General features: G+C 40.6%; 94 protein-coding genes and 1 tRNA gene (1 of these 95 running past the window's edge). 36 read left to right on the top strand and 59 right to left on the bottom strand.

Going from position 1 to position 115343, the window contains the following annotated elements:
* The first annotated feature begins 294 nt into the window (after positions 1 to 294).
* Positions 295 to 1275: an acyl-ACP desaturase gene (locus WG905_RS14635; RefSeq protein ID WP_339592481.1), complete on the top strand. Its 981-nt coding sequence runs from the start codon at positions 295 to 297 to the stop codon at positions 1273 to 1275.
* A 120-nt stretch (positions 1276 to 1395) separates the two neighbouring features.
* Here WG905_RS14635 and WG905_RS14640 read toward each other — a convergent pair whose 3' ends face one another.
* From WG905_RS14640 to WG905_RS14725, 18 genes are all read right to left on the bottom strand, one after another.
* Positions 1396 to 4788: a methylmalonyl-CoA mutase family protein gene (locus tag WG905_RS14640; protein WP_339592482.1), complete on the bottom strand. Its 3393-nt coding sequence runs from the start codon at positions 4786 to 4788 to the stop codon at positions 1396 to 1398.
* Between the two features lie 69 nt (positions 4789 to 4857).
* Positions 4858 to 6525 carry an alkaline phosphatase PafA gene (gene pafA / locus WG905_RS14645; RefSeq protein ID WP_339592483.1) on the bottom strand — a complete coding sequence of 556 codons (1668 nt, stop codon included), beginning with the start codon at positions 6523 to 6525 and terminating at the stop codon, positions 4858 to 4860.
* A 121-nt stretch (positions 6526 to 6646) separates the two neighbouring features.
* A complete protein-coding gene (locus WG905_RS14650; RefSeq protein ID WP_339592484.1) occupies positions 6647 to 7933 on the bottom strand; it encodes a bifunctional folylpolyglutamate synthase/dihydrofolate synthase in 1287 nt (428 codons plus the stop codon).
* 27 nt (positions 7934 to 7960) lie between these two features.
* Positions 7961 to 8776: an energy transducer TonB gene (locus WG905_RS14655; protein WP_339592485.1), complete on the bottom strand. Its 816-nt coding sequence runs from the start codon at positions 8774 to 8776 to the stop codon at positions 7961 to 7963.
* Complete coding sequence (locus WG905_RS14660; RefSeq protein ID WP_339592486.1) at positions 8776 to 9177, bottom strand: ExbD/TolR family protein; 402 nt, start codon at positions 9175 to 9177, stop codon at positions 8776 to 8778. The genes WG905_RS14655 and WG905_RS14660 overlap by 1 nt, the downstream gene beginning before the upstream one ends.
* Positions 9177 to 9887, bottom strand: coding sequence for a MotA/TolQ/ExbB proton channel family protein (locus WG905_RS14665; protein ID WP_339592487.1), 711 nt, complete (start codon positions 9885 to 9887; stop codon positions 9177 to 9179). Before WG905_RS14665 ends, WG905_RS14660 begins: the two co-directional genes overlap by 1 nt.
* A 1-nt stretch (position 9888) precedes the next feature.
* On the bottom strand, positions 9889 to 11211 hold the full coding sequence (locus tag WG905_RS14670) for an HU domain-containing protein (RefSeq protein WP_339592488.1): 1323 nt from the start codon (positions 11209 to 11211) through the stop codon (positions 9889 to 9891).
* Between the two features lie 54 nt (positions 11212 to 11265).
* Positions 11266 to 12969, bottom strand: coding sequence for a TonB-dependent receptor (locus WG905_RS14675; RefSeq protein WP_339592489.1), 1704 nt, complete (start codon positions 12967 to 12969; stop codon positions 11266 to 11268).
* Between the two features lie 10 nt (positions 12970 to 12979).
* A complete protein-coding gene (locus WG905_RS14680; RefSeq protein ID WP_339592490.1) occupies positions 12980 to 15994 on the bottom strand; it encodes a tetratricopeptide repeat protein in 3015 nt (1004 codons plus the stop codon).
* A gap of 135 nt (positions 15995 to 16129) precedes the next feature.
* Positions 16130 to 17062: an aspartate carbamoyltransferase catalytic subunit gene (locus tag WG905_RS14685; RefSeq protein WP_339592491.1), complete on the bottom strand. Its 933-nt coding sequence runs from the start codon at positions 17060 to 17062 to the stop codon at positions 16130 to 16132.
* Between the two features lie 2 nt (positions 17063 to 17064).
* The gene (pyrR, locus tag WG905_RS14690) at positions 17065 to 17613 is read right to left on the bottom strand and encodes a bifunctional pyr operon transcriptional regulator/uracil phosphoribosyltransferase PyrR (RefSeq protein ID WP_339592492.1); all 549 of its coding nucleotides are present in this window, start codon (positions 17611 to 17613) and stop codon (positions 17065 to 17067) included.
* A 40-nt stretch (positions 17614 to 17653) separates the two neighbouring features.
* Positions 17654 to 19261, bottom strand: a complete 1608-nt coding sequence (locus WG905_RS14695) for a beta-N-acetylhexosaminidase (protein WP_339592493.1) — start codon at positions 19259 to 19261, stop codon at positions 17654 to 17656.
* A 206-nt stretch (positions 19262 to 19467) separates the two neighbouring features.
* Positions 19468 to 20613, bottom strand: coding sequence for a DUF4855 domain-containing protein (locus WG905_RS14700; RefSeq protein WP_339592494.1), 1146 nt, complete (start codon positions 20611 to 20613; stop codon positions 19468 to 19470).
* Between the two features lie 51 nt (positions 20614 to 20664).
* A complete protein-coding gene (locus WG905_RS14705) occupies positions 20665 to 22005 on the bottom strand; it encodes a DUF5018 domain-containing protein (protein WP_339592495.1) in 1341 nt (446 codons plus the stop codon).
* 20 nt (positions 22006 to 22025) lie between these two features.
* Positions 22026 to 23510 (bottom strand): SusD/RagB family nutrient-binding outer membrane lipoprotein, encoded by a 1485-nt coding sequence (locus WG905_RS14710; RefSeq protein ID WP_339592496.1) that lies wholly within the window; start codon positions 23508 to 23510, stop codon positions 22026 to 22028.
* A gap of 25 nt (positions 23511 to 23535) precedes the next feature.
* Positions 23536 to 26907: a SusC/RagA family TonB-linked outer membrane protein gene (locus WG905_RS14715; protein ID WP_339592497.1), complete on the bottom strand. Its 3372-nt coding sequence runs from the start codon at positions 26905 to 26907 to the stop codon at positions 23536 to 23538.
* Positions 26908 to 26977: 70 nt separating this feature from the next.
* Positions 26978 to 28132 (bottom strand): FecR family protein, encoded by a 1155-nt coding sequence (locus WG905_RS14720; protein ID WP_339592498.1) that lies wholly within the window; start codon positions 28130 to 28132, stop codon positions 26978 to 26980.
* Between the two features lie 38 nt (positions 28133 to 28170).
* Positions 28171 to 28710, bottom strand: coding sequence for an RNA polymerase sigma factor (locus tag WG905_RS14725; RefSeq protein WP_339592499.1), 540 nt, complete (start codon positions 28708 to 28710; stop codon positions 28171 to 28173).
* A 456-nt stretch (positions 28711 to 29166) separates the two neighbouring features.
* On the opposite strand from WG905_RS14725, the gene gdhA reads away from it, so the two are divergent.
* Complete coding sequence (gene gdhA / locus WG905_RS14730; RefSeq protein ID WP_339592500.1) at positions 29167 to 30507, top strand: NADP-specific glutamate dehydrogenase; 1341 nt, start codon at positions 29167 to 29169, stop codon at positions 30505 to 30507.
* A 315-nt stretch (positions 30508 to 30822) separates the two neighbouring features.
* On the opposite strand, the gene rpsA is transcribed toward gdhA, so the two are convergent.
* Positions 30823 to 32757, bottom strand: a complete 1935-nt coding sequence (gene rpsA, locus WG905_RS14735; protein ID WP_339592501.1) for a 30S ribosomal protein S1 — start codon at positions 32755 to 32757, stop codon at positions 30823 to 30825.
* A 252-nt stretch (positions 32758 to 33009) separates the two neighbouring features.
* On the opposite strand from rpsA, the gene WG905_RS14740 reads away from it, so the two are divergent.
* Complete coding sequence (locus WG905_RS14740; protein WP_339592502.1) at positions 33010 to 33690, top strand: substrate-binding periplasmic protein; 681 nt, start codon at positions 33010 to 33012, stop codon at positions 33688 to 33690.
* Here the strand turns inward: WG905_RS14740 and WG905_RS14745 are convergent.
* The gene (locus tag WG905_RS14745; RefSeq protein ID WP_339592503.1) at positions 33675 to 33935 is read right to left on the bottom strand and encodes a DUF6965 family protein; all 261 of its coding nucleotides are present in this window, start codon (positions 33933 to 33935) and stop codon (positions 33675 to 33677) included. The two genes, WG905_RS14740 and WG905_RS14745, sit on opposite strands and share 16 nt — an antisense overlap.
* A gap of 74 nt (positions 33936 to 34009) precedes the next feature.
* On the opposite strand from WG905_RS14745, the gene WG905_RS14750 reads away from it, so the two are divergent.
* Positions 34010 to 34789: a DNA-formamidopyrimidine glycosylase family protein gene (locus WG905_RS14750; RefSeq protein WP_339592504.1), complete on the top strand. Its 780-nt coding sequence runs from the start codon at positions 34010 to 34012 to the stop codon at positions 34787 to 34789.
* 39 nt (positions 34790 to 34828) lie between these two features.
* The gene (locus WG905_RS14755; protein ID WP_339592505.1) at positions 34829 to 35194 is read left to right on the top strand and encodes a VOC family protein; all 366 of its coding nucleotides are present in this window, start codon (positions 34829 to 34831) and stop codon (positions 35192 to 35194) included.
* A gap of 7 nt (positions 35195 to 35201) precedes the next feature.
* Here the strand turns inward: WG905_RS14755 and WG905_RS14760 are convergent, their stop codons facing one another.
* The 4 genes from WG905_RS14760 to cmk form a co-directional block, all read right to left on the bottom strand.
* Positions 35202 to 36608 (bottom strand): efflux transporter outer membrane subunit, encoded by a 1407-nt coding sequence (locus WG905_RS14760; protein WP_339592506.1) that lies wholly within the window; start codon positions 36606 to 36608, stop codon positions 35202 to 35204.
* A complete protein-coding gene (locus WG905_RS14765) occupies positions 36598 to 39774 on the bottom strand; it encodes an efflux RND transporter permease subunit (RefSeq protein WP_339592507.1) in 3177 nt (1058 codons plus the stop codon). Before WG905_RS14765 ends, WG905_RS14760 begins: the two co-directional genes overlap by 11 nt.
* Positions 39775 to 39779: 5 nt before the next feature.
* Positions 39780 to 40946: an efflux RND transporter periplasmic adaptor subunit gene (locus WG905_RS14770; RefSeq protein ID WP_339592508.1), complete on the bottom strand. Its 1167-nt coding sequence runs from the start codon at positions 40944 to 40946 to the stop codon at positions 39780 to 39782.
* Between the two features lie 160 nt (positions 40947 to 41106).
* Positions 41107 to 41784, bottom strand: coding sequence for a (d)CMP kinase (gene cmk, locus WG905_RS14775; RefSeq protein WP_339592509.1), 678 nt, complete (start codon positions 41782 to 41784; stop codon positions 41107 to 41109).
* Between the two features lie 100 nt (positions 41785 to 41884).
* On the opposite strand from cmk, the gene arfB reads away from it, so the two are divergent.
* Positions 41885 to 42298, top strand: a complete 414-nt coding sequence (gene arfB / locus WG905_RS14780) for an alternative ribosome rescue aminoacyl-tRNA hydrolase ArfB (protein WP_339592510.1) — start codon at positions 41885 to 41887, stop codon at positions 42296 to 42298.
* On the opposite strand, the gene WG905_RS14785 is transcribed toward arfB, so the two are convergent.
* The gene (locus tag WG905_RS14785; protein ID WP_339592511.1) at positions 42292 to 43242 is read right to left on the bottom strand and encodes a lipid A deacylase LpxR family protein; all 951 of its coding nucleotides are present in this window, start codon (positions 43240 to 43242) and stop codon (positions 42292 to 42294) included. The two genes, arfB and WG905_RS14785, sit on opposite strands and share 7 nt — an antisense overlap.
* Before the next feature lie 69 nt (positions 43243 to 43311).
* Positions 43312 to 45783, bottom strand: coding sequence for an endopeptidase La (gene lon, locus WG905_RS14790; protein WP_339592512.1), 2472 nt, complete (start codon positions 45781 to 45783; stop codon positions 43312 to 43314).
* Positions 45784 to 46049: 266 nt separating this feature from the next.
* Between lon and WG905_RS14795 the strand changes: the two genes are divergently transcribed.
* Positions 46050 to 46679 (top strand): tetratricopeptide repeat protein, encoded by a 630-nt coding sequence (locus WG905_RS14795; RefSeq protein ID WP_339592513.1) that lies wholly within the window; start codon positions 46050 to 46052, stop codon positions 46677 to 46679.
* Positions 46680 to 47049: 370 nt separating this feature from the next.
* On the opposite strand, the gene WG905_RS14800 is transcribed toward WG905_RS14795, so the two are convergent.
* On the bottom strand, positions 47050 to 47577 hold the full coding sequence (locus WG905_RS14800; RefSeq protein WP_339592514.1) for a hypothetical protein: 528 nt from the start codon (positions 47575 to 47577) through the stop codon (positions 47050 to 47052).
* On the bottom strand, positions 47577 to 49097 hold the full coding sequence (gene gpmI / locus WG905_RS14805) for a 2,3-bisphosphoglycerate-independent phosphoglycerate mutase (RefSeq protein ID WP_339592515.1): 1521 nt from the start codon (positions 49095 to 49097) through the stop codon (positions 47577 to 47579). Before gpmI ends, WG905_RS14800 begins: the two co-directional genes overlap by 1 nt.
* Before the next feature lie 135 nt (positions 49098 to 49232).
* On the opposite strand from gpmI, the gene WG905_RS14810 reads away from it, so the two are divergent.
* The 4 genes from WG905_RS14810 to WG905_RS14825 are packed head-to-tail and all read left to right on the top strand — an operon-like array spanning position 49233 to position 52006.
* A complete protein-coding gene (locus WG905_RS14810) occupies positions 49233 to 49628 on the top strand; it encodes a DUF4783 domain-containing protein (protein WP_339592516.1) in 396 nt (131 codons plus the stop codon).
* Positions 49629 to 49675: 47 nt separating this feature from the next.
* Positions 49676 to 50518, top strand: a complete 843-nt coding sequence (gene nadC, locus WG905_RS14815) for a carboxylating nicotinate-nucleotide diphosphorylase (protein ID WP_339592517.1) — start codon at positions 49676 to 49678, stop codon at positions 50516 to 50518.
* Between the two features lies 1 nt (position 50519).
* Positions 50520 to 51167 carry a glycerol-3-phosphate 1-O-acyltransferase PlsY gene (gene plsY / locus WG905_RS14820; protein WP_339592518.1) on the top strand — a complete coding sequence of 216 codons (648 nt, stop codon included), beginning with the start codon at positions 50520 to 50522 and terminating at the stop codon, positions 51165 to 51167.
* 11 nt (positions 51168 to 51178) lie between these two features.
* Positions 51179 to 52006, top strand: a complete 828-nt coding sequence (locus tag WG905_RS14825; protein ID WP_339592519.1) for a M48 family metallopeptidase — start codon at positions 51179 to 51181, stop codon at positions 52004 to 52006.
* Between the two features lie 32 nt (positions 52007 to 52038).
* Here the strand turns inward: WG905_RS14825 and WG905_RS14830 are convergent, their stop codons facing one another.
* The 4 genes from WG905_RS14830 to WG905_RS14845 all read right to left on the bottom strand — a co-directional run bounded on the left by WG905_RS14830 (position 52039) and on the right by WG905_RS14845 (position 57467).
* Positions 52039 to 53316: an anthranilate synthase component I family protein gene (locus WG905_RS14830; RefSeq protein WP_339592520.1), complete on the bottom strand. Its 1278-nt coding sequence runs from the start codon at positions 53314 to 53316 to the stop codon at positions 52039 to 52041.
* Between the two features lie 77 nt (positions 53317 to 53393).
* The gene (locus WG905_RS14835) at positions 53394 to 54671 is read right to left on the bottom strand and encodes an adenylosuccinate synthase (protein WP_339592521.1); all 1278 of its coding nucleotides are present in this window, start codon (positions 54669 to 54671) and stop codon (positions 53394 to 53396) included.
* Between the two features lie 34 nt (positions 54672 to 54705).
* Positions 54706 to 55194, bottom strand: a complete 489-nt coding sequence (locus WG905_RS14840; protein ID WP_339592522.1) for a Fur family transcriptional regulator — start codon at positions 55192 to 55194, stop codon at positions 54706 to 54708.
* 62 nt (positions 55195 to 55256) lie between these two features.
* Positions 55257 to 57467: a RelA/SpoT family protein gene (locus WG905_RS14845; protein ID WP_339592523.1), complete on the bottom strand. Its 2211-nt coding sequence runs from the start codon at positions 57465 to 57467 to the stop codon at positions 55257 to 55259.
* 150 nt (positions 57468 to 57617) lie between these two features.
* On the opposite strand from WG905_RS14845, the gene WG905_RS14850 reads away from it, so the two are divergent.
* Genes WG905_RS14850 through bshB1 form a run of 3 tightly spaced genes read left to right on the top strand, consistent with a single transcriptional unit; the run spans position 57618 to position 59467 of the window.
* Complete coding sequence (locus tag WG905_RS14850) at positions 57618 to 58235, top strand: DUF4294 domain-containing protein (protein WP_339592524.1); 618 nt, start codon at positions 57618 to 57620, stop codon at positions 58233 to 58235.
* A gap of 6 nt (positions 58236 to 58241) precedes the next feature.
* A complete protein-coding gene (locus WG905_RS14855; protein WP_339592525.1) occupies positions 58242 to 58739 on the top strand; it encodes a glutathione peroxidase in 498 nt (165 codons plus the stop codon).
* Positions 58740 to 58750: 11 nt separating this feature from the next.
* Positions 58751 to 59467 carry a bacillithiol biosynthesis deacetylase BshB1 gene (gene bshB1 / locus WG905_RS14860; RefSeq protein WP_339592526.1) on the top strand — a complete coding sequence of 239 codons (717 nt, stop codon included), beginning with the start codon at positions 58751 to 58753 and terminating at the stop codon, positions 59465 to 59467.
* 5 nt (positions 59468 to 59472) lie between these two features.
* Here the strand turns inward: bshB1 and WG905_RS14865 are convergent, their stop codons facing one another.
* From WG905_RS14865 to WG905_RS14875, 3 genes are all read right to left on the bottom strand, one after another.
* Complete coding sequence (locus tag WG905_RS14865; RefSeq protein ID WP_339592527.1) at positions 59473 to 59880, bottom strand: hypothetical protein; 408 nt, start codon at positions 59878 to 59880, stop codon at positions 59473 to 59475.
* 23 nt (positions 59881 to 59903) lie between these two features.
* The gene (lat, locus tag WG905_RS14870) at positions 59904 to 61235 is read right to left on the bottom strand and encodes an L-lysine 6-transaminase (RefSeq protein WP_339592528.1); all 1332 of its coding nucleotides are present in this window, start codon (positions 61233 to 61235) and stop codon (positions 59904 to 59906) included.
* A 402-nt stretch (positions 61236 to 61637) separates the two neighbouring features.
* Positions 61638 to 62522 (bottom strand): 1-aminocyclopropane-1-carboxylate deaminase/D-cysteine desulfhydrase, encoded by an 885-nt coding sequence (locus WG905_RS14875; protein WP_339592529.1) that lies wholly within the window; start codon positions 62520 to 62522, stop codon positions 61638 to 61640.
* Between the two features lie 234 nt (positions 62523 to 62756).
* On the opposite strand from WG905_RS14875, the gene WG905_RS14880 reads away from it, so the two are divergent.
* Complete coding sequence (locus WG905_RS14880) at positions 62757 to 63779, top strand: RluA family pseudouridine synthase (protein WP_339592530.1); 1023 nt, start codon at positions 62757 to 62759, stop codon at positions 63777 to 63779.
* Positions 63780 to 63794: 15 nt separating this feature from the next.
* Entirely contained in the window at positions 63795 to 64643 is an 849-nt protein-coding gene (locus tag WG905_RS14885; protein WP_339592531.1) for an aminotransferase class IV, read from the top strand.
* 12 nt (positions 64644 to 64655) lie between these two features.
* Here the strand turns inward: WG905_RS14885 and fmt are convergent, their stop codons facing one another.
* Positions 64656 to 65564 carry a methionyl-tRNA formyltransferase gene (fmt, locus tag WG905_RS14890; RefSeq protein WP_339592532.1) on the bottom strand — a complete coding sequence of 303 codons (909 nt, stop codon included), beginning with the start codon at positions 65562 to 65564 and terminating at the stop codon, positions 64656 to 64658.
* A gap of 105 nt (positions 65565 to 65669) precedes the next feature.
* Here fmt and WG905_RS14895 point away from each other — a divergent pair, with 105 nt between their 5' ends.
* The gene (locus tag WG905_RS14895) at positions 65670 to 66722 is read left to right on the top strand and encodes a DNA topoisomerase IB (protein ID WP_339592533.1); all 1053 of its coding nucleotides are present in this window, start codon (positions 65670 to 65672) and stop codon (positions 66720 to 66722) included.
* Here the strand turns inward: WG905_RS14895 and WG905_RS14900 are convergent.
* The 4 genes from WG905_RS14900 to WG905_RS14915 all read right to left on the bottom strand — a co-directional run bounded on the left by WG905_RS14900 (position 66719) and on the right by WG905_RS14915 (position 70059).
* Positions 66719 to 66934: a hypothetical protein gene (locus WG905_RS14900; RefSeq protein WP_339592534.1), complete on the bottom strand. Its 216-nt coding sequence runs from the start codon at positions 66932 to 66934 to the stop codon at positions 66719 to 66721. The genes WG905_RS14895 and WG905_RS14900 overlap by 4 nt on opposite strands.
* Before the next feature lie 168 nt (positions 66935 to 67102).
* Positions 67103 to 67207 (bottom strand): hypothetical protein, encoded by a 105-nt coding sequence (locus WG905_RS14905; protein ID WP_339592535.1) that lies wholly within the window; start codon positions 67205 to 67207, stop codon positions 67103 to 67105.
* Between the two features lie 1258 nt (positions 67208 to 68465).
* Entirely contained in the window at positions 68466 to 68888 is a 423-nt protein-coding gene (locus tag WG905_RS14910) for a hypothetical protein (protein WP_339592536.1), read from the bottom strand.
* 361 nt (positions 68889 to 69249) lie between these two features.
* A complete protein-coding gene (locus tag WG905_RS14915; protein WP_339592537.1) occupies positions 69250 to 70059 on the bottom strand; it encodes a DUF4393 domain-containing protein in 810 nt (269 codons plus the stop codon).
* A gap of 696 nt (positions 70060 to 70755) precedes the next feature.
* Here WG905_RS14915 and WG905_RS14920 point away from each other — a divergent pair.
* Entirely contained in the window at positions 70756 to 71976 is a 1221-nt protein-coding gene (locus WG905_RS14920) for an ABC transporter permease (RefSeq protein WP_339592538.1), read from the top strand.
* A 57-nt stretch (positions 71977 to 72033) separates the two neighbouring features.
* Here the strand turns inward: WG905_RS14920 and WG905_RS14925 are convergent, their stop codons facing one another.
* Positions 72034 to 73548, bottom strand: coding sequence for a glycosyltransferase family 39 protein (locus tag WG905_RS14925; RefSeq protein ID WP_339592539.1), 1515 nt, complete (start codon positions 73546 to 73548; stop codon positions 72034 to 72036).
* Positions 73549 to 73885: 337 nt separating this feature from the next.
* On the opposite strand from WG905_RS14925, the gene WG905_RS14930 reads away from it, so the two are divergent.
* From WG905_RS14930 to WG905_RS14940, 3 genes are all read left to right on the top strand, one after another.
* A complete protein-coding gene (locus tag WG905_RS14930) occupies positions 73886 to 75040 on the top strand; it encodes a zinc-dependent alcohol dehydrogenase (RefSeq protein ID WP_339592540.1) in 1155 nt (384 codons plus the stop codon).
* Positions 75041 to 75050: 10 nt separating this feature from the next.
* On the top strand, positions 75051 to 75551 hold the full coding sequence (locus WG905_RS14935; RefSeq protein WP_339592541.1) for a hypothetical protein: 501 nt from the start codon (positions 75051 to 75053) through the stop codon (positions 75549 to 75551).
* A 126-nt stretch (positions 75552 to 75677) separates the two neighbouring features.
* The gene (locus WG905_RS14940) at positions 75678 to 77513 is read left to right on the top strand and encodes a Mur ligase family protein (protein ID WP_339592542.1); all 1836 of its coding nucleotides are present in this window, start codon (positions 75678 to 75680) and stop codon (positions 77511 to 77513) included.
* A gap of 62 nt (positions 77514 to 77575) precedes the next feature.
* Here the strand turns inward: WG905_RS14940 and WG905_RS14945 are convergent, their stop codons facing one another.
* From WG905_RS14945 to WG905_RS14960, 4 genes are all read right to left on the bottom strand, one after another.
* The gene (locus tag WG905_RS14945) at positions 77576 to 78667 is read right to left on the bottom strand and encodes a sensor histidine kinase (protein WP_339592543.1); all 1092 of its coding nucleotides are present in this window, start codon (positions 78665 to 78667) and stop codon (positions 77576 to 77578) included.
* A gap of 66 nt (positions 78668 to 78733) precedes the next feature.
* Positions 78734 to 79384, bottom strand: coding sequence for a response regulator transcription factor (locus WG905_RS14950; RefSeq protein ID WP_339592544.1), 651 nt, complete (start codon positions 79382 to 79384; stop codon positions 78734 to 78736).
* Between the two features lie 212 nt (positions 79385 to 79596).
* A complete protein-coding gene (locus WG905_RS14955; protein ID WP_339592545.1) occupies positions 79597 to 79815 on the bottom strand; it encodes a hypothetical protein in 219 nt (72 codons plus the stop codon).
* 25 nt (positions 79816 to 79840) lie between these two features.
* The gene (locus WG905_RS14960) at positions 79841 to 80215 is read right to left on the bottom strand and encodes a hypothetical protein (RefSeq protein ID WP_339592546.1); all 375 of its coding nucleotides are present in this window, start codon (positions 80213 to 80215) and stop codon (positions 79841 to 79843) included.
* Between the two features lie 187 nt (positions 80216 to 80402).
* Here WG905_RS14960 and WG905_RS14965 point away from each other — a divergent pair, with 187 nt between their 5' ends.
* The gene (locus WG905_RS14965; protein WP_339592547.1) at positions 80403 to 81701 is read left to right on the top strand and encodes a DEAD/DEAH box helicase; all 1299 of its coding nucleotides are present in this window, start codon (positions 80403 to 80405) and stop codon (positions 81699 to 81701) included.
* On the opposite strand, the gene mazG is transcribed toward WG905_RS14965, so the two are convergent.
* From mazG to mnmC2, 3 genes are all read right to left on the bottom strand, one after another.
* Positions 81702 to 82508 (bottom strand): nucleoside triphosphate pyrophosphohydrolase, encoded by an 807-nt coding sequence (mazG, locus tag WG905_RS14970; RefSeq protein WP_339592548.1) that lies wholly within the window; start codon positions 82506 to 82508, stop codon positions 81702 to 81704.
* Between the two features lie 29 nt (positions 82509 to 82537).
* Positions 82538 to 83515, bottom strand: a complete 978-nt coding sequence (locus WG905_RS14975; protein ID WP_339592549.1) for an aldo/keto reductase — start codon at positions 83513 to 83515, stop codon at positions 82538 to 82540.
* A gap of 111 nt (positions 83516 to 83626) precedes the next feature.
* On the bottom strand, positions 83627 to 84295 hold the full coding sequence (gene mnmC2 / locus WG905_RS14980; RefSeq protein ID WP_339592550.1) for a tRNA (5-methylaminomethyl-2-thiouridine)(34)-methyltransferase MnmC2: 669 nt from the start codon (positions 84293 to 84295) through the stop codon (positions 83627 to 83629).
* A 52-nt stretch (positions 84296 to 84347) separates the two neighbouring features.
* Here mnmC2 and WG905_RS14985 point away from each other — a divergent pair, with 52 nt between their 5' ends.
* A complete protein-coding gene (locus WG905_RS14985; RefSeq protein WP_339592551.1) occupies positions 84348 to 84692 on the top strand; it encodes an MmcQ/YjbR family DNA-binding protein in 345 nt (114 codons plus the stop codon).
* Between the two features lie 72 nt (positions 84693 to 84764).
* Here the strand turns inward: WG905_RS14985 and WG905_RS14990 are convergent, their stop codons facing one another.
* Positions 84765 to 86801 (bottom strand): M13 family metallopeptidase, encoded by a 2037-nt coding sequence (locus WG905_RS14990; RefSeq protein ID WP_339592552.1) that lies wholly within the window; start codon positions 86799 to 86801, stop codon positions 84765 to 84767.
* Between the two features lie 348 nt (positions 86802 to 87149).
* Between WG905_RS14990 and WG905_RS14995 the strand changes: the two genes are divergently transcribed.
* Positions 87150 to 89303, top strand: a complete 2154-nt coding sequence (locus WG905_RS14995; RefSeq protein WP_339592553.1) for a S9 family peptidase — start codon at positions 87150 to 87152, stop codon at positions 89301 to 89303.
* Between the two features lie 226 nt (positions 89304 to 89529).
* Entirely contained in the window at positions 89530 to 92196 is a 2667-nt protein-coding gene (locus WG905_RS15000) for a valine--tRNA ligase (RefSeq protein WP_339592554.1), read from the top strand.
* Between the two features lie 588 nt (positions 92197 to 92784).
* On the opposite strand, the gene WG905_RS15005 is transcribed toward WG905_RS15000, so the two are convergent.
* Entirely contained in the window at positions 92785 to 93246 is a 462-nt protein-coding gene (locus WG905_RS15005) for a type I restriction enzyme HsdR N-terminal domain-containing protein (RefSeq protein WP_339592555.1), read from the bottom strand.
* A gap of 56 nt (positions 93247 to 93302) precedes the next feature.
* Here WG905_RS15005 and holA point away from each other — a divergent pair, with 56 nt between their 5' ends.
* The 4 genes from holA to WG905_RS15025 all read left to right on the top strand — a co-directional run bounded on the left by holA (position 93303) and on the right by WG905_RS15025 (position 98215).
* A complete protein-coding gene (gene holA / locus WG905_RS15010) occupies positions 93303 to 94328 on the top strand; it encodes a DNA polymerase III subunit delta (protein WP_339592556.1) in 1026 nt (341 codons plus the stop codon).
* A gap of 115 nt (positions 94329 to 94443) precedes the next feature.
* The gene (locus WG905_RS15015) at positions 94444 to 97014 is read left to right on the top strand and encodes a zinc-dependent metalloprotease (RefSeq protein ID WP_339592557.1); all 2571 of its coding nucleotides are present in this window, start codon (positions 94444 to 94446) and stop codon (positions 97012 to 97014) included.
* 95 nt (positions 97015 to 97109) lie between these two features.
* Complete coding sequence (locus WG905_RS15020) at positions 97110 to 97514, top strand: EVE domain-containing protein (RefSeq protein WP_339592558.1); 405 nt, start codon at positions 97110 to 97112, stop codon at positions 97512 to 97514.
* Positions 97515 to 97591: 77 nt separating this feature from the next.
* On the top strand, positions 97592 to 98215 hold the full coding sequence (locus WG905_RS15025) for a hypothetical protein (RefSeq protein ID WP_339592559.1): 624 nt from the start codon (positions 97592 to 97594) through the stop codon (positions 98213 to 98215).
* A 26-nt stretch (positions 98216 to 98241) separates the two neighbouring features.
* Here WG905_RS15025 and WG905_RS15030 read toward each other — a convergent pair whose 3' ends face one another.
* Positions 98242 to 98721 carry an acyl-CoA thioesterase gene (locus WG905_RS15030; RefSeq protein WP_431844524.1) on the bottom strand — a complete coding sequence of 160 codons (480 nt, stop codon included), beginning with the start codon at positions 98719 to 98721 and terminating at the stop codon, positions 98242 to 98244.
* Positions 98722 to 98843: 122 nt separating this feature from the next.
* Here WG905_RS15030 and WG905_RS15035 point away from each other — a divergent pair, with 122 nt between their 5' ends.
* Positions 98844 to 100325 carry an alpha-amylase gene (locus WG905_RS15035; RefSeq protein ID WP_339592561.1) on the top strand — a complete coding sequence of 494 codons (1482 nt, stop codon included), beginning with the start codon at positions 98844 to 98846 and terminating at the stop codon, positions 100323 to 100325.
* On the opposite strand, the gene WG905_RS15040 is transcribed toward WG905_RS15035, so the two are convergent.
* Both WG905_RS15040 and WG905_RS15045 read right to left on the bottom strand, forming a co-directional pair.
* Positions 100277 to 101566, bottom strand: coding sequence for a type IX secretion system plug protein (locus tag WG905_RS15040; protein ID WP_339592562.1), 1290 nt, complete (start codon positions 101564 to 101566; stop codon positions 100277 to 100279). The genes WG905_RS15035 and WG905_RS15040 overlap by 49 nt on opposite strands.
* On the bottom strand, positions 101566 to 103479 hold the full coding sequence (locus tag WG905_RS15045; RefSeq protein ID WP_339592563.1) for an ATP-binding cassette domain-containing protein: 1914 nt from the start codon (positions 103477 to 103479) through the stop codon (positions 101566 to 101568). The genes WG905_RS15040 and WG905_RS15045 overlap by 1 nt, the downstream gene beginning before the upstream one ends.
* Before the next feature lie 80 nt (positions 103480 to 103559).
* Between WG905_RS15045 and WG905_RS15050 the strand changes: the two genes are divergently transcribed.
* Positions 103560 to 104588 carry a quinone-dependent dihydroorotate dehydrogenase gene (locus WG905_RS15050; RefSeq protein WP_339592564.1) on the top strand — a complete coding sequence of 343 codons (1029 nt, stop codon included), beginning with the start codon at positions 103560 to 103562 and terminating at the stop codon, positions 104586 to 104588.
* A gap of 102 nt (positions 104589 to 104690) precedes the next feature.
* On the opposite strand, the gene WG905_RS15055 is transcribed toward WG905_RS15050, so the two are convergent.
* The 4 genes from WG905_RS15055 to WG905_RS15070 all read right to left on the bottom strand — a co-directional run bounded on the left by WG905_RS15055 (position 104691) and on the right by WG905_RS15070 (position 107517).
* Positions 104691 to 106208 carry an ArnT family glycosyltransferase gene (locus WG905_RS15055; RefSeq protein ID WP_339592565.1) on the bottom strand — a complete coding sequence of 506 codons (1518 nt, stop codon included), beginning with the start codon at positions 106206 to 106208 and terminating at the stop codon, positions 104691 to 104693.
* A gap of 224 nt (positions 106209 to 106432) precedes the next feature.
* Positions 106433 to 106609: a spore protein gene (locus WG905_RS15060; protein WP_339592566.1), complete on the bottom strand. Its 177-nt coding sequence runs from the start codon at positions 106607 to 106609 to the stop codon at positions 106433 to 106435.
* 36 nt (positions 106610 to 106645) lie between these two features.
* Positions 106646 to 106719 (bottom strand) — tRNA-Cys (locus WG905_RS15065).
* 48 nt (positions 106720 to 106767) lie between these two features.
* Positions 106768 to 107517: a TrmH family RNA methyltransferase gene (locus WG905_RS15070; protein ID WP_339592567.1), complete on the bottom strand. Its 750-nt coding sequence runs from the start codon at positions 107515 to 107517 to the stop codon at positions 106768 to 106770.
* On the opposite strand from WG905_RS15070, the gene tamL reads away from it, so the two are divergent.
* Positions 107502 to 109901 carry a translocation and assembly module lipoprotein TamL gene (tamL, locus tag WG905_RS15075; RefSeq protein ID WP_339592568.1) on the top strand — a complete coding sequence of 800 codons (2400 nt, stop codon included), beginning with the start codon at positions 107502 to 107504 and terminating at the stop codon, positions 109899 to 109901. The two genes, WG905_RS15070 and tamL, sit on opposite strands and share 16 nt — an antisense overlap.
* On the opposite strand, the gene WG905_RS15080 is transcribed toward tamL, so the two are convergent.
* Both WG905_RS15080 and WG905_RS15085 read right to left on the bottom strand, forming a co-directional pair.
* Positions 109898 to 110428, bottom strand: coding sequence for a hypothetical protein (locus WG905_RS15080; protein ID WP_339592569.1), 531 nt, complete (start codon positions 110426 to 110428; stop codon positions 109898 to 109900). The two genes, tamL and WG905_RS15080, sit on opposite strands and share 4 nt — an antisense overlap.
* On the bottom strand, positions 110425 to 112692 hold the full coding sequence (locus WG905_RS15085) for a patatin-like phospholipase family protein (RefSeq protein WP_339592570.1): 2268 nt from the start codon (positions 112690 to 112692) through the stop codon (positions 110425 to 110427). The genes WG905_RS15080 and WG905_RS15085 overlap by 4 nt, the downstream gene beginning before the upstream one ends.
* 290 nt (positions 112693 to 112982) lie before the next feature.
* Between WG905_RS15085 and WG905_RS15090 the strand changes: the two genes are divergently transcribed.
* From WG905_RS15090 to WG905_RS15105, 4 genes are all read left to right on the top strand, one after another.
* A complete protein-coding gene (locus WG905_RS15090; protein WP_339592571.1) occupies positions 112983 to 113204 on the top strand; it encodes a hypothetical protein in 222 nt (73 codons plus the stop codon).
* Positions 113205 to 113327: 123 nt separating this feature from the next.
* A complete protein-coding gene (locus tag WG905_RS15095) occupies positions 113328 to 114125 on the top strand; it encodes a sulfite exporter TauE/SafE family protein (protein ID WP_339592572.1) in 798 nt (265 codons plus the stop codon).
* Positions 114126 to 114201: 76 nt separating this feature from the next.
* A complete protein-coding gene (locus WG905_RS15100) occupies positions 114202 to 114759 on the top strand; it encodes a YeeE/YedE family protein (RefSeq protein WP_339592573.1) in 558 nt (185 codons plus the stop codon).
* A gap of 258 nt (positions 114760 to 115017) precedes the next feature.
* On the top strand, positions 115018 to 115343 hold the beginning of the coding sequence (locus WG905_RS15105; RefSeq protein WP_339592574.1) for an MFS transporter. Its footprint extends 877 nt past the window's final position; 326 of the gene's 1203 nt are visible here — the first part of the coding sequence; it begins with the start codon at positions 115018 to 115020; its stop codon lies off the right edge, out of view.

The following is a 115343-nucleotide window of genomic DNA, read 5'->3' on the forward strand; positions in this document are numbered from 1 at the left end:
GATGCTTGTTCCCAGGTATTTCACCCCCTTTTTAAATGTTCTTCAATTTTCCTATATTTTTTTGGTAACTTATGCGTTAAATAATTACCTTAAACAGGTTTTGCAGGTGAGCGCAATTTGGATTCATGTTGCTCAGCATCAATTAAACCCTCATTATTTGTGTGGAAGTTGCTATTTAAAACCTCAACCGTATTAACCGTATTAAATCTTTTTTTACAAAGCTAATTAATTGATTTGCGTCATATTTTATGCAATTATTTTGGTTATCTTTGCACATAATTAAAAACACATACAATGAGTCATTTCGCAGAGCAAAGAAGGGAAGTAATGTTGCACATAGAAGGCTATATGCTGGAAACAATGCATACTTACCTTAAACCGATTGATACTAATTGGCAACCGGCTGATTTTTTGCCAGACTCTTCCAGTGACACTTTCTTTCAGGATGTGAGGCATTTGCAGGAGAAGGCTAAAGATCTATCTTACGATCTTGTAGCTGTTCTTGTAGGTGATACGATTACGGAAGAAGCTTTGCCTACCTATGAATCATGGCTTGCCATGGTGGAAGGTGTGAGCAAAAGTGAACAGGGAGGCTGGATGAAATGGAACCGTCATTGGACTGCCGAAGAAAATCGTCATGGTGACTTGTTAAATAAATACCTTTATTTATCGGGCCGTGTGGATATGAAGCAGTTTGAAACTTCTACGCAGTACCTTATTGCTGATGGTTTTGATATTGGTACAGGTCATGACCCTTACCGTAATTTCATTTATACCAGCTTCCAGGAATTAGCTACAAATATTTCGCACAGAAGGGTTGCCTCTCTGGCTAAGAAAGATGGTGATAACTTGCTATCAAAAATGTGTGGAGTGATTGCTTCTGATGAAGCGCGACATGCTAAAGCTTATAAAGATTTTATGAGCAAAATTTTTGAGGTTGATCAGAATGAAGCCATGATTGCTTTTGAAGACATGATGCGCAAAAAGATTGTGATGCCAGCACACTTCCTTCGCGAAATGGGATTGAAGATAGGACAGACTTTTGGCCACTTTACCGATGCTGCACAACGTTTGGGTGTATATACCGCTGTTGATTATGTTGAAATTATGCAACAATTAATTGATGAGTGGAACCTTGATGGCATGCGTGATTTAAATGAAGCTGGTGAAAAAGCCCGTGATTACATCATGGCATTGCCTAACCGTTTGATCCGTATTGCAGATCGTATGAAAAACCCTACTATGGAATATAAATTCAGCTGGATTAATTCTTAAGCAGCGAATAATATCATACAAGTACTTAATGTAAGTACTAACAAAAAAAGGAAGGCTTGAGTTAATCAGGCCTTCCTTTTTTTATAGGGTTCTTTTTTTAAGGGCTTCTGACAGCGCTTCTTACATGTTTCTTCTGTATTGTCCGCCTACTTCGTAAAGGGCATTGGATATTTGCCCCAGTGAACAGATCTTACATACTTCCATGAGCTCTTCAAAGATGTTTTTACCTTCAATAGCAGCAAGCTGCAAATCTTTTAAGACTTGTGGTACTGCAGCTGCATTTCTGTGTTGGAAAGCTTCTAATGCGGTAATTTGGAATTCCTTTTCCTCTTCCGTCGCACGGATGACTTCTCCCGGTACAATGGTTGGAGATCCATTTTTATTTAAAAAGGTATTTACGCCAACTATCGGATACTCACCATTGTGTTTTAAGGTTTCATAATACAAACTTTCTTCCTGTATCTTTCCGCGTTGGTACATGGTTTCCATCGCACCTAAAACGCCACCTCTGTCGTTAATCCGCTTGAACTCCAGTAACACGGCTTCTTCTACCAGATCAGTTAAATCTTCTATAATGAACGCGCCCTGCAATGGATTTTCATTCTTTGCCAGTCCCAATTCCCTGTTGATGATTAACTGTATGGCCATCGCCCGCCTCACTGACTCTTCTGTAGGGGTTGTAATGGCCTCATCGTATGCATTGGTATGTAGTGAGTTACAATTATCGTAAATGGCATACAAGGCTTGCAAGGTAGTTCTGATGTCATTAAAATCTATCTCCTGTGCATGCAGTGAACGACCAGAGGTTTGAATATGGTACTTCAGCTTTTGCGACCGGTCATTTCCTTTATATTTATTTTTAATGGCTTTAGCCCAGATCCTCCTGGCAACTCTTCCGATGACTGCATATTCAGGATCAATGCCGTTTGAGAAAAAGAAGGAGAGATTAGGGGCAAAATCGTCAATATGCATTCCGCGGCTTAAGTAATACTCTACGAAAGTAAAACCATTGCTTAAGGTGAATGCCAGCTGTGATATAGGGTTTGCACCTGCCTCAGCGATATGGTAACCTGAAATGGATACGGAGTAAAAGTTACGCACTTTTTCATTAATGAAATACATTTGTATATCTCCCATCATTCGCAAAGCAAATTCAGTGGAGAAGATACAGGTGTTTTGTGCCTGGTCTTCTTTTAAAATATCTGCCTGTACGGTTCCGCGGACACTATTAATTGCCTTTGCCTTTATTTTAGCGTATATATCTGCTGGTAGCACTTGATCACCGGTCACACCCAATAGCATTAAACCAAGTCCATTGTTACCTGCTGGTAATCCACCTGCGTAAACCGGTCTTTCTGCATTTGTACTTTCGTAAATCGCTTTGATCTTTTCTTCCACTTCGGCCTGCAAGCCGTTTGCTATAATATACTTTTCACATTGCTGATCGATAGCGGCATTCATAAAAAAGCCAAGCAACATCGGCGCCGGGCCATTGATGGTCATGGAAACGGAAGTAGATGGCGAGCAGAGGTCAAAGCCTGAATACAGCTTTTTGGCATCATCAAGGGTGGCAATACTGACGCCGGAATTGCCAATTTTACCATAAATATCTGGACGTATATGGGGATCTTCACCATACAAGGTTACCGAATCAAATGCAGTCGAAAGGCGGTGTGCTGGTTGGCCCAATGATACATAATGAAAACGCTTGTTGGTTCGCTCCGGGCCACCTTCTCCGGCAAACATCCGTGTAGGATCTTCTCCTTCCCGTTTCAAAGGGAAAACGCCGGCAGTATAAGGAAATTCGCCCGGTACATTTTCGGTTAATAACCAGCGCAGGATATCACCCCAGTCTTCATATCTCGGCAATGATACTTTTGGTATCCTTAATTTTGAAAGGGATTCATAGAACAGCGGCTGTTTTATTTCTTTGTCCCGCACTTTATACACAAAATGCGCAGCGCTGTAGGTCGCCTTTGTTTCCGGCCACGCTCTTAATAAACGTTTACAATTGCCATCCTGCTGTTCTTCCAGGTGATGGTAGATGGCTTGCAAAGCTTCAAGTGTAGTTTTTGCGTCAGGAACATGTTGGTTTAAGGCTCCGTCTGCTGCCAGCTTAATCACACCTTGCAACTGGTAAAGCTTCCTTGCAATTGCTGTTTGTGTGTTTACCCAGTCGTTATAAGCCTGGCTGGATTCTGCAATCTCCGCCAGGTACCTGATTCTGTCAGGTGGAATAATGTATATTTTTTCGCTTTGCTCCAGGGTAAGTGACATATCTGCCTTGAAATCAACCCCGGTCTTGTCCTTAATCTTCTGCATTAATGCAGTAAAGAGGTTGTTCATCCCCGGATCATTGAACTGCGAAGCCATGGTGCCATAAACAGGAATGCTGTCTTCAGCAGCATCAAACAGGTTATGGTTACGTCTGTATTGTTTACGCACATCGCGCAAAGCATCCAAAGCACCTCTTTTATCAAATTTATTAATGGCAACCAGGTCTGCAAAGTCCAGCATATCGATCTTTTCGAGTTGTGTAGCTGCACCAAATTCTGGTGTCATCACATATAAAGAGACATCACAATGTTCAGTAATCTCTGTATCCGACTGGCCGATGCCCGAAGTTTCCACAATGATGAGGTCGTAACCCGCGGCTTTACAGATGTCAATGCTTTCCTGTACGTTTTTAGATAAGGCCAGGTTGGCTTGACGGGTAGCCAGGGAACGCATGTAAACCCTGGAGTTATTAATAGCATTCATCCTGATGCGATCCCCGAGCAAGGCTCCGCCTGTTTTTCTTTTGGATGGATCCACAGAAATGATAGCAAGCGTTTGATCTTTGACTTCGATTAAAAACCTTCTCACCAGTTCATCGACGAGGGAAGATTTACCCGAACCACCTGTACCGGTGATCCCTAGTACCGGGGCCTGGTTTGCTAATGTCAGTTTTTTAAGTTCATTGACAAAGGCCTGCGCTGCTTCCGGATTATTTTCTGCCACAGTGATGGCAGCCGCAATGCTCTTGATATCTTTTTCAGGTATACGCTGCAGTTCACCATTCATGGAACTGTGGGTCACGTAATCTGTCTGCTGAAGCATATGATTGATCATGCCCTGCAGGCCCATTTTGCGGCCGTCATCAGGTGAATAGATCCTGGATATCCCATAATCCTGAAGCTCCTCTATTTCTGCGGGCAGAAAGACGCCGCCACCACCAGCAAAGATCTTGATATGTGATGCACCCCTTTCTTTGAGTAAGTCATGCATATATTTGAAGTATTCCATGTGCCCACCCTGATAGGAGGTCATGGCGATACCCTGTACATCTTCCTGTATGGCACAATTAACCACTTCCTCAACGGAGCGGTTATGGCCCAGGTGAATTACTTCCGCACCTGAAGATTGCAATATGCGGCGAATGATATTAATGGTGGCATCATGCCCGTCAAATAATGCAGCAGCAGTTACAAAACGGATTTTGTTTTTAGGTTTATAAACTTCAATGGGTTCCATACTTGGTTTTTACTTGCCAGGTAAAGGTACTAAAAATTAAAAAGCCGCAGGTTGTGCGGCTTTTTAATTTTATTGGTGGGTGAGCTCCGTTATCGGCTCTCCAACACTGCCATTAGGCATCTGAATATGCAGCATGGCCGCGAGGGTAGCGGCAATGTCAGACATGTAATAATTCTTGTTTGTTTTACCAGGCTTCACGTTCCATCCCATAAATACAAGCGGAATATGTGCATCATATGGATACCAGGCCGAATGTGAGGTGCCAGTTTTACCGCCTGACAGCCAATTTGGTTTTAACACCATATACACATCACCACTTCTCCGGGCATTGTAACCATTGCTTAGGCGTTTCTTCAATTCTTCGGGCAAGGTAGTACTGCTGATCTTTGTCAAATCTCCAGCATCTAAAATCCCTTCCTGCAGTTCAAGGTAATCAATCACCACCTGTTTCATTTTTTCAAAATCGCCTTTTTGCTCTCTGATCAATGGCTTGTTAAATACTACCTGGTAGTTAATTACTGCAGAAACACTGTTTTTGATATTGAATTCTTTCTCCAGTAAAAGATTCAGATCCTTGCTGATCTGGCTGGAGCTGATGGTTCCTGCAGGAATCTTGTTTTCAGTCAGGAAGCCCGGAACTTGTACTGCACCATGATCTGCTGATAAGAAGAATAAGTAATTGCCTTTACCAACGGTTTTATCAAGGTAATTTAAAAATGTTTCCAGGTCTTTATCGAGGCGTAAATAAGTGTCTTCCGCTTCAATGGAATTTGGACCGAATTGGTGGCCAACATAGTCTGTAGAAGAACAGCTTACTGCAAGAAAATCTGTAACCTTATCTTTACCCAGGCCTTCGGCTTCTATGGCGATTTTTGCCAGATCAATGGTCATGGTATTACCATGTGGTGTACTTCTGATCAAACCGTAGTTTTTGCCGACAGCATCTTTCAATACATGTGGGAAACTACTCGTCGCTGCGTCCTTAAATTTACCTTCGTAAGGCTTGTTGTCTGTTGAACTTTGGGTATAGGTTTCAATAGGGTATAAAGTGTTCCAGTCTTTTGCTAAAAACTTATCCGTATTTTTTGCGCTGTTGTATTCAGAAACCCATGCCGGCAAGTCATTTCTGTAATAAGTACTGGTGATCCAGTTACCGCTTGCACCATCATACCAATAAGCACCATTGGCTGAATGTCCGCCAGGCAGAATAGAACCTCTGTCTTTTAAAGAGATGCCAATTACCTTGCTTTCGAAATTTGTTGCCAGTCTCAACTCATCAGTAATGGTGTTGGATAACATATTTTTAGGAGACATCTCTCCGGCATTGGAGGTGCTACCTACCGTTTTTACAGCTTTATCTTCTGTGCAGTAAACATTTCTGCCTAACTGCGGATCGAACCAGTCGTTCCCGATAATACCGTTAATGGCAGGAACAGAACCTGTATAGATACTGGCATGTCCGCCCGCGGTAATCGTCGGTATATAGGATATAAAAGTATTTTCGGCAGAGAAGCCCTGGTTAATTAATCTTTTGAAGCCACCATTGCCGTATCGCTCGTAATAGCGGTAGAGATAATCCCAACGCATTTGATCAACTACGAAACCAACCACCAGTTTAGGGCGGTCGACAGTAGCCGGATAATTTGCCCCTGAAGTTTGCTTATTAACTTTCTTCTGCGCAAAAACCGGCATGCACAATATCAGCAGTGCTGATAGCTGTAAAAATGATTTTTTCATCTATTATAGTTTTTATCGTAATGAAGCTAAGCTGGAAGCTTATAATGACTTCATCATTATATTAAGGGAATGCAAATGTATTGATCTTGAGAATCAAAAGCCATTAGTTGTTGTAAAGATATTATATAACTTCTGCGACAACGAATGTGCTTCCGCCAATAAAAATCAGGTCATCTGGTGCAGCATTTGCTCTGGCTGCTTTTAGCGCAACATCTACATGATCATAAACCTGACCATAAAGCTGGTGTACTGCAGCCTGCTCCGCAAGTATGACTCCCGGCAGCGCACGTTCCAGCTGTGGTTGGGTAAAGTAATAGGTGGCTTTTGTGGGCAATACGGCCAAAACACCATTCACATCTTTATCCTTTAAAACACCGATGATCATATGCAGTTTATGATAGGCTGTGTTTTCGATGTTTTTTACAACTTCACTCATACCGGCAAGGTTATGCCCGGTATCACAAATCGTTAGTGGAGCATTAGAAATGGTTTGCCATCTGCCTTGCAGACCCGTAATGCCTTTCACATTTTTTAATGCGGCATAAACGGCTTCATCGGGAATATGATAACCCAGCTCTTTAAGCTTTAAAACAGCTGCTATTACAGTTTGCCCGTTTTTTAACTGGTAAGTGCCAGTTAAATCGAGCTGCAAGTCAGGGTAAATTACCTCATTACCTTTTTTTACCGTCGTCACCAGATATTGTGGATCTTTCCGGCGCTCCGAAAAGTGGAGTTCGTCTTCAGCAAAAACCAACGGACTGGCCGTCTCGCGGGCTTTTTGAATAAATACCTCATCTGTTTCCGGGTGTCTTTCTCCGATGACCACCGGGATGGATGGTTTAATGATCCCCGCTTTTTCCCCGGCAATAGCCTTAAGGTTGTCGCCCAATAAATTGGTATGGTCTAAACTGATATTGGTAATGACAGAAAGTTCGGGCGTAATGATATTTGTGGAATCAAGTCTGCCGCCAAGTCCGACCTCAATGATTGCGATGTCGACTTTTTCTTTTGCAAAATAGGAAAAGGCCATGGCCACCGTTACTTCAAAAAAGGAAGGATTTAAAGCTTCAATCGGTCCCTGTTGTGCTGCTACGAATTCAGTCACAAATCCTTCAGCTATCATTTCACCATTGATCCTGATGCGTTCGCGGAAATCTTTCAGGTGAGGGGAGGTGTAAAGACCGGTTTTATAACCTGCCTTTTGTAAAATTGCGGCCAGCATATGTGAGGTTGAACCTTTTCCATTGGTGCCAGCCACGTGGATCGTTTTAAATTGATGCTGAGGGTTTCCCAATTCCTCGCATAGGGCCAACGTGTTATGCAGGTCCTTTTTATAAGCAACAGCACCTATACGCGTAAACATGGGTAGTTTACTGTATAGGTAGTCGATAGTTTGTAAATAAGTCATTAAGATGAATCTTCGGTAACAGGACTTCTATTTTACTTTAAAGTTGAAGACCACTACGCCCACTTGTACATCAGGGGCGTTGGCGGATTGATTTAAACGGGCACCCATTACGGCTTCCTTGCATTTCTGCCACAACTCACGGTCATTCAAAGTCGTTCCTTTAACACCAGGCACCGCATTGATCACAATACCTTCTTTATTGATGGAAATTCTGACCGCTATTTTTCCTGTTTTTTGTCCGTCGTCCTGAGGGGTAACTAAATTAGTAAACCTTCTTAAAGCAATGGGTGTTTCACCAAAGCCCGAGCCCCCTTCGCCATAGGTATTGCTTAGTGGATCGCCATTCACACTGCCCTGGTTTCCTGGGGTAGTGCCTGTTCCATCCCCACCACCAGTGCCTTTATTGGCTTTTCCTTTGTATAAGGCATTCTGATTAATCGTCGGTTTTGCTGGTTTATCTTCTTCTACTGCAGCATTGGGCGTAGCAGTAGCTTTGGTTTTTTTTGTATTGATGCTCACCGCTTCTTCCGTACTTTGTGTAGCCACTTCCTTATCACTTGCCTGAGGAGTTGATTCCTGAATTGTCTGTTGCTCAGGAACAACCTTGTCAGGTGCCTTATTATTTGCGTTCGGATCTGCCGATGGTTCTTCAATACTGGTATAATCTGTACCCATGCCGGTTACCGCAGTACCATAATTAACTACCATACCGCCCATACCTTCTTCCACAGGTTTAAAGGTCCCTATTGCAATGAAATAACTCAAAGCAATAAGGATAGCCATGATGACTGTCGCAATAGCGAAAGCCTTTGGATAGTTATTATCTTCCTGATCGTATGTCATTATTTCTTAGGTTCTACAGCCAATACAACTTTAAGTTTCAACTGATTAGCAACATCAAAAACCTGCATTGTGTTTTCTATAGAAACACCTCTTGCTACATAAAGTACGAGGGTTAAATCGGGGTTGGCCTGTTGATAGGGCTCCACCGTACTTCGCAGATTTTCGAGGGTTACCTGTTGTTTTTCAACAAAATAATTTAACTTCTCATCTATAGAAACTGTAACGGTTTTTTGTGCCGTAGATTGTTGTCCGCTTTCAGATCTTGGAAGTAATAATTTCACTACCTGAGGATTAACTACGGCAGATGCCAGCAGAAAAAACAACAGCAGAAAGAACATAATGTCGTTTAGGGCTGAGGTATTGACCTCAACCGTTCCTTTACTTCTTTTTCGCAGATTCATTATTTGCCTGGTTCTTCCAATAAGTCAATAAATTCAATTGCATCAGTTTCCATTCTTAAAATGATTCTTTCCACCATCATATTTAAAATATGGTATAAAACGTATGCAATGATACCAATAATTAATCCGGTTGCTGAAGTGATCATTTTGGTGTATAAACCACCGGAGATGGTTCCAATTTCAATGGCACCTTTAATGGATACATCATGGAAAATAGTAATTACCCCGATAATGGTTCCTACGAAACCCAGCATTGGTGCAATACCAGCGATGATCCCTAAAACACCAATGTTTTTTTCCAGTTTTGATACTTCCAGTTTCCCGGTGTTTTCAATGGCTCCCTCAATGTCTTTGATAGGGCGACCAATTCTTTTTAAGCCTTTTTCAAGCATCCTTCCAAGAGGCGAGCGTGTATTGCGGCATAAAGTAATTGCATTCTCCAACCTTCCGTCCTGAATGTATTGCTTGATTTGAAGCATTAAATTCGTCTCTGTTTTCGAAGATTTACGGATGGTGATGTAACGTTCAATAAATATAACCAAGCCTAAAAAAGCAAGTGCGGCTAGCGGTATCATTACCCAACCACCAAGGAACAATAGGTCAATAAAGTGGACTTCCGGAGGTGCAGTCGTTACAGCTTGATTTACTACGTTTGCTGTATCAATAATTTGGTTAGCCGTATCACTGGCACCCTGTAACAATGTAATCATATTAGTCTTCTTTGTGTGTGTTTGTGTAAATGTATAGTCCTGGTATTTTAATTTTATCTTCTAATCTGGCGCGCTCTGCACGGGCAGTTTTCTCATCTTTATAGGTGGCAATACTGATTTTTATTTTCTTGCCTGGTCTTTTGCTGACCACTTTTGCATTGATACCCCATTTTCTCTTCATGGAAGCAATGAAACGTTCTGCTTCTTTCTCACTGTAAACTGACGACCCGATAATTTCAAAGGTGGTTCCCTTTGGAAGTACTGCTGGTGGTGCTGGTTCCGTTGTAGCCGTCGCCGGAGTAGCTGTAACAGGTCGACTTGCCTGCACACTGTCTTTCTTAAGGGTATCGGTACCAACCGGTAGGGCTTTAGATTCCTCGTTTAGTGTATCCCGTAACCCGGAGCCGCCCTTGTTCAGCGATACACTGTCGGTAACTGGGTTCACCGGTAACTGACCGTTATTCCTGTTGATTAAATTGTCAAACCAAACCGGATTCCATAAGAACAACGCCATGGTGATGCAAAGTAAGGCAAGAATGGCGATGATTACTTTTAAATAGGTCGGAGTTGAACGTTCTTCGGTTTCATCAATCTGGTAATTTACCTGTTCATCACCGGTCCTGCTATTACTCTCCGTATTGGTAAGAAATTCAGGTTCATGTGTATAAATCGGTTCATCCGGTAAATTACCAGGATTTTCCTCTTCTAAATTATTTTCAGCGATGATCGCTTCCAGTTCTTCTTCTTTTACAAAGCTCTGTTTATTTAAAGGAGCTTTATCTTCCTGATCAGTAATGTTGATGTCCTCTTTTTCGACATCAGGTGCCCGAGCTTCAGTTTCAGCAGGAGTAGTGACGTCAGGGACTGATGTAATTACAGGAACTGCCGGAGTTTCCAGATCAACCACCTCTTTTTCGGTAATTTCTTCCGCAACGTCTGGAAGCCCGTAAAATTTAAAACCCAGGTTTAACTTAGGGTTTGGATGAAATTGCAACTCTCCAGCTGTTAAAGTGAATTTTCCAAGTGTTTTTAATTCAAGTTCGCGATCTTCAGCAAGTCGCTCTTTTAAATTGGCAACAAACTGGTCGATATGGTAATTAGCAGATTCTTCGGATAAATTGTGTTGTTTGCTGATGTACTCAGACAATAGTATGTCCTCGGTTACTTCCGGCGAAAAGGCCAGTTGGTAACTTGGAGGAAGAAAAGAATGGAGCTCAGCATCATACCTACCTGGCGACTTCTTTTTAAAGAAGGTCCCCAGTTCGGGGACACCCACTTCTTTATTATTTTGAATAACTTCTGCTAAGTACGATAATATATCCATTTTGGTAAAAATAAATTTTAATTCTTTATCAACCAATTATTAATTTGAAACCGGTTAGAAAGAATAGGTTAATCCACCAAATCCATTAAATCCGATAGCCTGGTAATAAAGGAACCTGCCGTTTTTGTTATTTAACAAGTTATTGGCATTCGCAAATACAGAAAACTTATTATTGATCTTGTAAGAGGCTCCAATTCCCAAATCTACGAAACCTTTTATATTTACCACACGCTCGATGTCCGTATTTGGGACAACATAAGGCGAAGATGGTGCTGCATTATATAATTTAGCCTTGCTGTCATCCTGTAGTGCTACGGCAGCATTGAAACTTAATTTGTCATTGATGTTGTATAACAAGTTCGAGCTTACTCTTAATTGCGGCTTAAACCAGGCTTCAGTTTCACGATCTGGTTCGTAGCTTTCCAGGTTGATCATCCCGGTCCATTTCAAGGCATTGCTTACCTGCACAGACAGTTCACCTTCAACACCTAGCAATTTGGTTTTTCCGAATTCATAGATGACATCAAATTGTTGTGGGCTATTGTAGTTGTTCACAAACAAAGGCAAATTATCTAATTCTTTGTGGTATACTTTTGCTTTATAACCAAAACCAGGTCCGCCTGTACCTTTAATACCTGCAGTGAAGCTTATTTTCTCCACCGTGTTTTGAATCTGGATATTGTTGGTCAAGAATGGATTGTCGTCTGTTAATTCTTTCAGGGAGTTTCTGTGTACATCACCTTTCAGCTCACCAAATATTTGTAAGTAATCAGGGATCAGGGTGAAATCTGCAGTTACTGCCGGGAAGATCCTGGTCTCAGAAAAGTCACCGAATTCCTGTACGAAATTAATTCCTGCATTAATTTTAACGCCCTTTGCCTGTAACCTGATGTAAGGATTTAATTTTAGTAGGTTATTGTTTACACTCACCAGTTGATCTTTGGTGTTCCCTAATTCTACTGATCCGGCAAGTCCTAAATTAAAACTGCTGATTCTTTTATTCAGGTATCCATTTAAAACTATGGAATTCTCTTTGGCACTGTAATGATCACCCCACATATAACCATTGATTTTAGCAGCATAGCTTAGCGCATCTTCATCAGTAGTATACTTACTGGCAATTTCACCTTCACCTTCAAAGAAGTTGAAGGCTTGTTTGGCGGGGTTATCGTTTATAAATGCATTGTCAGTATCCTGGCCATAAAAATACAAGCCGTTTCTTTGGTAATTTACTTTTCCGCTCAGCGTAAACTGATCAAGTATGCTCCTTCCGAACACAGATAGTTGTTGCTGATTAAACTTTTGTGCGTTTAAATCGCCTTCTTGTCCAAAATGTCTGAAGAAACCACCCAACTGCATGCCTTCGTCACGTCCAATATTGAAGTAAGCTTCCGCTAATGTTGTTCCCGAAGTACCCAGACCACCTTTAAGGTAGTTGTTGATCAACTGTTCTTTACGCTCATCAGCAACTTGCTGTGCCTGTAATTTATTGATGTCCGCGTTTAGCTCCAGTTTTCTGTCGGTGATCCCGTAATTGTATTTTGCTTTATAAGTTTTTATATCGCTTAAATCCGGGCTTCTCCTTAATTTAACTGCTTCCGCCAATACAGGTTTATAAGGTCTCACTACCTCAATTTCTTCTGCGATGGTTTTGTCTTCTGCTTTGGTATCGGTCTCTTTCTTGTCCTGTGCCTGCAAACTTAAAGTACCCGCTGTAATAAAAAATACTGTAGTATATAATAATTTCCTTAATGTCATTTTGCGTAGCTTATTTTATTTGTTCTAATTTCTCTTTAGCAGTAGGAACAATTTCATCCTTGCCATCATAATTGTCAATCAGACTTAACAGGGTGCTCTTTGCCTGAAGTTTGTCATTTAATGCCAGGTAATTGTCCGCCAGCAATAAGAATGATTTTGCAACCCAGTAATCATAAGATGGCATGTTGTTGATCAGGTCAAAGCATGTTTTCTGTGATGTCTTATAATCCTTCTGTGTATACTGAAGTTCCGCTAGTGTATATTTAGCTTCTGCAGCGGCAATAGTTTTGAGCTTGTTCGCTACATTAGTCAGTGATTTGATCGCTGAGGTGGTGTCGGCTTTCAAAAGATAGGCTTTACCAGCATACAAGTCTGCAGTTGTTTTTTCTTCTTCAGATGTCTTTTCAGCGTCTTTTATAAGTTTAACATATCTGATCACATCATCCGGCATATTCAATGCGGCATAAGCTTTCAAGAGGTTGTTAAGGGCATAGGTATGGTGCACCTTATAATCAGCCGTGGTTTCCAATCTTTTCAGGTATACAATTGCTTCGTTGTATTTTTTCTCTTTTAAATATAACTCTGAAATGCTAACTAAAGAGCGTTCGGTATAATCACTGGTCCAGTCATTTAGGATGTACTCATAATCTGGGATAGCTTCCGTAGCGCGATTTAACTTTACTAACGATTCTGCCCTGATGAATTTTGCTTCCTTGTCATGAATGGCCTTAGGGTATTTATCAAAATAACTGTTGATGGCCTCGTATGCGTCCTGGAAATTGCCTTTTAAATATAAGGTGTGCGCTGCCTGGAAAACAATGTTGTCCTGTTCGGCAACCGTATAATTTCCAATAGGGGTCGTATTGGCGTAATTGATAAAGCCGTTGCCATCACCTTTATCCAGGTAAATGTTTTTAATGGATTCCAGAGATTGCTTGGCCTCTTCGGTACTGCCATATTCTGCAATTACCTTCTTGAAGGTTTCGGCAGCTGCATCATCCTGGTTTTGGTTGTATTGAACCAGACCAATGGTCACCATCGCTCTTGGAATATAACTGCTGTTTGGATACTGTCTGATTAAACTGGTCAGGTCATTTTTGGATTTTTCCAGGTCTCCTTTGTTGAAATAGGTATAAGCCATTTCAAATCCTGCATCATCAGCATAGTTAGAACCTGGAAACTGTTTAAGTAAACTTTGCATGGTCGCAATTTTTGCGTCATCCTGTCCCTCTAATCCCTGAATCATCCCTCTTTGGAACAAGGCGTAATCTTCACCTTTTAGTTGCCCGTTTATGATCTTATTATAATTAGCAAGTGCATTGCCATAACTCTTACTGACGAAGTAAGAGTCGGCCAGTCTGATTGTCGCATCGACAACCGTTTTCTGATCCTTGTCATTGCCTTGGAGGAAACGCTCAAAATAAGTTGCTGCCTTGGTATAATTTTCATTCTCAAAAGCAGCATATGCTAATGCATAGTTAGCAAAGTTGTATACTTTGGTATTTTTGGCTCCCGGCATTGATAAGAACTTTTCAAAAGTTTTTACCGATTCACCAAACTTACGCAACTCATAGGATGCTTCACCTTTCCAATATGTATTCAATGCATGAATTTCCGGGTCAACAGGGGTGGCTTCCGAGCGAAGGAACATAGATAAGGCATTAGGAAATGCCCTTTCGTTGTAAAATTCAAGTCCGCGGAAATAGGTTACTTTTTGATAAGCTTCTTGAGCTTCCTGAGTTTTATTCGGTATAGGTTCTAAGATGTCAATTGCAGCCTGGTAATTTTTACTGGTCAGCAAAATTTCTCCCAATAGTGTTTTAGCTTCATTCAGCTTACGTGATGTTGGAAAGTCCTTCAGGAAGTTCTGCGTAGCTTCCAGCGCCTGCTGGTTAAAATCAAGTTCATAACTTAGCTTGGCATAATTGATCCATGCATCTTCCTGCACTGTTTTATTGAAGTCAAGTCTCGACGCCCTGAAAAATGCACTTCTTGCTTTTTCCTTGTTTTTTAATTCAATAAAGGTACGGCCCAAGGTAAACATCCCGCTTTGCAGGTATACATCATCCGTATTCAATTTTTCCAATACGGTTACTGCCTGTTGATATTTCTTTAATTCAAATAGTGTGTAGCCATACTGGTAAAGGAACAAGTTGTTATTAGTTGCACTTTCCTTGCTGTAATAAGTCTGGAAGTATTTTTCTGCGTTTTTGTAATCTGACTTGGCAAAATAAGAAGCGGCGATCAAGCTCATCATGTCTGCTTCATACTGCTTTTCAATAGTTGGCAAAATTGGGATGGCATAGGTAATCACGTCATCATACCGCTCATCCAGGTAATACATGGAAGTGATATAATAAGGGTAGCTGGCCTCATATGTTGGGGAACCTTTTAACTTTTCAAAATTGCTTAAGGCTGTTTTATATTCCTTGTTCAGGTAATTGATGTAAGCAAAATAGTAAGTTGCATCTTCCTGAAAAGGTGAATCTTCTTTTTTTACCGCTTCGAACAAAGGTTCTGCTTTTTCGATGTCATTAACGACGAAATAAGAATAACCTTGTTTAAACTGGTATTCTACACGTTGTTTCTGCGAAAGGGTAGAGGGGTCCGTTTTCTCAAACCAAGTCAACGCTTTTTCGTAGTTCTTTTGTGCGAAATATGCTTTACCGACATGGAAATAAGCCAGTTTGGTGTTCGGATTTAAGGGGTATTCATTGATGAACTTTTGAAACAAGCTCTCTGCATCATCATTGCCCAATTCAAGTGCACAAACAGCAGCATAAAATCTAGCGTTTTCTTTCAGTAAAGTTAGTTCTGCATTGCTTTCCTGCTGTGCATCTGGTTTTAACCTGGACTGTTCCACCAGTTTAAACTGCTGCGCTGCTGCAACGTACTTCTCATTATCTAATAATTCTAATCCACTTTGATAGTTTTTATTTAGATTTACTAACGGACTAAGCTGTGCATAACCGGCTGTTAGGTTTCCTGCTAATAAAAGGGGTATAAAAAGGTATTTTTTCTGCATCTGGTTTATTCAAATTTGATGGCTACTAATATAGACATACTAAAGCGGCTTACTAACAATAGTAATTAACATATGTTAATAACACCTGTTAAACGTAAAGTTACTAAAATTGGTATGTAAAAGTTACGAAGGAAGTTAATCCCGCTGAGCTGCAAGGAGATAAAGTACGGCCATCCTGATGGCGACGCCATTTTCAACCTGTTCCAGGATGATGGATTGCTTGCTGTCTGCAACGTCACTTGTTATCTCCACACCACGGTTAATGGGGCCGGGGTGCATCACCACAATCTCCTTATCCAGGCTGTCTAAAATGGGTTTTGTCAAACCATACATCATCGCATACTCTCTTAAAGAAGGGAAGTATTTAATGTCCTGACGTTCCAGCTGTATACGCAACATGTTGGCGACGTCGCACCAGTTTAGCGCTTTTCTGAGGTCGTGTTCTATTTTTACCCCTAGACTACCAATAAATTTAGGGATCAGGGTGGTTGGTCCGCAAACCATCACTTCTGCGCCTAATTTTTGCAAGCAAAGAATATTAGAGATGGCTACCCTTGAATGGAGGATGTCACCAACGATCACGACTTTTTTTCCTGCCACATCACCCAATTTCTGGCGGATCGAGAAAGCATCCAGCAGCGCTTGGGTCGGGTGTTCATGTGCCCCGTCTCCAGCATTTACAATCTGGGCATTGATATGCCTGCTCAGGAAAACACCTGCACCTGCATACGGGTGTCTCATGACCACCATGTCTACTTTCATCGCAAGGATGTTGTTCACCGTGTCGATCAGGGTTTCTCCTTTACTTACTGAAGATGACGAAGCTGCAAAATTGATAACATCAGCAGACAGCCTCTTCTCGGCAAGTTCAAAGGATAGTTTAGTACGGGTAGAATTTTCGAAAAATATGTTGGCGATGGTAATATCTCTTAAAGAGGGAACCCGCTTAATCGGGCGGTTAATCACACCTTTAAAATTATCGGCAGTTTCAAAAATTAATTCAATATCATTCCGGTTAATATCTTTGATACCTAAAAGATGTCGGGTTGATAATCTGTCTGCTGCCATTTCTATTTGATCTTTTCTGATAATAAAATTACTTTGTCTTCACCTTCGGTCTCTTTCCAGCTAACCTTCACCAGCTGGGAGTCCACACTGTCCACCTGTAAACCGATATAATCGGGTTCTATAGGTAATTGTCTTGAAAATCTGCGGTCTATAAGTACCAGCAGTTCAACTTTTGCGGGCCTGCCATAAGCAAGCAGTGCATCCAATGCCGACCTGATGGTACGGCCAGTCCATAAAACATCATCAATTAAGATGACATCTTTACCTTCAATGATAAAATCGATGCTATTACTGCTTGCAGAAACCAGGCCGTCTTTCCGCCTGAAATCATCCCTGAAAAAAGTAATATCAAGATTGCCTTTTTTCAAGGCCTTGTTATCTAAAATTGTCGAAAGTTCGTACTGAATACGGTCGGCGAAATAACTGCCTCTTGGCTGGATTCCAATAAGTACAGTATTTGAAAAATCAGGATGATTCTCAATTAACTGTTGACATAGTCGCTTAATTGTGATCTGGAATTTTTTTCCGTCTAGCAGGGTTCTTGTTTGCATTGACTAAAGGATTGAACAAATATAGGAAATCGTGTGTAAACTACAAATAACGTTTAGGGTAATTAATGTTCAGCAGGTCGTAACGTTTGAACTGCGTTTTCAAACGACGCTTAAAATCAGGGTAGTTACGTTTATTTTTAGGGCTCCATAAAATTTCACTTAAAGCATCTAATCTTGGAAACAACATGTATTCTACCTTGGCTGGATTGCTGATATATTCTGACCATAGGTTGCCCTGGCCACCCCAGATGTATTGTTCATCTTCAGGAGCCAGTGATGCAGAAACGGGATCATAGTGATAAACAACTTCAAGTGGGATAAATTTATTGGCCGTTAAAGAATCGTCTTTCATAAACTGACTGTGGTTGAAATACATCGCATTCTCCGGCGTCATGATTACTTTATGCTTTTGCTTTGCTGCTGCGATGCCACCTTTCTCGCCCCTCCAGCTCATTACAATGGCATTGGGTGCTAAGCCGCCATCCAAAATTTCATCCCATCCAATGATGGTTTTACCTTTGCTATTTACAAATTCCTCTATCCGGTGTATAAAATAACTTTGTACACCATTTTCATCTTTTAGCCCTTTTTCTTTGATCAGCTTTTGCGTGAAAGCACTTTGTTTCCACCATATTTTGGCACATTCATCGCCGCCAATATGGATATAAGGGGAGGGGAACAGTTCCATGACTTCTGTTAACACATCTTCTAAAAAGGTGAAGGTCTGTTCGGATGGTAATAGTACATTGTTGAATTTGTTGAAGATGCCCCAGGTTTCAGCAACCTTTTTTGGAATAGCAGGGGTAGTACTTAATGCTGGAAAAGCTGCAAGAACAGGTAAACTGTGGCCCGGCATTTCTATTTCCGGAATCACCGTGATGTAACGGTCCGTCGCATATTTAACGACCTCTTTAATTTCTTCCTGCGTATAATAGCCGCCATACCTGATCCCGTCATTTCCCTTGCCGGGGTATAAACCGATGATGGTGCCATTGCGCCAGGCACCGATCTCCGTGAGCTCAGGATATTTTTTTATCTCTATACGCCAGCCATGGTCATCCGTCAAATGCCAGTGAAAGTAATTCAACTTATGCATGGCCAGATAATCGATATATTTTTTCACAAAGGCCACATCGAAGAAATGGCGGCTCACATCTAAATGCATGCCGCGGTAATCGAACCTTGGATAATCGGTAATGTCAACAGCAGCAATCTTATAATTGCTTACCGTGGTATCTACTGGTAATAACTGGAGAAGGGTTTGAACCCCATAAAATATGCCTTCATCTGTAGCGGCGCTAATGGTGATGGCGTTTTTCACCACCGACAACGTATATTGGTTTAAATTGGGCGGAACACTGGCAGTTCTGATCAGGGAGATGACATTCTTCCGCTTTTCGTTTGTTGCGTAAATGGCTGTATCCAGGGAAAGGTGATAATGCTGTTGGATAAAGCCGGTTAAATAAGCCGCTGATTTGCGAAGGGCTGTGTCACTGGTTAATACAATGGTATTGCTATTTAACGTAAACTGATTGCTGGCTAAACCTGCTTTCATTTCTACTGGTTGAGGTATTAAATCCGGTAGCTGTGCTGTAGCTGCTGAACTAATCAATAAAAAAGCAATTAAACTATTCAATAATAATTTCATGATCTCTATTTGTGTTATGGCGCCAAAATAGTAAAAAAATCTCCGGCAGCTTTTTTTAATGTGAAACTATCATGAGCAAACAAGAGTGAATAAACCAGGCTATCATAAAAAAAGGAACAATAGAGAAGTCTTACAACTTCCTATTGTTCCTTTTTTTATAGCGAGGATATTTAATAACTCGCGTGTATATTCAAATACACCTGAACTTATTTGAGCAGATCTGCCCTTTTTTGTCTGTCCACGATGGTTCTCGCTAACAGCCGGGTGATCTCCTGGTCTTTACTATCAGTAGAGTTGATGTATGCAACCCAGGCTTTATGATCCTGGTAATACGTTAACGGATAATTTTCCCAGATGCCAGCATCTTTAAAATCATTGTAATACTCCATAAAGAGGTCTCTCTTTAAGTAATTATATTTTAACAAAGCACTTTCATCGAATTCAAACTCCAGCGACATGCCATTTTTTATGGCATAATCTACAGCAACTTTCACTTTATTAAGTCTAACCTTTTTAAAGAACTCATTTGGTTGCTGATAGGAGATGTCGAAACCTTGTTTTTTCCAGTCCGGTCTTAAACTTGCACCCCAATGTGGAATGTGATAGAATTGAAAATTCGGACTTTTAGTTCTGATGTAAGATTTAACAGTAGGTAGCATAACTTGAGAAATATATGCTGATTCAGGTGTCCAATAAAAACCCGCAAGCTCTAAATTCTGCGGATTTAAGGCATTCCATTTGGCTATAATCTGATCTATATACCATCTTAAAGCGGTTAACCTGTCATTTTGAGAACTAAAATTTAATGTTCTACCATCGAGTGCACCCCAATCCGTCTGTCCTGGAGCAGGTTCAGGTAAGCAGATCACCACTTGTCTTTTTCTTTTAGGCGCACCGATTTTTGTGCTTTTTACGGTAATCAGTTTGTTTAAGGCGTCGATTCCGTTATTAGTAGTGAACTGTCTGGTCAATTGATTTTCCCATTCAATTTTTCTGCCTAATTTTCCTGTAAACTGATCAGGATAAACTGGCGCTAACATGTCTCTACCAGCGCCGTCATTAGCTTCTATAATTAAGAAACCATCAAACAACCAATTTTCAACACTGGTTTCAGGGTCAACATAAGTAACAAATGGTTCCAATTCCTCCTGAGTCCAGGCGGGTCTGTGTGTGCCACCCTGGAAGATCAACATCATATCAACAGCCTTAGCTGAAGTCAATGACATTGGCGTCATGGTATCTGGAATAGAAGTACCCAGGTTATAATCAATTTTTTGACAAGAACTCAGCCATAAAACCAGTCCTAGTATGCCTAAATATTTATATCTCATATTCATTATGATGAAATTCATTTATAAAAGTTAATTAAGTTAGTATATGCTTGTTTACTGCTACGCCTGCTACTAGTTTTCATTAGGGGTTAATTTATATGCCCTTAAGCCAGAATTTGCATAGAGATAATATAAGATCCCGGTACCATCAGCGTTTTGTTTAAACGAAAAGCCAATGTGAGGGGTGGTATTACCAACAGTTTCTACAGGGAAAACTACACTTTGAAAAGGCTTAAAATCTATACCTTCATCAAACCTTTGGCTTTCTGTCAATTCAATAGCTTTAGGGTCGGTAATGTTGAAAATGTAAAAGGCAGAATTTGGAGTCGCAACAGAGCCCGCATAGTATTTTGCTTTGTTAAAATTAAAAACAAATGACCTGTAGGGAATGGCACCATCTGTGGTGGCGAATGAATATTGTTTATCTTTTCCTATATATTCCCATCCACGTGCGGTTTGTGTAACCACATAACCATCGACAGGCATATTACCTAATGGGTTCACATTTGCGGTAATATTACCGAATGTTTTTGTGGCTAAAGGAAAATTATAAGTTACTTTTTCTGGCGTGTTAGATACTAATTGTCCGTTGGTGTAAACCCATCTATAGAAATAATTTTTATTAACCATCGGAATACAAATCACTGCATTTTTAGAAATATCACCTGTAACACTTAACAAACAACGGCCTAAGTTACCTCCTGAGGGCCAGTCACCTGCTGGAATGGTATAGTTAATGATCAGTTCTGGTGCTGTGGAGTTCACATTTTCCCATTTATGAATTTTAAATGCAGTAGCGGTTGTTATCACGTTAACAGAAAATATTCTGCCAGCGTCATCATTTGCAATCTGGTGAATGGCACCCGGGTGTCCCGCTAACACGCCTTTGGGCTCCCCGGTATTTCCGTTCAGCACTTGAATGACACCTGTATTGGCAACTAAAACATGATCACCACTTGTGGCTGTAGAATATTGTTGATTATTTGTCCAACCGTAAAAACTAGAATGCTTCTTTTCAAACAAAAGTTCAATCTGAGCAAAACCAGGCTTTGGTTTTTGTACGACGGTTTTTACCAGGTATTCAACTACAACATTGTTGGTTCCCATTACTTTAAGGATATAATCCTTAGACAAGTCAAGCGTCTGGCCCTCGGTGTAATCTAAGATGGTTGTACCTTGAGCCACAATAATCTGAGGGATCAGTTCATTTGTAGTTGCACCGATAGGTAAGCTCACGTTAATTTGATGTCCAAGCATTGACACAATAGCACCCTCAACATTGGTAATTTGAAACCTAATGACCGATCCTTCAACTTTTTCTGGTCCCAACTGTGTATCAGGTAAACAAGAAGCAGTGCTTATAGTGAGTAATACAAGGAGCAATCTTTTATAAAACAGTTTTATCTTTTTCATTTCTTGCGATTTTAAATATTTTATTGTTTAATTAAGCTCCACATTACACCGTTTATATTATCCTCCCCAAATTGCCTCTGAATGGCTTCGGTCAGGTTTCTTTCGTTATAATAGGCTTCCTGTAAATAGTATTGGAATCTGTTAGGAACTTTACCGTCGCTTTTATTAACAGTACCAATTTTAAATACAGGGTACCCTGCTTCTGAGCTGGTGTTGGTATTGTCAAAACCTTTAACCCTGGTTCTTCTCTGGTTCCACAAGGCTTCATAATTGGAACTTTGGAAATAAGCAACCCACCTTTGTGTATTAATTTGTTTTAAACCGATAGACTCATCATACTTTACCGGACCAGCTAAAAAGGTGTTGATCTCTGTTGTCGTTACGCCATGGTATTGGCAGGAAGCCCTGATACCCTCGTTATAAAAAGTTTCTGCATTTCCGGAAATCCAGCCTCTGAAACTTGCCTCTGCTAAAATAAATTGTAATTCATTATAGCCTAATTGCATGTAACTGACTCCTACAGTTTGGTTGATGTACTTTGAATTAATTTTAGAAGTCAATAATTCCTGCGGTGAAGATACACTCGTTGCTACACCATGATCTATGGATTTATAGTTGGCATGCAGGGTAGAACTTAAACCTGCCGGCGATGCAGGTACCTCAAAATATCTAAATAATCTTGGATCAAGGTTGGTCTTTAACACATCCCCTAAGGTAGTACACAACCTGTAATTTTTAACATCTGTTGAGGTATACCAATAATGATAAGCGCCGGTAGCATTGTAATATTTAAACTCACAATTATCAGCATTACCCGTCATGATGGGATATTTTACTGGATCCTCATAGATTTTTTTAAATTGATTGATTACGTCTAGTTCCGCATCGCCAGTTTTCAAGGACAAAGACATCAGTACCCTTAACCTGAAAGTATTAACTAATTTCTTCCATTTTAATAAGCTGCCGTCAAAAATAATATCACCAGTTAATGTACCTGTCGCCGGTATCAAGTCATTGGCTTCTTCCAGCTCTTTTAATACCCCGATATAAATATCTCTTTGCTTGTCATATCTAGGCGCTGGGATACCTTGATCTGCTTTTAAGGCTTCAGAATAGGGTATATCACCAACTTTTTGTGTAGCTTGAACAAATAAATAAGCTCTGAAAAATTTCACCAGGCCTAGATAATAGGCAGGTCCATTTTGGCGTTCTGCTTCAAATTTAAGTTTTTCAACATTCCTTAAGATATTATACTCTGACATAGCATTTTTGCCGAATTCATAAGTAATTTCATTTAAGGCACCTCCGTTCAAATGGACGTAAAATTGTGATGCCTGTTGTGCAGCCTCACCAACACCCACAAATGTAGATCTGCTAATACCCGTAAACAGGGTAGAAGGAGGGACTATAGTTGTGTTATTGGGATTTTCAATGTCATTAAAACCTTTAGTGCAACCACTTAAAGCTAATGCTGACAATACGATATATAGTAATTTTAATTTCATGGTTTTGCTTTTAAAAGTTTGAACACTATAAATTAATATTGATGTTGAAACCAACGTTTCTTACAGATGGCCCCTGACCAGCATCAGAATTATCAATATCCGGATCAGTGTACAATACACCTGTCCATAAGAATAGGTTTCTACCTACTACAGCTACGGATGCACCCTTAATACCTGCTTTAGCTAATAGTTTTTTAGGAAGAGAATACCCAAGAGAAATCTCTCTGATTTTTAAGTGCGAAGCGTCAAAAGCATTTAGGTTATAGTTGTTTTTGTAACCTTTCTGTACCCATGCATAGTAATCAACACCGACATCATTAGGCGCGTATTGCCGTGAATCATAAACTATGTTCTCTCTCACATCTCTGATGACTTCACCACCAATAACTTTAACTCCATTACCCACAAACGGTAATTCTCTGACATTACCTTCAGCTGTTTGTAAAGCTGAACCTGAAATCATCATATTTGCATACATGTAATTGTACATCATGCCACCGATACGGCCATCAATATTCAAATTCATCATCCAGTTTTTATAGCTAAACCGGTTAATAAAACCATAGACCAATTTAGGATCAAAGTATTCGTTTTCACCGATAGGTTGGTAAACTGTAGTCATTTCAGGCAATCCATTATCATGGATGATTTGACCTTCACTATTTTTTACAAATTGTAAGCCCCTGATTCTGCCAATTCTTTCACCCACACGGTAATAATCTGCATAGTAGGTTTGACCAGGTGCTATGGAATGCACATATTGTTTGTAGAAACTTAAGTTAATTATAGAATTCCAGGAGAAATCTTGTGTTTTTATTGGCGTTCCTGAAATGCTGTATTCAAAACCTTTAGTTAAGATTCCCGCACCATTTTGTCTGATTCCCGTATATCCTGAGGTATGGGAAATACTGGTCGTGCTGATTTGATCAAGGCTCTTTTTTTCATAATAGGCCATATCAAAAGCTAACCTGTTGTTAAAAAACCTGATGTCTAAACCAACCTCTGCATTTTCACTTTTTGATGGTTTTAAGCTGTTCGCAAATAAGCTGGCACCATCGGATGCGGTAGGATTTCCGTTAAAATTACCAATAGAATAAACCTGGTCGTTCCAGAAAGCATCCACATCGTTCCTTCCTACCGCCCATGAACCTCTGAGTTTCATAAATGATATTGGTTGCGGTAATTTTAACATTTCGGATACGATAGCACTTAATGAAACCGATGGATAGAAATAAGAGTTGTAAGGGCTTTTCAAAGCACTCGACCAGTCATTTCTACCGGTTACACCCAAGTAAATTTTAGACTGGAAGTTTAAATTTACAGTACTGTATAAACTGTTGACTATTTTACTGCTACTGTTATTTGAGGCCGAATTATAATCTGTTTTATTAGATAAATTGTAAAAATCAGAAACAATTAAGGAAGGTGCACCTGCCGAAAGGCCTCTGCTATTCAGTGTTCTATAGTTACCGCCCACGAGGGCGTCAACGCCAAAGTTTTCAGAAAAGAAGTTTTTATGGTAGCGCAATAACCAATCGGCATTCAAATCAGTTGATCTGTTAGCGCTATTGCTATAACTCCCATCAGGGTTTGAAGTAACGGCCAAATTTCCTTTATTCTCTTTATTTTCCTGTTGTATCGAATTATATACCTGAGAAATTCTTGCTTGAAAGTTTAAATTTTTATTAAATTCATAGCTGGCTTTTACCCAACCTGTTAAGCGGTCTCTGTTATAAACATGGGTGTTTTCATTTAAAATCCAGTAAGGGTTATTCCTTCCAGCCACCCATGTTCTTTGGATTATGCCTTCTTTACCTTCCGCCCAATAATTTTTTAAATCATCAAGGTCAACATTTGGTCCTAAGTTATTTCCGATATGCAATATGAAGTTATCCCAGCTATAGCCGGTATCTTCATAGTTGTCAGAACTTAAATTATTGTAACTGATTTTGGCATCAACCCGGAGTTTTTTGTGAAACCTGTAACCTCCTGAAATATCAATGGTTTGATTTTTGAGATTTGTATTGGGTGTGTTACCTTTTTTATAAATGTTGTTATATCCGATTCTAAAATCACCAAGCTCATTGTTTCCGCCAACAGAGAAAGAGTTATTTAAAGTATAACCACTTTCCATAATTTCTTCTATGGGATTGGTATTTCTGGTGATCCAGGGCAAAGGGATTAGTTCACCTGTAACCGGATCTTTAGGGCTGTTCCATTGTACATATTCCACAAATCCACTTGCTGAACTTGGATCTTCCTGGTTTAATTTTGGTCCCCAAATATTTACCTGGTTAGCCGTAGGAGAATACTGACCTGCCAATCCTTGTCCATAAGTAGTTTGATATTCAGGTAACACCACGTAGCCCGCGTTGAAGACGGTAGATGAATTGAAATTAATAGATAAGCCCTGAGGGTTATTGCCGCCTTTTTTGGTGGTAATCATGATCACACCGTTGGCTCCTTGCGCGCCATATAAAGCTGCACCGGTACCGCCCTTGATCACATCCATTTTATCTACATCATCGGGGTTAATAGACCAGGTATCTGTGCCCATTGGCACACCATCAATAACAACTAGTATAGACGACGAGCCCCTGATGTTAAAAGTGGGCGCATCAAAAGTGCCTGTTTTATTGTAGACTGTTAAACCTGCTACCTGACCGGTTAAAGAAGACATGATATTAGGTTCTTTAACTTTTTCAAATACATCTCCCTTAATCTCCTGCACGGAATAGCCTAACGATTTTTTCTCTCTCTTGATGCCCAGGGCAGTAACCGAAACCTCATTAAGTGCATTAGCCCCTGGCTTTAAGATGACAGCCAGGGGTCTGCTATTTCTTACCAGAATTTCCTGTGGTTCATAGCCAACAAAAGAAAAGATTAAAATTGTATTACCCGCTTCAGCAGGGAGTTGGTAAACGCCGTCTGAGTCAGTAATAGCACCTTTTTGTGTATTCTTGATTTTTACACTTACCCCCGGTACAGGCAAACCCATTTCATCGACCACTTTGCCGGTAATTATGTTTTGCTTTAAAGCAGAAGTGGTGTTTAGGGTAACTGGGGCCTGGTTTTTCTTTTTGAGAATAATGAAGTTGTCATTAATTTCCCAATCGACACTTTTGCCTTTTAATACCTCATTAAGGACGCTTTCGATAGTGGCTTTTTTAAAACTTACTTTGACCTTCGACTGGTCACTGAGTAATTGGTTGTTGTAAAAGACTGTAAGTTTAGTTTGTTTTTTAATCACATTAAAAAACGCCTTCAGACTAATTTCCTGGTTGGAATAGGTTATAAAATAGCTGTTTTTATCTTGTCTGATAAAACCCGAAAGGGAAACCAGGATAAAAATAAGGCTAAAATATATACCTAACTTCGTTAAGTAAAATTTTCGCATAGTTAAAGTTTAGGTGGTTGTTTCTCATTAGACCTGTATGTTTGCCTAATGGGTGAATAGATTTGCGAAATTATTTAAGGTGCAGTTCACCATTTTTCATATAGGCCTTTATTCCGGAGGCAGACTCAAGATTGGACATGAAATAACCTAAAGATTTGTTTTTTTCAATGGCCCCTGTAAAGCTCAGGTTCCTTATTTCTGGGTTATCAATAACAAGCTTAACATTGAACCATCGTTTAATGACATCACCCATGTTTTCTAAAGTAATATTGTCGAAATAATAAACACCGTCCATCCATGATAGAACCTGGTCTGCATCAAACTTTTTCTGTCTGAACCCGGCAGAAACATGGTAGATAGACTGCAAACCTGGTTTTAAAGTAATTGAATCGGTCGCTGTTTTATTCATTACAGATCCTTCGATAAGAGAAGTAATTACCTCTTCACCATAAGAATTGAGATTAAATGCAGTGCCCAATACTTTGACGTGGGTTCCTTTGCTATGTACTATAAAAGGTTTATTGATATCTTTCGCAACGATAAAGTAGGCTTCGCCCTCCAGATATACTTCTCTTTTGTCACCTATGAAATTAAAAGGAAACTTCAGATTAGAAGCCGAGTTCATCCAAACTTCAGTCCCATCAGAGAGTTCCAGCTTGTAACTCATCTTTGCAGGTACGGTTAAGGTATTCCAATTTAACGCTGAATCTTTCGCTGTATATTTTAGTTTCCCATCTTTTATGCTCAGCTGCGCATTACCTAAGGTTAAGGTGCCATTTTCTTTAATGGCAATGGACTTACCATTAGCCAATTTTAGTTCTATCTTGTGTTCTTCTAATGCGCTTGCAGTGTTTTGGCCCTGGGTATCTTGTATGTTGAATAAACCTATAAATTGCTTATTGAAGATATAGGTAGCCGTTAAAAGCACGGTAATGATGGCGGCAACGGATAACCATTTTTGAAAATTTAAATTTGTGGTTTTATGTTTTGGTTGCCCTTGTTTGTCCATCAGCTGTTTAACCTGAAGCCAGGCTTTGTCCTCATCTATTGCATTTAAAAATGCTGCACCACGTGACGCATGTTTCTCTTGTAGATCCTTCCATATAGCCCTTGTTTCCTCATCCTGCAAAATGTGATTCTCTATTTCAGCATTGTCTTCCACACTGATACATCCGGCAATTTTCTCAATGAGAAGATTGTAAATTTTTTCTCTATTATAATTCATCTTTTATTGAAGAGGCTATTGTTGGGCAAATGGGTGAATTATTTAAAATCATTTAATTTCTTTCTTAATTCTGTGATGGCCAACTTCAGGTGACTTTTTACAGAATTAATGCTGATTCCCATTTCAATAGCGGTTTCCTTATACTTTTTGTCTTTAAGATATACCAATGTAAAAGCTTGTTGCCGCTGTCGTGGAAGTTCTCTTAGGATATTATTTATTTTATTTTCTGAATCTTGTAATTCCTGGGGATCCCGTTCTACTTCATGGACAATACTGTAAGTGTAGTGATCTATGCGGTTTGAAAGAGTTTTTCTTTGCCCTAGAATTTTTAAGCACCTGTTTTTTACCGTCATCTGTAAGTAGGATTTCAACGACGAATTGATGTTATGGTATAATTCCCTTTCCCAGATTTCCAGAAAAAGAGCTTGTACTAGATCTTCGGCCTCTACTTCATCATTTATAATGTAAAATGCCTGAATAGACAAAAGCTTGTAATATTTTTTAAATAGCAGTTCGTACGCCCCGGCATTGCCTGCTTTTAATTCATTTAATAAAAAACTATCCTGAATTGTACTCAATTGTAGGAGCTTTTAGATGGAGAAATGTTTATACTTGGTTATAAATTCAAATTTATAATAGTTTTTATTTATTTAAAGGGAAATGCGTTATTTATTAAATTATTTTATGAAGTACGAGTAAAGCTTTTTAGCTGGCGCTTTGTATTCCATTTTATATCAATATAATAATTGGAGATTTTTTGAAGTTTTCCTAATTTTATTGGCTTGCTCAGCTATTTGGAGCATGCAGTGTATGTTTATATAGCAAAAAGAAATATGAGTTATTTTAATGCGAGTTTAGGAGACTGATACGAAGTAATTTAACTCGTCATTTCATTCTATTTTATATGAAATTCAGCGTTTTGTAATTTAAAAGACAGTTTTTTAGAAAGATTTATACCTAAAAATGATTTTTATACGAGATTTTATGCTAAAAAGCCTACTTTCATGAATTATATAAAGTTCTTACATTAAACAATGGATTCTACCATCAACACGTTTATGAATAAAATAAGATTCCGCAATTCGCATGAAACGGAATTCTTACAGGCAGTATATGAAGTCGCCGAATCGATAATACCCTTTGCGGAAAATCATCCGAAGTATAAAATCAACAAGATTCTTGAAAGAATTGCTGAACCCGAGCGGACTATTATTTTTAGAGTCCCCTGGCTAAATGATAAGGGTGAGGTTGAAATTAATCGTGGATTTAGAGTCCAGATGAATAGTGCTATTGGCCCTTATAAAGGGGGCTTAAGATTCCATCCTTCTGTAAACTTAAGTGTTTTGAAATTCCTCGCTTTTGAACAGGTGTTTAAAAACAGTCTCACAGGCTTACCCATGGGTGGTGGAAAGGGAGGATCAGATTTTGACCCTAAGGGGAAATCTGAAAATGAGATCATGAAATTTTGCCAGAGTTTTATGACTGAGCTGTACCGTCATATTGGTGCTGATATGGATGTGCCTGCTGGCGATATTGGCGTTGGTGCACGGGAGATTGGTTTCCTTTTTGGTCAGTATAAGCGGATCAGGGGAGAGTTTACGGGCGTATTAACGGGTAAGGGCTCGGAGTGGGGCGGTAGTTTAATTCGTCCAGAAGCAACCGGATACGGTGTCGTATACTTCGTTCAGGAAATGCTGAAACTGAAAAATGACTCCCTGAAAGGTAAAAACATTGTGATATCCGGATCGGGAAATGTAGCGCAATACACCGCAGAAAAATGCATTCAGTTGGGTGCTAAGGTGCTGACTTTATCTGATTCAGAAGGTTTTATATATGATCCAAATGGTATAGATGCTGAAAAGCTGAAGTTTGTGATGGATCTTAAAAATAACAAAAGGGGTAGGATCAAAGCTTATGCAGACCAATTTGGTTGTGAGTTCTTTGCCAAAGGGAAACCATGGGGCATCAAGTGTGATATTGCTTTCCCAAATGCTACCCAGAACGAGCTAGATGAGGAAGATGCAACGCTGTTAGTCAATAACGGCTGCTTCTGTGTTGCTGAAGGCGCAAATATGCCATCTACATCTGCGGCTATCCATGTTTTCGAAAAAGCAAGGATTCTGTATGCTCCCGGTAAGGCAGCCAATGCTGGCGGTGTTGCTGTTTCTGGATTGGAAATGTCTCAAAACTCATTGCGATACTCATGGGGAAGGGAAAAGATTGATATAAAGCTTAAATTAATCATTTCACAAATCCACCAGGCCTGTGTGAAGTACGGCAGGGAAGATGAAGAATATGTAAATTATTTAAAAGGCGCAAACATTGCAGGCTTCGTTAAAGTTGCCGATGCCATGCTGGCACAAGGAATAGTTTAAAGTAACTTCCTACGAAGCCTTATTAGGCCTTAGCGTAAGCTGTTTATTGTCTTATAATATAAAAAGCTCAAACATTCTCATCAAATGTTTGAGCTTTTTTATGTCCGGCGATTTGTCCGGCTACTGGTGTTATATTGATTACCCCTGTGTAAACCAGGAATTCAATACCCAGTAAAGCTTATTCAACGATTTATTAGCTGAAGTGGTGATGACGGCTGTCCTTAAACGAGAGATCATTATATCATTCCCTAAAAATACAGGGCAAAAAAAAAAGCATCCCGACCAGCGGGATGCTTTAATTATAAACCTAAAGGATTACTTACCTTTATTTTTGTTTTCTTCGCCTTCCATTTGTTGTTTCAACTGCGCTAATACACCTAAATCTCCAAGTGTTGATTTCTCAACTGAATCTTTAACTTTCTTAACAGCATTGCTGGATGCTTTAGCTTCTTTTTTCTTAGTAGCTCTTTCTTCAGCAACAGCTTCAGCTTTAGCCTCTTCCCAGATACGGGCATGAGATACAACGATACGTTTAGCATCTTTGTTGAATTCAATGATTCTGAAATCATTGGTTTCTTCAGCTTTAATTACAGAACCATCTTCTTTAGCCATATGTTTTGTTGGTACGAAACCTTCAACACCATAAGGTAAAGCAATAACAGCACCTTTATCAGTTACTTTAACAACTGTACCCTGGTGAACTGAATCCATCGTGAAGATAGTTTCAAAAGTATCCCAAGGATTCTCCTCTAATTGTTTGTGACCTAAGCTTAGTTTGCGGCTTTCAACATCTAATTCAAGAACAACTACGTCTAATGTATCACCAACTTTAGTGAATTCGTTAGGGTGGTTAACTTTCTTAGACCATGAAAGATCAGAAATATGGATCAATCCATCAATACCTTCTTCAATTTCAACAAATACACCGAAGTTAGTCATGTTTTTAACTACTGCAGTATGCTTGCTTCCGATAGGGTATCTTTCTGCAACATTTTGCCAAGGATCCTGAGTTAATTGCTTAATACCCAAGCTCATTTTGCGCTCATCTCTGTCTAAAGTTAATACTTCAGCTTCGATTTCATCGCTAACTTTCAGGAATTCCTGAGGGCTGCGTAAGTTTTGAGACCATGACATTTCAGACACGTGAATTAAACCTTCAACACCTGGAATGATTTCCAAGAAAGCACCGTAATCAGCAACGGTAACAATTTTACCTTTAACTCTTGATCCGATTGTTAAGTTCGTATCAAGACTTTCCCAAGGGTGAGGAGTTAATTGTTTTAAACCTAAAGCAATACGTTTTTTCTCGTCATCAAAGTCAAGCACAACAACATTGATTTTCTCGTCTAAGCTCAATACTTCTTTTGGATGCTCTATGCGGCCCCAAGAAATATCAGTAATGTGAAGTAAACCATCTACACCACCTAAATCGATGAATACACCGAAGTCTGTAATGTTTTTAACAGTTCCTTCCAATACCTGACCTTTTTCAAGTTTAGAAACGATTTCAACTTTTTGGCTTTCTAAGTCGTCTTCAATTAAGATTTTATGAGATACAACTACGTTTTTAAATTCGTGATTGATCTTAACAACTTTGAATTCCATTGTTTTACCTACATAGATATCGTAATCACGGATAGGCTTAATGTCAATTTGAGAACCAGGTAAGAAAGCTTCAACACCCATGATGTCAACAATTAAACCACCTTTAGTACGGCTTTTCACAAATCCGTTGATGATTCTGTCGTTTTCTAGAGCCTCATTAATAGACTCCCATGATCTTTGGGTTTTAGCTCTTTTACGAGATAAGATTAACTGGCCATTTGCATCTTCTGGTGCTTCTACAAACACATCAACGCTATCGCCAATTTTAAGATCAGGTGTATCACGGAATTCAGATGTTGATACTAATCCGTCAGATTTAAATCCTACGTTCAATACAACGTCTTTGTTGTTGATAGATACAACAATACCGCTAATGATCTCACCTTGATTGATTTGATTAAAAGTATCGGTATACATGTCTTCGAACTTTTTACGGTCCTCGTCAGAGTATTTACCAAATACTTTATCATCTGCGTCCCAATCAAAATCTTGATCTGGGGTAGCTAATGATGATTTGATCGCTTCGATCGACATTGAATCAGCTTCTGACTCAACGGTTTCTCTCTCAGTCAGACGTGCGTCTGCACCTTGAAGTTCGGCTTTTTTAGCCTCTAGTTCTTTTTCTGCTACTTGTTTTTTTGCCATTAAAAATTTAATCTCCTTTTCCCGTTAGGGACTACAAATATACGAATTTATATTTTAGACGAAATTATTTTTACATAAATCTTGTTGATTTATAAGTGCTTGCCTCAAACTCGTATAGTTGATTGTGTATTTTTTCTATTATAATCTAAATTTTCTACTCTATATTTAAGCTTATATTAAAAAGGGTGTACGTGTATAACGAAATATAAGTTCAACGAGCAATAACTGATTCTTATACTAATTTACCTTTAAATGAAAGAGATACTTAAAATCGGGTTGGATTCTGTTGCTCCTGTTCCTATGCATTCTGACTATAATTCGGCCGTTTTCGAAGGATTTGAAGTCGATTTGATGAAGGAAATTGCCAGTCAATTAAATCTTGAACTGCATTACGAAATCTCTTTGTGGAAACATATCCTTGAAAAACTATATAAGGGAGAGCTGGACATGATTTGTTCTGCTGTCACCATGACTACTTCGAGGCAAAGAATTTTGGAATTCAGTATGCCTTATCTCCAATTCAGGCTTTGTGCCGTGGTCAATAAAGGCACTTCCCTCTATAACCTCAACAGTTTTGATCACAAAACCATTGGAATCCGCATTGCCACTGAAGCCGAAAAATACATTATGGGCAAGTTTCCAAGCCACGATATTGTCCATGTAAACAGAAATGATGAATTGTATAACCTGTTGCTAAAGGGGGAGATTGATGTGTTGATTGATGACTCGCCTATTGCAGGTGGTTTCCTGCATCAACATCGCGGTCTGCAAATAGGCATGTTTATGCCCAATACACATTCTCAATATGCTATCGCCATGAAAAAAGGCGATACTCTGCTGAAACTACGGATCAATGAAGTGCTCAAACACCTTAAAGAAAACGGTGTTTATCACCAGCTTTATAAAAAATGGTTTAATTACATTGAACTTTGACCATCTTCTGCACCCTGATCATCCTCTTCTTGCTGCGCTGCCCTTTGTGCCTCAATGATATCTTTTAACTGCAGCAGGCGGTCGAAAAAACTTGAATAGGCCTTAATGTGTCCATGTGCTTTTACCGTAATCAGGTGACTACGGACAAACTTTTTAACGTCCACAATTTTTGTGGCCTTATTAAGGTAAACAGTTTCCGGTAAATCGATTCCTTCGAAATAGGCTTCTAATTCTTCAATGGTCATGGTACAAAGATAAGATAAATCTCATTCGAACATTTATGCCTTAAGCCTTGTTAGGCTAAGATAAATGTGATCATATGCCAGAATTGCCAGACTTACAGCTGTTCAGTAGTAATCTTCATCAAAAACTAGCTGGAAATAAATTGATAGAAATAAAGGTGCTTGTGTCTAAAAACCTCAATGTAACAGAAACTACCCTGCAAAAAACGCTCCTTGGCCAGCAACTTCAAGCCGTTAAACGTGTGGGTAAGGAATTGCATTTTAAATTCGAGAAGGAAGATGTGCTTGCACTTCATTTAATGCTGCATGGTGAACTTCACTATTTTGAAGATAGCGATCTGCCGAAATTTGCCATCCTGGTCATGGGTTTCTCTAATGGGAAAGGCCTGGCGCTGTCGGATTTTCAAAAAATGGCAACACCCACATTAAATCCTGCCCCTTCTGCTGCGTTAGACGCAATGTCTGATGAAATTAATGCTGACTTTTTAAAAAAGTTACTGCATGACAGCAAAGCCTCGATCAAAAACATCCTCCTGGATCAAAAATTAATCAGAGGTATTGGCAATGCCTACGCTGATGAAATTTTATGGGATGCCCGGATTTCACCATTCTCCGCTGCCAACCAAATTCCTGCAGACAAAGTTAACACCCTGGTCAAATCCATCAAATCTGTGTTGCTGGATGCTGAAAAGCAGTTGAAGCTCGCTCATCCCGATATCATCAGCGGAGAGTACAGGGAATTTCTGAAAGTTCACGGACCGAAAATAAAACAGAGTCCCACAGGTGCTGAAGTGTTGATTAAAAAAACCGGCTCACGGAAAACGTATTATACCAGCGAGCAGGAACTTTTTATCTGAGTATTTATGTATCATTGATTCTGAAATCAACAAGATCAAATGAGTAAAACCGGAAAATTATTATGGCAGGACCTGACCGTCGAAAATGCTGCCGAAGTGAAAGATTTTTATTGTGAGGTGGTGGGCTGGACTTCTTCACCCGTTTCTCAGGGCGACTATGACGATTACAATATCATCAGCACAGATGGGGAGGTGGTTGCAGGAATATGTCACAATAGGGGATCCCTTAAAGATTTTCCTTCCCAATGGATGAACTATGTGATCGTGGAAGATGTAGCCTTAAGCAGTGAAAAATGCAAAGCAATGGGAGGCAAGGTGCTTGTCGGGCCAGCGATGATGGGTAAATCCAAATACATTGTGATCCAGGACCCGGCTGGTGCAGTTATTGCCTTAATGGAAGAATAAGCGTCGGTTATTTCCACCCTCCGCCCAATGCCTGGTAAAGGTTAACGACAGCCTGTAGTTTCTGCAGTTTGTCGTTAACCGCATCCAGCTGCGCGGCGAGCAAACTTTGTTCAGAAGTCAATACATCTGTATAGTTGGTGGCAGAACTGTAGCGCAGCAGTTCTTCCGTGAATTCTACGGCTTTTTGCAAGGCTGCAATTTGCTTTCCCCGCGATGATTCTTTGTCGGTGGCAGTTTCGTAAGCATGCAGCGCGTCTGAAACTTCCTGCCCCGCGATCAGCAAGGTCTGCTGAAAATCATTAAAAGTTTGCACTTGTATAGACTGGGCACGCGTTAAACGCGCCCGGTTTGCCCCCTGTGCAAAAATCGGCTGTGTTAAACCACCCAGCAGGTTGTAAAAAAAAGCGTTCGTAAAAAAGTCCTTCAACTCTAAATTTGAAAAACCAGCCCGGGCGGTTAAAGTTAAAGCAGGGTAAAAGTAAGTCCTGGCCAGATTGGTATCTTCAAATGAGGTTCTGAAAGCAAACTCAGCTGCCTGCACATCCGGTCGGTTAACCAGCAATTGGGCAGGCACACCCAGCTTCAAATTCGTTAAGGGATGCTGGTCAGCCAGTTTACTTCGGTTTATGCTACCCGGCGTACGCGACAAAAGCAGGCTGATCACGTTTTCGGTGATGCGGATGCGCTGTTTGAGGTCCGGAATAAAAACTTCTGCCGCATAACGGTTAGCCTCACTTTGCACTACTGCAGCGCCATTCACCACTGCCCCTTCTTTCAGAGCCCTTAGCGTTTCTACCGTCTCTATTCTTTTTTGCAAGGTCAGTTCCGTAATTTCCAGTTGCCTGTCGAAAGCCATTAATGCATAATAGTTATTGGCAATATCAGCAATCAATCGCGTTTGCACAGCGCGTTTAGCCGCATCAGTTTGTAGATAAGCAGCAAGGGCCGCTCTTTTCGAACTGCTTAACTTCCCCCAGATATCTGCTTCCCAGGAAGTGCTTAGCTGCAGTATAAAAGTATTGGTTAAGGTGTTGATATCGATGCCCGGGGGGAAATTTAATCCCGCTTCGGAGGTCTTATTCCTTTGTGCACTTGCATCAGCCGTTAAGCTGGGTATAAAAGCCAGACGGCTTTGCCTTAACGTGGCCCCAGCCTGGATAATGTTTTGCATGGCACTATTTAGGTCCAGGTTCTGGTCCAGCCCCTCCTGTATCAATTTTTTTAAGGTCGTATCCGTAAACAGATCCTGCCAGGGCATACTGGCGATGGAAGTGGTGTCGGTACTGGTTTGATCACGATACAAGGCCCCGGTTTTTAAGTCAGGCCGTTGATAAGTTTTCGTGACTTTACAAGCACTGATCACCATGATCAGGCACAGCGCGGTAAGAAGTTGCTTTAGAAGTCTAAAATTCATTTTTTACAGCTATTATTTGTGTTTCTTCTTTTTCTTCTTCACCATCATCCCCGAAATTTTTTAATGGCGGACCGCTGATTTTTTCCTGTAGAGATTGAAATACAATAAACAATATCGGAATGACAAATACACCTAATATCGTTCCGGTTAACATCCCACCAACAGCCCCAGATCCAATTGACCGGTTACCCACTGCGCCTGCGCCGCTGGAGAACATTAGGGGCATCAAACCAAATATAAAGGCAAAGGAGGTCATCAGTATGGGCCTTAAACGAGCGATCGCACCATCAACGGCGGCCTTTACTATCGGGGTTCCGTTCCGCCTTCTTTCCAGAGAATACTCCACAATCAGGATACCGTTCTTAGCCAGCAGTCCGATCAGCATGATGAGGGAGATCTGCAGGTAGATATTACTGTTCAGGTTGAATATAATAGAGAACAGGTAGGCCCCCACCAAACCAAATGGAAGGGATAATATCACTGCAAAAGGCAGGATATAACTTTCATACTGTGCACTCAACAGGAAATAAACGAATATTAAACACAATATGAAAATATATACCGTTTGACCGCCTGAAGCAAGTTCTTCTCTTGTTAATCCTGAAAAGTCGTAACCATAACCTGCAGGTAAATGTTCAGCTGCGACCTCCTGTATGGCCGTGATCGCATCTCCGGTACTGTAACCTGGCTTTGGTGCTCCTGTGACCGAGATGGCACTGAAAAGGTTAAACCTGGAGATCGCCTCAGGTCCGAAAACCCTCGTCAATTTGATGAAACTGCTGATAGGGGCCATGGTGCCATTTGCATTGCGTACAAAAATCTTTGTCATCCCCTCCGGATTTGCCCTGTAAGAAGCATCAGCCTGGATCATCACCCTGTACTGTTTGCCGAATTTGTTAAAATTGGAAGCATAAACACCACCGTAATACCCCTGTAAAGTTGACAAAACATCATTTACCTGTAAACCGGCTTCTTTTATTTTTTCCAGGTTGATTTCCAGCAGATATTGTGGAAAGCCCGGGTTAAAAGGGGTCATGGCATATTGTATCTCCTTACGTTTAGACAGCTCTGCCAGAAATGCATTGTTAACCTTATAGAATTCATCCATGGTATGTCCGCCTTTATCCTGCAGCTGGAATTCAAAACCACCGCTCTGGCCAAAACCCTGTAAGGTGGGCGGCGCAATAAAGAAGATACTCGCATCCCTGATGCCACCTGTTTTCGCAAAGAGCTCCCCAATTACATCATTCACACTTCGATCCCGCTCACTCCAGGTCTTCAGTTTAATAATGACTATGCTGTAAGCACTACCCGCACCGGCAGTAAAATTTAATCCAATAATGCGCAAGGTGTTATTCACCTCGGGGATAGAATGTGCAATACTGTCTACCTGTTCCGCCATAGACTGTGAACGTTCCATGGAGGCTGAAGGCGGTAAACTGATATTAGCGAAAATTGCACCCTGGTCTTCTGCCGGAACAAAAGTAGAGGGGGTAGTTTTCATCAGGTAGAACAAGCCGAAAATGAAAAGGACAATGGCCAGTCCCACGATCCATGTTTTGGTAGATAGAAACTCCACCGATCGTTTATACTTGGTGGTTACTTTTTCAAAGGCGACATTAAAAGCTGTATAAAAGCGCTGCATAAACTTGTGGTGTTTTTTGTCATCCGCATGGGGTTTCAAAAACAGTGCACATAATGCCGGACTTAACGTTAAAGCATTGATGGCAGAAAGTATAATGGCCACAGCGAGTGTTACCCCGAACTGTTTGTAGAATACACCGGTAGACCCTGTAATAAAAGTTACAGGGATAAATACAGCAGCCATCACTAGTGTAATGGATATAATAGCGCCGGAAATCTCGTTCATGGCATCTATTGATGCTTTTCTGGCAGACTTATAGCCATGGTCTAATTTAGCATGTACGGCTTCCACCACCACAATAGCGTCATCGACCACAATACCAATGGCAAGCACCAGCGCAAACAAGGTGAGTAAATTGATGGTAAACCCAAAGAGGTTCAAAAAGAAAAAAGTTCCTATAATGGCTACGGGAACAGCAATTGCAGGAATCAGGGTAGAACGGAAATCCTGTAAAAAGACAAACACCACCAGAAAGACCAAAATAAAGGCCTCGATTAAAGTGCTCACCACTTTCTCGATGGAAGCATCCAGATTTTCATTCACATCCACCAAATAGGTGTAATCAACACCTTTAGGGAAGTCTTTGGCGGCTTGTTCCAGAATCTTTTTTGATTCATTGATTACGTTGCGTGCATTTGAACCCGGTGTCTGGCTGATGGCCATACCTGCCGAAGGTTTGCCATTGGTTTCCGTATTCGAGGAATAACCTAAAGATCCCAGCTCCACTCTTGCGATATCCTTCAACCGCAAAACCTGACCTTGTCCTTCAGACCGGATGACGATATTCTCAAATTCCTCCACTGTACTTAACCGGCCGGTATACTTGATTACATATTGAAAGCTTTGTTTTCCGCTCTCTCCAAATTTACCAGGGGCGGCCTCAATATTTTGCTCCCCCAGCGCCTGCGATACATCATCCGGAACGAGGCTATACTGAGACATGATATCAGGTTTAAGCCAGATGCGTAAAGAATAGTCTTTAGCACCAAATACCCTTGCCTCACCAACCCCGGTTACCCTTTGTATTTGTGGGATCAAATTGATCTTCGCATAGTTTTGTAAAAAGGTCTGGTCTAAAGCCGGGTCATCGCTGAATAAGGAGAAGATCAGCAGGTTACTGGTCTGGCTTTTGGTAACGGTTACCCCCGACCGTGTAACCTCCTGAGGCAGTAAACTGGTTGCCCTCGATACCCTGTTCTGCACATTTACGGCAGCCAGATCAGGGTTGGTGCCTACCTTAAAGAAAATAGTGATGTTGGCCGAACCTTCGTTGGTGGAAGAAGAGGTCATATAAGTCATGTTCTCTACCCCGTTGATCTGTTCTTCCAGGGGCACCACAACACTTTTCAAAACCACATCGGCATTTGCACCTGTATAATTTGCATTAACCTGCACCGTAGGGGGTGCAATATCCGGATATTGGGCAATTGGCAATGCAATTAAGCCCAAGACGCCAAGTATGACGATAATCACCGAAATTACCGTTGAAAGAACCGGGCGTTGAATAAATACTTTAAACATAATACTTATTTTAATCCTGCGTAAACGGTTTCCTTACTGACTACATTCGCCTTAATCGGGGTGCCATCTTTTAAATTTGCCACACCTTCCAGCACAATCTTATCCCCGGCTTTTAAGCCTTTTTCCACCACAAAAAACTGTCCTGCGGCGTTGGGAAGGATGGTAATGTTTACAGTCTTTGCTTTATTGTCAGCACCGGCAACAACGGCGAAACGCTTGTTCTGTAATTCATAAGTGGCACTTTGAGGGACCAGCAAGGCAGCCTTTACATGGTTTGGAATTCTTACCGTCGCCGAACTTCCGCTTCTGATCAAGCCATCAGGATTTGGAAAAACCGCCCTTGCGTTTGCGGAACCGGTTTCCGTATTGATCAGTCCGTTAACAGTTTGGATGGAGCCTTTTTTGTCATACAAAGTGCCATCAGAAAGGATGAGTGATACCGGTGGCAGCGTGCGGAGCTTGTCTGCGAATGATTTTCCCACCACTTCTTTATTGAAACTTAAAAGGTCTTTTTCATTGATGGCGAAATAGGCAAATACATTTCCTATGCTGGAAACTGTAGTGAGGGGCTCTGCCGTATTACTGCTGATCAGGCTTCCCAAACGATAGGGGATAGAGCCGACAACGCCATCAACAGGACTGGTGATCAACGTATAGCCGAGGTTAATTTTGGCATTTGCCAGTGCGGCCTTCGCTTGGGCCAATGCCGCCAGACTCGCCTGGTAAGAAAATTGTGCAGATTCAAGTTCGTATTTACTGACAATGTCTTTCTCTACCAATGGCTTTACTTTGTTTACGGCGAGATTTGCAGCACTTACCTCTGCCTCTGCACTTTTAACACTTGCCGTAGCCGTACGTACTTCCTGTTCGTATTGGGGAGCATCGATTTTAAATAACCTTTGGCCTTTTTTAACAACAGCACCCTCGTCGACATATATTTTTTCCACGAAACCATCCACTTTTGGCCTGATCTCAATATTTTGCTGTCCCTGGATACTTGCCGGATAATCTGTGTTTAACGTGGCGTCCCTGGGTTCAAGGGTTAAAACTTTATACTCTTTTACTTCTGGGCCACCTGCCGCTGCTGCTGTTGCCTGGTCATTATTATTCCCTCCACAAGAAACAAGCGTGGAGATGAAGAGGAAGACTAGCGCAAATTGGTTAGCTTTCATAAATTTTAATTGGAAGAAGATACCCAATGCACGAGTGCATTTAATAAAATAAGTAAGAAACCAAACGAATGATGTCTCACTTAAAGATATGGAATTACCCCAAAAAAAACATATGATTAAAGAAAAAAAGCAAAATTAAATTTTGCTTAAATGATTGACGCTAAGGTAGAAATGGCGTTACCTTTTCTAAGGCAAACTCCAGCTGCTGCGCCTCGGTGATGGTCGTGTTATCTAAAATAACAGCATCCTCTGCTCTCACCAGCGGACTTTCAGCACGAGTAGTATCTGCATAATCACGGTGGGCGATATTTTCGAAAACTTCTTCCAGCGTAGTCATGGTGTCTCCCTTGGCCTGCATCTCTTTAAATCGCCTTTCAGCCCTTAATTTCGGATCGGCAGTCATGAAGAATTTAACCTGCGCATCTTTGAAAACCGTAGTACCGATATCCCGGCCATCCATCACGATATTTGCAGTCCTGCCCATACGCTGCTGTTGTTTCACCATTTCATGACGCACCATTTTATTAGCAGCAACTTCACTTACATTCTCCGAAACGGGCATCTGCCTGATTTCTTCAGATACTTCTTCACCATTTAAAGTGATGTGACTTTGATAATCCCGCGAATGAAAATTTAATTCAATATGCTGCAATGCGTCTTTAACGGCTTCCGCATCCTGAATATTTACCTTGTTGCGAATAAAATAAAGCGTTACCGCACGGTACATAGCCCCACTGTCGATATAGATGAAACCTAATTCTTTGGCCAATGCTTTCGCCAGTGTACTTTTACCACAGGATGAATACCCGTCAATTGCAATAACCAGGTTTTTTCTCATATGCGGCAAAGTTAACGTTTTAGCTATTCCTCCGAATTTATTTCGATAATATTTAGGCAATTTTTTTTCGGTTGAATGTTCAAAATCGTATTTTTAACAAATGATACCTCAAAGGGACAACATTTTAAAGTATGCAACCTTTAGAACTTCGCGCAGCGGGGGGAGCGGAGGACAAAACGTCAATAAGGTATCCAGCAAAGTAGAGCTGGTCCTGAATATTGCTGAAGCGGGTTTTTTAAATGAAGCCGAAAAGGCTTTAGTCACAGAAAGGCTTGCCCACCGCCTGGACCAGGAAGGCAACCTGCACGTGATTGCTCAGGAAGACAGGAGTCAGCTGTTAAACAAGGAAAGGAGCCTGGCAAAAGCAGTTGCCATCATCAAAAACGCTTTGCATGTTCACAAGGTTCGAAAACCTACTAAAATACCCAAATCGGTTATCCGCAGGCGCTTAGCAAATAAACAGTCGCAAGCTGAAAAAAAAGTAAATAGAAAAAGACCTGCTATTGATTATTGAAACCTGTAAAACATGCTGATGGTACCATACTGATGGGCTTTGGCAGCACTTTTCAATTCTTTGGTTTTAAAGAGCAAGCCAAAGTCAAAAGTAAATCTCCGCGTGCTGTAATTAAAGCCCAGCTGTTGGGCAAAGACGATGGGTTTTACATCAAAAGTAACCGGACTATCTTCATTAAACAGGCTTCCCTGGATGGTCGCATCATAGGCCACCACATTTAGTTGTGGTTTGGCATAAAAGAAAATTTCTTTATCCACCAGTGCCTTGGTCGCGCTATTGCCAATAACTGCATGGGTATAGGCCGTGTTGAACAGCTGGTTTATTTTACCCGTCCTGAATAGCACACCGGCACCGGCACCACTGAAAGTAGTTCCGGCTTTGGCATAACCTTCAAAGGAGAAGTCAACCGAATTGTTGGCGGACCGGTGCATCAGCCGCAGGTATTGCAATGATAAATTGACTGCCATTTCATTTCTGATCTGATATTCCCAGCCTGCCGTTTCATAGAAACCGACGGTATTGTGTAAAAGTTCCTGTCCGCTTTGTGCAAGCGCATCCGGACCAGTCGTTCCAACCTGTACAGTACCCCTTAATACACTTTCGTTTTTATAAAACCAGTTCAGGGCACCCTCAGCATACAGGTAGCCAGCAAATGGCCTGTCCTGTGTGGCCGGATCGGGTGCATAACCAGACCGCGGGTTGTATATTTTTTGCCCGATAGCTAGCTCGTAAGTTTTCTTCTCCAGCTTTTCAGCAATTTTTGATTCGTCGATGGCATGACGGAAGTTGATGAAAAGTCCGTTGGTATAATAACGGTCCTGCCCACGAAACAGGTAAGCATCATTATCGCTACTGAAACCAAATTCATTTTTAAAAGTTTGCGCGTGAGCAGAAACAGCAGTGAAAATAAGCAGGATTAAAAAAGTATAATTTTTTGACTTCATAGTGGGGAATTAAAAAAGGCCCTGAAAATGCTTCAGGGCCTAAATATATAGCTTTATTTATTTTGTTAATTAATTTAAAACCGTTTTTATTTTAACAGTCAGGTCCTGGGGATCCTTAACTTTGTCTTTCATCAAAGCCAGTTCTATCACTTCCCTCATCTCGGATACATAATGGAAATTTAAGTCTTTAATATAACTTTCTTTAATTTCCAGGATATCCTTTTTATTGGATTTACACAAAATGATGTCTTTAATGTTAGCCCTTTTTGCCGCAAGGATTTTCTCCTTGATACCGCCCACAGGCAATACTTTTCCTCTAAGGGTAATCTCACCGGTCATCGCCAGGTTAGATTTCACCTTACGTTGGGTAAAGGCAGAAGTTAAAGCGGTCAGCATGGTAATACCTGCTGATGGGCCATCCTTAGGTGTTGCTCCTGCAGGAACGTGCACATGGATATCCCATTGGTCAAAAAGTGCATATTCTATACCGAAAAGACTGGCATGAGCACGCAGATAAGCCAATGCGATCACCGCAGATTCTTTCATCACATCACCGAGGTTACCTGTTAAGGTCAGTTTACCTTTTCCAGGACTTAAGCTCGCTTCAATAAAAAGGATATCGCCACCCACAGAAGTCCAGGCTAAACCGGTAACTACACCTGCCACTTCATTACCTTCATAAAGATCCTTATCATAGATAGGAGCACCCAAAATCCTTTCCACATCATCGTGGGTTAAAATATGGTCATAAGGTTCTTCCATCGCAATTTTAGTTGCCACCCCACGAACCAGCGATCCAATCTTTTTTTCCAGTCCCCGAACACCAGACTCACGGGTGTAATCTTCGATTACCTTTTCAATTAAATTTGATTTTAAGGTAATGTCTTTCGTATTAATGCCATGCATTTCTTTTTGTTTTGGCAACAAATACTTCTTAGCGATCTCAATTTTTTCTTCTATCGTATAACCATTCACCTCGATAATTTCCATACGGTCTAACAAAGCAGGCTGTATGGTGTTCAGTGAATTAGCAGTAGCAATAAATAGCACGTTCGACAAATCGTAATCTGTTTCTACGTAATGGTCGTTGAAGGCACTGTTTTGTTCAGGGTCTAAAACTTCCAGCAATGCAGAAGAAGGATCGCCGCGGAAATCTGATCCTACCTTGTCAATTTCATCTAAAACAAATACCGGGTTTGCAGCGCCCGCTTTTTTTATAGACTGAATTATACGGCCTGGCATGGCGCCGATATAAGTTTTTCGGTGACCACGGATTTCAGCTTCATCTCTGATGCCACCCAGTGCCATCCGTACATATTTACGGTTCAACGCTTTGGCAATCGATTTACCAAGCGAGGTTTTACCAACCCCCGGCGGGCCTACCAAACAGAGAATAGGCGCTTTCATATCGCGTTTAAGTTTCAGTACGGCAAGGTATTCTATAATCCTTTGCTTCACCTTTTCTAAACCAAAGTGGTCCTTATCCAAAACCCGCTGTGCACGCTTCAAATCGAAATTATCCTTGGTGAAATCATCCCAGGGAAGATCCAGCAATAATTCCAGGTAATTGATCTGTATAGAATAGTCAGGTGCTGCAGGGTTCATTCTGCCCATTTTCTCCAGCTCTTTGTTAAAGTGCTCTTTAACGGGAAGTGCCCACTTTTTCTTCTTGGCGCGCATTTCCAAAGCTGCATATTCCAAATCACTGGAATTTCCACCTAACTCTTCCTGGATGGTCTTCAATTGCTGGTTAAGGAAATAATCCCGTTGTTGTTTATCCAGATCGACCCTTACTTTAGATTGGATCTGGTTTTTTAGCTCCAGCATTTGCAGTTCCAGTGTCAGCAGTTCCATCACCATTTCAGCGCGGTCACGCAATACGGTCATTTCGAGCATCTTCTGCTTGTCAGCAACATCTGCATTCATGTTTGAAGAGATGAAGTTGATCAAAAAAGAGGTGCTTTCGATATTTTTCAGGGCAATGCCTGCCTCGCTTGGAATATTAGGAGATAACTGAATAATCTGCGAAGACATTTCACGAACGGAAGCAATTAAAGCCTTAAATTCCTTGTCAGGTTTATCTTTAGCTTCTTCAAATTTTTCGATGGTTACTTTAATATAGGGATCAGATTGTACCAGCTCAATGAGTCTGAAACGCTGCTTTCCTTGTATGATAACCGTCGTATTACCATCAGGCATTTGTAGCATTTTGATGATATGTGCTACTGTACCCACTTTATTGAGTTCATCAAAAGTAGGATCTTCGATGGAAACGTCCCGCTGTGAAGCTACACCAATAATGCGGTTGCCCTTATAGGCTTCCTTTATTAACTTAATTGATTTTTCCCTTCCGACAGTGATTGGTATCACGACACCTGGAAAAAGCACCGTGTTCCGTAATGGCAAGATAGCCAAAACCTCAGGTGTTTCTTCACTATTCATTTCATCCTCATCCTGTTGCGTCATTAGCGGAAAAAATTCAGTATCTTCATTTATGATGGGTAATGCATTGCCAAAATCAAATTGATCTTTTATACTCATTAAATAGGCCTTTCTAAATTTGTAAACGACAAAGTGACAGTTTCTCGCTAGGAATTACTGTTTTTATCTATCAGGGGATAAATTCAACTCTTGTGCCAAAAGCTTTTCCATGGATACTTTATGTTAAAAAGGCAGTAATTTAAAATTATTTAAATGTTAATCATAATTTATATTATTTAGCGTTTAAGCTGTAATTCTAAAATGGTACAATAGTTGCCTATTATGTATCTTATAATTTTATAACTTTATTTTTTAAATAAATATTGATGAACTATTTCAAACAGGCTGTTTTTATTTTACTCCTTACCTATACCAGCAGCACAGTAACCGCACAGAGCGGTAGCTATGATAAATTAGGCATGCAGGCGATGATGAAAGGTGATTTCAAAGGTGCCGTCAACCAGCTGAAAAAAGCAGATGCAAAGGCCCCCAATAATACAAATGTTTTGAAAATGCTGGGCTATTCCTATTTTCAGGTTGGGGAATATGAAAGTGCTATATCTACCTACACGAAGTTGATATCATTGAAGCCAGCAGATTATTCTGCTTATTACTACCGTGGTAAAGCCCGGCTGAACGTTGCTAATGATCCACAAGAGTCTTTAAACCAGATGCGTGATAACTTTTACCTTTCTGCCATTAAAGATTTCAGCAAAGCCATCGAACTGAATGGGGAAGAAGATGCCCAGTTATTACAGAACAGGGGCATTGCCTATAAAGACTACGGTATCTTTAAGTCTTATAAAATTAAAAAGAAAACAGATAAAACTGCTGTCATCGCTATTTTCAATAGTTCAATTGCCGATTTCCAGAAGATTTTGGTGATGCAGCCACAGCGTAAAGATATTTTAGCGTTGGTGAGCTATGTTAAAGCGCAGATCACAAGTCTGAAATAAACAACGGTTTCAAACGCTTAACCTATGGAAGTGCAACATTTTATGTTGCACTTTTTTTGTGATTTAACTTTTCTGTAAGCACCTGGTGTTGGTTCAGTAAATTGAAGCTGATTGGGGAACGAGTGACTCCTGTAAGATTCGTTACTTATGCATTGATGTAAACGGAGTGTAGGCTAGAAAACAGGGCGCTTCTGACAGGGACTTGCGCCGGACCTGCTACCGGACTCGTACCGGATTTTCGGTAGGTGGCCGGTGCCAAACTGCCGCCAGATCAGGTCTGTTTACAAGCTATTTTTTAGTGTTCCCTTGATGGTCATTAAGCTATCGTCAATCAAGCAATAAGCGGAGCTTTAAAGATATGATCAGCAGCTTAGGGGAATGCTCCTTTGACCTGGTATTTTTTACCGGAAAGAAATCTGATTTGCTGCGTTTTCCTGATCTCATATAAGCTATCGGGGAAATAAGCCAGCGTGTCAGTAGAGTGATAAAGATAATTATTGGTATTCAATAAGATCTTGATGGAAGCTATTTTGTTGTTTTTACGGGAGATCTCCAGTTTTTTGACCAGTATCTTGTCGTCATTGCTGCTGTAAACTTCCTGCTGGTCGCTTTTCTCCACTTTAAACAGGCCCAGCCATGCAGATTTATTGATGTCAGCATCAGAAAAATTGGCGAGTTCCTTGTTCCAGTCTGCGATGCGGATTTTTTTGCTTTCCGTGGAGTCGTTGACGGAAACTGTTTTTAAAACAAGCGGCTTCGTTTTGTTCAAACGAGCCGCCTCTTGTTGGAAATAACCTTTAAGGTCAAAATATTGCTGCGGCTGTACTTTTTGCTGGTCTGTATGGCCACAGGACAAAAAAAACAATAAAAAACAGCCGGCAACGATATATTTATGCATTATATTAAACAATTACCTGTCATGATTGCAGGTTTTTCTAAACCCATTAATTTTAAAATAGTAGGGGCGATGTCACCCAATTTGCCATCATTGATATGTGTGTATTCAGTACCTACCAAAATGCAAGGGACAAGGTTAGTGGTGTGAGCGGTATTTACAGAGCCATCACTGTTGCGCATGTATTCTGAATTACCATGATCTGCAAGAATAATAAAAGCATAACCATTTTTAAGTCCTGTCGTCACCACAGCCTCGGTACAGTGGTCAACAGTTTCCACTGCCTTTACCACAGCCTCAAAAACACCGGTATGTCCTACCATGTCGGGGTTAGCGAAGTTCAGGCAAATAAAATCTGGCCAACCTGTTTCCAGCTCTTCTATGATTGCAGCCGTAATACCCTGGGCACTCATCTCCGGCTGTAAATCGTAGGTTGCTACCTTCGGCGATGGGATCATGATGCGTTTTTCATTTTCAAAAACCTGCTCCCTGCCGCCGGAGAAGAAAAATGTAACGTGTGGATATTTTTCAGTCTCCGCTATTCTGATTTGGTTTTTGTGGTTCTTTTCTAAAACTTCACCCAGTGTCTCACTTAAATCATCTTTGGTAAACATGGTTTTCACATCAATGAAATTCTCATCATAAGCAGTCATGGTTACATAATATAAGGAAAGCTTATGCAGGTTATATTCAGGATAATCTTTTTGGCACAAGGCAGAGGTAATTTCACGGCCGCGGTCGGTGCGGTAATTGAAACATATCACTACATCACCGTCTTTAATGGTAGCCTTTGGTGTTCCATCAGGTTTGGTAAGCACAATAGGATCCGTAAACTCATCGGTAATGCCAGATTGATAAGATTTTTTAAGGGCTGTTACAGCGTCCTGTGCTGGTTCACCCATGCCAAGGGTTAAAAGATCATAAGCTTTTTTCACCCTTTCCCAACGCGAGTCACGGTCCATGGCGTAGTAACGGCCAATTAAACTGGCAAGCTGAGCAGGAGAGTTTTGAATATGGTTTTCCAGATCCTGCACGAAGCCTACACCAGAATTGGGATCCGTATCCCTGCCATCCATAAAAGCATGTATAAAGACCTCAGTTAAGCCTTGCTCAGCAGCAGCATCACAAAGGGCTTTCAGGTGGTTGATATGCGCATGTACTCCACCGTCAGATAAAAGTCCGATAAAGTGGACGTCTTTCTGGTTAACTTTTGCGTATTCAAAGGCTTTCAGTAATTCAGGATTGGAAAATAAAGTCCTGTCGCTTATCGCTTTGTTGATTCTGCCGAGTTCCTGGTAAACTACACGGCCCGCACCCAGGTTCATATGGCCAACTTCAGAATTCCCCATTTGTCCGGCCGGTAAGCCTACCGCTTCTCCGGAAGCTTCCAGTTTGGAATTTGGATATTTCTTTAATAAAGAATCAAAAAATGGGGTGTTTGCTGCAAAAGCGGCGTCTGATTCGTCTTGTTTTCCATATCCCCATCCATCCAGAATAAGGAGCATTACTTTTTTATCTTCCATCAAAAATGTAGTTTAATTGTTGTGCTAACTAGCTAACAAATATAAGGGTAATCGCTTTTTAAATTGCAGTAAAATACAATTAATGCTGGTTTAATGGCATAATTTATGTTAGTGGAGTCATATAGTCTAGTTGAAATGATGAAATTTATGTTTCCGATACTTATTGTTTTGGCCCCCTTTATTCCTCAGGGGTTATTTCAGGGTGAATTTATTGATGAAATGTCGAAACTCTTCAAGACTGGAAATTCAAAAGAAATTGCACGAAATTTTAATGGTTCTGTAGCATTAAGCATCATTCATGATGAAGACGTTTACTCCAAGGTACAGGCAGAACAAATATTAAGAGATTTTTTTAGCAAACATTCTCCCACAAGTTCTTCCGTTTTACACCTCATCAATACCAATCCAAATATGAGGTTCGGCATCCTGACGCTCAACACCCGCAATGGTAAATTCAGGATTTCCATCACCTCAAAAAAGATCAGTAATTCTTTTTTAATCACCGAACTCAGAATTGATCCAGAAAAATAGTTTAACAATAGCGGTAAAAATGCTATTTTTGGATTAAAATCGAAAATTTGGACAAGCAAAACATACATTTATTTATAAAAAACGCAATAGCTGAGGATCTTGGCGACGGCGATCATACTTCACTTTCCACTATTCCCGTCGGGGCACAGGGGAGGGCGAAACTTATCATCAAAGAGGATGGGGTATTGGCTGGTGTTGAACTGGCCTTAATCATTTTTGAACAGATTGATCCGCTGCTGAAAACTGAAGTATATCTGAAGGATGGTGCCTTGGTAAAATATGGCGATATTGCTTTTACCGTGGCTGGGAGTACCCATTCCATCTTATTAGCCGAAAGACTTGTTTTAAATTGCATGCAGCGCATGAGCGGCATTGCTTCAAAAACACATCGTATTGTGGCGATGCTCGAGCCCTATGGAACAAAAATTCTTGATACCCGAAAAACAACTCCCGGCTTGCGTATGCTCGAAAAATGGGCAGTTAAAATAGGGGGTGGCGTTAATCACCGCATCGGTTTATACGATATGATCCTGATTAAAGATAATCATGTGGATTATGCCGGCGGTATTGCCAATGCCATTCATGCGGCCAATGAATACCTGCAGCAGACAGGCAGAAACCTGGAAATAGAAATAGAAGTAAGAAACCTGGAAGAATTAAAACAGGTATTGGAAACAGGCCAAGTTAACCGCATCATGCTGGACAACTTTGGTTTTGAAGATTTAAAAGCAGCGGTAGATCAGATCGGAAAACGGTATATTACAGAGGCTTCAGGAGGCATAGTGGAAGAAAATATAACCCAATATGCCGCATGTGGTGTTGATTTTATATCAATGGGCGCGTTAACGCATTCGGTTAAAAGTTTAGACATGAGTTTAAAAGCATTTTAGAATGATGTCGATTTATTCCATTTCAGCCGTGCTGCTGGCCTACCTTTTTGGCTCTATCCCTTCTGCAGTATGGATAGGCCAGGCCTTTTATGGTGTTGATGTGCGCGAATACGGCAGTGGAAATGCCGGTGCTACCAACGTGTTCAGGGTTTTAGGGAAAAAAGCAGGCCTGGTGGTCATGACCATTGATATCCTTAAAGGCTTTACCGCAACGAAACTTGCCTATTTTATCGGACTTTCTGTAACCGGTCCACAAGACTCTTCACAATTTATTAACTACCAGCTTGCCTTGGGTTTGACGGCTGTAGTAGGTCATTTGTTCCCTGTTTTCGCCGGTTTTAGAGGAGGAAAAGGGGTGGCTACACTTTTTGGAATGATTTTAGCAGTTAACCTTCCAGCGGCTTTACTTTGCGTTCTTGTCTTTGTGGTTGTTCTGCTGGTTACGAAATACGTTTCACTAAGTTCTATATGTGCAGGTTTTACCTTCCCCTTAGGAATTATATTCATATTTCATTCCACCATTAAAACCGAAGTCCTGTACAGCATGTGTGTATGTGTGTTAGTTTTGGTAACACACCAGAAAAATCTCGAAAGACTATTAAAAGGCAAAGAATCAAAAGTATATCTGTTTAAAAGTAAAAAGCCTTAATTATTTTACCTATGAAGAAGATCCTTTTGTTTAGTGTTGCCATGTCAATGCTTACATTTTATTCGTGCTCTACAGTTCCACTGTCTGGGCGAAACCGCTTGAGTTTTATTGATGAAGCGGAAATGCAGACTGCTGCAGCACAAAGTTATACTGCCTTGCTGAAAGATCCTTCTACGAAAGTTTTAAATAACGCCGAAGCAGCAAGGGTTAAAAGAATTGGTCAGAAAATAGCTACTGCCGTAACCCAATACATGAATGCAAATGGTTTTGGTGAACAAATCCAGGGCTTTAAATGGGAATTTAATTTGATCGACAGTAAGGAAATCAACGCCTGGTGTATGCCTGGTGGCAAAGTAGCTGTATATACTGGTATATTGCCGGTTACCAAGGATGATGCTGGTTTAGCCACTGTAATGGGCCATGAAATTGCCCATGCTGTTGCTAAACATTCTTCTGAACGTGCATCTAAAGCTGCCCTTGCAGAAGGTGTGGGTGGTTTGCTGGGCGCAGCAACTTCAAATAAGTCTGAAGGAACCCGTCAGGTTTTAGGCTCTTTATATGGTATTGGCGCGCAAGCCGGCTATTTATTGCCTAATTCGAGAACACAGGAGCTGGAAGCTGATCACCTTGGACTGATCTTTATGTCAATGGCTGGTTATAACCCTAGCAATGCTGTTGGTTTCTGGCAACGTATGGCTTCGGCAAGTGCCAACAGTCAAAAACCACCTGAGTTTTTAAGTACTCACCCTGCTGATGCAACCAGAATTACGCAAATTCAAAAAGACCTGCCAGAGGCGATGAAATATTTCAACTCTACTTCAGGCAAGCCTGTTAGGTAATCACCAAACAGCTTATTTTCTAAATTATATCATTAAAGGGGCTGTTCATTCAGCCCTTTTAGCGTTTCTAACATTGCGGAAGCCTTTAGAAGACATTCTTCGTACTCACTTTCCGCATCCGACTGATAGGTAATGGCACTACCTACTTTAAAGGATAAATAAGCAGTGGAGGCTTTATATAAAAGGGTCCTGATCATGACGTTGAAGTCGAAGTTACCATCGGGACTGATATAACCCATGGAGCCTGAAAAAGCCCCTCTTTTGCTGTTTTCCAATTCTTCGATCAACTGCATGGCCTTAATTTTTGGTGCCCCAGTCATGGACCCCATCGGAAAGGTGTTTTTAAGGGCATCGATAAAATGTATTTCGGGGTTTAGCTCACAGGTAACAGTTGATATCATTTGGTGTACTTGTGGAAAGCTATAAATTCCAAAAAGCTCGGCTACCATAACTGTTCCCGGTACCGCACTTTTGGTCAAGTCATTCCTCACCAAGTCTACAATCATGACGTTCTCTGCCTGTTCCTTGCGGCTTTCTTTAAGTTTTTGCCTGTTTTGCTGGTCTTCAATGCTGTCGGGACTTCGTTTTGCTGTCCCTTTAATAGGTTGGGAAATCAATTGTTGTCCTCTTTTGCAGAGAAATCTTTCTGGACTTGCAGACAAAATATAATGGTCTCTAATTTTAAAATATCCACCAAAAGGACTGGATGATCGTCGGTTCAAAGCATTGAATACCGCCAGCGGATTGATCTTTGCATTTTTTGCAAAGAAATCCTGGCAAAAAGTAATTTCATAACAATCTCCCTGGATAATATGCTCCTGCAATATTTTTACCTGTTGTATATACTTGCTTTTTGTGAGGCTGCTTTGCATCTGTACTTCTGCAGTGGCAACAGGCTTCAATATGGTCTTTTCAATCTGCTGAAGCAAGTCTGGTGGTCCAAGCAACACTTCTACCGCTGTTCCAGTAACTGCCAGGAGGTATTCAGGGATGAAAAAAAAGAGATCAGGGAAAGCAAGAGGATCAGGATTGGAGGAATGTAAAGCTTCGGTTTCGTTTTTTAAATCATAGCTTAATAAGCCAAACATCCAGCTTCGGTTTTTATTATAAAAGGCCTTCAGCTCGTCAAAGGCAGTGCCGCATTTGGCATTCAATTCATCCCTGACGCCTGCAGCAATGAGGAGATCATATTGATGATAGACATCAGGATAAGTATTTGAGTCCAGTACAGCACAAACCTCAAACGTATCCGCCCATGCTAATGCTTTTTGTTTAAATAGATTGTCTGGATGCATGATGGTTGTCTCCATGGTATGGAAGAAAGAGAACAAAAAAAGGCGGTTGGAAGCCGCCTTTTTGTAGGTATGGTTTAATTATTTAAAATGTTCTAGATCAGCTCTAAGGTTTGAACGCGGTCAGGACCTACAGAAAGGTATTTTACCGGAACTTCCAGTTCCTTCTCCAGAAAAGCGATATAAGCACTTAAATTTGCCGGTATATCCGCTAGTTCATTGATCTGGGTCACATCAGTTTTCCAGCCTTCAATGGCTTTTAAAACAGGTGTTGGCTTTACAGAAATGATGTCATAAGGCATGTAATCAATAGTTTCACCATCGTATTCATAATGCGTACAAGCATAGATGACATCAAAATCATCCAATACATCGGCTTTCATCATGATCAACTCGGTAACACCATTCAGCATGATCGCGTATTTTAAAGCTGGAATATCGATCCATCCGCAACGGCGTGCCCTTCCGGTAGTCGCACCAAATTCATGGCCAACCTGACGCAGGGTTTCGCCTACTTCATTGTCCAGTTCTGTTGGAAAAGGGCCACTGCCCACACGGGTACAATATGCTTTAAAAATACCATAAACATTGCCAATTTTATTAGGCGCAATACCTAAGCCTGTGCAAGCACCGGCAGTAGTGGTATTTGAAGAGGTCACAAAAGGATAAGAACCAAAGTCAACATCTAATAATGTTCCCTGGGCACCTTCAGCCAAAACGGTTTTACCTTCTTTCAAATAATTGTTTACAAAATGCTCACTGTCTACATGAGGTATAGTTTTAATATACTCAATGGCTTCAAAGAAAGCGGCTTCCTTTTCGGTAAGATCGTATTCAAACTCGTAATGCGAAAGAATTTCTTTGTGTTTTTCAACCAGTTTGTTGTAGCGCTCTTTAAAATCTGGCAAAGTAGTATCGCCTACGCGTAAACCATTTCTGCCGGTTTTATCCATGTAAGTTGGACCGATCCCTTTTAAAGTGGAGCCAATTTTATCTTTACCCATTTTCTGCTCGTTGGCAGCATCGAGTAACTGGTGTGTTGGTAAAATCAGGTGTGCTTTACGGGCAATTACCAATTTGCCTTTGGCAATTGGATCCTGTCCGGCAGCTTTAAGGTTATCTAATTCTCTTTTTAAAATGATTGGATCGATTACAACCCCATTTCCGATTAGATTCATAGTTTTTTCGTTGAAAATACCAGATGGAATGGTATTCAGAACAAATTTTTTGCCGTCAAATTCTAAAGTATGACCTGCATTTGGTCCGCCCTGGAAACGAGCGATCAAATCATATTGCGGACTTAATACGTCAACAATTTTACCCTTGCCCTCGTCGCCCCATTGCAGGCCGAGCAGCACGTCTACTTGCGTCATTATGTTAAATTAAGAAAAGATATAATTGAATGTTTTAATTTGCATGTTGTATTTCTGCATTTTGATTCATGGTGCTCTTTGCTTTACAGTCAAAGCACACACCATAAAGATTAAGGGAATGGTGTTTGATGTCGAATTTCAGTAATTCGCCAACCATACTCTGAATCTGGTGGATACGTGGATCGCAGAATTCCACCACTTTACCGCAGTCGATACAAATGATATGATCATGCTGATGATAGCCATAAGATTTCTCAAACTGGGCCATATTTTTGCCAAACTGGTGTTTGGTTACCAGATCACATGACACCAATAATTCCAGTGTATTGTATACTGTAGCCCTGCTTACCCTGTATTTCTGGTTTTTCATATGGATATAGAGGGTTTCCACATCAAAGTGGTCATCTCTTGAATAGATTTCTTCCAGTATAGCAAAACGCTCAGGTGTTTTTCTGAGTGCTTTGTTTTCCAGGTAGGCTTCAAATATTTTCCTGACCAGCTCGCTGTTGTGATTTGTAGACATAGTTTTCAAACTCCTTTCAAAGGTACCAAAATTTAAATTAACCCGGGGGTATTTTCCTAAAATTAGGCGTCAAACCGGGTAACCCCCGTTACACCTCTGACTTCCAATATATTTTCTATCAGTTTATCTAAATGCTCTTTATCATTGACATAGATCATGATGGAACCGTCAAAGATACCATTATCTGTGTCAACAGTGATGGAACGCATGTTTACCTTAAAGTCATTAGAAATTACCTTGGTGATGTTATTAATTAATCCTACATCGTCAATACCGATGATGTGTAAACCGGTAAGGAAAGTAAGCTCCTTCTGGCTGTTCCATTTTGCTTTTACAATGCGGTAACCATAATTTGCCATCAGCTGTGCGGCATTCGGACAATTGGTACGGTGAATTTTAATGCCTTCACTGACGGTGACGAAGCCGAAAACATCATCTCCGGGGATCGGGTTACAGCAGGCGGCAAGGGTATAATCTATCTTTTGCAGGTCTTCGCCGATAAGCAGAATATCAGATTCAGGGCCTTTGATGCGAGTTAACAAGGCATCAATTTTCTGATGGTCATTGCGTTCGGACATTCCCCTGTTTTCTATTTCCTTTTCTGCAGCAAGGTATTCCTTAAGGTCTTTTAATTCAATTTTCCCTTGGGCAATACCAATAAAAAGTTCCTGTGTAGAAGGTAATTTAAAGTAATAGCTGAGCTTATTAAGGTTATCTGTGTTGTAAGTTATTTTCAGTGATTTTAACTTGCGCTCCAGGATTTCCTTACCGTGTTCGGCAATTTTTCTTTTCTCTTCTTTCAGGGAAGATTTGATCTTGGATTTCGCTTTGGCCGTAACCACAATATTCAGCCAGTCTTCTTTCGGCACCTGCTTGCTGGAAGTAATGATCTCTACCTGGTCGCCATTTTGTAGCTTATGAGATAAGGGCACCAATTTATGGTTGACCTTGGCCCCGATACACTTCGCACCTACATCTGTATGAATCTCAAACGCGAAATCAAGTGCAGTTGCACCAAGTGGCAATTGCAGTAATGCGCCTTTTGGCGTGAAAATAAAGATCTCATCCGAGAATAGATTCATCTTGAAATCATCAAGAAAATCTAAAGCATTGGCTTCAGGGTTGCTGAGCATTTCCCTTACTTTCATGATCCATTGATCAAGACCGTTGTCGTTGCTGGATTCTTTATATTTCCAGTGGGCAGCAAAACCTTTTTCAGCGATTTCATTCATGCGCTGTGTACGGATCTGCACTTCTACCCATTGCCCTTTGGGGCCCATTACGGTTGTATGTAAAGATTCATAACCATTGCCTTTAGGCGATGAAACCCAGTCGCGCAGGCGGTCGGGGTTGGGCCTGTATAAATCGGTCACAATGGAATAAGCCTTCCAGCAATCTGCTTTTTCCTGATCCGGGGCACTGTCGAGCACAATTCTGATGGCGAAAAGATCATATACCTCTTCAAAAGGTATATTTTTCTTTTTCATTTTGTTCCAGATGGAATGAATGGATTTCGGACGACCGAAAATTTCGGCTTTAAGGCCTTGCTCGTTTAAACTTTCTGTAACAGGCTCAACGAAACGTTTGATAAACAAGTTTCGCTCGGCCTTTTTTTCATTCAGCTGGGTAGCAATATATTTGTAAGTGTCAGGCTCCAGGTACTTCATGGAAAGGTCTTCCAGTTCAGATTTTATAACATATAAACCTAAACGGTGGGCCAGTGGTGCATAAAGATAAATGGTTTCGGAAGCGATTTTCAATTGCTTCTGTCTTGGCATAAAATCCATCGTCCGCATATTGTGCAGCCGGTCTGCCAGTTTAATTAAGATCACCCGTACATCATCTGCCAGGGTGAGCAGCATTTTCCTGAAGTTTTCTGCTTGCAGGGAACTGTTATAATCAAAAACCCCGGATATCTTAGTTAAGCCATCGATGATTTTGGCGGTTTTTTTTCCAAATTCTCTTTCAATATCGTCTAAAGTAATTTCAGTATCTTCAACTACGTCATGCAATAAAGCACATACAATAGAGGTCGTACCCAGTCCGATTTCTTCTGCAGCAATTTGTGCTACAGCAATCGGATGGTAGATATAAGGTTCTCCAGATTTTCTGCGCATGTTTTTATGGCTTTCCAAGGCCATATCGAAAGCTTTTCTGATTTCTTTTTTATCACCCCGCTGCATCGTTGGCTTACATGCCCTTAAAAGCGCACGGTATCTTTTCAATATTTCTTGCTTCTCTGTTTCAAGGTCTATAACCAATGTGTTCTTCATTTGTATTATTTTCGAAATATTATAACCTGCTTTCCGTTAAAGCACTATATTAGTTTGAGAGTTTCCTAAATGATATGCTGATTACAAAAATAGGACTTTGGATTGAACCTAATATATAAAATTGCTTTAACTTTGCAGTGGTATAAATTTATGAAATTTTATAAGCTAGTTGTTCTGCTAATTGTCATTATTACAGGAGCTCCAGTTACAGCTCAGGAAAAGCCTTTACCTTATAAAATGCCGATGCTGGGTAAGAATGACACGATTATGGTGGCTTCGACTAATGTAGATGGCGAAATTATCCCCTGGATACCCCTTAACGAGGTGGTAATTTATGGTGCACGGATATTTAAATCGCCAGCAGAAAGGGCTGCCTTTAATCGCTTGCGCTACAATGTACTGAAAGTAATGCCCTATGCACTTTATGCGAAAAGGCGTTATGAGCAACTGGAGCGCGATTTGGCCCTGACAGATAATAAGCGTGAACAAAAGCGGCTTGTTAAAGCATGTGATGCTGAGATTAAGCAGATGTTTAAAAATGAAATTAAAGACCTGACCATTACCCAAGGCAAGATCTTAACTAAATTGGTAGACAGGGAACTGGGTAAAACCACTTTCGATATCATAAAAGAAAGTAAAGGAGGCTTAAAAGCCTTCGTGTATCAATCTGTGGCGAAAGTGGTGGGCCATAATCTGAAAAGTACCTATAACCCCATGGAAGAGCGGGATATAGAATCCATCATCATTTCATCAGGGTATTACCAATAAACAATAATGACAGATCATTCGAAAAGCGTCCACCAGTTCAAGTTCAACCTTCTTGATGGTTCTGAAAAGAACATGGCTGACTATCAGCATCAAGTATTACTTATTGTAAATATTGCTTCCGGCTGTGGTTTTACACCGCAATTAAAGGAGTTGCAGGAGTTACGTGCGGAATTTCAGGGCCAGGGTTTTGAAGTCATTGGCTTTCCTTCCAATGACTTCGGGCGACAAGAGCCGCTGGATGGCCTTGCCATCGGCGAATTTTGCAAGGCCAACTTTGGAGTTGAGTTTCCCGTTTCAGAGAAAATCATGGTGAGGGGCGACCTTGCACATCCTATTTATAAGTTTCTGGCCGATATAAAGCTTAATGGTAAGATTAAATCTACACCAAGGTGGAATTTTCATAAATACCTGGTTAATAAAGAGGGAGAGGTAGTTGACTATTTCTTTCCGTTTACCAAGCCTATGTCTTCTAAAGTGAAAAAGAAGATCCAGCGCTTACTATAAAAAATTATTGAATGAAATTAGACCTGTTAGTGTTTGCCGTACATCCTGATGATGCAGAATTGGGATGTTCAGGAACGATATTGAGGCATATTGCCGCTGGAAAAAAAGTTGGGGTAGTGGATTTTACGCGTGGAGAGTTAGGTACACGTGGTACTGCTGCTATCCGGGATGAGGAAGCGGCCGAGTCCGCAAAGATTTTAGGCTTGCAGGTGCGCGAAAACCTAAAATTCAGGGATGGCTTCTTTAGTAACGATGAAGCTCACCAGCTGGAAGTTGTTAAAATGATCCGGAAGTACCAACCGGAGATTGTGCTTAGCAATGCCTTGCACGACCGACATCCCGATCATGGCCGTGCTGGTGACCTCGTTAATGATGCCTGCTTTTTAGCTGGTCTGGCAAAGGTTGCCACTGTATTGGATGATGTAGCACAAAAGGCCCATCGCCCAAGACTTTTATTGCAGTACATTCAGGACCGTTATATAGAGCCTGACATCATTATTGATATCACTCCTTATATTGATGGCAAAATTAAAGCAATCAAAGCATTTAGAACACAGTTCTACAATCCCGATGTGGAAGGACAGCAGACTTATATTTCTTCACCTGAATTTTTCGAAAGTGTGATTGGCAGAGCCCGGGAATTCGGAAAGTCTATAGGGGCTACCTATGGTGAAGGTTTTACAAGTCGTAAACTCCTGGGAGTCGACGACTTGTTTCAACTTCGTTAGTGCTTTTATAACTGAAAAGGATTTCTTACGACACTTGTATTGCCCATTGCGCTTTTTTCGTAAAGGGCAATACAGGATTTGTTAAATGATGGATCAAAATTAACCTTTCCCGCATAGGCCTTATCTGGCGCGGGTGTTCCCTCTAAAAAGAAGTAAACCTTGGTATTGCCACCTTTATGGTGTGGCTTAAAGTTGCCGTAGTTTTCCAGTTCGGCTGAAGCCGCATCTTTAATCGTTACAATAAAAACATATTGAACCGGACCGGTGTTGTTTTCATTTCTGTAATGGGTAACTTCTTTAAACTCTCCCTTTAAATCATCAATGCCAGGTTGGAAAAAAGTTCCTTTTAACATCCAGGCGATTAAAAATAACACCCCGATTCCTAAATATAAATTGGTTTTGTTTTTAAACATTAGTTTATCTATTCTTATTTTTTTTACAAGGTAGGCAGAATTGTCTCCATGACCGCCATTCCCTCATCGATATGTTTTTTCTCTATACATAACGCTGGTCTGAAGCGAATAGTCTTATTGCCGCATCCCAGGAACATCACATTGTGTTCCATCCCTTTGGTGATGAAAGCATCGCGCATATCTTTAGTCGGGAAGTCAAATGCAACTAACAGCCCCTTACCACGAACGTTGCTCATGATATCATGCTTTGCAGCAAGTAATTCCAGGCTGTCTTTTAAGTATTGGCCCACTAAAGCCGCGTTCTCACAAAGATTGTCTTCCTGAATAATATGTAAAATCTGCGTAGCACGTACCATATCAACCAGGTTGCCACCCCATGTAGAGTTGATTCTGGAAGGGACATGGAACACATTGTTTTCTACCTCGTCTACTTTATGGCCAACCAGAATACCACATACCTGCATCTTTTTACCAAAGGCTACAATATCAGGACGTGCCTTTTCACTGAAATGCTCATGACACCAGAACTTACCTGTTAAGCCCACTCCGGTCTGCACTTCATCATAAATTAGAAAAGCATCATGCTCGTCAGCAAGCGCTTTCAGTTGAATTAAAAATTCATCCCTTAAATGATTGTCGCCACCTTCAGACTGAATCGGTTCAATAATGATGGCACAAATATCATCGGTATGATCCGCGAATGCCTGTTTGACCTGGGCTATAGAAACTGCTTCGGTTTCTTCGGCAAGTGATAAGTTTTCTGCATTTAAAGGGAACCTTACTGTAGGAACAGTCACCCTTGGCCAGTCGAATTTGGCAAACCATTTGGTTTTATCAGGCAGTGTGTTGGTCAAACTTAAGGTATAGCCGGTTCTGCCATGAAACGCTCTTTCAAAGTGTAATACCTTAAATCCTTTTTCTTCCTGGTAGCCTTTGGCGAAGTTCTTTTGTACTTTCCAGTCCATGGCGACCTTGAGTGCATTTTCTATAGCTAATCCGCCGCCAGCAATAAAAAATGCATGGGGAAGGTAATGTGGAATGCCGACTTTGGAAAAGGTATCCACAAATTGTGCGTATTGTTGTGTGTAAACATCGGAATTGGAAGGATTTGCCAAGGCCGCTGCCAATAAGTTTTGTTTAAAAGACTCATCATTGATCATTTTGGGGTGGTTATATCCCAAAGGAACCGAGGCGAAGCAAGTGAAAAAATCTAATAGCTTCCGTTCATGCTTGGAGTCATAAATATAAGCACCCTCGCTCTTCTCGATGTCATAAACCAGATCGTAGCCATCTGCTAGAATATGTTTACCTAAAACCTCGCTTACTTCTAATGGTGGTATGGTCAATTGATACATAGAATCTTATTTTGGTTGATTCTCAAATGTAACAAAATCAGCCAATTAATCAAACGGAGGCGCTTTTTCTGTGAAAATTCTAAAACTGTGTTTAAACGGTTTAAAGTTGGATTTTGCCATTTTAGTGGTTTTTACAGGCTAAAAATAAATCCGATTTGTTACGATTGGGTGTTTTTTGATAGTATTGAGTAGATCTTGTTAATAATAATGAGATTTGTTGATTTACTTAAGGATGAAGGTACTGCAAATTGGGTATCTTGAATTAGCGACTTGTTTCACAAAAGCCTATAGATGATATTCCCATAGAATGGTTCGAAGCAGCTGAAAATGTAATTATAGATAACAATGGAATCTTAAACGCAAATACGGTGAAGTTATTAGCAGCTGATGCATGGCGAACGCTCAGCTAAACAACTCTTCCAGTCTATCCTTTTTTCCTAAAATACCTAACAAGCCGCCTGTATGCAAAGCAACGATTTTCTCGTCTTTCCTGAAGTAATTGTTCTTTGCCAGGTCAAAAATGGCATAAAACATTTTTGCCGTATAAACCGGATCAATCAGTATACCTTCTCTTGCGATAAAGCTGGCCATAAATTGTAATAGTTCCGTATTGGTTTTTGCATAACCTCCGAAATGGTATTCTGTATGCAAATGCAATTGCTCCACATCGCTGGTGTAATTGTAGATTGCATTTGCGATGAAGTCACCACCCTTTAATACGGGAATGACATGGAGCTGTGTTTTTAAGTTCCTCTTTTTTATTCCCCTGAGTAAACCTGCAGCCGTGGTACCCGTGCCGGCGGCACAAAATAAGTGATCAATGTCGCCCGGCAATTCATCAATAATCTCGGCACAGCCTTTAACAGCTTCAGGGGATGCGCCACCCTCATCAATAAAGTAAGCGGAGGGATCGTTATTAAAGAATTCCTTAAACAAAGCAGGTTTGTTTTTATATTCCTCACGGGTGGTAAAAATCAACTTCATGCCATAGAGGCGGCAAAGGAGCAACATCTCATTGTTAACGGGCTCACCTCTTACAAAGGCACTTGCACGAAGGCCAGCACGTGCAGCTGCAGCGGCTGTAGCCAGCAAGTGGTTAGAGTAGGCACCTCCAAAAGTGACCAGGTGTAATTTATCTATTCTGGCAGCCTTTTCTAACACGTATTTAAGCTTCCTCCATTTATTCCCTGATATATAAGGATCAATAAGATCATCTCTTTTAACCCACAGGTTGCTTAATTCTGGAAACCTTAATTGTTGTAGCGGACTGTTAATGGTTGCAAACATTTATGCAAATATAGAATCCATTTCTTTACCTGTAGTCAGGATTTGAAATATATCTTTTTAACCAGGTATGGGAAAAAATTTAGAATTATTTTGACTTTTTGAGCAAATAGTTTCATAGGTTGATGTTTTTTGAATTATGAAAAAGTAATTTGATCGAGAGACTTATTTTCGATTAATCAAATTGTAAGCCAATTTCTTTTTAAATATGTAATTGTTAAAGATTAGTTTTGCACAATGGAAAATACCAATGCAGGACTGGAAGTAGAGGATCAGGATTTATACGAGCATTTCAATATTGTTGTTGATAAAGGTCAATCGTTATTAAGGGTTGATAAGTTTTTAATGCACCGGATTGAGAATGCATCCCGGAACCGTATTCAGAATGCAATCGACGCCGGAAATGTGCTGGTTAACCAGAAAACGATTAAAGCAAGCTATAAGGTTAAACCTGCAGATGAAATTTCTATTGTTTTTCCACATCCCCCGAGAGATACTGAAGTTTATCCGGAGGACCTGCCCATTGATATCGTTTATGAAGATAAAGACCTGCTGGTTGTGAATAAAGTAGCGGGGATGGTCGTGCATCCGGGTTATAATAATTATACCGGAACTTTGGTCAATGCGCTTGCTTTCCATTTCGAACAACTACCAGAACTCCCGGGAAATGAAGGACGTCCGGGTTTGGTGCACCGTATTGATAAGGATACTTCGGGTTTGCTGCTGATCAGTAAAAACGAAATGACCATGACCAAGCTTGCCAAGCAATTTTATGACCATACCATTACCCGTAAATACCTTGCGTTGGTATGGGGCGATATCGAGGAAGATGGTACCGTAAGTGGCTTTATTGGCAGGAGTGTTAAAAACAGGATCGTCATGGATATTTATGACGAGGAAGAAAAAGGTAAGTGGTCTGTAACACATTTTAAGGTATTGGAACGTTTAGGATATGTAACCTTAGTGAGTTGTCAGCTGGAAACCGGCCGGACACATCAAATCAGAGCACATATGCAGCATATCGGACATCCATTATTTAATGACAGCAATTACGGCGGCGACAAGATCTTAAAAGGCACCACCTTTAATAAATACAAGCAGTTTGTGAATAATTGCTTTGAACTTATGCCGCGCCAGGCTTTGCATGCACAAACTTTAGGATTTATACACCCAAGTACTAAAGAATATATGGAATTTGAAGCATCTTTGCCAGCCGATTTTGATGCCGTACTTCAAAAATGGCGGAACTACATCCTATAGCCCTCATAAAAATAAATGCAGCAAGAATATATTTTACATAACGACGAGTTTTTTAGCCTAAATCAACCTGTACTTAAAGCCGGCAACCGCAGTTTCCGTTATGGTGACGGACTGTTTGAAACCATCCGCATGAGCAACGGGAAACTTAATTTCCCTGACTTGCATGTGGACAGGCTCCGGGAAGGAATGAAAGCATTGAAAATTGAAGGCAGTGCTTTAATGGATGAGTATTTCCTGAAACAGAAGACCGCCGAACTATGCAAGAAAAATAAGATAAAAGACAATGTAAAGTTCCGACTGACTGTATACAGGGAAGGGGAGGGTTTATATATGCCCAACAGTAATAAATATGGTTACCTGTTGGAGGCTACGCCATTAACCGGCAGTCAGTATGAACTCAATAAAAAAGGGCTGATTGTGGATGTCTATAATGATATCACCAAACCTGTAAACGTGCTATCGAACATAAAAACCTGTAGCTCGTTGATTTATGTGATGGCGGGTTTGTATAAAAAGCAACACCAGCTGGACGAAGCTATTCTGTTAAACCAGCATGGTTTTATTTGTGAGAGCATCAGTTCTAATATCTTCGTTGTTTACGACAAACAGATCTATACACCTGCACTGTCTGAGGGTTGCATCAGTGGCGTCATGCGGAAGGTCGTGATACAGTTGGCAGCGGCCAATGATATCCCCGTTATAGAGGCACAGCTAAATCCGGAAGTATTGCGGCAGGCCGATGAAGTTTTCGTAACCAATGCAGTTGGCGGTATCCGCTGGGTAATGGGCTATGGCCGCAAACGCTATTTCAATGAAAACGCAAAAAACCTGAGTACCTTATTGAACGCAATTTCGGCCCGTTAAATCAGCCCGATATTAAAGCCGCATACCTCTCAGAAACTCTTCTACGGTCATTCTTTTCTTTCCTTCATATTGCAGATCGGTGAGTTTTAGAAAGCCATCTTTACCGGCGAATTTAAGAAAGGTTTTTCCATCGGTAAGAAAACCTCCCGGCGTAATTCCTGGTTCCGTAATTTCCATTTCAGCTTTAAAGATTTTGAGCGTTTTGTCGTTAAGGTGGGTGAAAGCTGTGGGGTAAGGACTTAACCCCCTTACTAAATTGTAAATGTTTAAAAGGGGCTGGTTCCAGTCAATTTTACAGAAGTCCTTGAAAATCTTTGGCGCATGCTTCAAATTTTCGGCTTCAGACTGCGCCTGTTCCTGGTAATCCCCTTTTTCAATGGCTTGCACTGTTTCTACCAGCAATTGTGCACCGGTAACCATCAGTTGATCATGCAGGTCGCCAGCAGTATCGGTTTCCCTGATTGCTACTTTTCTTGCTTCGATGATGTCACCAGTATCAATCTCATGCTTCAGAAAGAAGGTGGTTACGCCACTCTCCGTTTCGCCGTTGATGATGGCATGGTTGATTGGGGCGGCACCACGGTATTGTGGTAATAACGATGCATGCAGGTTGATGGTTCCCTTAGGAGGCATATTCCAGACCATTTCAGGCAGCATGCGGAAAGCAACGACAACCTGCAAATCAGCCTTTAGGGATTGCAACGTTGCAATAAATTCAGGATCTTTAAGCTTTACAGGCTGCAGAACTTTCAAACCTTTTTCTACTGCATACTTTTTAACGGCACTCTCGCTCACCTTTTGTCCGCGGCCGGCTGGTTTGTCGGCCGCCGTAACCACAGCTGCTATTTCAAAACCTGCATCAACTAAAGCAGCTAAAGAAGCAACGGCGAAATCGGGTGTCCCCATAAAAACTATTCTCATGATCCTGTGTTTAATTAGCAAAATAACTAAAAATATAACGGATAACCGATTAGTTATTATTTAAAGGGCCAAAGCAAGCCTTTACATTAAATTGCATTTTATAACATGGAGACTTCTGAAGAGATTAAATTAAGTGGTTTAGTATACATCACAGATACGGCACCCGGCATTTATAGAAAAGGTAAACCTGGTGCATTTTTTTATGTAGACAAGGAAGGAAAGCGCATTACCGATGAGGCACAGCTCGAAAGAATAAAGGCGCTGGTATTGCCTCCTGCCTGGACACAGGTGTGGATTGCGCCAAAGAAAAATGCTTATTTGCAAGCTACCGGTGTGGATGCCGCCGGCAGGAAACAGTATCGGTATCACCACGAATGGACTTCCAGACGTTCGGAGCGTAAATACTTCAGGCTGCTGGAATTTGGATCAGTATTGCCCAAGGTGAGAAAAAGAATTGCTAAGGATTTGAAACGTAAGGAATTTGACGAACAGAAGGTCTTAGCCATTTGTGTACAGGTCATGCTAAAAACCCTGATCCGCGTAGGCAATGAATTTTATAAACAGAATTACGGTAGTTTCGGACTCAGCACCCTCCGCGATAAACATGCGAAAATTAATGGGAACACGTTAAAGCTGGATTTTGTGGGTAAAAAAGGCGTGAAGCAAGAGGTAACCCTTAATGACAAAACCCTGGCCCGACTGGTAAAAAAATGCAAGGAAATACCCGGACAGGAATTATTCCAATATTATAAACAAGGACAGGAACGCCGGTCGGTTGACTCTGGAAAAATTAATGATTACATCAGGGAGATTACCGGCAGCGATTTCACTGCGAAAGACTTCAGGACCTGGGGTGGAACTTTGGAAGCCCTGCGACAGCTGGCTAAATGTATCACCACGCAGGAAGAGGAGCGTCCTAAAAAGAAAGTGATCGTGGAAGTGCTGGATTGTGTAGCCAGTAAATTAGGGAATACCCGTGCGGTATGCAAAAGCTCGTATGTATATCCTTTGTTGCTTGAGGCTTTTGAAAACGATCGGCTTTCAAAATACCTCAAGCAAGTAGACACCGAAAAGCCACATACACAATACGCCATGGAAAATGACGAAAAAGTGCTGATGAAGTTTTTGAAACAGGCGCAGAAGGATCTGGTCAGTTAATCGGCTGCAGGTGGGGTCTTTATAGGGTTGACCGGTTGTTCATCGGTTTCTTTCCTGCGAACCATATCATCAAAATCCGCCTCTTCCTTTCTGTATTCTTTATCTTCCGGCTTTTTCACTGCTTTGTCCCCGGCGGGAACTTTACCCTTTGGAATTTCTTCCTCGAAGTTGCTGCTGGGTTTCTCGTTTTTCTTTTTAGGTTCTGTATTCATTGTCGGATGTTTAAGGATACAACAAATATTTCGCTCGCATGTTTTTTTTATACTGTGAGAGCCCCGGTTCCCAACTGGCCTTATTTCTTGTTCGGAATCCCGCAATGATCTGTTGCTTTATTCCTTAAATCCAACCCTTAACAGGTCTTGTCCTGATGCAATGGCCTTTCAGTCATCTTTTAAGACAGGGGCTCCCAAAACCGCAAACGGGAATTGTGTGCCACGACTCTGGCTTATGTATGTGCCCTCGAACAGGCATAAGGTAGGGTACAAAAAAATAGATTGGTCGGTATTGATTGGGAGACGGTTTTATCGGTAAATGATAAGGCATATGATGGTTGTAATTGGTTATAGAAACTAGTAATTGGATGAAAGTAAGGATGAATCTTTAAATCATGAGGGGCTGCATTCTTACGCCTTTCTGGTGCCGCTTATTATCGAGGATAATATGAATTCATCATCACCAACTAAATTATTACTCCATTTATTCACCGACTGTTTATCGTTCCGATCACGACCTTATTAAAGTGTTACAGAATATCTCAAATGGAATAATAGAATAGAATAGTGAATAAATAAAGTGAAAGAACTAAATATTTAAAAAACTTTAAAAGTATACATCACTGATCTACAGCTTGAGGGATTAGAGTTAATTACTGACTTCATTGGACGTGAATACCAAATTAACAAAACTCAATTATTCAGCAGAACCAGGAGAAGAAAGATAGCAGCATCAGGGACGAAAATAGCATTCCTTGCAAGGATGCATCACAATATTGAAGGAGAAATAATTGCAGAATTATTAAACGTAAATAAAGAATGGGTGTGCCAGCTTATTTATTCAGCCTATGATTATGTTTGTGTTGACCTGACCTATCAACACGAGATCCAAAAATTGATAGTGAAATTGCAGATGCAGGATAATATGAACCTGAAGCCATTGATATAAATGTTATAATCTGACTACTCATCAGGTTTATGTTTCCCTTCATCATCATTGGTGAGGGAGTCCTTATTTAAGAACACCAGAACCACAGAATTATCTAAATTTCTTATGAATTTTTTTATGATTACCATTTTCATCAATGAAATCTTCTGTGAGTTCAGTGGGATTGTTTCTCATAACGTAAAGAAAGACCAAGTGAGATATCCCAAACCCCAAACCACATATTATATAAAGAGTTAGATATTCTCTGGGAATCCACATCCCAATTGGAATAGTGATCCCAATCTTAAATAAATAAACCAAATTTTTAATAATTTCCATCAGATTGATACATTTATAATTATCGGTTGTTACATATTAAGTCAAATTGATCCAAGTGTTTACACAGTCCGAGGGTGGAAACTATAAATCTCACAATTACCTAATTAATTATTCCAAAATTACATAAAATGCACTGTTTTCATATAGGCATTATCGTTCCTGACATTTTAACATTGGCGATTGATAAAGTAATAGATTGCTTTTGTGGATAGATAGTATCAGATACTTATGTTGGCATTGCCAACATAAGTATTCTTTAATGAGTTATTTAACCAGAAAGACTTCAGCATCTTTTGGTTTCCTATAGTCAATAATTCTATTCGTCTCAGGTTCAAGGAGGATGTACACATCATCTGGATATATAAATAAACATTCATAAGCCAGGGAAACTGGTTTGTAGTTAAATGTATACAGGTAATGTTTCTCGTGTGGAGCAAATACAAGAGCCCCATTGGTGTTTATTGGTGAAGTATCAATTGTTACATCTTCAAATTCATCAATAATTAATGGATTTAACACATCTTTGTCAAGCATTATGTTTTGCTCGGCCGCATCAAACACATCACTTGTGTACAACTCCTGCGGTATTCCATCTTTAAGATTATTTGCAAGAATTCGACCCAATATGTCAGTCTCATATTGAGTGGTTCCCACTAACTTGGCAGAGCGTTTAAATTTAATTTTCATATATTTTTTTTTAGATTATTATAAGCCCAGTGATTCCTAATAATGCGGATGATTACCTGCAAAAATTGATGAATACTTTAAATTTTTTAAAGGTGGGAAAATCATCGAAGAGATTGTTGCGCACATATTTGAGTTAAATTTACTTTGGGTTGTAATTCCAATGTTAAAAATAATCAGCTTTTCTATTGCTACTGCAGAGATTGAATCCATCTATGAGAATTTAGGTGAAATTACTGGTCTAGATTTTTGGGAGTTTATCAAACAGAAGCTATCAGGTACACAGGGTAATCATAGTAACGGAGTATAATGTTTACATACATACATACACCTAAAAGATGAGGTAAACATCGTTGTGAAGTAATTATGATGCACAAGCGTTAATGAAGGATCTGCCGAAATCCGTAATATTATAATAACTGTTATTGAATTCAACTTTTTTAAATTTCCCACCTTTCATAAAGGTTTCTTTATATATTTCAAAATGGTTTTTTTCATAAATAGGTTTATATAGAACTTCATTTATTTTAGTTAATCCGTGTGAATCGTTTAAAATGCCCAAGCTGACTAAATTCTCTAAGTACATTACGACATTCTCAGGAAAAAGCAAGTCATTCTCATATTTTATAAGCGTACTATTTTTTAAATTTTCGACAAATCCATCATTTTCCAAATAGTATGCTCGAAAAGTTGCGGAAGGAATAAACTCTTTATGCTTGAAATATTTGATAATTCTTGCTTCATCTACCGTTAGCCTTTCAATTATTTGTATAAATGCAGGATGAGCCATGTTAACCGTTTGATTTGAACTTGCCTTTGTCAATAAACTAGTAAATAAGTCAGCTATTTCTTCATTTGTTGTGTAAGTTAATTTATTAATCAGTGGTATTCCGAATTGAGGATTTACAGGTATTTGCTCTTCTTCGGGAATGGCATTCAATTTTGTTTGATAATTCTCAATGTGTTTTTTGAAATTCATCTGTGCAACTTCACTTCCATACTTCATTAATTGAAGTGGAGTCATACCAAATTCAAACACAGTTCCTAATGCTTTACCGAGAGCTTGCACACTTGGTTGAGCTAAATCCCTATACATTAAACCAAGTAAGGAGTCTTCTTTAATTTTACCAATTGCTGTTACAGCAGCAACCGCTAATCCAGTTTCTAATGTCATATTTTATATTTGGTTATTAATTATAACGCAAAGATATATAATGTTTTCTGGGTTAATATCAGTAATGTGTGAGGAGTTTTCAACACAAGAGATCAATGCTGACATTGTAGTATTTTTACCTTGCTATAAAATATGAATTTTAGTTTGGAGGTGCATAAGAATCGTGTTAAATGAAATGTTAATTTGACAATCGGACTAAATAACCCAGCTAACTATATCAGTTGGAACGGGATGGATTAGTTTTTAACCTTAATACACACGCTGAATCCTATCAGATGAAATTCATTCAGCCAGATTTTTCAATGTATTGTAATAAGCTGATAAATGCCTTGGAAAAACCGATTGGGGATTTTCTACGGTTTTATGATTTTCCTGCTATCTTGTTAAAATTGATCTTGTGTATTATGGATTAGCTTTGAGGAAATATATCACCGTTCATCCAACACCACCAGTATTAAATGTTTCGAAAAATAAAAGATATCTTTCAACTTCTTGCATATTTTTGGAGTAAAAGATTTGAAAAGTTTGTTACGGTATCAGCATATTAATGTGCATTTTTGCATGGTAAGAAGCAGATAAGAAGGATAAAAAACACAGTATTTTGGACTAAAGCCCCCTTTAAAGCCGGTTTGCTTTATCTTTTATTCCGTTCCTAAAATCAGCATTGTTGCCAGGATACAATTTATTGCAAAAGATTTGAATATAGAATATTTCATCGCTAAAAAGATCTCTGTTAAAGCAGAACGAACGTTTTCTAAACTGATTGTGCGCATCGCGATTGCTGGTGTGATGCTGAGTCTTGCGGTGATGATGTTGTCTATCGCCATCATCAAGGGCTTTAAAACGGAAATTCAGGATAAGGTCCGCGGCTTTGTCGGGGATGTCAGGGTATTTAAGATGGACCTTAATAACTCATTTGAACTTGCACCGTTTGTACCTGATGTAGCAACCTTAAAAACCCTCCGGGAGAATCCTCAGATTGCCTACTTCCACCCATATTCAACCAAACCTGCTATTATTTCAGCGAATGACGAAGTTGAAGGGATTAATTTTAAAGGGATCGATAAAACCTATAACTGGGATTACATCAATAAACATCTGCTTAGCGGACGGACCATCAATTTCGCCGACAGTGCTAAGGCTTCACTTGAAATTCTGATCTCTAATTATACCGCCAGCCGTTTGAAACTCAAGGTAGGGGATGATTTCATCATGCATTTTGTGCAGGACCCGCCGCGGAAGCGTAAACTGAACATTGTGGGTATCTATGATGTTGGCGTGGAAGAAATTGACAAAAGTTTCGTGATCGGGGATATCAGCATGATACGAAGGTTGAATAACTGGAAACCGGATGAAGTAGGAGGAATAGAGATCGCCATCAAAGATTTCTCCAAATTAGACCAGGTGGCCAATGGAATTTATGAAGACCTGGACATTACCCTGAAATCCGAATCTGTCATGGCCTATTTCCCGAATATATTTACCTGGCTTTCCTTATTGGATGTAAATACCAAGGTGCTGCTGATCTTAATGATGATCGTTGGCGTCATCAATATGATCACTGCTTTACTGATCATGATCTTAGAACGGACAAACATGATCGGCATGCTCAAGGCATTCGGGATGAGCGACTACAGCATTATCAAGATTTTCCTTTACAATGCCGCCTACTTGGTTGGGATCGGCTTGCTGTTGGGTAATGTTCTTGGCCTGGGGCTGGGTTTTTTACAAAAGTATACACATGTTTTTCATTTAGACCAGGGGTCATATTACCTCAATTACGTGCCTATTGAAATACATTTCGCAGATGTGTTGTTGCTCAATATCATTACGCTTTTTGTCTGCTTAACCGTGTTGATATTACCCTCCCTGTTGGTCAGTAAAATTTCCCCGTTAAAAGCCATCCGTTTTAAATAAAGCTGCATAGGCCTTCTCCGAATGGTTGAACGTTTATTGAATAATGATTTGATCAAATCATTGGGATACCAGTCTTTCTTTTATGATGGCATTGATGGAGGTTTTTGGACCGGTCATCAGGAAGATACAAGTGCCGCTTTCCCTGGCGAAGGGGTTTTCAATTTTGCCAGTAAGCACAATCTTTTCAAATAACAGGCTGTCGCCCCTGTTCTCGATATCTTCATTGGCGGCACATTTAACAGAGATCACGGTGGTGATATCATCTTTTAAATTAAACCAGTATTTGTAATCCGCATTGAAGGAAACTGCAGCCATATCCTTGTGTTTTGAATAATAATTGATGGCTCCGGCAAGGCCATAATTATCACAGATGACGAGCGTGTGTTTTTTATCCTTCACCTGGCTGTAAGCGAGGTCAACTTTATGTGCAAGTTCTTTCCAGCCCAGCATGTCCGCAAAATCCTGTGGCAGCTCATGATCTTTGCCATCTTCCCAGCGTAACATGCCAAATTTTTGGTATAAGTCCCGTTGGGCGGCAATTTCAGCAGGTGGATAAATTGGGAAGGCAATTTTTAAAACCGGGACGAATAAAAGCAAAGGAATAACGATAGCCACGGGCTTTAAGTAAACTTTCCAGCCACTGCTTAAGAGGTAATCCAGGTAAACGGCTCCAAAGGCAAGTAAAACGGGGTATAGGCCGATCGCATAATAACTTTTGGCCCTGAAATAAACAAAAAGTAACAAAGTGAAAAGGATAGATAGCGGGATGAACCTGTATTTTTTAAATGGTTTATAGGATACAAAGGCAAAGAGCGCAAAGGCAATGATAAATAAGCCGCCTATAAAATACATTAACTGATCTTTTATGAAATCCAGCCGGTTTACATTGACCAGTTGGGTGATCCTTAATTCTTCCATGTGTTTTATTACCGGGAAATTATGCTGGTATTGCCAGATCAGGTTTGGTAAGATTAGCACCAGGGCAAGAACAATGGCAAGGTAAAAGTTCTTCTGTATAAACAATTTTCGATGCTCCGTTAAGAGTATGGCTGGAAATAAGCCGGCAGCCAGGAAAGCAATGCTGTATTTATTGAGAAAGCCGATGGCAAAAACTGCTGACAATGCCCACAGCCATTTTCGGTTGCTGGTGTTTGAATATTTAATGAGGGTATAATAAAGCAAAGTCCAGCACAAAACATCAAGGGAATTTGGCTGAAATAAGATGTTCAAACGGAACATCACAGAAAAAGTTACTGCAGTAGCACCAAGGATCAAGGCAAACAGGCCTCCTTTAAGCTCTTCTGTAATTTTCCATACGCTTACCATGGTTAATACACCAAACAAAGCAGGGAAGAACTTGATCCAAAAAACAGAATTGCCGAGCAGTAAAATGAGGTAAGCTATCCAAGAGGTGACCGGTGGTACCGAGGTATAACCCCATGCCAGGTGTTTGCCTAAATCCAGGTGCAGGTATTCATCTCTTTGTAAGTCGTATTCGGGGTGAATCAGAAATAACTGAATGGCGAACTTCATTAAAATGAAGGCCCAAAGAAACAATGACTTTTTCGACATATTTAATGTAATAAACTGTTTGTATTTGAGTAGGCGTCGGAGGAAATATTACATAAATATAAATAAAATTATGTCGCCTTTACATAAGTGTCAAGTCAGCTAAAGTTGATAATGGATCTACGGTGGATCTACCATGGATCTACGTTGTATCTACCTTTTTCTGTAAAAATATAGAATCAAGGTACATACTTAGTTCACCTAAGTTACTTCCGTTTTTAGCTGTGTTTAAAACATGTTAAAAACAGGTATTAGCCATTTGGTTTTCAGTATTTATCTCAGAAACTTTTTAATAAAGGATGAAGTTATTAAAAAGTTATTTGAACCTAAATCGCTGTGTATGTTAGCAATGAATTATCGCGGGCCCTTCAGAGTCCGAATAGATCAAAAACCCTATCCGCAGTTATTGCATCCTGAAGATGCAATTGTAAGGGTTACCCGCTCTTGTATCTGCGGATCAGATTTACACCTCTATCATGGCCTGGTGCCTGACACACGGGTAGGTATGACATTCGGCCATGAGTTTATTGGTGTGGTTGAGGAAATCGGCCCATCCGTAAATAAATTAAATGTGGGTGATCATGTCATGGTTCCATTCAATATTTCCTGTGGCAAATGTGCTTTTTGCAAACAGGAACTTTATGGAAATTGTCATGAGTCTAATCCGCAAGCGACAGCTGTAGGGGGAATTTTTGGTTACTCACACACCGCGGGGGGATATGATGGCGGACAGGCGGAGTATGTAAGGGTGCCCTATGCAAATGTGGGCCCTACTGTAATTCCTGCAGACCTTGACCCTGATGATGCGGTTTTGCTCACCGATGTGGTGCCCACAGGTTACCAGGCTGCGGAAATGGCTGGCATAAAAAAGGGTGATACGGTGGTTGTTTTTGGCGCCGGACCGATTGGCATCATGGCAGCAAAATGTTCCTGGCTTTTTGGTGCAGCCAGGGTCATTGTCATTGACCACCTGGAGTATCGCCTGGAATTTGTGAAAAGGTATGCCAACTGTGAGGCTTATAATTTCAGGTCACTTGAAGATCCTGTATTGTTTATCAAGAAAACAACCGACTGGTTTGGTGCTGATGTTTGTATCGATGCCGTGGGTGCTGAGGCTGCGGGCAATACCATGCAAACCATCACAGGCAGGAAAATGTTATTGCAGGCTGGTTCTGCCACTGCGCTCCACTGGGCAATCAATAGTGTAAAGAAAGGTGGAATCGTTTCCATAGTAGGTGTTTATGGCCCTACAGACAACCTTATCCCTATCGGGAATGTGGTTAATAAAGGGCTGACCATCCGTGCCAACCAGACATCGGTAAAAAGATTGCTCCCTCGCTTAATTGAACATGTCCGTGCTGGTCACCTTAATCCAAAAGGAATCATCACCCACCGTATTCCTTTAGAGGAAGTGGCTGAGGGCTATCATATATTTTCAGCGAAGCTGGATCATTGTATTAAAACTGTGTTAATTCCACCAAATGCCAGAAATTAATTAGAAGATCATGGAAAACGATAATAAAGATTATGAAAATATAAAAGGCTGGGGTGTAGACGCAGATCCTGAAAATGAGCCTACTTATCCGATGAAAAAATATACCGGTGACGACCACCAGCGGTTAAATTGGGAAAGGCCTGTAAGGCAGATTCAAACTGTTGAGGTCCTGCATTCCAATGAGCGACCGGGACTTACGGCTGTTTTTGGTTCATCATCACCGCCATCGGGCTTAAGCGGCTCCATCAGGAGGTACGCTTTTAAATTCAGCGAGTCCAGCTATGGCCATTGGCTGCCCTTGTTACTTGCCGACCGCATCAATGTGATAGAAGGCCTTGTGGATGATTTAAAACGCGGTTATGTTCCTAATATTTTTGCTGAAAGAGGATGGAAGGCTGAATTGAAGTATAATAAAGAGAGCCTGGCCAAAAAGGTGTTTGTTGGATTGTTGGTGACTACCGTGGTGGTTACCCTTTTATCAAAGAAACGTAAAGACTGGTACCGTGTTTAGAAGGTTGGTGCCGTAGTTAATTTGCGTACATGTCCCTTGAGGTAAGATCTTTGCGTAATTAAGCAGCTCTGATCAGGGGTTTATTTTGTGAAAACCCGTATTTAAAACAGAAGTAAGATTTCGATATTGGTAATAATAATTGCACTAAGCGATAGTGGTTTTATGGATATCTTACAAACTAGAGTAATGCGTGGGCCTAATTACTGGTCTGCCTACAGAACAAAGCTGATCGTTGTTAAAGTTGAATTAAAAGAAACAGACACATTGTCCCCAGTAGCCCTGGGGGCGCTGAGTGAAAAGCTGGCCTATTTAAAACCACCTTTATATAACCTCCAATCTTATAATTCAGTACTTGATATTGCAGCCCAGGTGGCGGTTGAAATTCAATGCCTGGCAGGCATGGATTGTGCTTATTCCGAAATACATCCGCTCGCCGATTCAAATCAGGCTATCCTTTGTTTTTCCTATACTTTAGAACGGGCGGGGATTTATGCTGCCCAAGCAGCCGTGGATCTGGTCAATGCCATTCTCGCTGATCAGCCTTATCTGCTTGAAAAGGATATTCAAAATTTAATAAGCATAAAACGAAGGTATAGTCTAGATCCCGCCACCGGGAAAATAGTATATAAAGCCCGCGCTCTTGGTATTCCTGTTCAACGCCAGGATAAACATACCCTGTTGTTAGGTTGGGGATGCAGGCAGTACGCTTTGAAGAATGGTGAGGACCATGCACCCCTGGGAAATATAGGAAGAATTCCGGTGGTAGCCGTAACAGGAACAAATGGTAAAACCACTACCACAAGGCTGATTGCCTATTTAGCCAGGATGAATGGGTACCAAGTGGGATTTACAACCACTGATGGTATTTACATGAATAATGAGTTGGAAACCATCGGAGATTGCAGTGGTCCGCAAAGTGCAGCAATGGTCCTGAATAATCCTCAGGTTAACTTTGCAGTGTTGGAATGTGCGAGGGGAGGTATTTTAAGGGCCGGTTTAGGATTTGATCAATGTCAGGTGAGTGTGGTCACTAATATTTCTGAAGACCACCTGGGGATGGATGATATTCACACGATGGAGGAACTTGCAAAGGTTAAGCTCACCGTCCCAAAAACAACCAGGAATGATGGTTATGCGATCTTAAACGCAGATGACGATCGGGTTTATCGGATGAAGGATGCGCTCCGTTGTCATATAGCCTTGTTTAGCATGAATCCTGAAAATCAGCGTATCATGGCGCACTGTGACAGTGGCTGCCTTGCTGCAATCATTGAAGATGGTTATTTCACCATTTGCAAATGGAAGCAGAAGTTCCGTATTGCTAGAATAAATGAAGTTCCCCTGTGCCACGAGGGCAAATCCACCTGTATGATGCAAAATGTTTTAGCAGCATTACTGGCGGCATTCGTCAATAATGTGCCTGTGGAAACCATGCAGCTGGCCTTAAAAAAATTTATACCTTCGCCCGAAAATACACCTGGCAGAATGAATGTTTTTAATTTTGATCATTTCAGTTTGATGATAGATTATGCACATAACGAAGGTGGTTACAGGGAATTGAAAAAATATACAGATCAGCTTCGTGTCTCCGTTAAGGTGGGGATCATCGCCGCAGTTGCCGATCGCCCAGACAAAGATATTGTGAATCTCGGCCGACTTGCAGCCGGGATATTCGATGAAATCATTATCAGGCATGATAGTTATAACAGTGGCCGCACACTGGAGGAAATCAACAGCTTACTGAAGAGCGGTATTCGGGAAGTAAAACCTGAAATGCCAATAAAGATCATTTCCAATGAGTTCGAGGCCATCAAATACGCTATCATGCATGCCCGAAAAGATGCATGGATTTTTGTAAACTCCGAAAACGTATATGATACCCTTTTTTACGTTTCTAACTATAAAACAACTGATCAAAATCCTTCAGCACCTCAGCTTTTACAAAAAAGGGTATTGATTTGATTGGGCTTTAGAAATTTCATCGTTTTTCAGTGGAAAGGTTAAATATTGTGTTCACTATTATGCTAACTGCTTCGTATGTCTGAACCCGGTAATTCAATGAAAAAAGTGCTTCCTTTGTTTTCCTCACTTTCAAACCAGATACGGCCATGATGCCATTCAACAATGGTTTTGATAATAGACATGCCAAGACCCACAGAAGGTTCGCCTTTAAGCCCTGTTCTTCTTGATTCGGAAAATTTTTCGAATAGCTTATCATGAAATTTCTTAGGAATACCCACGCCATTATCACCAACTGAAATGATAACGGTCCCATTTTTCTGTTCAATACTTAAGGAGATTGTGCCACCATCAGGGGTAAACTTAAGGGAATTGGAAATTAAATTGTTAATGACCTGCATGAATTTATTTTCATCTACTTCTGCATAAATCTGGGGATGACTGCTATAGAAATTGAAATTCTTTCCTGTATCATTTTCTGTACTGTAATACTCCTGCATAAAGATTTTAAACTTTTCAACGAGGTTAAGCCTGATTTTTACAACATCCACACCAACGGTTTCAATAAATTCCTGCCTGATAAACTCCTGAATCAAGAGGATACTTCTGTTACTCAGTGTTTCAATTGAATTAATAAATTTGTTGACTTGTTCATCTTCTAAATCTTTAGTTTTTTTAGATAACAGGAAAGCAAAGTTTTTGATAGAACCAAGAGGACCGGCAAGGTCATGAGAAATAATATTTAAGATTGCATTTTTCTTGCTGCCTAACTCTCTTCCTTTTTCTTCATTTAATTTCATGGCGGTAATGTCTTCCATGTATCCCGTTGCCACATGTTCCTGGTTTTCAAAAATGCCCAAAAACATACTTAAGCGAATAGTACATTCTTTCCCCTCTGGGAATGTTAGCCTAAACTCAATGTTATCTGTAAAAACATTTGGTTGCAGGTTCTGGTAAATTGTTTTCAAATACCCTAAGTCATCAGGGTGGACCATGGAATATAGAAGTTTCGGCGTCACCTCCTGATGTGGTAACTTGAATAAAGCATCAAATGCAGGATTTAAGTAAACAAAGGAGTTTTTAGTGATGTTGAAGGCAAAACATATGCGATGGTCATGCTCTGCAAGGGCTAAAAGTAATGAACCAGGATTAATCATTTAATGGAGCGAAACGCTTAAGCTATTACCGCTCCACTACTTAAATATACTAATTAACTTGGAGAATTATTGTATCATCCCATTTAATACTGCATACTTGATGAGGGTCGCTGTATTTCTGCAGCCGGTTTTTTCTATCAGACTTTGGCGGTGCCCTTCAATGGTTCTTTTGCTGAGAAATAATCTTTCAGACATTTCCTGATTTGTTAACCCTTCAGCGATTAACCCGAGAATTTCCATTTCCCTATTGCTAAACTCAATGTTAAGGTCGTTTGGGGAAGATTGAATATTGGCAAATTCAATCGAGCGGTCCAGCAGACGCATGGCCAGGGTGGAACAAATATAGCGATCACCCTGGTTCACCTGGTTCAGTGCAAAAATAAGTTCGTCAGGATGAATAGTTTTCAAGAGATAACCTGAGGCACCTGCAGTAAAGGCTTGTTGAATAAATTTATTGGAATCACTCATGGTCAGCATAATGATTTTTATGCCCGGATTGATCTTTTTGAGGGTTTCAACTAATAAAATCCCGTCCATTTCTGGCATATTAATGTCGGTAAGAACAATGTCTGGCGTAGCGCCTTCATCAACCATGCCCACTACCTGGGTGCCATTACTTGCTTCACCCAACACATTAACACTTTCATTAGCAATCAAAATCATCTTAATTCCCTCACGAACCAAGGTGTCGTCGTCAGCCAAAATTACGTTTAGCATTTATAAAACATTTTTAAGTTTATGAAATTTTTTTTGCATTATCTGGTAATTTTAGAGGGATAACAACAGAGCGGGATTAAGGTTTTCATTTGTATATAATTGTTTTGTAATGGTGATGATGCTATCATCAGCTTATATACATTGTTGATTGAATTTGCAGGCTGATGATGGTGTCAAAAGAAATTATTTCTTGATGAAAACCAGGAGGTCTGTTACTCGTTTATATCCTGGTGCGCAGAGGAGGGGGGATACTCTTTTTCATCGTCAGTACCATTTGTCTTTTTATCCGCTGTTGTTTGTTTTTTGCTTAAGGCATCAAACCAATGTAAATCACCAGTAGTTAATAAAGATTCAGGGTCTATTTCAAGACCTGGTTCATTTTTGTTTACGATTTGCTGTAACACTTTTCTTTTATCTGATCGTATACTCATGGTTTAAATTTACAAAATTTTATAATTAATTCTGCAATTTTAAACGGTATTGATACATTACTGCAGCATTAGATGGCTTTGTCATGATCAGGCTGTCGCCTTTTAGTTCATAAATATAATCGCGATTCAAAATGGTGTTCCAGTCGAAATTTGCTGTCCAGATATTTACATCTTTAAATCGGACGGTGTTATTATTCATTACCTCATAAGTTCCTGATCCTAAAGTAGAATTGTAATTGTTTCCACTAAAAGTTACCTGACTATCAGCCGAAATCATTGAGCCTGGGGTCCCATAGATGAATTTTCCTACATAAGTTCCGTCAATGGTCATACTGGCATTGTTTTCCTTGCAACCCAGAATGGTACAGATCGACATCATTAAAATCAGCATTGTTTTCATAACTTCAATATTGTAATTTATACATAATTATTTTTTAGTGCCATTATCAGCTTGTTTATTGCTATTTGTAAGCGGTAAGCTGATGATGGTTACATTAGTATATTGATTTTTAACCACAGTAATTTAATTTCCGTAAATTTGGGCGCAATATCATAGAATTAGCAATATATCATTAATACAATAAACTGTGTCTTTAGATAAATTAAAATTAAGCAAGCCCCTGGTAACCGCAATGACTGATGCCGGATATATTTCTGCCAAGGAGATTCAGGCTAAAACCATGTCCAGGATTTTAGGTGGACAAGATATCATCGCCGTGGGCCCGGAGGGTTGTGGTAAAACAACAAACTATGTGCTTGCTGTTTTAATGCGTTTAAAATACGGGGCTGACGAGGCTCCAAAATTCTTGATCCTGGTGCCCGACAAAGAACGGGTGGAGGCTGTTATTGCGGAGTTTCTGTTGTTGAGCAAGAACAGAGACCTTTGTATCATGGGCTTGCATGGCACCGGAGGAATGGAATCTGATATCAATGACCTGGTTGATGGTGTCGATATCGTTGTTGCCACACCTACACGTGCCCGTGCAATTTATTTAAAGTTAGGATTAAACTTAAGTAAACTCCAAATGTTTATTGTTGACGATGCGGAGGTGATTGTAAAACAAGGGATGCAATTGCCGGTTTGCGAATTGGCAAGAAGTGCCGGCAGGTGCCAGCATTTAATCTTTACCACCGTAGCGCATGAAAAAATGCATCAGATGGTTGACCAGTTTATGAATTTCCCGACCACCATTGAAGTAGAGGAACTGGGCGATACCAAAGCTGCAACCCATGAATTACTTTTGTACCAGGTACAAAATTTTAAAACTAAAATCAATCTACTGAATTTGCTGTTGAGAGACGATGAGGTGTTTGATAAAGTGGTGGTGTTTGTAAATACACGTTTAACCGCACAAAAGTTAGGCAAGAACCTTGTCTCGAGACATCAAGGTGAAGTAGCTGTTTTAAATCCTTTGTTTTTTGATGAAGAGGGCTTTGATCATATTGAGGATTTCAAAGAAACGCCGCAAGCCAGGATATTGGTTGTGTCAAATGAAGGTTCCGAATCCCTGGATCTTTCAGGTATAGGTTTTATTTTCCACATGGAAGTGCCGGAAGAGAAGGAAAAATTCCTGAGCAGGATCGTCAAAACCAGCGATGAAGATGTTGTGGCCATCACTTTTGCGACAGATGCCGAGCTGGTGGACATCCGTAAAATTGAGCAGTCGATTGGGTTTAAAATCCCGGTAATGGATTTACCTACAGGCCTTGTTGTAGATAAAGTCGTTAAAAAAACAGGTTTAGATAAAAACAGGATTGTTAAGGAAACGAATGATTCACCCAAAGGTGGGGGTGCTTACCACGATAAAAAAGAAGGCAATGCCAAAGACTTCAATTTTGGCATTGGGCAGAAATTAAAAATGAACATGAAAAAGAAGCACAGCTAATTATAAAGCTTTTGCTTCATTCCAATAGATATCCATTTCTGCTAGGGTCATATCCTGCAGTGCCTTGCCGTTTTCTTTGGCTTTATCTTCCAGGTACTGAAAACGCTTTATAAACTTCTTATTTGTTTTTTCTAAAGCGTTTTCAGGATTGATATTGATAAAACGGGCATAGTTGATTAAAGAAAACAGCAGATCGCCGAATTCACTTTCTGCTTTTTCCATGTCTATGGCACTATTGTCCATTACATTAAACTCTTCTTTAAATTCCTGGAGTTCTTCTTCGACTTTTTCCCATACCTGGGTTTTGTCTGCCCAGTCGAAACCAACACCGCGGGCTTTTTCCTGAATACGGCTGGCCTTCACCAATGAGGGCAAGCCTACAGGAACTCCTCCTAATACAGATTTGTTGCCTTCTTTAAGTTTGATTTTTTCCCAATTGCGTTTCACATCAGCTTCATCCTGCACCTCCACATCGCCATAAATATGCGGGTGCCGGATAATGAGTTTATCACATACGCCATTAAGTACATCCACAATCGTAAAGTCCCCTTTCTCTGAAGCAATGCGTGCATAAAATACCAGGTGCATCATTAAATCACCAAGCTCAGTTTTCACGTTTTGCTGGTTGCCCTCCAAAATAGCATCCGCCAGTTCATAACTTTCTTCAATGGTTAAGTGGCGGAGGGATTCCATCGTTTGCTTTTTGTCCCAGGGACACTGTGTACGCAGGGTATCCAACACGGTTAACAATCGCATAAAGGAAGAAGGAGCATCAGGAGCAGTTACTGGTGGAATATTATTTGGCATTTATATAGGTATTTTTGTGTTCAGTTTAATTATTCAGCTGTGGGTTTACCTTCAGCAAATCTCCAGCTGCTGGCGTCATTCAATAATGCAATAGCTTCCCTATCTAACTTTAGGGAGGCCGCCTGTGTAAGGTCTGCCAATTGCTCCATATTGGTTACGCTGGCGATAGGTGCCGTAACCGATGGGCGGGCAAGTAGCCAGGCAAGGGCAACAGTTGCGGGGTTGGTATTTAATTCCGCAGATACCTGGTCTAAAGCTGCTAAAATATTCAGCCCTCTCTCATTAAGGTAATTTTTAATGCCGCCACCGCGCTGACTTTTGCTCAGGTCTGCTTCTGAACGGTATTTTCCTGAAAGGAAGCCACTTGCCAAGGCATAGTAGTTGATTACGCCCAGGTGGTTTGCAACACAGACAGGTTCCATGTCTTCTTCGAACTCCTGACGGCTGTAAAGGTTATATTCCGGCTGAAACGTCTGATATCGGGCAAAGCCATTCTTTTTACTGCATTCCAGCGATGCTACTAACCTTTCCGCTGTAAAGTTTGATGCTCCAATCCAGCGTACTTTTCCGGCTTTAATGAGTTCATCGAAAGCCTGTAAAGTTTCTTCCATCGGTGTTTCAGGATCATCATAGTGTGACTGGTATAAATCTATGTAATCTGTATTTAAGCGTTTCAATGAATCTTCTACCGCGCGGACAATGTATTTTTTTGATAAACCCTTGCCATCACCCATGTCTGACCCCACTTTGGTGGCAATGATCACCTGCTCACGGTTATTGCGTGATTTTACCCAGTTGCCAATAATGGTTTCAGATTCACCACCTTTGTTTCCTGGTTTCCATCTGGAATAGGAATTCGCTGTATCAATAAAATTGAAGCCTGCATCAATGAAGCCGTCAAGGATTTCGAAGGATTTTGCTTCATCGATGGTCCAACCAAATACATTGCCTCCAAAAGTGATCGGGGCAACAAGTAGATCTGATTCACCTAACTTTCTTTTTTCCATGTTTTTGATTTTTGAAGACGAATTTGACCGTAAATCCTAACCTCATTTCAACAAATATAACGCTAACTGATTTAAAGAACTAAAGTAGCAGCCGTTTGTTTAATTAAAAATTTAAATTTTATATGCCCTTAACATTTCACGCTTCCCCGGTGCCCCCGGAAGTTTCTCAATGGTCATTCCAGCCTTCTTTAAGGCTCTTTTCAGATTTCCAGTAATGGCATAAGTTACAAAAATGCCGCCTGTTTTAAGGAAGTTGCAAGTATGCGCCAGGATTTCTTCTGTCCACATTTCCGGCTGATGCTGAACGGAAAAGGCATCAAAATAGATGACATCAAATCGTTTATTACTTTGAAAGGCTGTTAAAGTCGTATGCGCAATTTCCATTTCCTGGCTTTCGAAAAGTACCACAGGATTTCCAATAGCCTTTTGGTAGTTGTGGGTTACATTTTCCCAAACCGCTGCGGGTACATACTGACCGTAATTGGTAAGCAGTAATTCTTCCTGGCTAATGGGAAATGCCTCAATACCCGTGTATTTTAAGGTGATGTTATTTTCAAGGCAATAAGCAAGGCTCAACAAGTAATTAAGTCCGGTGCCGAAACCAATTTCTAGTAAAGCAATAGCCTGATCTGGGTTGTTTTGGATCGCTTTTTTTAATCCTGCATCAATAAAAACATGCAGGCTTTCCTGCACAGCACCATGTTTGGAATGGTAATGCTCACCAATTGTTTCGTTGTACAAGGTGTTGGATCCGTCGGCAGTTAGAATTATTTTATTCATTTCCTCAAATTTAGCACAAAGCTGCATAAATTAGGCAAATAATAAGGAAACTATGGATATTGAAAAGCTACGTGAATTCTGCCTGTCTTTACCAGGAACTACTGAAGGCTTAAAATGGGGTGATCATCTTTGTTTTATGATCGCCGAAAAAATGTACCTGATTAGTTCGCTTGATGATACCAGCTTTAGCATCAAATGTGATCCGGAAGATTTTGATGAACTTGTTGCCCGTGAAGGCATTGAACAGGCTGCTTACATGGCTAAAAGACAATGGGTAAAGGTGGCATCGTTGGATCTAATGACAGATGAAGAGCTAAAAGAGCGGATCAAAAAATCAAGAGCCTTGGTGCTGAGTAAGCTGACGAAAAAGTTGCAGGCACTTTATGGGGAGGGGTAGGCCACTCGCCTTAACAAATTCATAAAAAAAAACCAGGTGCTATTCGCACCCGGTTTTTCTACACTTATTTTGTTACCACATTCTAATTCTATCCTCTGGTTTCTTATACAATTTATCACCAGGTTTCACATTAAAGGCTTCATACCAGGCATCCATATTCACCGGAGCACCGATAGTTCTGAATTCTCCAGGAGAATGCGGGTCAGTTTTGATTAACTGCGCTGCACTTTCATCAAGAATATTACCTCTCCACACCTGTGCCCATGAAAGGAAGAAACGCTGATCTGGGGTAAAGCCATCGATTTTCTCATTCGACTGGCCCTGTTTGGTTAATTTAAAGGCTGTATAAGCTGCATTTAAACCGCCCAGGTCACCAATATTTTCGCCCATCGTCAACTTGCCATTCACATGTATCGTATCCAAAACGGTATAAGCATCAAATTGCTCACCCAAAGCCTTGGTTTTGTCCTGGAATTTAGCTTTATCTTCTGCGGTCCACCAATTGCGCAGGTTGCCATCTTTATCATACTGGCTGCCACTATCGTCAAAACCATGCGACATTTCATGTCCGATTACAGCACCGATACCACCGTAATTAATGGCATCATCAGCATCGGGAGCAAAGAAAGGGAACTGCAAAATTCCAGCAGGGAATACAATTTCATTCATTGTCGGACTGTAATAAGCGTTTACCGTTGGAGGTGTCATTCCAAAACGGCTACGGTCTACCGGTTTGCCCAACTGACCGATCGACTCATTATAGTTCCAAACAGCTGCATTGCGTAAGTTTTGGAAATAGGTTGCCGGAGTAATGGCCAGGCCCGTATAAGTTTTCCATTTTTCCGGGTAACCGATTTTTGGTGTAAAGGCATGGAGCTTAGCCAGGGCTTTTTGTTTGGTCTCTGCACTCATCCAGTCCAAGTTATTGATCCTGGTTTCAAAGGCTGTGCGCAGGTTGTTGATCATTTCTGTCATACGCGCTTTGGCTTCAGGTTTGAAGTATTTTGCAACATATAGCTGACCTAACAATTCACCGATTGCCCTGTCTGTTAAGGAAGCCATCCTTTGCCACCTTGGTGTTTGAACCCGCTGACCTGTTTGCGCCTGATTAAATGCGAAACTGGCATTTACAAAAGGTGAACTTAAATCAGCTGCACTGTTCTTTAATACATTCCATTCCAGGTAAGTCTTCCAGTCTGCAACCGGAACACTGCTAAGCATGCCATCAAGTGTAGAGAAAAATTTAGGAGAAGAAACCAGGAGCGTATCTTGTCCGGAAACCTTTAGCTGTGTTAAGATTGTATTCCATTTCAGGCGTGGCGTCGTTTTTGCAAAATCAATAACGGTAAACTTATTGTAAGTTTTATAAGGATCACGCATCTCGAGCCTGCTCATCTGTGCTTCAGCCAATTGCTTTTCTATAGCCATGATGGTTGCTGCTTTTTTGGCAGCCTCTGCAGCAGAACTTCCTGTTAAAGTAAACAAGGTAGTCATATAAGTATGATAAGCCTCCCTGATTTTCACAGAACGGCTATCGTCTTTTAAATAGTAATCACGATCAGGAAGCGTTGTGCCACCCTGACCTATGGAAGGAAGATATTTTGTAACATTTTTTCTATCCTGAGCAACACCGAAGCCAAACATCGGGCTGGCGACGCCGGAAGTACGCATATAAGATACTTCATTCAATACCCCCTGAAGATCTTTAATTTTTTTGATTCTTGCCAGATCAGCTTTTATCGGCGTGTAGCCCAACTTTTCAATGGTTGTGCTATCCATTGCTGCTTTATAAAAATCCCCAACGCGTCTTTTTGGTGTTCCTGCAGCTGCAGATCGATCAGCGGCAGCATCTTCTACCAACCCTTTAACAGCCTGGATGTTGAATTCGCGTAAAACGTTGAAACTTCCCCAGCGTGTTTCTTTAGCCGGAACAGGGTTCTTTTTAATCCAGGTGCCACTGGCATACTGGTAAAAATCATCTCCTGGCTTAACACTCAGATCCATATTTGCAGGATCTATAAATTTCATTGGCGCCTGGGCAGTAGCGCTATAGCTGGCCGCCAAGATTCCCAGAACAGCAAAATAGCTCTTCAATTCTTTTAATTTCATCTGTTAGTTTAGTTTTTTAAAATTGTGCACGCCATAAAAAGACTGCTCCAATTTGAATAATTAGTTAGTAATTGTACCGGGATACAATAAAAGATGAATTTAGGGAATAGAAATTAATATTTTGCAGTCTAATGAAAATATTACTTATTGAACCAATAATATAGTCTGGTTAAGCTAAACTTCCTGAATAAATGCCCGGAAAAAGAAAAAACTTTAAGTGACTTCATAACAAAGAATTTATACCATTATTAACATTATTTAACAAAATTTATTGTGTGTATGTTGTTTATTTTAGTATAAAGAGGCATTATTTATTAATTATTACCTTTGCGGCACTAACATCATAAAATGAAACCATACTATCTATTACTCCCATTATTAGGCTTGTTTTCTACTGCGGAGGCACAAAACCAACAACTCAGCATGAAGGACGCCATGGTTAATGCAAGGACAACCTTAGCTCCTGAAAACCTTGGCCAGCTTCAGTTTATTTATGGAACAGAAGATTATGTATATGCCAAAACCATCAACAACCAGTTGACCTGGGTGAAAGGGAATGCGAAGCAGGCTACTGAACAACCCATAATTACATTAGCACAGCTGAATCAAAAACTCCGGACTGCAAAGCATGACACGTTAACGGCCATGCCTGTTATACAGTTTAATAAAGGAGCATCCTGGCTTTTTCCACTTCATAAAGCGCAAATGGCTTATGATCCTGCTCAGGATTTACTGACCACTAACATTGATTCTTCCGTATTCAGTAAATTAAATGTCGAGCCAAGCACAGCGGGTTATACCGCTTATCTTGACAAAGCCAACTTGTTTGTTGCTAAAGCTGGTGCAAAGAATCAAGTGACCACAGATGGGAGCGGTGATATTGTATATGCTTCTTCTGTGCACAGGGAGGAGTTCGGCATCTCAAAAGGTGTTTTTTGGAGCAATAACGGTAAATTGTTGGCATTTTACAGAATGGATCAAAGCATGGTTGCTGATTACCCAATCATCAACTGGATGACTAAACCTGCAAAAAACATCAATATCAAATATCCGATGGCAGGTGAGAAAAGTCACCATGTAACCGTTGGGGTGTATCATGCAGAAAAGAAAACGACAGTTTACCTGAAAACAGGTGAGCCTAAAGAGCAGTACCTGACTAATATTGCCTGGAGCCCGGATGACAAATATATTTACATCGCCGTATTGAACCGGGAGCAAAATCATATGAAGTTGAACCAGTATGATGCAGTAACTGGTAATTTACTGAAGACCTTATTCGAAGAAAAGGACGAGAAATATGTAGAGCCACTAAAACCAGTTTTATTTGTAAAGAATAAACCTAATCAGTTTATCTGGCAAAGTAACCGCGACGGCTGGAACCATTTATACCTCTATCAGGCGGATGGTAAATTGGTGAAACAGTTAACCAAAGGCAACTGGGAAGTAGTTGATGTGAAAGGTTTTGATGATAAAGGGGAAAACTTGTTTTACGTATCTACTGCTGAATCGCCTATCACCAGGGATTTATTCGCCCTTAACCTTAAATCAGGCAAATCCAAAAGACTGACCAAAGGTGTTGCTGTACACAATACACAGGTGAGCAGTTCAGGTAAAACGGTGATTGATAATTTCAGTAGTCCGGATAATCCAAGAACCATACAGTTGCTCGAAACTGCTACTGCTAAATCAAGAACTTTACTTCAAGCTAAAGACCCGCTTGCAGCCTATTCCACAGAGAAGTCAGCTATTTTTACCATAAAAAGTGCTAACGGCGATCCTTTGTATTGCAATATCTATAAACCTTTGGGTTATGACAGTACCAAGAAATACCCTGTCGTGGTATATTGGTATGGTGGTCCGCATGCGCAGATCATTACCAATAGCTGGAATGCAGGTGCTGGAGACTACTGGGGCCGTTACATGGCTGCAAAAGGTTATGTGGTATTTTTAATGGATACACATGGAAGTGATAACCGTGGTAAGGCTTTTGAACAGTCGATTTTCCGCAGTGTGGGTGACATGCAGGCGCAGAATATGCTTACTGCAGTCGATTACTTAAAAACCTTGCCCTATGCCGATACTGAAAATATGGGCTTGTTTGGCTGGAGTTTTGGTGGTTTCAATACGGTTAATTTTATGTTGAATCACCCTGGTGTTTTTAAAGCAGCTGTTGCCGGCGGACCGGTGATTGATTGGAGCTTGTATGAGGTAATGTATACCGAACGCTATATGGATACGCCGCAGGAAAATCCTGAAGGTTATGCGGCCACAAACCTGAACTTGAAAATTGAGCAGTTAAAAGGAAAACTGCTGCTGATCCATGGTTTACAGGATCCGGTTGTGTTACAGCAACATTCAGTTGGTTTGGTGAAAAGTGCCGTTGATAAAGGTGTGCAGGTAGATTATATGATTTATCCTGGTCATGAACATAATGTGATCGGAAAAGACCGTACACATTTGTATCAAAAAGTAACAGATTACTTCATGACACATTTGAAATAATGCTGTCGCATTTACGGTAAAACCGCAGAACAATATTTAGAGAGGGCTGTATCGTCATTTGATGGTACAGCCTTTTTGCTTTTTAAATTAGGCATAAATCATTTATCAGTTCGTAAGCTATAAGCATTATTTACATTACTGGTAAAGGGTAATAAATTGTAAGTTCTATATTTGTAGAACTATAAACAATGAGTTCTACTATTAATAATCTATTTTCCAATCATAAATGAGCATTTCCACAAAATACGATCCTGCAGCAACCGAAGATAAATGGTACAGTTACTGGCTATCTAAAAAGTTCTTTCATTCTGAACCTGACGAGCGTGAACCTTATACCATCGTGATCCCGCCACCAAATGTTACAGGTGTATTGCACATGGGCCACATGCTGAACAACACCATACAGGATGTGTTAATCCGTAAAGCACGGATGCAGGGTAAAAATGCCTGCTGGGTGCCCGGAACAGATCATGCTTCTATTGCTACCGAAGCAAAGGTTGTAGCGATGCTTAAAGAAAGAGGAATCAGCAAAGCCGACTTGACAAGGGAAGAGTTTATGGCCTATGCCTGGGAATGGAAGGAAAAGTACGGCGGTATCATTTTGGAACAGTTAAAAAAATTAGGTGCCAGCTGCGATTGGGACCGTACGCGTTTTACCATGGAAGAAGACCTGTCTGAATCGGTGATCGACAGCTTCATTCACTTATATAAAAAAGGCTGGATATACCGTGGTATCCGTATGGTGAACTGGGATCCGGCAGGTAAAACGGCCGTTTCTGATGAAGAAGTGATTCGTAAGGAAGTCAACCAGAAATTATACTATATCAAGTACACCATCGCCGGAACCAATGAGTTTTTAACCATTGCCACCACCCGTCCGGAAACCATCATGGCAGATGCTGCCATCTGTGTTAACCCCGAGGATGAGCGTTATACACACCTGAAAGGGAAAACTGTCTTTATCCCTTTAATTAACCGTGAAATCCCTGTCATCGCAGATGATTATGTAACCATGGATTTTGGTACAGGTTGTTTGAAAGTGACGCCTGCTCATGACCTGAATGATTATGAACTTGGTGTAAGGCATAAATTGCCAGTGATTGACATCCTCAACGACGATGGAACTTTAAATGAATTGGCCGTTATCTTAGTAGGCGAGGACCGCTTTATCGCACGGAAAAAGATTGCCAAACTACTGGATGAAGCCGGACACCTGGATAAAATAGAAGATTATAAGTCTCAGGTAGGTTTCTCTGAACGTACAGATGCTGCTATCGAGCCTAAGCTTTCCATGCAGTGGTTCTGTAAGATGGATGAAATGGCCAAACCTGCACTGGAAGATGTGTTGAATGGTGATGTAAAACTGATACCTGAGAAATTTCAGAACACCTACCGCCACTGGATGGAGAATGTGCGCGACTGGAACATCAGCAGGCAACTATGGTGGGGACAACAAATTCCTGCATGGTATGACCACGAGGGTAACTGGGTGGTTGCAAAAACCAAGGAAGAGGCGCTTGATGAGTTTTTGAGGTTAAAAGATATAGATGGTGTCTTCACCAACGATGAAGCTGCGGGCTTCAAAAAACAGCTTGCTCCCTTTGTGAAACAGGATGAAGATGTAATGGATACCTGGTTTTCTTCCTGGCTATGGCCTATCTCCGTGTTCGACGGAATCAAAAACCCGGGGAACAAGGATATCAACTATTATTATCCGACCAACGACCTGGTGACCGCCCCGGAGATCTTGTTTTTCTGGGTGGCCAGGATGATCATGGCGGGACATGAATTTATGGGTAAAAAGCCATTCACCAATGTATACCTCACCGGTATCGTGCGTGATAAACTGGGTAGGAAGATGTCCAAATCTTTGGGTAATTCTCCTGACCCGATTGGCCTGATCGAGAAATATGGTGCTGATGGTGTCAGGGTGGGGATGTTATTATGCTCCCCGGCCGGTAATGACCTGATGTTTGATGAAAGCTATTGTGAGCAGGGTAGAAACTTTGCCAATAAAATATGGAATGCCTTCCGTTTGGTAAAAGGCTGGGAAGTGGATGAAAATTTGGAAAACCCCAATCACCAGGCCATCGCCTGGTTTGATAACCGCTTCAATGAGGCCCTTGCCGAAATTGAGGATAACTATAAACAATACCGCTTGTCGGAAGCGTTAATGACCACCTATAAGCTGGTGTGGGATGATTTTTGTGCCTGGTACCTCGAAATGGTTAAACCGGCATACCAGCATCCTATTGATCCGGAAACTTTGAAAGTGACGATTAACTTCTTTGAACGGATCCTGAAGCTACTGCATCCTTTTATGCCATTTATCACAGAAGAGTTGTGGCATGATGAATTGTTTGGTGAAAAAGCCGAAATGGAATGTATCATCGTCGCCACCTACCCAGCTTTCAGTACGGCAGAACCGCAGATCTTGAAAGAGGTGGAGCTGATCAAACAGGTGGTTACAGAAGTGAGAAATGTGAGGAACACCAAGCAGCTTTCACCAAAAGAAGCCTTGCCTTTAAGCATTAAGTTAAATTCAACTGTCGACTATGAAAAGTGGTTAAACATTGTGTTTAAACTGGCTAACATTTCTGAAGTTGAATTTGTAAATGACAAAATTCATGGTGCCGTTAGTTTCATGGTGGGTAACGATGAGTTTTTTATCTTGCTGAACGAGGATATCGATGTTGATGCAGAAATTGAGCGCCTGAAAGGGGAATTGAATTATTTGCTGGGCTTCCTGAAATCTGTAGATGCTAAATTATCAAATGAGCGTTTTGTGCAGAATGCAAAACCTGAGGTAGTGGAGAATGAAAAGAATAAACAAGCAGATGCTGAAGGGAAGATAAAGATTATCAAAGAAAGTTTGAAAGCTTTAACAAGTTAAAAAAACGGTTGGGTCTGTTCTTAGTCTGAAATCTTGAAAAGCTTCAATAGTTAAAAAACGCTTGTATCTGTTCTTAGTCTGAAATCTTTTGCCGGAAGAAGCAAAACCTTTCTAGGCCTATTCACAGACACAAGCGTTTTTATAATTATACAAAGCGAGGGGGCATCCGTGTATGGCGCATAAGGGGCTATGTTAAAGCGCGGGAAAGGTTGATAGTTTTTTGCTGTAGTTTTCTTTACAACTCAGGGAAGGTTTTAACGGGTGTTGTTTTTATTTGGCTGTATTTTTTTTAACAGCGCAGGAAAGGTTTTAATGGATGTAGTTTTTGCTTGGCTGGATTTTCTTTGAACAACACAGGAAAGGTTTTTGTTAGGCGCGGAAACGGTTCTTGAAAGTAGCAGACAGTGCATAGATATAAAGTATTGATAGACTTGCAATACCAATATTATTAATCACTCAACCAAGTTCTTCTCTTTGGATACTCCCCAATTGAGCTATTTCAATAAAAATCAGGTCTTGCTATGAAAAGGCCTAGTGAGATTTTGCCTTTTCGGTAAAAGATTACAGACTTTGAAAGCAACCTTATTTTTACAAATTGCCATAATCAGGTAATTCTTCTGAAAATGCAAACTCACCCCGCTGATGGTCAATCACCGCATAACAATGCTTCAAACCATTGGTAACCACTAGCCATTTAACCTTATGTACAGAGTTATACCTTGCCGCCTGGTCAAACACGGCTTGCGTAATTTTTATGGAGGGTGCTTTACACTCAATGATCATGATCCGTTCGCCCAGGTTATTATAGATCACTACATCAGTTCTCTTTTGCAAGCTGTTTAAGGTCAGTCCGCCTTCCACCTGTATCAGTGATTTGGGGAATTTCTTTTCTAATATCAAATACTGGATGAAATGTTGCCGTACCCACTCTTCAGGGGTTAAAACAAGGTGCTTTTTGCGGATTTCGTCGAATATAAAATGCTGCTCCTCTTTTTTTGTTAGTTTAAAAGGGTAGCAGGGAAGGTTAAGTGCTACGGGTGTAAATGCCATTTATGCAAAATTAACCTTTAATATTAAGTTTTTAGCGGTTACATTTGGATAATTATATGACTGCTGCAGATATTATAAAAGACCTTAAATCAAAAAAGTTTAAACCTGTGTATTTATTACATGGTGAAGAACCTTATTTCATCGATCAGGTAATTGATTACATGGAAGAAAACTTGCTGACCGAAATGGAGAAGGGCTTTAATCAAACGGTATTGTATGGCAAGGATACCGATATGGCCACTATATTAAATGCGGCCAAGCGCTACCCGATGATGTCTGACTATCAGTTGGTCATTGTTAAAGAGGCCCAGGACTTGAAATGGGGTAAAGATGATACTGCTGGCAATAAGGAAGCAGAGTTTGTGCAACATTATTTTGAACGACCGCTTGAATCTACCATCCTGGTGCTGGGCTACAAATATGCCAACTTTGATAAACGCAAAAAGCTATACAAAGCCATCACCAGGTCGGGGGTAATTTTTCAGTCGGACCCGGTTCGGGAGTATAACCTTGCCCAATGGATCGAAGGACTGGTAAAGGAAAAAGGCTATAAAATTGCACCGCAGGCAGCAGCCTTGATGGCAGAATATTTGGGTGCCGACCTTTCCAAAATCGCCAACGAGGTGGAAAAACTGATGCTCAACATCAGCAGGGAAACGACTATTGACACTACACATGTTCAGAAAAATATAGGAATAAGTAAAGAATACAATGTTTTTGAATTGCAAAAAGCCATCGTACAACGAAATGTGTTCAAATGCAACCAAATTATCAACTACTTTGCTGATAATCCCAAAGCCAATCCCATGGTCATGGTGTTGGCGAGTTTGAATTCTTATTTTACCAAAGTACTTAAATACCATTACCTGCCCAATAAGCACGATGCTGCTAAAGAATTGGGCGTAAGCCCTTATTTTATAAAGGATTATGAAGCCGCTGCGCGTAGCTTTGATTTCAATAAAACCGTATATTTAATTAGTTTGTTCCGGGCCTATGACCTTAAAAGCAAGGGCGTTGAAAGCACCGGTAATACCACAGATGGTGAGTTATTGAAAGAGTTGATCTTTAAAATGATTCATTAATGCCCTGTGCTTTATCATTAAGGTCTTGACCGCTTAAATGTAACCATAAAGTTATATTGATTCTGTAATACGGTTGCATGATGGAACTTATCTTTGGATAATTAACCTATAACTCATGAAGAAAACTTTATTAATTTCTGCTCTTGCATTGACAACTTTATCTGTCGTCCATGGGCAAACCAAACCTGATAAACCTGTTGTTCACGCAAGTGCAACAGCAGACACTTCCAAAAAGCTGGCAGGTCCACTGGCTGCGCTAAGTTCCAAATCAGCTCCCAAAGCTTATTCAACTGTTATCACTGATAAAGCGCTGACTAAAAAAGGAATGATTACAACGCATAAAGTGGAAGAAAAGTTCTTTTTTGAGCTAGCAGACTCCTTATTAGGCAGGGAAATATTGGTTGTCAACAGGATTTCAAAAGCAGGTGCGGAAATAAGATCTGCATCGGGTTATGCAGGTGATCAGATTGGGAGTAACGTCATCAGTTTCGAAAAAGGACCTAATAATAAGATCTTCATGCGTAAGTTAACTTACAGAACTTACGGCCCTGATAGCACTACAGCGATGTTTAGGTCGCTGCAAAATTCTAATGTACAGGCCATTGCTGCAGCATTCAATGTTGCCGCTTATGCTCCGAATAAAAAAGCGAGTGTAATCGACATGACCGATTACATCAACAGTGACAATGATATTTTTTACTTCAGCTCGCCTCAGGCTAAAAGCAGGCTTCGTTTAGGTGGACAAATATCCGACAGAAGTTACATCCTGGGGCTGCGCAGCTTCCCTAATAATGTAGAGATCGGAACGGTTAAAACATATTCGCTTTCTGCGGCTCCATCGCCGGCGGGTTTCTCTGGTCCATCCATGGGTGGTTCCGGCGGTTTCTCTACCGTAGAATTAAATACGTCCATGGTGATTTTGCCTAAGGTGCCCATGAAAGCCAGGTATTTCGATCCCCGTGTTGGCTTTTTTGCAGTCGGTTATACAGATTTCGACCTCAATCCACAGGGTGTAAGAGAGGTGGAGATTGTTAAAAGATGGCGCCTGGAGCCTAAGCCTGCTGATATGGAAAAATATAAACGTGGTGAACTGGTAGAGCCGGCTAAACCTATTGTGTTTTATATCGATCCCGCTACACCGAAAAAATGGGTGCCGTATTTAATTGCTGGTATTAACGACTGGCAAAAAGCTTTCGAAAAGGCTGGTTTTAAAAATGCAATCATCGGCAAAGAAGCGCCGACACCACAGGAGAATCCTGCATGGAGCCTTGATGATGCCCGACATTCGGCTATTGTTTATAAGCCTTCCGAAATCCCTAATGCCAGCGGGCCAAGTATTGCTGATCCGCGTAGCGGGGAGATTATGGAAAGTCACATCAACTGGTACCACAATGTGATGAAGCTGGTGCATGACTGGTATATGATTCAGACAGCAGCAGTGGACCCAAGGGCGCGTAAAATGGAGTTTAGCGACGAGTTGATGGGTGATCTGATCCGTTTTGTTTCTTCTCATGAAGTCGGCCATACACTGGGCTTACGTCATAACTATGGTTCCAGTTCTACGGTTTCCGTGGAGAAACTTCGCGATAAAGCCTTTGTAGAAGCCAATGGACACACCCCCTCCATCATGGATTATGCCCGTTTTAATTATGTGGCCCAACCGGGCGATAACATCTCTCCTAAGGGACTTTACCCAAGAATCGGTGATTATGACCTTTGGGCTATTGAATGGGGCTACCGATTGCTGCCAGATGCCAGGACGCCACTTGAAGAGGTTCCTTTGCTGAATAAAATCACCACAGATAAATTAAAAAACAAACGTTTATGGTTCGGTACGGAAATCAATCCTGATGATCCCCGTTCTCAAAATGAAGACCTTGGCGATAATGCCATGCTGGCCAGCGCCTACGGGATTAACAACTTAAAAATAATCGTGGATAAACTGCCCGAATGGACCAGTGAAAAAAACGAAGGTTATTCAAATTTAAATAATATGTACAGCCAGCTCACCATTCAGTTTGGCCGTTACTTGGGGCACGTTACAAAAAACATTGGTGGTATCTATGAAACGCCAAAAACTGTGGAGCAAAAAGGTACAGTTTACGAAAGAACGCCTGCAGCTATTCAAAAAGAAGCAGTTGCATTTTTAGACAAAAACCTGTTTACCACCCCTAACTGGTTGTTGAATAAGGAGATTATGGATAATACGGGTTTATCTCCACTTGACGTAATTAACAAGGTGCAGACACCTGTTTTAACGCGGTTGTTGAGTACCCGGACTTTAAATAAACTGGTTGACGGGGAAGCTGCGGACGGCGGCAGGGCCTATAAAATCACAGATTTGTTAGTTGATCTGCAAGATGCTGTATTTACAGAATTAAAGGACAACAAGAACATCGATGTATATCGCCGTAATTTGCAAAAGAATTATGTGGATAAACTGATTGACATCTTAAAACCAGGGGCTTCGCCTGCAGGTTTAAATTTTTCAGCTCCACGATCTACGGGCAATAGCAATAGTATCCTCTCTGCCTCACAAGGCGACGTGATGTCAGTTGTTAAAGCGCAGTTGAGAGAATTGAACACCGCCATTAAAAATGCTGTTCCTGCTGCGGATGCTTTAAGTAAATATCATTTACAGGATCTTTCAGAACGTATTGATTTTGCCCTGAATCCAAAAGGGTAGTCACATCTATTTTAATTTCCCGGAAAAGGAGCCTTTAAATGAGGCTCCTTTTCGTTTACTGCAATTTTTATGGGCTTATTTTTTACTTTTGTCCCATGAACTACTTTTTAGTCAAATCTGAGCCTTTTAAATACAGCTGGAAACAATTTAATGAAGATGGTCGTACGTTTTGGGATGGCGTACGCAATTACCAGGCAAGAAATAACCTGAGAGAAATGAAAGTTGGTGACCTGGTGCTTTTTTACCACAGCAACGAAGGGAAAGAGGTAGTAGGTATCGCTAAAGTAGTGAAGGAATCTTACCAGGACCCCACAACGGATGATGCTAACTGGGTGGTGGTAGACCTGGTGCCTGTGGAAACACTTAAACACCCGGTTACGCTGCAGCAGATTAAAGCGGAAGAAAGTTTAAAAGATATTTCACTGGTGAGGCAAGGCAGATTGTCGGTAACACAGCTCAAAGCGGAAGAATTTGACAAAATTCTTGAAATGGGAAGTTAGTTTATTACTTATGGTTGACAATATTTAAAACATTTTTTGATATATGCCGTTATATACTTAAATTGTAAAATATTACAATGAAACCTTTATCGGTTTCGGACCATAAATATACTTATTCACCAATGAAATTACTTCTGTTTACCTTAATTGCCGGCTGTTTTTGCCTGTGTCAAAAGAGTGCCGTTGCGCAAATAAAGCCTTGTATTGCGATCATCAATACAGGCGATGATGTATTTAAGGGCGTGTTATACAATGTAACACCTGATAGTATTGGGGTAAAAAGAGATGAAAATGTGGTGTTCTTTCAGGCTGCTGAAATTAAAAACATCAAAATCAAAGAGTTGAAACGCGGCTTCAGGTATAAAAAATACCTGAGCTACGATCCTTACAACGAAAAGAATTACGAAAAAGTTTCTAATAAAATGGTGCCTGTCCGCAAATGGGGAGAAAAAGATCCAACCATTGAAGAGGAGTTGAGCGGCAGAATCATCACCAGCTTTTATAATACAGCGATCAATGGTGTTTTTGCTTCCATAGGGTTGATGAACGGGCCATTAAGCAACATCAAGGTAGATTATAATCCCCTCAAATATAAAGAGAACTTAAAAGCGCTCTCTTACCATTCCATTTCCTATCAATTAAACCCTGACAAATCAGCCGCTCAGGAACTTAAAGCTTCCCTATCTTATAAAGGCAATTAAGTTGAGGCAATTAAGCCGGGCTACCGTTAATCCTTATAGAATATAGCCCTTAGTTCAGTTGCATCTTTTGCATTCATTTTTCCCCCTAAAACAAGGCGTAGTTGTCTGCGTCTCATCGCGCCTTCAAATAACTCAATTTCTTCGGCAGTTTCAGGTAGAATTTCCGGTATTGGAATCGTTTTACCGTTTTCATCCAGGGCCACAAAAGTATAATAAGCTTCATTAGATTTTAACCGGCTTCCTGAAGGGATATTCTCTGCCCATACGTCCAGCCTTACCTCCATAGAGGTGTTAAAAGCACGTGTCACTTTAGCCTCAATGGTAATTACATCCCCAAGTTTGATGGCATGTTTAAAAGAAACATTATCTACAGAAGCGGTGACCACAATTCTATTGCTGTGTTTTTGAGCAGAAATTGCAGCTGCAATATCCATCCAGTGGAGTAACCTGCCACCCATGAGGTTGTTTAATGTATTGGTGTCATTGGGTAGTACAAGTTCATTCATAATGGTTAATGAATGCTGTGGGTGTTTAATGTTTGGGTTCATATTCATCGCAAAAATAAACAAATTGTGCAACTTCATGTTATGTAATGCGATAGCCGTATAAAAAGCAACGTATATTATACATGAATAAGCAATTACACATTCAATATTTTCACTGGTACTACAATGATCATGTGTTACTTTGGGATAAAATAGCAAGAGAAGCAAAGAATTTAGCCACATTGGGCATTACCAATGTCTGGCTTCCACCAGCCTACAAGGCAACAACCGGTGGTCTATCGGTAGGTTATGACGCTTATGACCTGTATGATTTGGGCGAATTTGACCAGAAGGGCACGGTGAGTACTAAATATGGCACGAAGGAAGCTTATGTGAAAGCCATTAAAGTGTTGAAGGAACATCATATCGACACCATCGCAGATATCGTTTTTAACCATAAAGCCGGAGCTGATGAATTGGAAAGAGTTAAAGTCCGCAGGGTAAATCCCGATAACAGACTGGAATTCCTATCTGAGGAATTTGAAATAGATGGCTGGACTAAGTTTAACTTTCCGGGAAGAAAGGAGCAGTATTCTGCATTTGTATGGGACCACCAGTGTTTTAGTGGTATCGACAGGGCAGAGGATTTACAGGAAGAGGGGATTTTCTCTATACAAAACGAATATGGCAATACCTGGGAAGATGTACCCTCTGCGGAAATGGGTAATTATGATTACCTGATGTTCAATGATATTGAAACCAGGAATCCTGCAGTACGAGAAGAATTGAAACGCTGGGGGGAATGGTATTACAAGACCTGTGGTATGGATGGCTTCAGAATGGATGCCGTAAAACATATTTCGGTTAGTTTTCTTAACGAATGGATCGACCATATGAAACATACCTTTCAACGGGACTTCTTTTTTGTGGCGGAAAACTGGGTGGTCGACAATGTGGAAACCATGGAATCCTATCTGCACCAGACCGATGGCAGAATGCAGCTTTTTGATTCTATTTTGCACCATAACTTTTTCATGGCCAGTAAAGAGGATCAATTCGACATGTCTGCTATCTTTGAAGGTACCTTGCTGCAGTCGCACCCGGAACTCTCAGTTACTTTTGTGGATAACCATGATTCTCAGCCGCTGCAGGCGCTGGAGTCTTATGTTGACTTTTGGTTCAGGCCTCTGGCCTATGCCCTGATTCTATTGCGGATGCAGGGCATTCCGTGTTTGTTTTACCCGGATCTTTATGGCTGCAACTACAGCGACTTGGGTGAGGATGGAAATGAAGTAAGCGTTGAGCTGGTGGCACTTCAAGAACTACCGGTATTGTGTAGGCTCCGCAAAGATGTTGCCTATGGACAGCAGCGCGATTACTTAGATCATCCCAATTGTATTGGTTTTACCAGGGAAGGGCTGGATGAACATCCCAATTCGGGACTGGCAGTAGTGATGAGTAATGGAGAAAAGGCTTTTAAAGACATGGAAATAGGGGGCAGGCATGCGGGAAAAACTTTCACTGATGCTTTAGGCAAATGCCAGGAAGAGGTGGTGGTAAATGAAGAAGGCTGGGCTCAGTTCCCATGTGAGGAGAGGAGTGTATCGGTTTGGGTAGTCAAATAACCAATCAATTCGTCCCAGCGGCTGCCGGGCTTTCTGTAATAAACAAACACCTGGTAGGCATTGCTGGTTTCAAAGAAAGAACCCTCTAGCAAGGTGTCATTTACTACAGCGGTTTGCAGGTTTTTCAAGATGTACTTGTAATCGTATATTCCTTGTTTCAAGAGCATTTTAACCTCGTAACTTCTTTTTTCGGGATTGTATTTCAGTTGATGCGCTTCATTTAATACATAGTTGTTGAAACGGCCTGCAACGTAGAGTGATGTATGTTCTGGAGCTGCTGGTGTTTGGAGGGTAAACCAGACCCACACATAATCACTTTCGGTGTGGTCATCGCGTCCGTCCTGGTTTCTAATAAAGAAACTGCCATTTTCATCCGTCCCGCTGCTGTATTTTTGGGTGTTCCTGCTGAGGTCGGGAATTAAAACGGCGTTAAATGTGCTGTCTTTGTATATTTTCTGTACCTGGGCAGCAGGGTAGCGTAAACTGCGGGTGTCAAACTTTCTAAACTCATTACCACCGCTAAAATCGTTGCTCTTTAAATCATTGTACACCAATGAACCTGGTTTAATAAAGGAAGGTTTGCTATCGTCTCTTGCTGTTCCAGGGTTGCCGTTTTGCATCACCAGCACTTTTATATCCCTGTTTGGGTTTTGAATAGTCAGGCCAGGATGGGAGATACTGAAGTTGATCTTCTGAAACGCATTGCGTTCAGCAACCTGGGCACTTGGCCTTACTTCAACCTGCAGGTTAACCAGGTTTTCTACCACATAAAACCTTTGCGTGAGTACTGGTTTTTTAACCTGCCCGTTTTCATAAACTTTGAGCAGGTAATTGCCTGAGGTCTTCATTTTTACCTGTTCGTTGGGTAAACTCAGGCTATAATGTGTATACTTTTGCAGCGTACCAGAAGAATAGGCATAATCAACGATCCTGTCTTCGGCAAAGGACGCCACAAAATCTACCGTTGAAATCCCTGAGGGTTTCCAGTCGGCAGTAAAATGTTCAATACTGTACCAGTAGTTTTTGCTGCCTCCCTCGAGGTCATCAAAAGAGAAATGCAGCAGTTCTCCTGAATTTAAAGCAATAACCGGAAGAGATTGCTCTTTTTGCGAATTGTAACACTGTACTGTCCGGATATAAGGCTCATAGATATGATTATCCTCGATATTAGTCCTTTGCTGTGCAAAAACGATATGCGAACAGGTGATCAGCAAAAAAAGCAATCCCCCCAATTTTGTCATTAACTTTCTTTTTCCATAATCTCAGCAGCAAGATCTTCCCACACACTTTGGGCTTTATCTAAAGCGTTTTTAGCGCCGAGGTATTTCTTGTTGGCTTCCGCCAGCTTCACTTTATCGCCGTAGATCTTTTCATCAGCGAGTTCAGTTTCTATGACTTTAACATTTTGCTCCAGTTCAGCTATTTCGGTTTCTGTTTTCTGCAACTGGTCGTTCAGCTTTTTCAATAGCTGTTGCGTATTTGGTGCAGCCTTTTTTTCTTCAACCTTAGGTTTAACTTCTTTTTCGGCTTTATAAGGAATGGTGCCGGCAGGAGCTGGCGGTCTTTTGCTGTTCCATTCTTCATATTCAGCATAAGTACCCGGATATTGTTTAATGTCTTTATCTTCAATATACCAGATTTTATTGGCCACATTATCCAGGAAATACCTGTCGTGGGATACCGCAATAAAAGTACCTTCATACTGTTTCAGTGCCTGGATCAGGATGTTCACCGATTGGATGTCAAGGTGGTTGGTAGGCTCATCCAGGATCAGGAAGTTTGAATCTGTGGTTAGCGATTTTGCAAGGGCAACACGGGATTTTTCACCTCCGGATAATACACGGATTTTTTTAAACACATCATCTCCCGTAAAAAGGAAACAACCTAATATCGAACGCAGTTCGGTGTCCGTATGTTTAGGTGCGAAAGCCTGCAATTCTTCCAGGATGCTATTACCCAGGTGGAGTGATTCCAGCTGGTGCTGAGCAAAGAATGTGGTGGTCACGTTATGTCCGGTTTCACAGATCCCTTCAAACCCTTCAGCGCCTGCTATGATTCTTAACAACGTTGATTTACCCTTACCATTGGCACCAATCAAGGCAATTTTATCACCTTTTTCAATCACCGCTTCGGCGTTTTCAAGGATGTCAACATTGGGATAGCTTTTATAAGCATTCTCAATTCTCACTACATGACGGCCGGAAGGTTTTGTAAATTTAAAGCTAAAGTTTACTGTTGGATTATCATCATCAACATCCTCCACGCGTTCCATTTTGTCAAGGGCTTTCATGCGCGATTGTGCCATTTTTGCTTTACTGGCTTTGGCTTTGAAACGCTCAATCAAACGCTCTTCCTGTTTTATTTTAGCCTGCTGATTTTTAAACTCTCCCTTTTGGATTTCACCACGCAAAGATTTCTCCTCTACATAGAAGGTGTAATTACCTGCATAGGCAGTAAGCTTTCCTTTGCGGGACTCCACAATACGGTTAACCACTTTATCCAGGAAATACCTGTCGTGGGAAACAATTACGATCGCACCTTCAAAGCTCATCAAATAATTTTCGAGCCATTTAATGGACGGTAAATCCATGTGGTTGGTCGGCTCATCCAGTAGCAGGATGTCTGGTGTTTGCAACAGGATTTTCGCCAGCATCACTCGCATTCTCCAGCCTCCGGAGAAGGTGTTCAGTGGGCGGAGCTGATCGGCAGTGCTAAAACCAAGACCAGCCAGAATTTCATTGGCACGGTACTCAATATTATATCCGTCAAGCGCTTCAAACTCCTGTTGTTTATCACTTAATTTATAGAGTACATCTTCAGAATAATCGGTTTCAATTTTCTTTAACAATTCTTCTATTTCGTCATGAAGTTGATTCTGACGCTCAAAAGCTTCCATGGCCACATGCAATATACTGTGGTGAGAGTCATAGGAAAGAAGGTCCTGATTCAGGTAACCTATTTTAAGATCCTTAGACATGGAAATAGAACCTGAAGAAGGCGCATATTCTCCAACAATTATTTTTAATAGCGTGGATTTCCCAGTTCCGTTGGCACCAATCAGGCCAACTCTGTCACCAGGTTTAATATGCCAGTTTGCCTCATCATACAATGCTCTTGAGCCTATGAGGAAAGTTAAGTCGTTTATTGAAATCATTTGGTCGCAAAAATACAATTTTTCGACGCAATTTTTTGTTGTGAATAGGTAAGAAAATAAAAACACCTTATCTTCGTGGCATGTATCGCCTAATAAAACCCATCTTTTTCCAGTTTGATCCGGAAAATGTACACCATTTTGTCGTAAAAAGATTAAAATGGTTTAATGATTATTTTCCCTTTGGGAAGACGATTTTGAGAAGCAGTTTTGATGTTAACATCAAGGGGTTGGAGCGGGAAGTGTTTGGTGTCAAATTCAGAAACCCCGTTGGGTTGGCCGCAGGCTTTGATAAAAATGGCGAGTACGTAGAAGCATTAAGCAACCTGGGTTTTGGTTTTATAGAAGTGGGCACTGTAACACCAATGCCCCAGCCGGGAAACGACAAGCCAAGGATGTTCCGTCTGGAAGATGACAAGGCGTTGATCAACCGCATGGGCTTCAATAATAAAGGGGTAGACACTTTGGCCGAACGCTTACGCCTGGTGAAGCAAAAGGACAAAAGCATTGTGATCGGTGGAAATATCGGTAAAAATAAAACCACCCCAAATGAGGAAGCTGTAAACGATTATATAAAATGTTTCGACAGATTATTCGATGTCGTGGATTATTTTGTAGTCAACGTCAGTTCGCCCAATACCCCGGGATTAAGAGAGCTGCAAGAAAAGGAGCCATTAACCCATCTTTTGAAAACTTTACAGGACCGCAATCATAAAAACGGGATCAGCAGGCCGATTCTTTTGAAAATTGCGCCCGACTTAACCAATGAGCAGTTAGATGACATCGTTGATATTATACAGTCTACCGGTATTGCCGGCGTTATAGCCACCAATACAACAATAGACCGTGACGGTTTATATACCCCGCCAAAGGTGGCTCAGGAGGCCGGTGGTTTAAGTGGCAAGCCACTAGCTAAACGCTCCACTGAAGTCATCAGGTATATTTCAGAAAGATCTAAAGGCGCTTTTCCTATCATTGGCGTTGGTGGAATTCATTCCCCTGAAGATGCCCAGGAGAAATTAGCTGCGGGTGCTTCATTAGTACAGCTTTATACCGGCTTTATTTACGAAGGCCCGGGTATTGCAAAAAGGATCTGTAAAAAGTTATTGTAATCGCTCAAATTCCACCGGCCCTGATTTTATAGCGCTTTTGAGGTTGTTTTTTGAGAGGGGGAGTTGTGCTACAGCTACCCCCTGTTAACGGTATGCCTTTGTTTATTCAAATATTCTAGTCTTAAAAAGTACTTTCATTTTGTTAAAGTCTTGTTTTGGTTTTTTACAAACATAGATTCTTTGATAAAGTTCCTCCTCATTGTCTGCATAAGGATTGTAAATTGTTCTTACAAGCTTTACTTCGTCAAAATATGGGCTAAAAAAATCACCTACCCTATAACTTAAGGCAATAATAACATTTGGCATTTGTCCTTCCGGTGTCCAACTGTAAAAACTTCCGTGATACGAAAATGCTTTTGGTAAATTGTAATCAACTCCTAATATATTTACTGCACCTGCTTGCCCATAATGTTTGCCCCAAATCTTACAATCTTGTTTCTCATTTGCTGGCAAGCTATCGTAAACCGATTTCAATTGTTGCATTGTTTCTTTCCATTTTTTTTTGGTATAGTACTCGTCATATTTTACCGCAAATTTGCCGCCTTCAATGTCTTTCTTTTCAAACGGATAAACTTTTGTGAGATAGCGATCGAAAGAATAGACAGGCATGCCAAAAGGAATTAAAACAGAAGCTAATAACAATAAAGCAGTAATTGGATAAATTATCAATTTCTTCTTATGCAAAATTGTTTGTTCCCAAAATATTGCACCAAAAGGTATAATTGTCAAAATTATTGGATAGAAATAATAAGGTTTTCCCTTACTGAACGATAAGAAAGCAATAGATAAGAGGATTGAAATTGCTAAAGGTCTGTTGAGCGTTTTATTGTTCTTAAAAATATAGAGGTATGCAGGAACAATAATCAATAAAGAAGATAAAGGATTTATATCAATCAGCAATTGTCCCAGACTGCCTATTCGGGAAAGATTATCTAATTGTGTTTCGTAAAGCCGGCCAAACATTTGCAACACAGGGAAGTCGTTTGCATACTGCCAAATCAAATTCGGGAGTAAGAACAAGACGGCTACGATGATGTTTTTCCAAAAATGTTGTTGTACAAGTGCTTGGCGTGTTCTTTCGAAAAGTAATAATGCAGCTAAGCCGAAGATAAAAAACAAAGCATCATACTTAACAGAACAACCTAAAACAACAAATCCTGTTAAGTACCACAAACTCCTGTTGTCGAGATATTTTACAAACCTGGTTAATTGATAGAAACTTAATACCCAAAATAGCTGGCTAAAAACTACCGGTTGAAATAGCTGTTGTGAACGACCAAAACTTGGTCCGATAATGATGCACATAAGAGCCAAAAAGATAGCCTTGTTTTTCCCACCTAATTCAATCGTTGTTTTTGCTATAAAGATGATGATTAGGATACTTGCAATATGTGCAAATAGACGATGTACATAGACGGAAGTGCTGCCAAATAGATTTTGGATAGATGCCAGAAGTCCAATCAACGGCGGAAATTCCATATACCCAAAAGCCAAATGTTTGCCAGTTTCAATATGTAATAATTCATCTCCCTGAAAACCTGAATTGCTGTCTGCAACTAAATGAAGTGTCAATTTTAGAATGCAGAAAATGAGAATTAATAACTTGGTTTGTTTAGTCATCTGTTCTTGTCTGATGTAATTTTCGTTGTGTCTCCTAGAGATTATCGCAAACTAGCGGCTATACTTGAACCTACGGTTTGGTGCTTTTTGGTATCGATAGTAATAATATGTTGTAGCTAATATAATACCTTTAAAAGGTAGGGGGCAAATAATAAAATTTTGACACAAAAAAAACCACCGTTGTAATTTACAACGGTGGTTTATGTTTTTAAGCTTTTTGTAACTTATGCCTGAGCAACAAGTTTTGTTAAGATCGCGTTGTTTATTGCTAACTGATCTTTTGTAGATTGTAGTGAGCGGCTTCCTAATTCAAGATTAGTCGCTAATTTCAAAGTTTTAACTTCTTGACGTGAAGTATTCTTATTTTTTCTGTCTTTTCTTTTTAGTCTGGTAACTGCCATGGTAATAACCTTTGTGTTTTTAATTTATAATAAATCTGGAGGTCGAGAGCGGATTCGAACCGCTGTACGAGGTTTTGCAGACCTCTGCCTAGCCACTCGGCCACTCGACCCTGTTTAAATTCAGGTTGCAAAAATAGCAATTATAAGTTAGGAAGCAATTATTTATTTATAATTCTGCTTATTTCTGAACATAAGATCCCTGCGGAAATCGCAACATTCAAAGACTCAGCACTTCCAATACGTGGAATAGTTACGGGGTTTTTAATGAACTTCAGGACTTCTGCACTGATGCCCTTACCCTCATTGCCTAAAATTAGTAGGCCTTCCCTTCCCCAATCTACCGTATAACTGTTTTTTCCTTCCAACAAGGCCCCAAATATAGGTACTTCTACACTAGTAAGCAAATCAGGCAGGTCCTGGTAAAATACATTTACCCTGCACAAAGAGCCCATGGTAGCCTGGATCGTCTTGGGATTATAGACCTCTACCGTATTCAAAGAACATAAAATATTTTTAAAACCAAACCAATCTGCTGTCCTGATAATTGTTCCCAAATTTCCCGGATCCTGAACTCCATCCAATACCAGGGTGAAATTGTTTTTTAACGCTTCAGGGTTAAAGGCTTCTGTTTTAGGGGTATGCACTAAAGCTACAATTCCCTGTGGTGTTTGTAAAGTACTAATCTTCTCCAGTTCAGCGTTGTTTATCTCAAATAACTTTATATTTGAAGGTAAATTTGGCAGTAAAGATTTGTATTCAGCCAGGCAATAAATGCTATGAAGCTGGTAGGTCGAAGGAATAAATTCTATAATGGATTTTATACCTTCTATCATAAAAATCCCATTTTCTTTACGGTACTTTTTTTGATGTAATGATTTTATAAAACCTATCTGTGATTTTGAAAGCATACCCTAATTATAAAAAGAAGTTCCAGTTTCCTGCAATATTACTATTTATTATTCTTTTTGCTACCGCCTGTTCCTCCACAAAATACATACAGGACTATCAGTCAATCGTTAAAAAAGTAGAAATCGACAGTGTACCTGAGAAATTTGAAGAAGAAGCCTATAATTATGTACAAAAAGATATCAGGCCCGCACCGAAATTTAGCGTAAATGTGGGGTTATATAATTTGTTTTATGGTCTTTTTAAGATAAAGTCTATCGGTAACCCTGCACCGGTACTTGACAGTGCATTGGTGGATATTTCCAGAGACCAGATCGAGAAATACCTTTACAGCAAAGGTTACTTCAAGGCCACAGTTAAATCTTCCATCCAGGTCGAAAATCAAAAGGCCCGTGTTTATTTTAAAGCAGACCCCGGACCAGCATTTATGGTGAACAAGCTGAGCTATGATATTGCAGATGCTAAGGTTAAAGAATTATACCTGAACAACAAGGCTCAGCATAGCTATTTAAGAGAAGGAATGCAATATGATGACGACTCACTGGCTAACGAGCGGGACCGTTTTTACGAAGTGATGAAGCAAAATGGCTATTTCGATTTTGTGCGCCCTTATATTAAATATACGGTGGATTCTAATTTGAATGCCAGCAAAACTAACATCACCCTTATTGTTGATAACCCTCAGGATAAACCTCAACATTCGCAGTTCACCATTGGTGAGACTAATATTATTGTTGCGCCCAACACAGATGGCTTTCCTGATACCATTACGCTTAACCCACGTATTTTTAGAGGGATAAGGTATACCGACCTCTCCAAACGCTTCCGTCGCAACCCTATTACGCGTTACGATTTTATTAAACAGGGAGAGTTGTACGATAGCAGGAACGAAAATATCACTTATAACAGGCTGTATGAGATGAACGTTTTCAAAAACGTTAAAATCGATTACTTTAAAACAAAAGACAGCTCCAATACGGTGGATCCGGTGATCAGGCTTATTCCACAAAAAAGAATGAGCAACAGGATAGAAGGTGAGGTTCCCTTTAATGCCGGTACTGTAGGTTTTACCTTGAGTAATACCTATACCAACAACAATATCTTCAGGGGAGCAGAGCGTTTTGAGTTCCAGATTAAAGGCGGACTGCAATCCAGAATTGGCCAGGGGGGATCTATTTTCAGTGACATTTACCAACGCGATTTTTCAGTAAGTACCAATCTTGCCGTACCAAGGCTGCTGGTGCCCTTTGATATTCCATTGATGGGCAAAAACGGAATGCCCTTTACCACTTTCTCCGCCAGTTATGTTTATGCCTTACAGAAAGATTTCTTTGTGAGACGGGTTTATTTAAATTCACTAACGTACGACTGGTTTGAAACTCGGTCAAAATTGCACTCCTTCACACCCTTGAATTTTGAATATAGGTTCGGTGGGTTGTTGCTGGAGACTGATGGGCCAGATGAAGCTTTAAATGCGGCAAATCGAGAACTGATCAGTCGCAACCTGTATAACATCCAGCTTCTTGGCCGTAAGGATATCACGCTGGGTATTAAATATACTTATACCCTGAACCAGGATAAACTGCTGCAGCCCAAAAGCTTTTTTTACTTTAGAGGGAATATAGACATGGCCGGCAATTTGCTGGATGGGATTAGCCGCTTAACAGGCGCTAAACATAACCCCGATGAAGAGGACTTTGCAAAAATATTGGGCTTACCATATAACCAGTATGTAAGGCCGGAGATCGATTTACGCTGGTATAAAAACCTTGGTGGGGCAAAACAATTTGTAGCCAGGTTAAATGCGGGTGTAGGTTTTGCCTATGGAAATTCGACAGCAATGCCCTTTGAGAAGTTGTTTTTTGCAGGAGGTTCCAGCGGTATCAGGGCATGGCAGGCCAGAACTTTAGGCCCCGGTAATTATAACCGAGGTGAGCGGATTGTAACAGAAGAATCGCGCAGAACTTTATATGGACTGGATCAGCTGGGAGAAATGCATATTGAAACCAATTTCGAATACCGCTATAAACTATTAAATAAGTTTTTTGGTGCCCAGCTTAAAGGCGCAGTCTTTTTGGATGCAGGAAATGTATGGAACATCTCCTCCGGAAATCCACAACCTGAAACCTATTTCGACTTTAAAAATATCTTCAACCAGATTGCTATCGGAACAGGGGTAGGCCTCCGTTACGATGTGGACTATTTTGTTTTTAGGTTTGATATCGGCTTGAAATTAAAAGATCCACAGTTTAACGGATCCGACCAATGGGTAATAGGCAAATACCTTAGCGGAGCAGAAGATTTCAAAAATTCCTATTATAGTACCCACAGTCCTGATAATTATCGTTTTGTACAATACAACTTCGGTATCGGCCTGCCCTTCTAAAAGATCTGTTTAAGGGAATCAAATATGGTTTCAAAAAATGTGGGCAGGTTCAGGCCGCTGCTGTGGTTGAAATAAGCATAAACCAGCAGTACAATGATGGCCAGAATCAGAAGTTTCCTGAACATAAAGGCAATGACAATCACAATTATAGGGAATAGGACCAGCCAAAGGGTGCTGATCAGGTAGGGAGTTAAAGTGCCCTCTTTTTTATGTACGTAAACCAGTTTGCTATGGGTACCCTGATTGTTTAAATGTTTAATGTATACAAATGCCGAGCGTTCCACCTGCATGGGTAAGATGGCCACGCCATCATTGAATTTTAACGGCTGACTAAATCCACTGACGCTGAAAGTGTACTGTCCATTTATTTTTTCCAAGGGGTTCCCCACCGAGTCGGCAGCAATAATCGCCAGTTTGCTGTTTTTCAGCAAACTTTCCTTCACCAGAAAATTATTGATATTGGATTGTTGTGCAAAAGCTGCACCTGTAAAAAAGGAAAGAAAAAATAATATGCTGTATAGCTTCATTCTATTGATCGTTTATTATAAATTAAGTAGCCCAAATGTAACAAAACGCCGTTTCTTTTTATCGGATCATCGTATAAATTATAACTCAGGCTAATTGGCCCCAGTGGGGTGTGGTAAACCAGGCCGGCAGTGCCTGCATAACGCAAGGATTCGAAAGATTTTTTATGCTCCACATTCTGAAAACCGATCTGCTGAAATTCCTTGTAAGGCAGGAAGGCATAACCCTCCACTCTTAGGTCCAGGTTGCGGCGAAGACTATAGACATTTTTCAGGCCTCCGGCAAGGTAACTTGCAGCCCTGAAATTCTCTAAAAACAAGGATCGGCTGTCTTGCATAGGGTAGAATGCAGGAGCTGCCAGTAAAGTAGCGTAGTAATTTGAAAAAAAAGGAAGGTTAGAGATGACCGCCTCGGCCTGGTAACCCAGGGTGTATTTTCCTTTTCTAAAGAAGTAATGTTCATCACTCGCCTTAAATTGAAACCAATTCCGCTCTTTTCTTTCCAGGTCGATCGCATCAACGCCCACCGGACTGTTTCTTGAAATATTTCCCGGTTCATAGCGCTCCTTTCCCGTAAAGTAATTCAGGCTGATCAATAAATTGCGCCCCTGGTTAGCGTATTGCTTTTGGTTTAAGGTGTATTGCTCAAAAGCTAGATTGGTTCTGAAACCGTTAAAGGTGTTTTTGTCTAAAATATCACCTGTGGTAAAAGTGTTTGTCGGACTATAATCATCCGTGTTATTGATAAAGGCATTGCTGAGGGTTAACTTTGCACTTCCATTGATGGGAATGCCTGCTTTAATTTCAAACTTCCGGTCTACCTGCTCAATATAAGTAGGGTGGAGGTTTTCAATATAAATAGCGCTGGTGCTGTAAAAATTGAAGTGATTGAAAATCATTTCTGTGGAAATGAAAAACGGTACCCGGGAAGGAAAGTCTACCCTGCCGCTGAGATGTATAGATTCATAAAAGCGGCCGGTATAAAAATTTAAGCCGAAAGTATAGGCTTTTTTATTCAGGTAACTATATTGAATACCGAGGTATACGTTGCTGATGGGGCGGGTAGAAATGTTTCCGCCAAAATCAAGTTTGATGTGTTTTTTTGGCCTGGCTATGATTTCAAAAAGATACTTGTCGACCACCGGATCGTAAGAGATTTTTGGATAGATGGTTTCAAAGGTTTCATCGGCCACCAGTTTATAATAACCCTGTTTAATGTCTGTTAATGTTAACGCGGCTTTGTTGGGTTGAAACAACCGCTCAATATATCTTCTTTGCGGTTCATTTACACCGCTGATGGAAATGGAATTAAATACCGGCTCAGGTTTTTTGTCAAGGAATTTTTCTCTTTTGGAACGCAGTTCCAGCGGACTGACCCTTCTTTTTACAGCTGCCTTAATTTGCTCCATATTGGCCATAGCGGCGTCGTATCCCTGCTTAATTAATACTTCCACCGGCCTGAAGTTAGCCGATTGGAAGTCGATCAGATCAGGTTCTATATAGGCGCCATTTTCACCAATCAACGTTGAATCTGACCTCGATAAAAAGATCTGGAAAAGAAAACGGTTCATCTGGCGGTCATCATTTCCTTTGGGAAATATATCAGATGTTTTGGAAGAAACATTGACTCCAATGATGTAATCAGGTTTGAACTCTTTCTTCATCACATCTACCGGAAAGTTATTGTACAAGCCCCCGTCAAAAACATACTTGTCATCTAATTTTATTGGCCTGTAAATAAAAGGAACCGATAAAGTTCCTCTTACGGCTTCTGCCAGACTGCCTTTTCTAACGGTGATGCTTTTTTGGGAAATCACATCAGACACCATGCAACGGTAGGGCACAAATAAATTGTTGAAATTATCTTTAGCGATGGCGGAGGCCTGTGAAAAAAGCTCCAGCAGGGCAAAATTTAGGGGTATATCATTCACCAGGTTAGAACGAAACGTGAGTCGTAAATTGGTGTCTGCTGTTAGTTTTGCAGAGACCATGGCCGCATTAAGGGCTGTTTTCTGGAAGAAATATCCAAAATCACTGGTATACCTTCCTGTTACCCAATCCTGGAAATCCCTGCTGAGGGCTACTGCTTCCATTTGTGTTGGCGTGTAACCTGCAGCATACATGGCGCCCACTACACCCCCCATGGAAGTGCCCGTTACATAATCTATGGGAATATTATTTTCTTCCAGGGCTTTCAGTGTGCCGATATGTGCCAGTCCTTTTGCGCCGCCACCGCTCAATACCAGTCCAACCTTTTGCGCTTGCACAGGTATTGTGCTAAAAAGGAGCAGAAAAAGGATGATATGTCTGAAGGTAACCACAGTTTAAAAATAAGGTTTTAATTGTGATTTAGGCAACTGATTTAATTGCAACTATCCACTAAAAGGCTCCTGCATTTTAAAACAACATTGTTTGAAGAGTGGTCTGACCATTCCTGAAAAAGCTATACACAATAAACTAAGTGTATGGAAACTAAAGAAGTAATACAGGCCCTTACAGAATGTAAACCTGTAGCACATTTTTATGATCTTCGGTTGATCAAAGAAATCGTACACTGATGCCCTGTATTTATCCAATGGTGCCACTAACGACATCTTATTTTACAAAACAGAGTGGAAGCCGCTCTAAAGGAATTTTAAATGCGCTCATTTACGGCTTTTTAATCATTGTTATTTTTGTTGCGTTAGGCATGATTATCACTTTGATGTTTGGTGCCTCTGCGCTTAATGAAGCGGCAAGCAGTGCTTTATTCAACCTGGTTTTCTTTCTCAGTCTATAAGCAAATCAGCAAAAAAGTAATTTTGCATCGCAGTTATCGAATATCTCAAATGTATTGCTCTGTGACATCGGTCACCGTAATGAAATTTTAATGACCCCATATTTGTGCTACAACTTTACAGATATGGAAATCCTTGCTTACTTCGCATCAGCACTCATCGGCATCTCACTTGGGCTAATTGGTGGTGGTGGTTCAATACTTACCGTTCCGGTAATGGTATATTTATTTGGCATCAATCCATTAATGGCCACATCATATTCATTGTTTATTGTTGGTAGCACAAGTTTGGTGGGCGCTTATCAAAACTGGAGAAACAAATTAGTTAACATAAAAACAGCGTTGTTATTTGGCCTTTCCTCCATCACCACAGTGTTTCTCATCCGCAAATTTTTTATTCCTTTAATCCCTGCGCATTTATTCTCCATCTCTGGTTTTGCTGTAAGTTCCAATATGTTAACTATGATCCTGTTTGCACTACTCATGGTAGTGGCATCGTTTTCCATGATCAGCGAGAAAAAGGCCATAACACTTGGTCATGCTGTTCCTTCAGGAAACACTTTAAAGTTATTAATTTATGGAATAGGTATTGGAATTGCCACAGGCCTGCTTGGTGCTGGTGGAGGGTTTCTGCTTATTCCTACGCTAGTTATTTTATTAGGACTGCCAATGAAAGAAGCTGTTGGAACTTCATTACTGATTATTGCCCTAAATTCCCTGGTAGGGTTTACCGGTGACCTTGGGCATTTTAAAATTGATTGGCTTTTTTTATTGAAGGTTAGCTCTATTGCCATTGCAGGCCTCTTTTTAGGTGTTTTCTTAAATACCAAGATTGATGGTGAAAAACTTAAAAAGGGATTTGGCTGGTTCGTCTTCATCATGGGAAGCTACATTATTCTGAAAGAACTAATCTTAAATCCTTAGTGACAGAAGTCACCGTTTTAAAAATGATTATACCAGATTTTTGTAGGAGATAATTGAGAATCTAAAATTTTAAAATATGTTAGAACTATTTATGAAACCCTGGCCCTGGTACACATCCGGTGCTGCCATTGCCTTCATCATGATTTTACTCCTCTATTTTGGAAAATCCTTTGGTGTATCTTCCAATTTAAGAACGATGTGTACCATTGCCGGTGCTGGTAAAAGGACTAAATTCTTTGACTTCGACTGGAAAACCCAGAAATGGAACCTGTTATTTATAGTCGGTGCGATAGTAGGAGGGGTGATTTCTTCCACACTTTTAGACAACGGGCAACCTTTGCTGCTTTCCGCTGCTACCATATCGGATCTTAAAGATATCGGAATTGCCTTTGACGGTCAGCTGAACCCATCGCAGTTATTTGGCCTAAATGCTGTTTTTTCTGTCAAAGGGATGCTAGTGCTGCTAATAGGAGGTGTGCTTGTTGGATTCGGTTCACGTTATGCAGGCGGATGTACTTCAGGCCATGCTATCTCCGGTCTCACCAATATGCAACTACCATCTCTGATTGCAGTTGTCGGATTTTTTATCGGTGGTCTGGCCACTACTTATTTGATTTTACCTTACCTGTTTTAATTATAAACCTAAAACAATGAAAGCTATAAAATTTATACTCGCCGGCATATTGTTTGGCATCATTATGAGTAAGTCGGAGGCCATATCCTGGTCTGGCCGTTTAGCCTGCCCTGGCCTATGTTGGTGAATATTGGGTACGGCTATCTGAGCATGGTTATCGTCATACTGGGTGCATTAGCAGGTACTTTCCTCTATGGGGTAATCAAAGGCACGCTTCCACACTAAGGCTCAATTAACCCATTTGATCAGACAATAAATATGGGCATTCAACTAGGCTTACGCGCAAACTGGAAACAGTTTCTGATTCTAGTAATCATAAACGCCTTTGTAGGTGGTATGATTGGTTTGGAGCGAGCGATTTTACCCAAACTCGCGGAAGAAGAATTCGCAATTCTTGCTAAGTCAGCGATGCTCTCCTTTATTGTTGTCTTTGGCTTTACAAAAGCTATTTCAAATTATTTTGCTGGCAGATTAGCCAACAAAGTTGGAAGAAAAAACGTGCTTATCTACGGGTGGATTGTCGCATTACCAGTTCCCTTTTTACTTATATTTTCTCAAAATTGGAATTGGGTAATACTAGCAAA

This window comes from Pedobacter immunditicola (assembly GCF_037482985.1).
Classification (GTDB): domain Bacteria; phylum Bacteroidota; class Bacteroidia; order Sphingobacteriales; family Sphingobacteriaceae; genus Pedobacter; species Pedobacter immunditicola.

Coding starts and splice junctions, on each gene's coding strand:
- WG905_RS14660 (WP_339592486.1), bottom strand. CDS start 9,177: ATGAATCTGCGAAAAAGAAGTAAAGGAACGGTTGAGGTCAATACCTCA.
- WG905_RS14695 (WP_339592493.1), bottom strand. CDS start 19,261: ATGAAATTATTATTGAATAGTTTAATTGCTTTTTTATTGATTAGTTCA.
- WG905_RS14635 (WP_339592481.1), top strand. CDS start 295: ATGAGTCATTTCGCAGAGCAAAGAAGGGAAGTAATGTTGCACATAGAA.
- WG905_RS14900 (WP_339592534.1), bottom strand. CDS start 66,934: ATGAATACAGAACCTAAAAAGAAAAACGAGAAACCCAGCAGCAACTTC.
- WG905_RS14680 (WP_339592490.1), bottom strand. CDS start 15,994: ATGCAGAAAAAATACCTTTTTATACCCCTTTTATTAGCAGGAAACCTA.
- WG905_RS14975 (WP_339592549.1), bottom strand. CDS start 83,515: ATGGAAAAAAGAAAGTTAGGTGAATCAGATCTACTTGTTGCCCCGATC.
- WG905_RS14705 (WP_339592495.1), bottom strand. CDS start 22,005: ATGAAAAAGATAAAACTGTTTTATAAAAGATTGCTCCTTGTATTACTC.
- lon (WP_339592512.1), bottom strand. CDS start 45,783: ATGAGTATAAAAGATCAATTTGATTTTGGCAATGCATTACCCATCATA.
- WG905_RS14785 (WP_339592511.1), bottom strand. CDS start 43,242: ATGAAGTCAAAAAATTATACTTTTTTAATCCTGCTTATTTTCACTGCT.
- WG905_RS14935 (WP_339592541.1), top strand. CDS start 75,051: ATGGAAAACGATAATAAAGATTATGAAAATATAAAAGGCTGGGGTGTA.
- WG905_RS14800 (WP_339592514.1), bottom strand. CDS start 47,577: ATGCATAAATATATCGTTGCCGGCTGTTTTTTATTGTTTTTTTTGTCC.
- WG905_RS14840 (WP_339592522.1), bottom strand. CDS start 55,194: ATGTCTACAAATCACAACAGCGAGCTGGTCAGGAAAATATTTGAAGCC.
- WG905_RS14850 (WP_339592524.1), top strand. CDS start 57,618: ATGAAATTTTATAAGCTAGTTGTTCTGCTAATTGTCATTATTACAGGA.
- WG905_RS14810 (WP_339592516.1), top strand. CDS start 49,233: ATGATGAAATTTATGTTTCCGATACTTATTGTTTTGGCCCCCTTTATT.
- holA (WP_339592556.1), top strand. CDS start 93,303: ATGACTGCTGCAGATATTATAAAAGACCTTAAATCAAAAAAGTTTAAA.
- WG905_RS14740 (WP_339592502.1), top strand. CDS start 33,010: ATGAAAGAGATACTTAAAATCGGGTTGGATTCTGTTGCTCCTGTTCCT.
- WG905_RS14795 (WP_339592513.1), top strand. CDS start 46,050: ATGAACTATTTCAAACAGGCTGTTTTTATTTTACTCCTTACCTATACC.
- WG905_RS14880 (WP_339592530.1), top strand. CDS start 62,757: ATGGAAAATACCAATGCAGGACTGGAAGTAGAGGATCAGGATTTATAC.
- WG905_RS14845 (WP_339592523.1), bottom strand. CDS start 57,467: ATGAAGAACACATTGGTTATAGACCTTGAAACAGAGAAGCAAGAAATA.
- WG905_RS14960 (WP_339592546.1), bottom strand. CDS start 80,215: ATGAAAACAATGCTGATTTTAATGATGTCGATCTGTACCATTCTGGGT.
- WG905_RS14760 (WP_339592506.1), bottom strand. CDS start 36,608: ATGAATTTTAGACTTCTAAAGCAACTTCTTACCGCGCTGTGCCTGATC.
- WG905_RS14835 (WP_339592521.1), bottom strand. CDS start 54,671: ATGACGCAAGTAGACGTGCTGCTCGGCCTGCAATGGGGCGACGAGGGC.
- WG905_RS15040 (WP_339592562.1), bottom strand. CDS start 101,566: ATGACAAAATTGGGGGGATTGCTTTTTTTGCTGATCACCTGTTCGCAT.
- WG905_RS14685 (WP_339592491.1), bottom strand. CDS start 17,062: ATGGCAGCAGACAGATTATCAACCCGACATCTTTTAGGTATCAAAGAT.
- WG905_RS14830 (WP_339592520.1), bottom strand. CDS start 53,316: ATGGAGACAACCATCATGCATCCAGACAATCTATTTAAACAAAAAGCA.
- WG905_RS14710 (WP_339592496.1), bottom strand. CDS start 23,510: ATGAAATTAAAATTACTATATATCGTATTGTCAGCATTAGCTTTAAGT.
- WG905_RS14670 (WP_339592488.1), bottom strand. CDS start 11,211: ATGGATATATTATCGTACTTAGCAGAAGTTATTCAAAATAATAAAGAA.
- mnmC2 (WP_339592550.1), bottom strand. CDS start 84,295: ATGAATAAAATAATTCTAACTGCCGACGGATCCAACACCTTGTACAAC.
- WG905_RS14720 (WP_339592498.1), bottom strand. CDS start 28,132: ATGAATTATAATAGAGAAAAAATTTACAATCTTCTCATTGAGAAAATT.
- cmk (WP_339592509.1), bottom strand. CDS start 41,784: ATGAGAAAAAACCTGGTTATTGCAATTGACGGGTATTCATCCTGTGGT.
- WG905_RS14885 (WP_339592531.1), top strand. CDS start 63,795: ATGCAGCAAGAATATATTTTACATAACGACGAGTTTTTTAGCCTAAAT.
- WG905_RS14995 (WP_339592553.1), top strand. CDS start 87,150: ATGAAACCATACTATCTATTACTCCCATTATTAGGCTTGTTTTCTACT.
- lat (WP_339592528.1), bottom strand. CDS start 61,235: ATGTATCAATTGACCATACCACCATTAGAAGTAAGCGAGGTTTTAGGT.
- WG905_RS14825 (WP_339592519.1), top strand. CDS start 51,179: ATGAAGAAGATCCTTTTGTTTAGTGTTGCCATGTCAATGCTTACATTT.
- rpsA (WP_339592501.1), bottom strand. CDS start 32,757: ATGGCAAAAAAACAAGTAGCAGAAAAAGAACTAGAGGCTAAAAAAGCC.
- WG905_RS15060 (WP_339592566.1), bottom strand. CDS start 106,609: ATGGCAGTTACCAGACTAAAAAGAAAAGACAGAAAAAATAAGAATACT.
- WG905_RS15070 (WP_339592567.1), bottom strand. CDS start 107,517: ATGCTTTCAAAATCACAGATAGGTTTTATAAAATCATTACATCAAAAA.
- WG905_RS14855 (WP_339592525.1), top strand. CDS start 58,242: ATGACAGATCATTCGAAAAGCGTCCACCAGTTCAAGTTCAACCTTCTT.
- WG905_RS15080 (WP_339592569.1), bottom strand. CDS start 110,428: ATGAAGCTATACAGCATATTATTTTTTCTTTCCTTTTTTACAGGTGCA.
- WG905_RS14765 (WP_339592507.1), bottom strand. CDS start 39,774: ATGTTTAAAGTATTTATTCAACGCCCGGTTCTTTCAACGGTAATTTCG.
- WG905_RS15025 (WP_339592559.1), top strand. CDS start 97,592: ATGAAACCTTTATCGGTTTCGGACCATAAATATACTTATTCACCAATG.
- WG905_RS14915 (WP_339592537.1), bottom strand. CDS start 70,059: ATGACATTAGAAACTGGATTAGCGGTTGCTGCTGTAACAGCAATTGGT.
- plsY (WP_339592518.1), top strand. CDS start 50,520: ATGATGTCGATTTATTCCATTTCAGCCGTGCTGCTGGCCTACCTTTTT.
- WG905_RS14945 (WP_339592543.1), bottom strand. CDS start 78,667: ATGATTAATCCTGGTTCATTACTTTTAGCCCTTGCAGAGCATGACCAT.
- WG905_RS14770 (WP_339592508.1), bottom strand. CDS start 40,946: ATGAAAGCTAACCAATTTGCGCTAGTCTTCCTCTTCATCTCCACGCTT.
- gpmI (WP_339592515.1), bottom strand. CDS start 49,097: ATGGAAGATAAAAAAGTAATGCTCCTTATTCTGGATGGATGGGGATAT.
- WG905_RS14715 (WP_339592497.1), bottom strand. CDS start 26,907: ATGCGAAAATTTTACTTAACGAAGTTAGGTATATATTTTAGCCTTATT.
- WG905_RS14955 (WP_339592545.1), bottom strand. CDS start 79,815: ATGAGTATACGATCAGATAAAAGAAAAGTGTTACAGCAAATCGTAAAC.
- WG905_RS14990 (WP_339592552.1), bottom strand. CDS start 86,801: ATGAAATTAAAAGAATTGAAGAGCTATTTTGCTGTTCTGGGAATCTTG.
- WG905_RS14925 (WP_339592539.1), bottom strand. CDS start 73,548: ATGTCGAAAAAGTCATTGTTTCTTTGGGCCTTCATTTTAATGAAGTTC.
- WG905_RS15045 (WP_339592563.1), bottom strand. CDS start 103,479: ATGATTTCAATAAACGACTTAACTTTCCTCATAGGCTCAAGAGCATTG.
- WG905_RS15055 (WP_339592565.1), bottom strand. CDS start 106,208: ATGACTAAACAAACCAAGTTATTAATTCTCATTTTCTGCATTCTAAAA.
- WG905_RS14895 (WP_339592533.1), top strand. CDS start 65,670: ATGGAGACTTCTGAAGAGATTAAATTAAGTGGTTTAGTATACATCACA.
- WG905_RS14700 (WP_339592494.1), bottom strand. CDS start 20,613: ATGAATTTCATCATAATGAATATGAGATATAAATATTTAGGCATACTA.
- pyrR (WP_339592492.1), bottom strand. CDS start 17,613: ATGCAAACAAGAACCCTGCTAGACGGAAAAAAATTCCAGATCACAATT.
- WG905_RS15095 (WP_339592572.1), top strand. CDS start 113,328: ATGGAAATCCTTGCTTACTTCGCATCAGCACTCATCGGCATCTCACTT.
- WG905_RS15000 (WP_339592554.1), top strand. CDS start 89,530: ATGAGCATTTCCACAAAATACGATCCTGCAGCAACCGAAGATAAATGG.
- WG905_RS14985 (WP_339592551.1), top strand. CDS start 84,348: ATGGATATTGAAAAGCTACGTGAATTCTGCCTGTCTTTACCAGGAACT.
- WG905_RS15015 (WP_339592557.1), top strand. CDS start 94,444: ATGAAGAAAACTTTATTAATTTCTGCTCTTGCATTGACAACTTTATCT.
- WG905_RS14640 (WP_339592482.1), bottom strand. CDS start 4,788: ATGGAACCCATTGAAGTTTATAAACCTAAAAACAAAATCCGTTTTGTA.
- WG905_RS14755 (WP_339592505.1), top strand. CDS start 34,829: ATGAGTAAAACCGGAAAATTATTATGGCAGGACCTGACCGTCGAAAAT.
- fmt (WP_339592532.1), bottom strand. CDS start 65,564: ATGAGAATAGTTTTTATGGGGACACCCGATTTCGCCGTTGCTTCTTTA.
- WG905_RS14650 (WP_339592484.1), bottom strand. CDS start 7,933: ATGACTTATTTACAAACTATCGACTACCTATACAGTAAACTACCCATG.
- WG905_RS14745 (WP_339592503.1), bottom strand. CDS start 33,935: ATGACCATTGAAGAATTAGAAGCCTATTTCGAAGGAATCGATTTACCG.
- WG905_RS14750 (WP_339592504.1), top strand. CDS start 34,010: ATGCCAGAATTGCCAGACTTACAGCTGTTCAGTAGTAATCTTCATCAA.
- WG905_RS15050 (WP_339592564.1), top strand. CDS start 103,560: ATGTATCGCCTAATAAAACCCATCTTTTTCCAGTTTGATCCGGAAAAT.
- WG905_RS15030 (WP_431844524.1), bottom strand. CDS start 98,721: ATGAATGAACTTGTACTACCCAATGACACCAATACATTAAACAACCTC.
- bshB1 (WP_339592526.1), top strand. CDS start 58,751: ATGAAATTAGACCTGTTAGTGTTTGCCGTACATCCTGATGATGCAGAA.
- WG905_RS14655 (WP_339592485.1), bottom strand. CDS start 8,776: ATGACATACGATCAGGAAGATAATAACTATCCAAAGGCTTTCGCTATT.
- WG905_RS15090 (WP_339592571.1), top strand. CDS start 112,983: ATGCCCTGTATTTATCCAATGGTGCCACTAACGACATCTTATTTTACA.
- arfB (WP_339592510.1), top strand. CDS start 41,885: ATGATACCTCAAAGGGACAACATTTTAAAGTATGCAACCTTTAGAACT.
- WG905_RS14865 (WP_339592527.1), bottom strand. CDS start 59,880: ATGTTTAAAAACAAAACCAATTTATATTTAGGAATCGGGGTGTTATTT.
- WG905_RS15035 (WP_339592561.1), top strand. CDS start 98,844: ATGAATAAGCAATTACACATTCAATATTTTCACTGGTACTACAATGAT.
- WG905_RS15100 (WP_339592573.1), top strand. CDS start 114,202: ATGTTAGAACTATTTATGAAACCCTGGCCCTGGTACACATCCGGTGCT.
- WG905_RS15005 (WP_339592555.1), bottom strand. CDS start 93,246: ATGGCATTTACACCCGTAGCACTTAACCTTCCCTGCTACCCTTTTAAA.
- WG905_RS14675 (WP_339592489.1), bottom strand. CDS start 12,969: ATGACATTAAGGAAATTATTATATACTACAGTATTTTTTATTACAGCG.
- gdhA (WP_339592500.1), top strand. CDS start 29,167: ATGGATTCTACCATCAACACGTTTATGAATAAAATAAGATTCCGCAAT.
- pafA (WP_339592483.1), bottom strand. CDS start 6,525: ATGAAAAAATCATTTTTACAGCTATCAGCACTGCTGATATTGTGCATG.
- WG905_RS14930 (WP_339592540.1), top strand. CDS start 73,886: ATGTTAGCAATGAATTATCGCGGGCCCTTCAGAGTCCGAATAGATCAA.
- WG905_RS15020 (WP_339592558.1), top strand. CDS start 97,110: ATGAACTACTTTTTAGTCAAATCTGAGCCTTTTAAATACAGCTGGAAA.
- WG905_RS14875 (WP_339592529.1), bottom strand. CDS start 62,522: ATGTTTGCAACCATTAACAGTCCGCTACAACAATTAAGGTTTCCAGAA.
- WG905_RS14665 (WP_339592487.1), bottom strand. CDS start 9,887: ATGATTACATTGTTACAGGGTGCCAGTGATACGGCTAACCAAATTATT.
- mazG (WP_339592548.1), bottom strand. CDS start 82,508: ATGCCAAATAATATTCCACCAGTAACTGCTCCTGATGCTCCTTCTTCC.
- WG905_RS14910 (WP_339592536.1), bottom strand. CDS start 68,888: ATGAAAATTAAATTTAAACGCTCTGCCAAGTTAGTGGGAACCACTCAA.
- WG905_RS14950 (WP_339592544.1), bottom strand. CDS start 79,384: ATGCTAAACGTAATTTTGGCTGACGACGACACCTTGGTTCGTGAGGGA.